Source organism: Arthrobacter livingstonensis, assembly GCF_003219815.1.
Classification (GTDB): Bacteria; Actinomycetota; Actinomycetes; order Actinomycetales; family Micrococcaceae; genus Specibacter; species Specibacter livingstonensis.
Genome location: NZ_QJVD01000007.1, coordinates 1 through 113,577, shown reverse-complemented (window position 1 = coordinate 113,577; position 113,577 = coordinate 1). Strand labels below are relative to the sequence as shown.

The window sequence follows — 113,577 nt, the reverse complement described above, 5'->3', positions numbered from 1 at the left end:
CCATCGCCATTCCGGCGTTTGGGCCATCCTTGCTGTTTGGGGTGGGGGAGGGCGCCATCATCCCCGTCATCCCGTTGAGCGCCCGGGACATGGGTTCCTCGCTCGCCGGTGCGGCACTTGTGGTGGCCCTGATTGGCATTGGCTCGCTGGTCAGCAACATTCCGGCGTCGGTCATCACCGCCAAGTTTGGCGAACGGCGCGGCATGGTCGGGGCCGCGGCGCTGAGCCTGGCAGCCATGGTGACCTGCGTCTTTTCGCCTAACCTGCTGCTCTTTGGCCTGGGCGTGTTCCTGATTGGCGCGGCCTCCGCCGTGTTCAACCTGGCCCGGCAAAGCTACCTGACCGAGGCCGTCCCGCCGTTCCTGCGGGCCAGGGCCATGTCCATGCTGGGAGGGGTGGGCCGGATCGGCCTGTTCGCGGGCCCGTTCATCGGCGCACTCGTGATCCACCTGGTGGGCCTGCCCGGCGCGTACTGGGTGGCCGCCGCCGCAGCGGCAGCCGCGGGCGCCGTAGCCTGGGGGCTGCCGGACCTTGTCAGTGAAACGGGCCCCGCGCCCGCCGGCCCCGCACCCACCATGAAGTCCCTCATCTCCGCTCACCGCAAAGTGTTCCTGACCGTGGGGATGGGCGTGCTTCCGGTCAGCGCCGTGCGCTCCTCCCGCCAGGTGGTGGTGCCGCTGTGGGCGGACAACCTGGGCCTGAACCCGGCCGTGACGTCAATCATTTACGGGCTCTCCGGGGCCATCGACATGTTGGTGTTTTACCCGGCCGGCAAGGTCATGGACCGCAAGGGGCGCATCTGGGTGGCGGTGCCTTCCATGGTGCTCATGGGCGTTTCACTGCTGCTCATGCCGTTGACCACCGGTGCTGTTTCGCTGCTGCTGGTGGCCCTGCTCATCGGCTTCGGCAACGGCATCGGCTCCGGGCTGATCATGACCATGGGCGCGGACTACTCACCACGCCACGGAAGGGCGCAGTTCCTGGGCATCTGGCGCTTCCTTTCCGATACAGGGGGCTCCAGCGGGCCCGCCATCCTGGCCGGGCTGACCGCCGCCGTGACGCTGTCATTTGGCATTGCCGCGACGGGTCTCCTGGGGCTGGCGGCGGCGGGCGTCCTGGGCTACTGGGTGCCGCGCAACAAGCCCGTTGCGCGGTAGGCCGGTAGCCTGAAGAAAATTGCGACAATACATATGGACACCGCACAAAGGAGACCGCAATGACCGATTCAGTATTTGAGGCCGCGTACCAGGCCGCACGGGAAAGCCTGTCCCAGGGCGGCATTCCCATAGGCGCCGCCCTGGCACGCGGTGGCGAGCTGGTCGCCGTCGGCCATAACGAACGGGTCCAAAACGGCGATCCCATAGCGCACGGGGAAATGTCGGCACTGCGCGCCGCCGGCCGCCAGCGCAGCTATCGGGACACCGTGCTGTACTCCACGCTGGCGCCGTGTGCCATGTGCACCGGGACCATCATCCAGTTCAAAATTCCGCGCGTGGTGGTGGGCGAGGCCCAAACGTTCGCGGGCGAATTTGAGCTCCTGCGCTCGCGGGGTGTCATCGTCGAGGTTCTTGACGACCAGCGGTGCGTGGAGATGATGCGCGCGTTCCAGCGCGAACACCCGCAACTCTGGGCAGAGGACATCGCCGAATAGCGCGGGGACCAGGTACCCGGCCGGTGCCGGGCCCGCAAAGCTGTTGACGGCACAGGCCGGGCCGCGAATCATGGAACCATGAGCGCACAATTCGAACCGGTCTGGCATGCCCTGCGGGAAAAGGTTGAGTCGGGTTCGGTGCCCGGGATGGTGGCGGGCATCCGGCACGCCGGCACCACGGAATACTTTGCGGCAGGCGTGCGCACGCTGGGAAAACCGGAAAAGATGGGCACGGACACGCCCTTCCGGGTCGCGTCGCTCAGCAAGCCCGTGGCCGGTGCGCTCGCCGCTTCCATGATCGCCGACGGCACGCTGGCACCTGACGATCCCGCGGACGTCTGGCTGCCGGAGCTGGCCTTTCCCCGGGTTCTCACCAGCCCCGACGCCCCATTGGAGAGCACGGTCCCCGCCGTGCACGACATCACCGTCCGCCACTTGCTGACCTTGACCCATGGCCTGGGCGCCATTTTTGGCAGCACGCCGCTGGCGCAGGCCATGAACCAGTCAGGGATCGCACCCAGCGCGATTCCGCCAGCCATGACACACGATGAATTCATGCACCGGGTGGGCCGGCTTCCGCTGGCGCACCAGCCCGGCGCCCGGTGGAGCTACCACACCGGCAGCGACATCCTCTCGGTCCTGCTGGCCCGCGCCGGCCGTGCCCCGCTGCACGAAATACTGGCCGAACGCATCACCGCCCCCCTGGCCATGTTGGGAACCGGCTTCTTTGGGGATCCCGCCGGACTGCCCACTGCCTACCGCCCCGGGCCTGACGGGCTGGAAGTACTGGATGCGCCGGACGGTGTTTTCTCGCGGGAGCCGGCGTTTGAAGGCCTCGGCGGCGGGCTGGTTTCCACGGTCCCGGACTACATGGCCTTTCTGACCGCGCTGTCGCAGGACACCCTGGTGCCAGCGGAACAGCGCCGCCTCATGACCTCGGACCAGCTCACCGCCACGCAGCGTGAAGGCATGGAAGGGATGGCGGGCCCGGGCGTTTCCTGGGGTTGGCAAATCGCCGTCGACACGGACGGCGGGGGGCCCTGGACTGCACCGGGCGGCTACGGCTGGACGGGCGGCATGGGGACGGCGGCCTATGTGAATCCGTCGGCGGATTTCATCGGTGTCCTGTTCACCCAGCGGGCCATGACCGGACCGGATGAAAACTTCAACTACTTCTGGGAGCCCCTGGCCGCGGCGCTCTAGACAACCGTGGCACCGGGGGCAGGCGCCTAACGGGAGGAATGGCGTCGTACCTGATGGGTGAGGAGCAACGTCCCGAGGGCTGTCAGGCCATAGCCGGCCACCACAATCAGTCCCACCCCTCCCAGGAAGAAGCTGATGGTGCTGTTGTGGGCATGGGGTTCCACGGCGCGCAGGACCAGGGCTGTGGAAACGGCGCCGAGGACGGCGATCAACGCCGCCAGGCCCATCCACCACCGGCGCGACGCCCAGTACTGTCCCGAACCGAGCCACACATTCCAGGACCGGCCGGTGCGCAGGACCGGCAAGGCTGCAACGGCGGTCCAAAATGAAACCACGAAGAAGGCGGCAACGACGTCGGCCGGGCGGTGCCACTGGTTGATGAGTGTCGCCGCCCCGGCGATGACGGCGTAGCTGCCGCCCACAAACGCCACCGCCGGACGCCAGCGCGGGGACACCACCAGGAACACGGCGGCCGCCGCACTTGCCGCGATGGTGCTGTGGCCGGACGGAAGCGAGTTCAATGTCAGGGTCTGCACGCCAATGAACGGCCTGTCCGGCAGGCCAAATTTGATCAGCTGGGTGCTCAGGTTGGCGGCGGCCATGGCGGCCAGGGCAATGCCCGCAGCCTTCCACCGGCGCCGGGCGAGCGTGACAAAGAGCACCATGACGAACGCGATGACCACGGACGTGACCGGCAGAAGGTCCAGCACCTGGGAGGCCTGCACCCCGATGAATTGCTGGGCCACCTTCGCCTGCACCAGGGCCGATTCGTCCACAAACTGCCCCGTGGTGCTCTTGACGAAAAACAGGTACGTGGCGACCAGTCCGGCCAGTGACACCACTGCCGCCGTGATGAACGGCAGGGCTGAGATCGGGGTGCGTCCGGACTGGCGGCGTCCCCGGCCCGAACGTGGTGAATGCATACTCATCCTGACTAGGTTCCCACAGATTCATGAAAGGAAGCTGGCCGTGGCGCTAAAGTGATGGCCATGGTTTCCCTTGCTGAACTCCTCGCCGCCGCCCACGTTGTCACCCTCCCCATGCGCGTGAAATTCCGGGGCGTGGTGGAACGCGAAGTGCTGCTGCTGGAGGGGCCGGCCGGGTGGGCCGAGTTCTCGCCGTTTGTGGAGTACGACGACGTCGAATCGGCCAGGTGGCTGGCAGCGGCCTTGGAGGCCGGCTGGGTCGGGTACCCGGCGCCTGTGCGCGACTGGATTCCGGTCAACGCGACGGTTCCTGCGGTGTCCGCCGCCGAGGTGCCCGCCGTCCTGGGTGCGTTTGACGCAGTCCACACCGTGAAGGTCAAGGTCGCCGAAGCGGGGCAGTCCCTGCGTGACGACGCCGCCCGCGTGGCCGCAGTGCGGCATTCGCTGCCCGATGCATCGATCCGGGTGGACGCCAATGGGGGTTGGGATGTGGATCAGGCGGTCCGGGCGCTGACCATGCTCTCCGTGTTTGGGCTGGAATACGCCGAGCAGCCGGTCGCTTCCGTTGCCGAGATGGCCCTGGTGCGGCGCGCGCTGTCCGGCTCCGTGCTCATTGCCGCCGACGAAAGCGTGCGCAAGGCCTCCGACCCTTTGGCCGTGGCCCGCGCCGGCGCCGCCGACCTGCTGGTGGTCAAGGCCGCGCCTCTCGGCGGTGTGCGGGCGGCACTGGAGATCGTGGCGGAGGCCGGACTGCCCGCCGTCGTCAGTTCGGCGCTGGACTCCTCGGTGGGAATCCGGGCCGGGGTGGCCCTGGCCGCGGCATTGCCGGCGCTGCCGTACGCCTGCGGACTCGGGACGGTGTCGCTGATGGCCGGCGACGTTGTTGCCGACAGCCTGGTGGCCGTGTCCGGCGGGATCGCCGTGCGGGATGTCGCGGCGGACCCGGAACTGCTGGCCCGGTTTGCCGCGCCGGCTGAGCGCAGCGACTGGTGGCTCGACCGCGTCCGCCGCTGTTACGCCGTGCTGTAGCCCGCCGGTGGTTCGGGCCTGCAGGGGCCCGGTGCTACCCGGCGGCTGGCCCTTTCAGGCCCATCGCCCCTAGTTTTCCCGCCAGCACCCCGGTCAGAACCGTGTGCCCGTCCGCGGTGAGGTGCACGCGGTCGGCCATTTCTCCTGTGAGCCGGTACCTGGTCAGCCAATCGCCGGCACTGATGAAGGGCAGGCCGTTGCGCCTGGCAAAATCGCCCAGCGTGGCATCCACCTCGCTGCGTCGGCCGCCGGCATTGGCGCTGCCCTTGGCGCCGCCTTTGGCGAGGGTGCCGATGAGCAGGAACTTGGACGTGGGGTAGCTCGCCCGCAAATCCCGGACCAGGCGGGCGGCGTTGGCGCGGATCTGCGCGTCCGGGGCGCCGAGGGCGGCGTCGTTGCCGCCGCCCTGGACCACAACCAGGGCAGGATTGCCGTAGGGGAGCAGTGCCCTGCCGCTTTCGACGGAATCGGGATAGTTGGGCGATTTGGAGGTCCCGGCGACGAAGCCCCTGCCGCCTGCTCCAACGAAGTGCACCTTGTACCCTTGCGCCGTCAGCGCGCGTTCAACCCAGGTGTCCGTGGCCTTGACTCCGGCCGCGCCGCCGGACTGGGAGTCGCCCATGAGCACCGCCGACCGGGTGATCGCTGGGTCAATGATTTCCTTGCGGCCGGAGGCTGGGTTCAGGAACAGGGTTCCGGCCGGCAGTTCCAGGGGGCTTACCGGCGTCGCACGGGTTCCGTGTCCTTGGGCACTGACTCCACGCAGTGCAGGTTTTAGGACCTGGACCGCGACCTGGCTGGGGGTGCTGGTACCGGACGCCGTTGCCTTCGGCATGTTTGCTGGCGCCGCGGTCGCCGGTGTCATGGGGTCGGCCGGGATCTGGCCCGCGGCGTCGACACCGCAGCCTGCCAGCGCCAGCGCCAGCGCCAGGGCGCAGGCCAGGGCGGCTGCCCACCTGCGCAGCTTTCCGCCTCGGGCCATGGGGGTCCTTCGTTATGGTGATGCCGTTAGTGGACACTGTAGCCGTCCAAGCGCAGACGTCGAGCCCGGTGCCTGTTGAGGCCGGGTGGTTAGGCTCGGTGGCCCATCGCCGGCCTGCTGCTCGCAAGTCCCCAGCCACGCCTGCTGAGCGCAGCGACTGGTGGCTCGACCGCTCCCGCCGCTGTTACGCCCAGCGGTTGCCCGCCGCTGGTCGAAGCTGTCGAGGTGCCTAGATTCAACGCTCAGGCAATGGAGGAATAAGCGGCTCAAAACGCGATGATCTGACCGTTGATTGCAGCGGTGGCCGTCAAAACGCGATGATCTGACCGTTCAGTGGCGGCGCCCGCCCGGCTGGCACTTCCAAGGATGGATTCGGTGGCCAACCCGGCCCGGGTGGTTAGATGGTGGCGTGAGTTTACTTAGTTCAATGGATGCTGCCCGGTATGTCGTGGATGCGCTGGAACGTGCGGGGGTGCGGCATATTGTGGTGGCGCCCGGATCCCGCAGTGCGCCCCTGGTATATGCGTTGGCTGAGGCCGAGGCCGACGGCCGCATCACCACCTACGTCCGGATCGACGAGCGCGTGGCCGGGTTCACGGCGCTCGGCCTGGCCCAGGGCTCGCGCGGTCCCGCCGCCGTGCTCACCACCTCCGGCACGGCCGTGGGCAACCTGATGCCGGCCGTCATGGAGGCCAACCACTCCGGCACGCCCCTGCTGGTGCTCTCGGCGGACAGGCCCGAGGAAATGCGCGGCACCGGCGCCAACCAGACCACGGCGCAGCTGGACCTTTTCGGCGAGCATGTCCGCTTCGCCACGGATGTCGCCGCCGGGATCGACCCCATCGGAGCCGTCGCCACCGCGCTCAGCGCCGCGCAGGGCCGGCTTGAAGGAATCCCGGCCGGGCCCGTCCAGGTAAACCTTGCCTTCCGCGACCCGCTGACGCCGGCACTCGACGGTTCCGAGTGGGAACGGCTGATCCCCAGCGGCTCCCACGACTCGCAAGCTGGCCGCGGGTCCCTCGCCGCCGTGGGCCCAGCGGAGACCACAGGATCCCACCAGTTGCGAACACTGGAGGCGGAGCCCGTCATGGTCCGCCCTTCCACGAGCCACCGGACAGTGGTCCTGGCCGGGCACGGCGCCGGACCCGACGCCGAATACTTCGCCCGCATGCTTGGCCTGCCCCTCTTTGCTGAGCCGTCGTCGAACGCCAGGTACGGCCCCAACGCAGTGGGCCCCTACAGACTGCTGCTGGACCGGTTCGGCCCGGCATCCGCCCAGCCGATGGAGCGTGTGGTGGTCTTTGGCCGGCCCACCCTGTCGCGGCCCATGGCCCAGCTCCTGGCCCGCACGGACCTGGAGCGGGCACTTTACCTGCCGCACCCGGTGGCCTGGTTTGAGGCCGGCCGGCGCCCGGAGCTGGTGCTGACGCAATGGGACCAGCTGGTGGGCTTTGCCGGGCATGGGCCGGACGGCTGGCTGGAAGCCTGGCAGGACGCCGCCCGGACCGCAGAACAACTGCTGGACACCGTTCTTGCCGAAACCGCCCGACCCGGAAAACTCAGCGGCCCGGCCGTGGCCCGCCAGGTGTGGGCCCGCCTCCAGCAGGAAGCGGAGCAGGGTCCGGCCGTCAACCTGGTGCTGGGATCATCCAACCCCGTGCGCGACGCTGATCTGGCCGGACACCCGGCACTGACCGGCGCAGCGTACGCGGCGACGGTCTTCGCCAACCGCGGCCTTGCCGGGATTGACGGCACCATTGCCACCGCCACGGGAATCGCGCTGGCGACCGGCGCCTCCACCCGTGTGCTCCTGGGCGACGTCACGTTCCTGCACGACGCCGGAGCCCTCCTGTTGGGCACCGGCGAGCATGAAGCGGACGTCCAGGTCATCGTCCTCAATGACAACGGCGGAGGCATCTTCTCGGTCCTGGAACACGGGGTCCTCGCCACGGCAGCCAACTATGCGGCCGCCGTCGAACGCTTCTTTGGCACGCCGCACGTCGTGGACCTGGCCGCGCTGGCCGCGGCCTACGGCTGGGGCCACACCCTGGCAGGCACGACGGCGGAACTGGCCGCCGCGCTAGCCGCACCGGTGCGCGGGCGCAGCATCGTCGAAGTCACGGCGACCCGGGAAGGCCTGCGCGAACTCCACGCTCAAATCGCCTCCGCGCTCAACGCAAGCTGATCTGAACCCCGACGGCGTGCCAAGCCGGCGGGGGCGTATGAAATTTCACCCGCCCCCGCCAGCTTGGCACGCCACCACCAGCTAGAGCACCCTGCTGAGGAACTCCTGCGTCCTGTGGTGCTGCGGGTTGGCGATGATGTCGCGCGGGTTGCCGGATTCGACCACCACGCCGGCGTCCATGAACGTCAGGGTGTCGCCCACCTCGCGGGCAAAGCCGATCTCGTGGGTGACCACGATCATGGTCATGCCGGACTTGGCCAGGTTCTTCATGACCTCCAGGACATCGCCCACCAGTTCCGGGTCCAGGGCGGAGGTGGGCTCGTCGAAGAGCATCAGCTCCGGTTCCATGGCCAGCGCCCTGGCAATGGCGACCCGCTGCTGCTGGCCGCCGGAGAGCTGGGCCGGGTAGAAGTTGGCACGGTCGCTCAACCCCACCATTTCCAGCAGCTCCAAGGCCTTCAGCTTCGCCGCCGCCTTGGACTGGCGCTTCACCTGGGTGGGTGCCTCAATCACGTTTTGCAGCGCGGTCTTGTGCGGGAACAGGTTGAAGCGCTGGAACACCATGCCGATTTCCCGGCGCTGTGCCGCGATCTGCTTGGTGTTCAAGTCATGCAGCTTGCCGTTGACGTCCCGGAAACCAATCAGGTCGTCGTGGACGTAGATCCGGCCGGCGCTGATGGTCTCCAGCAGGTTGATGCAGCGCAACAGCGTGGACTTGCCGGAGCCGGACGGGCCGATGATGACGGACACCTCGCCCTGCCGGACGGTCATGTCGATGCCCTTGAGCACATGGTGGTCGCCGAAGAGCTTGTGCACGCCCTGAATCTCCACGAGCGGCTTCACCCGGGTGGCTTCGTGCTTGTTGATCGAAGCGGTGTCGGTCATGGCTTGCCGCCTTCCGTGGTTCCGTCGGCCGGGTCGATCGGTTTTGCGTGGGCCGCGGCCACGGCGGCCGTGGCCTTGACCGGTGCCTTCGTGACATTGTCAACGCCCTTGCCGAAGTGTCGTTCAATGTAGAACTGGCCCACCATCAACACCGAGGTGATCACCAGGTACCAGAACGCTGCCACCATGAGCAGCGGGATGGGCAGGAACGTGCGGCTGGCCAGGGCGTTGGTGACGAACGTCAGGTCCAGGGTGAAGGGGACGGCCAGCACCAGCGAGGTGGTCTTCAGCATGCCGATGGTTTCGTTGCCCGTCGGCGGGATGATGACGCGCATGGCCTGGGGCAGGATGATCCGCCACATGACCTTTGAGCGGCGCATGCCCAAGGCCTCGGCGGCCTCCATTTGGCCGTTGTCCACGGATTTGAGCCCGGCCCGGAAGATCTCGGCCAGGTAGGCGGATTCATTCAGGCCCAGGCCGACAATGGCACCCACGGTGGCGTTGATGACCGTGGCCGTGTCCCAGGAAAACAGTTCCGGCCCAAAGGGGACCCCCACAATGATCTTTGGATACAAGGCGCCCACCGAACCCCAGAACAGGAGCTGAGTGTAAACGGGCGTGCCCCGGAAGAACCAGACCCAGACCCAGGAAACATATCGGAACAGCGGGTTGTCCGACTGCCGCATGAAGGCAAGCAGGATGGCCAGGACAATGGCGATGATCATTGATGTGACCGTCAGGATGAGCGTCCAGCCCACGCCCTGGATGACAAGAACGTCAAAAAGGTAGGTCCTGAAAGTCCCCCAATAGAACTTCGGGTTGGTGGTCATGGACTGGATGACCAGGATGAGCACCAGCAGGATGACGGCGGCGCCGACCCACCGCCACGGGTGCCGGACGGGAACTGCGTCAATCAGTTCCAGCTCGGCGCCCGGGCCGTGGGAAGTACGGCGTGAGGCTAGACGGCTCAACGGCTATCCCGCCGTCGGATTCAGGACTGCCTTCGGCAGGGCGCCCTCGACGTTGTTCCACTTGGTCAGGATCTTGGTGTAGGAGCCATCGGTGATGAGCTTGTTCATGACCTTTTCAATGACGCCGGCAAGTTCGGTGTCGGACTTGGCGATGGCAATGCCCTGCTGGGCGGAGTCGTAAACATCGCCCAGGGTTTCCAGCTGGCCGTTGGTCTTGGCCAGGGCATTCTTGATGATGGGCGAGTCGGCGCTCATCGCGTCGATGGTGCCGCCCACCAGCCGCGTGGTGACGTCCGTCTGGTTCTTCAGCGAAACCACGGTGATGGCGGGCTTGCCGGCGGCAACGCACTTGGCCGAACGGTCCTTGACGTCGGGATCTTCCTCAACCGTTCCGGTCTGCACGCCAACCTTCTTGCCGCAAAGGTTGTCCATGGTGATGCCCTTGGGGTTGCCCTTCTGCACCGCCCACAGCACGCCGGCGTTGAAGTAGCTGACAAAGTTCACGGCCTTGGAGCGTTCCGGGTTGATGGTGAAGGAGGAGATGCCCAGGTCATAGACAGTGCCAAGCTTGGGCAGGATGGAGGAGAAGTCCGCCGTGTGGACATCCGCCTTCTTACCCAGGGTGGCCGCAATGGCCTTGGCAATGTCCACGTCGTAGCCGATGGGGGTCTGGCCGTCCTTGTCCAGGAACTCCGCCGGTTCGTAGGAGGTGTCGGAGCCAACGTCAATGGTCGACTTGCTCTTCAAGGCCGCAGGCAGCAGGGCGATGAGGGCGTCGTCCTTGGCGACGGTCGTCGGGTCAAAGGACGCGTCGGCGCCGGCGCTGGCGGTGGACCCGGGAGGGGTGTCCTGCGACGCCGTGGTGCAGCCGGTCAGCGCCAATGCTGCTACGGCGGCCACCGTGGCCAGGCGAACGGTCAGCCTCGATGAAATTTGCATGTTTTACCCTTTATGTCGAACTGGAGCACAGCGATTGAAATCTAGTGTAGCGTCCTGTGATTTGCATCACGGTAAACGATATTTCACTATTGAACAACTTTATCGGGTGCTTTGCAAGGGAGCGCTTTGATGATGCTGTCTGGAATCCCGGACCGCGTCAGGCGTGCAGCCCCAGGGCCTGGAGCATGGGCCGGAACTTGGCCCACGTCTCGGCCAGTTCGGCGTCCGGGTCGGAGGCCTCGACAATGCCGGCGCCGGCGTACAGGCGCACGGAGAGCGGGTCCTCGAGCACCGCTCCGCGAAGGGCGATTCCCCACTCGCCGTTGCCCGCCCCGTCCAGCCAGCCGACCGGCCCGGCGTAGGGTCCCCGGTCCATCCGTTCCAACTCCAGGATTAGTTTTCCGGCACCCTCCCTGGGGGTTCCACACACCGCGGCCGTGGGGTGCAGGGCCTCAACCAGGGCCAGGGAGGTGGGCAGGTGGCCTTCAAAGTCGGCCAGTTCGGCGATGACGTCGGAGGCCAGGTGCCAGACATTGGGCAGTTCCAAAATGAACGGTTCGGCCGGGAAGGACAGGTCCGTGGCGAAGGGTGCCAGCTGCCGGGTCAGGGACCGCACGGCAAAGTCGTGCTCCTGGCGCTGCTTGGCTGAACCGCCCAAGACCGAGGCGGCAAAACCCACCGAACCGGCGGGCTCGTCCTCACGGTCAAGTGTGCCGGCAAGCACCCGTGCCTGGGCCGTGGTTCCGTCCACCTTGATCAACATTTCCGGGGTGGCGCCCACCAGGCCGCGCACCCCGTAGGTCCAGCATTCCCCGTAAAGCCGCACCAATCGTTGCAGGATTGAAACACGGCGGACCGGTTCTTCGAAGCTCGCGAGCACGTCGCGGGCCAAAACCACCTTGTCCAGGCCGCCGCGCCCAATGGCACGGACCCCTTCGGCGACGGACTCCTTCCACTGCTCTTCGGTGAGTGCCCCGGAACGCACGGTCCCCGCCGAGGGGGTGTCCGGCGTCGTGCGTTCGGCTTCGGAGGACAGGACTCCGCGCAACAGGGCGTGCGCGGAGTCCGCCGTGGGGACGGTGCCGTCCAGGGTGTGGTGGGTGAGCCAGGCCGTGCCGTCGCGGAACCCCACCACCAGTTCCGGAATGACCAGCACGGAGGGGTGTGGGCTGGATTTGGAGAAGGCGAAGGAGCCAAACGCGAGGGCCCCGGTGCCGGGGACGCGGATGGGGTCGCGGACCAGGGCCCCGGCCAGCATGTCCTTCCACCATTGCTCGGCGTCGGCGAACCGCTCGGGGCCCGTGCCGGAGAATTGCGCGATCTCGCCGTAGCCCAGCAGGCCCTCGCCGCGGCGCAGCCAGCAAAACGCGTCGGATGCCAGGAGATCGGCCGGGGTGGCGGCGGAATGCCCGCCCAGTGCCGCGGCGTCCAGGGCCGTGGTCAGAGTGCGCAGCGGATGGGTGCCGAGGATTGCAGTCATGATGAGTCAAGATTACTCGTCCGTACGCGGGCGCACGGGCGGCGCGGCGGTGGCCTGCCCCACAACAGCCTTGGGCAATGCGCGGATGGGAGCAAAGTTTGAGACACTAGGGGGGTGAACCGTGCATCCCTTGAGAAGCGTCCGGAAGAAGTGGCCGCCATGTTTGACGACGTGGCTCCCAAATACGACATCGTCAACGACATCCTGTCCATGGGGCAGACGCGCCGCTGGCGGAGAATCGTGGTGGACGCCGTCGGTGCCGCTGCCGGCCAGCGGGTCCTGGACCTGGCCGCCGGCACCGGAACGTCCAGTGAGCCGTATGCCGACGCCGGCATCCACGTGGTGGCCTGCGACTTCTCTGTCGGCATGCTCAAAGTGGGCAAGCGCCGCCGCCCGGACATCGACTTCATCGCCGGGGACGCCACCAACCTGCCGTTCGCCGACAACTCCTTTGACGCCACCACAATCTCCTTCGGCCTGCGCAACGTCATCGACCCGAAAAAGGCGCTGCGCGAGATGCTGCGGGTGACCAAGCCCGGCGGCAAGCTGGTGGTGGCGGAGTTCTCCCATCCCACCTTTGCCCCGTTCCGCACCGTGTACACCGAGTACCTCATGCGCGCGCTGCCGGCCGTGGCCAGAAAGACCGCCTCCAACCCGGATGCCTACGTCTATCTGGCGGAGTCCATCCGGGTCTGGCCGAACCAGGATGAACTCTCCGCCTGGCTCACTGAGACCGGCTGGTCCTCCGTGGCGTACCGAAACTTGAGCGGCGGCATTGTGGCCGTGCACCGTGCCGTGAAGCCCGCAGCACCGGCCCTCGACTAAAGGAACCCCACCCACAGTGAAGGTACTTGTTGTAGGTGCAGGCCCCGCCGGATCCACGGCGGCCTGGCACCTGGCCACCGCCGGGATCGAGGTCACCGTGCTGGAGAAGACCCGTTTCCCCCGCGAGAAGGTCTGCGGCGACGGCCTGACCCCGCGCGCCGTGCGGGAAATGCAACTCATGGGCCTGCCGCACCGGGCCGAAGACGGCTGGCGGCGGAACAAGGGGCTGCGCCTGATTGCCGGCGGCCGCACCGTCGAGGTTCCCTGGCCCGAGCTCTCCAACTTCCCCGACTACGGCCTGATCCGCACCCGGCTGGGCTTCGACGAGGCCCTGGCGCGCCATGCCCAGGCTGCGGGGGCTGTGATCCTTGAGGGCCATTCGGTCACCTCGGCCCTGACGGACGACGCCGGAACCGTGGTGGGTGCCCGGGCGTCGGTTTTGGACGGGGCAGGTCGGAAGACGGGCGAAACCCGAGACTTTTTTGCCGACGTCGTGCTGGCCGCGGATGGCAACTCAACGCGCACCGCCGTCTCCCTGGGCCACGAAAAGCGCGATGACCGGCCCATGGGAGTTGCCTACAGGACCTACTTCACCTCCCCGCGCCACGACGACGACTGGATGGAGGGCTGGCTGGAACTGGCAGCACCTGCCCAGGCGGGCCGGCCCGGAAGGCCGCTGCCCGGCTACGGCTGGGTGTTTGGCGTCGGCGACGGCACCTCCAATGTGGGCCTGGGCATCTTGAACTCGTCCAAGGAATTCGGCAAGCTGGACTACCGAGCCGTGCTGCGCGACTGGACCGCCGCCATGCCCGGCGAGTGGGGGTTCACCCCCGAGAACCAGGTCGGTCCCATCCGCGGAGCGGCCCTGCCCATGGGCTTCAACCGGACCCCGCACTACTCCGACGGGCTGATGCTGCTCGGCGACGCGGGCGGCATGGTCAGCCCCTTCAACGGGGAAGGCATTTCCTACGCCATGGAGTCCGCCCGCTTCGCCGCCGAGTTCATTGTGCGTGCCGCCGGTGCCAACTCGCGGCTCGCCGCCAACCACGCGCTCTCCGGCTACAGCGGTTTTGTGCGCGAACAGTGGGGCAGCCACTTCACCCTGGGCCGGGTGTTCGCCTCCCTGATCGGCAAACCCAAGATCATGGGCCTGGCCCTGCGGACGGGCATGCCTGTGCCCGTCCTCATGCGTTTTGTGGTGCGGATGATGGCCAACCTGACCGACGCCGGCGAACGCGGTTTTGAGGATAGAGTGATTCATCTACTGGAGAAACTGGTTCCCGCCACCGGCAACCAAGGCACCACCCGGACGTCCAAGCAACAATCCCTTCCAATAGTTAGTGTTAAGCAGTGACTACTTCCGCAGACCACAGCTGGACCCATGCCGGGCACGGGCGTACCGGCTCCGAGGACGCGAACCCCAGCACCATGGCCATTGCCACCGGCCTGCAATTGCCCAAGGGTTTCTCCGCCGTTGCTGAAGACCCGGAGCTTGGGCCGTCCATCTCCATGAGCATGGCCAGGGTTGAGAAGGTTCTCCGGGAAGCGATCGCCAACTCCGATCCGCTGGCCGACGCCACCAGCCGCCACTTGGTGGAGGCCGGCGGCAAGCGCATCCGGCCGCTGCTGGCCCTGCTGGCCGCCCACCTGGGTGACGCAAGCCGGCCGGAAGTGGTGCAGGCCGCCGTCGTGGTTGAACTGACGCACCTGGCCACGCTCTATCATGACGACGTGATGGACTCCGCGCCGTACCGGCGGGGTGCGCCCACAGCGCACGAGGTGTGGGGCAACACCGTGGCCATCCTGACGGGGGACCTCATTTTTGCCCGCGCCTCCATCCTGGTCTCTGAGCTCGGTGCCCGCGCGCTGGGCATCCAGGCCCGCACCTTTGAACGGTTGTGCCTGGGCCAGCTGCACGAGACCGTGGGCCCGCGCGAGGACCAGGATCCCGTGGAGCACTACCTGTCCGTCATTGCAGACAAGACCGGCTCCCTTGTGGCAGCCTCCGGGCAGCTTGGCGCGATCTTTGCCGGCGCCCCCGAGGAAATGCAAAACGTCATGCTTGAATACGGCGAAAAGGTGGGCATCGCATTCCAGCTGGCCGATGACGTCATCGATGTCACCGGACTGAAGCAGGTCTCCGGGAAGTCGCCGGGCACGGACCTGCGCGAAGGCGTGCCCACGCTTCCGGTGCTGCTGCTGCGCAAGTCGGCGGCTTCGGGGGATGCCTCGGCCTTGGCGGTCCTGGAACTGGTGGACGGGGACCTGGGCAGCGACGAAGCCCTGGCCCGGGCCGTGTCGGCCCTGCGCGAGCACCCCGTCACGGCGGAGTCCTGGACAGTCGCCCGCGAGTGGTCCGGCCAGGCCATTGCCGCACTGGTCCCGCTGCCCGACGGCATGGTGAAGGCCGCCCTGGCCAGCTTTGCCGAAGCCGTGGTCTCCCGGGACGTCTAAGCCCGGCCCTGGAAGCGGCTGCGGGTTAGTCGCCTTCATCGTTGCTGGCCCGGTTGAGCCTGCCGAGATCCGCGGCGCGTGTCACAGTTCTCCCGGGCGTAGGCTTCCACGGCGGCGATCATCCTCTCGTCGGAGAGGCCGATCATGAGTGAACTGTGGGTCTCGTTTTGAGATCCGCGCCTGTGCCCGGGGAGGCTGTTCATCCAGCTAGCCCCCAAGGGCTATGGAGCCGCGTCGGGCACACCAAGTTCGGTGGCAGCTCCCTGCGCGCCAGCCTCGAACGAGGAAGTTTGCCCCGTCATCACGCCGGCACCGTGGATGGCCATGGATAGCCACCCATCCCGAACCGCAACAGTACAACCACTTCGACTTCCGGGCTGGTGTTAGGTGTTTGTGCTGGTGTTAGACGCTGGACCGGTGGTTACCACGGCCTTTTGGTGGCTAACACCAGCCGAAACGTCTCTGGCGCGGCTTTCTTGGTTCGCACCGTCATTTCTGCGACCCAGACCGGTAAGTTGTGTGACTATTTGGCCTGCGACGCAGGCGAAGGCCTGACGGTCGAAAGATCGATCCCAACGAGGATGCCGCGGTCAGTCGTCTTCATCGTCGTTGAAGACCCAGTCGAGCATGTCGAAGACAAATTCGCTAAACGTGCCCTCTTCGTTGATCCAGGCGCCCGTGGCATTGTTGCGGCGCCAGACGATCGGGTCCGGGACGTCGGCCTGGTCCGCGCGCATGCCCCAGGTGTAGGCCTCGTCCTCGTCCTCAAGGAACAACAGGTAGCCGTCCTCGATTTCAAGCTCTTCCGGGTCCCAGAAGTAGTAGTACGCCTCCATGATTTCTTCGCAGTTGCCCAAGGCATGCAGGAACTCGCGCAACGCCTGCGGTACGGTGATGCCCAACTCGTCAATGATGGCGGCCAAGTCGTCCCGGTCGATCCCGTCCGCTTCCTGCCACGGTTCCTCCAGATACAGGGGCACCAAGCCGCGGAACTTCTCAACAAAAATGTCGGACATTCAATACTCCAGGATCGGCGACTGTGGTTACTGTCAATCCTAGCCGCGACGGAATCGCGGGATTGCCCAGCTGCGGGCAGCGAGCGGGGCGTGCCAGTGGAACCGCAGGGTCAGCATGCGCAGTGAGAATACCATCGCGGCGGCAATGGATCCGGTGACCAGGTTCAGCCAGCCCAGGTACCACAGGCCCGCGGCCATTGCGGCACCCAGCAACGCCGGAATGGCGTACAGGTCCTTGGGGTCGAAGACGTGCGGAACACGGTTGGCCGTGACGTCGCGCAGGATCCCGCCACCCACGGCCGTCGTGACGCCCAACAGGATCGCAGCGGCCGGGTTCATCCCCGCATCCAGGGCCTTGAGCGTGCCGGTGATGCAAAACAAGGCCAGCCCGCCGGCGTCGAAGGGAAGGACCAACCGGCTGACCCGCTCCACCCGCCCTGCCAGGAGGTAGACCACGGCGGCGGCCAGCAGCGGTGCCGCCAAGTAGATCGGGTTGCTGAAGGCCGCGGGCGGGCCGGCGTTGAGGATGAGGTCCCGGAGCACGCCGCCGCCGAGCCCCACCAGGGAGCCGAGCAGCACCGAGCCCACCAGGTCAAAGCCCTTGCGGACTGCAAGAAGTGAACCGGAAACGGCAAAGAAGGAACAACCCAACAGGTCCAGGACCAGGGCAAGGTCGATCGGCATGGGGGCCTCCATCACGTGTGTCCAACGGCCTCCGGCTTGGCCGCTCCAAGCGTACGGCGGACGGCCGCCGACGGTCGAATGCATATGCCAAAAGACTGTGAAATTGGTTACGCTGGCACAATGAGCAACGACCTCTCGCAACCGCTGGTCCACATTGACGACTTCCACATGAAATTTGGCGACAAGGTGGTCATTGACGGGCTTTCCTTTGATGTGGCGCGCGGAGAGACCTTCGGCTTTCTGGGCAGCAACGGCAGCGGAAAAACTACGACGATCCGGGCCCTGCTGGGCATCTACCTCCCCACCTCGGGAATTCTGGAGATCAATGGGCGGGTGTTCAGCGACGACTACGGGGCCAGGCTCGGCTACCTGCCCGAGGAGCGGGGTCTGTACAAGAAGGAATCCGTGCTCGATGTCATGACGTACTTTGGCCGCCTCAAGGGGCTCACCCGGGCCGGGGCCCAGAAGTTTTCCCGCGACTACCTGGACAGGGTGGACCTGGCGGACAAGGCGGATGTGCGGGTGGACAAACTCTCCGGCGGCGAGCAGCAAAAGATCCAGCTGGGCGTGACCATCATGAACGACCCCGAACTGCTGATTCTGGACGAGCCCACCAAGGGCTTTGATCCGGTCAACCGAAGGCTGCTCATGGACATCATCGAGGACAGGAAAAAGGCCGGGGCCACCGTGGTGATGGTCACCCACCAGATGGAGGAAGTGGAGCGGCTCTGCGACCGGATCGTACTGCTCAAGGATGGAAAATCCGAGGCGTACGGCACCATTGACGAAGTACAAAACCTGTTTGGCGGGCGCACCGTGCGGCTCAAATACAGCGGCACCGTGCCGGATTCGCCACGCTACAAGGTGGTGCTGCGGGAAAGGAACTACGCGGAGCTGGCCCTGGATGACGCAGTGGACGAGGCCGATGTGCTGCGGGAGCTGGTCAGTTCAGGCCTGGTGGTGCGCGGCTTTGTGGCCGCCAAGCGCAGCCTCGATGACATCTTCATCCAGGTGTACGGCGAAGCGGAGGGCGCTTCCGCACAGGCCCAGGCCGAAACGGCGGTGAACTGACATGGCGCGGCACAACCTGGGCACCGTGGTGCAGTTTGAGTTCACCCGCACCGTCAAGAAACGCCGCTTCTGGATTGCTACACTGGCCATCCCCATCCTCCTCGCCATCGTCTTTGGGCTGGTGTTCGCGAGCAGTTCCAACACCCAGTCCCTGAGTGAGGCACAAAAGAACAATCAGCTGGCCTTCACCTATACGGACGCCTCGGCGCTGGTGGACCCCGCCGTGGCCAAGGCATTGGGCGGGACGGTGGAATCCGACCCGGGCACCGCTGTCGAACGTGTCAGGACAGGGAAACTCAACGCCTACTTTGCGTACCCTGCCAGCCTGCAAAAGGAACCGGTCAAGGTCTTTGGCACGGACCAGGGCATTTTCAAGAACGGCAGCTACGACGCCGTCGCCAAGCAGGTCGTCATTCTCTCTGCCCAGGAGAAGGCGGGTTCGGCGGAGCTGTCCGCGGCTATCCAGGGCAATTTCAACACCCAGTCACAGACGTTCAAGAACGGCAAGGTCTCAGGGGGGTTGGAAACCGTGGTGCCGCCGCTGCTGTTCCTCGTGCTGTTTTATGTGGTGATCATCCTGCTGGCGAACCAAATGCTGGCGTCCACCCTGGAGGAGAAGGAAAACCGGGTCACGGAGATGATCCTGACCACGCTGAACCCCACAACCCTGGTGGTGGGCAAGGTGATCTCGTTGTTTCTGGTTGGGGCGCTGCAGGCCGTGGTCTTTGCCGCTCCCATGGTCATTGGGTACGTGTTTTTCCACGACCAGCTGGCCATGCCCAACTTTGACCTGTCCAATCTGCAGTTCCAGTTTTGGCCCATGCTGGTGGGGGCGCTTTTGTTCGTGGGCGGATTCATCCTGTTCACCGGCGTGCTGGTGGGCATTGGCGCGGTGATGCCCACGGCGAAGGACGCCAGTGCAGTGTTTGCCCCGGTCATGATCATGATGTTCATCCCGTTTTACATTGTGTCCATGGTGGTCAGCGACCCCGGCAACCTGATTGTGCAGATCTTCACGTTCTTCCCGTTCACGGCGCCCATCACGGCCATGTTGCGCAACGGGTTTGGCTCCCTCAGCGGAGTCTCGGCCGCCGTGGTGATTGCGGAACTGTTTGTCTTCGGCGTCCTTGCACTGCGCGTGGCCGTGCACCTGTTCCGCTACGGCTCCATTGAGTATTCGCGGAAGCTTTCCCTGCGGACTGCCTTCGCCAGGAAAGGCTGACGCGGCGCTTTTGGGCACCCCGGGCCGGCATTGGTGCCTGGGGCACGGGGACGTCCCCCGTGGTGCCTCATGTCAATATGCTCGCCAAATGCTTCCTGCGTGCCTCATCTAAAGTGCTCGCGAAAGTGTCATGCTGCGTGGGGTGCTTGGGAGTAGGTCTTGGCTGCGGCCAGCCGGATGAGTCGCTGCTGGATTTCGTTGATCCGGTTCGTCAGTCCGGCCAGGTCCAGGCTGTTGTAGAGCTTGTCCATGTGGTGGCGTTGGGGTTCGAGCATGATCCCGGTGTCCTTGATCCGTTGGGCAGGGGTGCGTGGATTGTCGTAGCTGCGCACGGACTTTCCCTTGCGACTGAGGTGATATCCGGTGACTTTCTTGGTGGGCAGGAACAGGTTCTTTCGCAGGTTCACCAGCGGCCAGAGTTCGTTGAGCAGGCGAAGTTCAACATCGGTGTCGTAGCGGTAGTTGAACGCGGATCGGCGCACAATGGCCCCGTTCTTTTGCTCCACGAATGGGTTGTCGTTGGAGTGGTGGGGCCGGGAGCGGGTCATGCGAATGTTATGGGTATTGCACCAAGTAGTGACCGCCGTGTTGAGGAATTCAGATCCATTGTCGCTATGGCAATGGTCGATGGGGTACGGGAATTCGTCCTGGATTTCTTCCATCGCAGCGACCACCCATTTGGCAGCCTTGTTCTTGATCGCCCGGTTGATCGTCCACCCGGTGAAGGGGTCGGTGACGGTCAGCGTGAATGCGTACTGGCCCTTGGCGTTGTTGCCGCAGTGAGCGACCGTATCGATGGCGACCATGCCGGGTTGCCAGTCAATGGCCGGGATGCGGGACATGATCGGGATTACCTCGGTGTACTGATTCCGTCGGGACCGGGTCGTTGATTTTCCCTCCGGATACATCGAGAGTTTGAACGGTGCCAGCAGCCGGTCGATCGTGGCCGCACTCATCGCCAGCAATTGGGCCCGAGCCTGAGGACTGTAGCGGGAGCGGGCCCGCCCGAAGGCGCCGGAACCGATGTGAGATCCCATATTGGCCAGTGTGGCGCCCATGACCGCAGCCAGGTACTTCCCGCAGGGCTGCCCCGCCACGACCCAGACCTGCTGGAGGACCTTCACCGTGTCGTAGCCATATGTCGGTGTCCTCGGCCTGCGCGCCACGGCCCGGGCCGGCCCACGCCGCTTGAAGGCCCTACCGAGCTGACGGCGGGCATTCGCCCTGGACCACCCAATCTCAACCACCAACCGGTCCAGGATTTCGCCCTTGCCCTTCTTCGAAGCCCGAAAATACTCCCCGGCTTCCTTCTTCGTAATTTCCCTGCGCGCAGACAACGACATCCCATAGTCCATCCCTCCAGCACACCAAAGCACCCGACCATGCACCAGAGATTTCGCGAGCACATCCCAAATGAGGCACGCACCCCATTTCGCGAGCACTTTAGAGACCCTTTTATGGTTCGTGTCAAGAGTAGAGCTGCTCCAGCTGCCGAAATAGGTCCCGTGCCAGATAGCGCTTGAGCACGCGTTTGATTTCACGGTAACTCAGCCCTTCAGCTGTGCGTCGCTTTACGTATTTCTGGGTGGCTTCATCGAATCGCATGCGTGCTTTGATGACCACATCCAAGGCCATGTTCAATTGCCGGTCGCCATGACGGTTGAGACGATGTCTGGTGGTGTTTCCCGAGGAGGCCTGTAGCGGTGACGCCCCGGCAAGGGATGCGAACGCGGCTTCGTTACGGATCCTGCCATGGTGGGAATACGCGGCAAGGATGATCCCGACGGTCACCGGCCCCAGCCCAGGTTGGGCTTGCAGCCCGGGTGCAAGCTGTTCGCCGAGCTCGGCAAGATGGGTCTTGATCAGTCTCACCCGGGCAGCTGCCGCGGTGATGCCCCTGGCCAAGTCGATTGCTTCCTCACGGGCAACCTGCTGCTCAACACTGTCGGTCGCGCGGGCACGCCAGGCGCTGATCTCGGCGACTCGTTTGTCCGTCACCGCCCTGCGCGTATCCAGACCCAGATCTATCTGCCGCACCAGTGCGTTGAGCGCATTGCGGTTTGCCGTGCATTGCTCCTCAGTCCTGCGCCGGCTGGCCAGCAGCACACTGAGCGCTGCCCTTGCCCCGTCCGTGCGGGGGTGGATCAGCCGTTCCACGTCTGTGCCCAAGATGCCCGCCGCGGCGGCGGCGGCGTCGATGGCATCAGTTTTCCCGGCCCCGGTGCGGGCCGCCTTACGTGGCGGCTTGGCCTCAACCGTCGGGATGTCCCCGACCATCAGGGCCCGCGTCAAGGATGCCCCGTAGGACGAGGTGCCTTCCACTGCGGCAAGGATCGGCCCGTTGGTGGTGCGGCGGATCCATGCGATGGCACGCTTCGTACCGGCGGTGGTGACGGGGAAGGCTTCGCAGCCGATAGCAGCCCCGGTTGTACCGTTGATAATGGCGTAGGTGTGGGTTCGTGCGTGGGTGTCAACACCGATGACGTAAGCGTATTTTTCTGCAGCGATGGTCATGACGGTGATCCTCCATTCCAATGCGTAGATAATCGTTCGGGCGGCATCGGCCTGGAATAGGGTTCTTGTCAGGCAACTCTCTAACGAGGCACGGACCAACGGTTCGGCCAACCTTTTATCAAGCCATGGCAAGGGGCCAGGCCGATGCTGATCCTCCATGGTGGACAAGTCATATACAAAGCACGCTGGATTCCCAGCGGCCAGAGTCTCGTCGAGTCACACCATGATGGATCAGCATCAATCCTGCCAGCGGGCGCCAGGCCTGCCAATAACCATTAGAGAGTCTCGTCGTCCCCTTGACTGGCTGGTGGGAAAGTGCCTCTAATGGCCACATGTTCCCACACCGGAAAGCCGGTGCCTCCGGTGGCGCAGATGCCCCGCGGGCCGCTGCACCCCGTGCCGCGATGACCCCCGTCCAGCGGCGCGTCCTCGGCGTGGCGGTGCTGGCGTCGTTCGTGGCGTTCCTGGACGGGGCGATCGTCAATGTGGCACTGCCGGCCATGACCCGTGAACTCGGTGGCGGCATCACCACGCAGCAATGGGTGGTGGATGCCTACCTGCTGGCACTGGGCTCGCTGATCCTGATTGCCGGCTCCCTGTCGGACACCTTTGGACGGGTCCGAATACTGCGTGCCGGGCTGCTGATTTTTGGCGCGGCCTCGCTGGCATGCACCGTGGCGCCCGGGGCGCTTTTTTTGATCGTGGCCCGCGCCGTCCAAGGCGCCGGGGCTGCGCTGCTGGTGCCCAGTTCGCTGGCCCTGATCACCTCCACGTTCAGCGGCCCGGAGCAGGGCAGGGCGATTGGCCGGTGGACGGCATGGACGGGCACGGCGTTCCTTGCCGGCCCGCTGGTGGGCGGGCTGCTGGTGGACTTTACCAGCTGGCGGCTGATCTTTGCCATCAATGTGCTGCCCATTGCGGCCACCTTGTTCCTGCTGAAGGGGCTGGCGCTGCCCCGGGCCGTGGCGTACGACGCCGGACCCTCCACCGCGGCTTCCCCACCTTCCGGACGTCGCGCGGACGCATCGCCTTCGGGGCGTCCCCGTCGGATCGATGGAACAGGTGCGGTACTGGCGGCTGTGGGCCTGGCAGGCACCGTGTTTGCGTTGATTGAGCAGGACCGGCTTGGCTGGGCGCACCCCGCGGTCAGCGTCCCGTTCGTGGCGGGCCTCGTCGCCTTGGCGCTGTTCCTGTGGTGGGAACACCGCAGGCCCAACCCGATGATGCCGCTGCCCCTGTTTCGGATCAGGAACTTCGGCATGGGCAACCTGGCCACCACGTTCGTCTATGCAGGGGTGTCCCTGGGCCAGCTCATGGTGGCGTTGTTCCTGCAGGAAATTGCCGGGTTCACCGCCGCTGCCGCGGGCCTTGCGTCGTTGCCGGTGGCCGTCATCTCACTGCTGCTGGCCGGCTCGTTTGGCACGCTGGCAGGCAAATACGGACCCCGGCTGTTCATGGCCGCCGGTCCCATCGTGTGTGGCGGGGGCTATTGGCTCATGACCATGGCGGCGGAGCCGTTTAACTTCTGGTTCCAGCTGCTGCCAGGCCTGCTGGTCTTTGCCGTGGGCCTGTCCGTCACCGTGGCGCCGCTGACGGCCGCCATCCTCGGGTCAGTGCCGCCGGAGCAAAGCGGCATTGGTTCAGCCATCAACAACGCCGTCTCGCGCGTGGCCGGGCTGATTGCGATCGCCCTGGCCGGAGTGCTCCTTGGCGGCATGTTGGACTACGAGTCCTTCCGCCGCATCATGGGCATTACGGCCGGGCTGTTCCTGGTGGGAGGTGTCGTCTCCGCGTTCGGCATCACCAACAAGCCCGCCATTCACACCGAGGTGCCGGTCGTGGCCGCCGCCAACTGCCAGGACCGCCCCGGCGCCGCAAGCACCGGAGCGCTGCCCGCCGTGAAGTGAGCGCGGCCATGCAGCGGTGCATTACATTGAGTCGGGTGAAGGCAAACGATTATTGGGAGCTGCGGTAATGAACGAGGCGAACGCGGGCACTGCCCGGCCCGAAGCTGTGGGGCCCGAACCACGGGTGGGGCCCGAAGCACAGGTGCAGGGCACTGCCATGATCGCCTGCTCGCACGGCACGGACAATGCCGAAGGCAGGGCCCGCATCAACCAGCTCCGTGCCGACATCGCGGAGCTGCGGCCGGGGCTTGCCGTCCTCGAAGCGTATGTGGATGTCCAGGAACCGGCGCTGCCCGATGTCGTGGCGGGGCTGCCGGCAGAGGTGCGGGCCGTCGTCGTTCCTTTGCTGTTGACGGTGGGATACCACGTTCAGGTGGACATAGCGCAGGCCGTCGAGGGCAGGCCCGGGTCCCTGGCCGCGGTGCCCTTGGGGCCCGACCCGCGGCTGGCCGGACTGCTGCACGAACGGCTGGGGGAGCTGCCCCCGGACTGGGGAATTGTCCTTGCCGCGGCGGGGTCGTCCCGGCCCGAGGCGGCCGAACACATCGAGGTGCTGGCGGCGGATCTGGCCGTGCGGCGCCCTCAGCACATCGTGGCTGCCTACGGGGCAAGCGCACAGCCGTCGGTGCCGGACGCCGTCGCGCAGTTGCGGGCGGACGGTGCTGCCGGAGTCGCTATCGCGTCGTATTTGTTGGCGCCCGGATTTTTTCATGACCAGCTGGCCAAGGCCGGCGCGGACCTGGTGGCCGAGCCGCTGCTGCCGTCCGGGCTGGTGGCGCAGCTGGCGCTGGAACACTTTGATGCGGCGCTGGCTGGGGCGAAACAGGAGCAAGCACAGACCGCGCCGGAATGTGGTGTGTGAAGAAATGTTGCCTAGGGTGAACCCGCGTTGCTTCCGCGGTTTGCCCCGTGTGACGGGCGACCTACGCTCGTTTCATGACACAGACAGCTCTAGCCGGAGCAGCTGCCGAGACAGCCGCCACCGTTTCCGCCGAGGCACCGGCCACGCCGGATCGGCCGGTCCGCCCCCGCCCCGCGGCCAAGCCGCACGGGCAGTGGAAAGTGGACGGCAAGGCGCCGCTGAACCCGGTGGAGGTGTGGAAACAAGAGGACGACGGTCTGAGCGTGCGCCACCGCATCGAGACCATCTACTCCAAGCAGGGCTTTGACTCGATCGCCGACGACGATCTGCACGGCCGCTTCCGCTGGTGGGGGCTGTACACCCAGCGTAAGCAGGGGATCGACGGGGGCAAGACTGCCCAGCTGGAACCGCACGAGCTCGAGGACAGCTACCTCATGATGCGGGTGCGGACCGACGGCGGAAAGCTCACCACCGAGCAGCTGCGGGTGGTGGGTCAGATTTCCATTGATTTTGCGCGCAACACGGCAGATTTGACCAACCGCCAGAACATCCAGTTCCACTGGATCGAGGTTGAGAACGTTCCGGAGATCTGGCGCCGCCTCGAAGCCGTCGGTCTGCAAACCACCGAGGCCTGTGGCGACGTGCCCCGCGGCATGCTTGGTTCCCCCGTTGCGGGCATCGCCAAGGCAGAGATCATTGACCCCACCGATTTCCTGCAGGAACTGCGCGATCGCTTCATCGGCAGCCCGCAGTTTTCCAATCTGCCGCGCAAGTATAAAACCTCCATTACCGGCTACCCGGATCACGACACCATCCACGAAATCAACGACATTTCCTTTGTTGGCGTGGAGCATCCTGAACTGGGCCCCGGCTACGACCTGTGGGTCGGTGGTGGGCTCTCCACCGCACCCCGTCTGGCCCAGCGCGTTGGCGTATTTGTTCCGCCGGAGGAAGGCCCCGCAGTGTGGGAGGGCGTCACCAGCATCTTCCGCGATTATGGTTACCGGCGCATGCGCAACAAGGCCCGCCTGAAGTTCCTGGTGGAGGACTGGGGCGCGGAGAAGTTCCGCCAAGTCCTTGAGGATGAATACCTGGGACACAAGCTGCGCGACGGCGTGGCCCCGCCCAAGGCGAAAGTCAACGGCGACCATGTTGGCGTCCACGAGCAAAAGGACGGCAACTTCTTCATCGGCGCAGCCCCGTGCGTGGGCCGTTTCTCCGGCACGGGGATGATGGCTCTGGCGGACCTCCTGGAAGCCCACGGCTCCCACCGCCTGCGCACCACCCCGCTGCAGAAGATCATCGCCCTAGACATTCCCAAGGACCACGTTGAGGCAGTGATTACCGGGCTGGATGCGATTGGGCTGTCCGCCCGCCCGTCTGTTTTCCGCCGTAACACCATGGCGTGCACCGGTGTGGAATTTTGCAAGCTGGCCATCGTGAACACCAAGGACACGGCCATCAACATCGTTTCCGAACTCGAGGAGCGACTGGCTGATTTGGTTGACGCCGGGGAACTCGATGAGCCTCTTACGCTGTACCTCAACGGCTGCCCCAACTCCTGCGCCCGCATCCAGACGGCGGACATCGGCCTGAAGGGCATCATTGTCCCCACGGCCGACGGCGGTACAACGGGAGGCTTCCAGGTCCACCTGGGTGGCGGCTTGTCCTCGCACAACCGTGAGGAGGCTGGCCTGGGCCGCACCGTCCGCGGGCTGAAGGTGGCCATCCCCGATCTGCCCGCCTACGTGGAGCGCGTCATTCGCAGCTATGTGAGCAACAAGCTGGCGGAAGAGACGTTTGCCGAGTTCGCCCACCGGGTTGACGAGGAGTTGCTGAAATGAGTGCGGTGACCGGGCAGGCGGCAACCACCCTTCGCTCCCATGCTGAACTGCAGGCGCTCGCCGCAGCGGGTGCGGCGGAACTCGCCTGGGACGCGTCCGCTACGGACGTGATTGCCTGGGTGGCGCGGAACTTCTCCACCGGTGCGGCCGCCGTCGCCTGTTCCATGGCCGACGCCGTATTGCCGGCCTTGGTTGCCGACCAGCTGCCCGGAGTGGACGTATTGTTCCTGGACACCGGCTACCACTTCCCGGAAACCTACGCCACGCGCAATGAAGTGGCGGATAACCTGCGGGTAAACGTGGTGGACGTCCTGCCCGTGCAGCCCGTGGCCGAACAGGATGCGCTGCTGGGCCGTGACCTTTTTGCCCGCGACCCAGCCCAATGCTGTGCGCTGCGCAAGGTGGAGCCCCTGCACAAAGCCCTGTCCGGCTACGAACTGTGGTTCACCGGAGTCCGCCACGACGAGGCGCCCACCCGGACCAATATGCCGCTGGTCAGCTGGGACGAAAAGAACGGCCTGGTCAAGGTCAACCCCGTTGCCACGTGGAGCTACGAGGACCTGATCACCTACTCAGAGGACAACCTCCTGCCCGTCAACCCGCTGCTCAGCCAGGGCTACCCGTCCATCGGCTGCGCACCCTGCACCAAGAAAGTGGCCCCCGGCGCGGACCCCCGGTCCGGACGCTGGGCCGGAACCTCCAAGACAGAATGCGGACTACACGTATGAGCACCCAAATTACAGAACCGACGATCGCACAGGACCGGACGTCCCCCTCGGAGCCCGGAACGCCGTTTGCCGCCCAGGGAGTGGCATCTAAGGAGACGACCGAGGGACCCGATGCGAGCTTGCGAGCATCGGGCAGGGCGGTTCCGCTGTCTGAGCCGCGCGCTGGGCTGATCGAAGATCAGCAGCGCGGCGAAGGGGCGTGGGCGGCAAACGATCCCCAAGCGCTTCCCAGCCTCGCAAGTCCCCAGGCGCTCCCCAACCTCGCAAGCTCGGCTGGGGCCCCTCGCGCCAGTGGCCCCACGGCCGGGGACCCCTCGCGCTTGGAGGCCCCTGCCGAGGAGCTGAACTCGCTGGACCTGCTCGAATCCGAGGCCATCCACATCATCCGCGAGGTGGTGGCCGAGTTTGAACGCCCGGCTCTCCTGTTCTCGGGCGGCAAGGACTCGGTGCTGATGCTGCACCTGGCCACGAAGGCGTTTTGGCCGGGCAGGGTGCCGTTCCCGGTGCTGCATGTGGACACCGGCCACAACTTCCCGGAAGTCATCGAGTTCCGCGACCGCACGGTGGCTCGCCTGGGCCTGCGACTGGAAGTGGGCTCCGTGCAGGAGTTCATCGACCAAGGCGTTCTGGCCGAGCGCGCCGACGGCACCCGCAACCCGCTGCAGACCGTCCCGCTGCTGGATGCCATCGCGAAGAACAAGTTCGACGCCGTGTTTGGCGGCGGCCGCCGCGACGAGGACAAGGCCCGCGCCAAGGAGCGCATCCTGTCCCTGCGTGACGAGTTCGGCCAGTGGGACCCGCGCAACCAGCGCCCGGAACTGTGGAATTTGTATAACGGCCGCCACACCGTGGGCCAGCACGTGCGCGCTTTCCCCATCAGCAACTGGACCGAGCTGGACGTGTGGCGGTACATCGCCCGCGAAAACATCGAACTGCCCGGCCTCTACTACGCCCATGAACGCGAAGTGTTTGAGCGCGACGGCATGTGGCGTGCCGTGGGTGAGGTCTCGCAGCCGCGCCCCGACGAGGACGTCATCATCAAACAGGTGCGCTACCGAACGGTGGGGGACATGTCCTGCACCGGTGCCGTGGCCTCCGCTGCCACCACAGCCCACGACGTCGTCCGCGAAGTCGCCGCCTCCACCCTGACCGAACGTGGCGCCACCCGGGCCGATGACCGCATCTCCGAGGCCGCCATGGAAGACCGCAAGAAAGACGGCTACTTCTAATGACCATCACCGAAGCGCCCCTCGCGCAGTCAACACTGTTCCGCTTCGCCACGGCCGGCTCCGTCGACGACGGCAAGTCGACCCTGGTGGGCAGGCTGCTGCACGACTCGAAGGCGATCCTGGCGGACACCCTGGACGCGGTGACCCGCACATCCGCGGACCGCGGCTTTGGCGGCGAGGGCGGCAGCACCCAGAAGATCGACCTGGCACTGCTGACCGACGGCCTGCGCGCCGAGCGCGAGCAGGGCATCACGATCGATGTCGCCTACCGCTACTTCGCCACCGACCGCCGCAGCTTCATCCTCGCCGACTGCCCCGGGCACGTGCAGTACACCAAGAACACGGTGACGGGCGCGTCCACCGCTGATGCCGTCGTCGTACTCATCGACGCCCGCAAGGGGGTGCTGGAGCAGACGCGACGGCACCTGTCCGTGCTGCGGCTGCTGCGGGTGCCCAATGTGGTGGTGGCCGTGAACAAGATCGACCTCGTGGATTTTCGCGAGGACACCTTTCGGGCCATTGAGGCCGACGTGCAGGCCGTGGCCGCGCAGATTGGCGTCACCGACGTGCTGGTGGTGCCGGTTTCCGCGCTCGAGGGCGACAACGTGGTGGAGCGCTCCGCCCACACCCCCTGGTACACGGGCCCCAGCCTGTTGGATGTCCTGGAAACGCTGCCCACCACCGACGAAGTTGAGCGCGGATTGGAGCCGTTCCGTTTCCCCGTGCAGCTGGTGATCCGGCCGCAGGGTGCGCTGGCTCCGGATCTTGCTGACGCGGACGACGCCGGGACCTCCTTCCGCGACTACCGTGCCTATGCGGGGCAGGTGGCTTCCGGGTCGGTTTCGGTTGGTGACGCCATCACGGTCCTGCCGTCCGGAAGCACCGCCTCCGTGGTGGGCATCGACTTCGCCGGCCGCACGCTGGACCGCGCCGTGGCGCCGCAGTCCGTGTCCCTGCGCCTGAGCGCTGAGATCGACATTGCCCGAGGCGATGTCATTGCCGCCACCGGCACGTTTGGCGAGGTCAGCCAGGACCTCTACGCCGAACTGTGCTGGCTTTCCACCAGGCCATTGCGGGAGGGCTCCAAGGTGCTGATCAAGCACGGCAGCAAGACGGTGCAGGGCCTGATCCGTGCAGTGACGGGGAAGCTGGACCTGGAAACGTTTGAACTGGGCGCCGCGTCCGGGCTGGAGCTCAACGACATTGGCGCCGCCCAGATCCGCCTCGCGTCCGCGCTGCCGATTGAGACGTATGCGCTGCACCGCCGCACCGGCGCGTTCCTGGTGATCGATCCGCAGGACGGCAACACTCTTGCCGCGGGCCTGGTCAGGGACCACCCCGGCGACCACGAGGACGAGCGCTACAGCATCTAACCCGCCCACTAATGATCCCGATCCCGCTTTCCGATACCGACATCCCGGTGTCAGAAAGCGGGATCGGGATCATTTTTCGTCGAGGTGCCCATTGACGCACATCCCGCGGTCCGAAACGATGGAATGATCCGGGAAATCCGGGCACCATCATTGCTGGAGTCAGGGAGAAAGAGTCATGGCCACGCAAGTATTCATCAGTTTTCCCACCACCGACCTTGACCGTTCCAAGGCGTTCTTTGAGGGAATCGGATGGCAGATCCAGCCGAATTTCACGGATGAGAATGCTGCCTGCATTCTCGTCGATGAGAACTTCTTCGTGATGGTGCTCAAGGCGGAGTATTTTGCCACGTTCACCGACAAGCACATTGTGGATCCGACCACGTCCGCGCAGGTGCAAGTTGCTCTCAGCCGTGAAAGCCGTGGGGACGTGGACGCACTGTTGGAGAAGGCCCTGGCCGCCGGTGGCGCGGAGCCCCGCCCAGCCCAAGACCTCGGGTTCATGTACTCCCGCGACTTCGAGGACCCGGACGGGAATGCGTTCAGCGCCCTGTGGATGGACCCGCAGGCAGCCGAGCAGGGCCCCGAGGCGTTCATGGCGGAGCAGCAGGAAGAGGGCCTCGGCCACGCCTGAGGGTTGCATTGGGGCCAGGGTTTAGTTGGCGCTGTCCCGTAGATATTCGCGCAATCCGGGTATTGAAAACTTGACTTCTCCGCGTCCCGCAGGCTCGATCAGCCCCGCCTCGATGAGTCTGGCCCGGTAATTGGTAGCCAGTTGCAAAGATGCATCCATTCGCTTGGCGACCGCCGCCGTGCTTGATGGGCCCGTGTCGAGCGCCATGGCGCGCAAATAGCTCATGTCACGGTTGGAAACGCGGGCGATGGCGGGTCCCACAACCATGCGTATGTTGCGCTTAAGTGCAATATGAATGGCGGTCTTTACCGACTCGGCAGCAACAGTGCCCCCGCTCTTTTCGGCTTCCCGCCACAAGAAGTACCCAATGAGCTGGACCAGAAACGGGTAGCCCAGGGTTGCCGCGGCGGATTCCGCCATGGCGCCATCAGGGAATACGAATCCGGCCTCCTTGTACTGCCGGGTATATGACGCTTCGACGTCCTCAATGTCAACAGCGTGGAGGTCGATCCTGTCGGCCCGTCGGAGGAAGGTCGCCACGCCTTCATTGAGGATGTCCGAGATTGCCGCCGGCAGTCCCGCGCAGACGAAGCTAATGGGGAGACCATCTCTCACCCAGTGTTGGATGACTGCGGCCAATTGGAGCAATTCTGCGCGGTTTGCGTCTTGGACCTCGTCGAGAGTGATCAACAGTCCAGTGCCTTGTTTGTCCAGGCGCTGCAGAAGGCTGGCGCCAAGATTGCGGAATTCAACCTGGCGCTCCTGCGGAAGTTGTGTTGTAACACCAAATCCGGCAGCGGTGAAGGCAAGCACTTTTCTGGATGGTGGCCCGTCGCCAAGTTCGTCATCCAGGAGCAGGGCAGCGTCGGCGAGCCGTGTCAGGAAACCGTCTGTCGATGTCTCAGATATGACCGCCCATCCCTGCCCTTGTGCCAGGTCCTGGGCTTCGTTGAGCATGACAGTCTTGCCGACGCCTCGGGCGCCGGTGATGATCGACACGAGGCCAAGGACACCAGAGCGGATGCGCAAACCATATTCAAACTCTTCGAGAGTGTCCCCGCGGTCGAGGAGCTCAGGCGGCGTGCGGCCAAAGGTTGGGCGGAACGGGTTCTCCATTGCGGTCATCAGATCCCCCTTGTGTAATCGTATGTATTATATTTATAAATACATTACACAACATAACACTTCTCGACTAGCCGTCAGGCACTGAACGCGGTGGAAATGACTTTCGGGCGAAGCGACTTCTTCCCTGCCCTGCTTCGGATCCGGGCCCATGCCACACCTCAGAACAGCGAGTCGCCAGCGTATGCAAGCGCCCGCGGCACGACAGGCCACGCGTTGCTGACATAGTCCAACAGCCGGCCCTGATCCGCGGTCACGCCGTCAAGATGGAAGTCGTGCTCGGCCATTTCCTCGGCGCTGGCAGGGAACTGCTCGATGCCGAGATGCGCACTCCATATTGAAATGAAGAAGTCGGATTCTGTCAGCTTCGCGGCCAGATCGCGCACTACCTCAGATTCGTAACTCTCGATCAGCATGCTCAGGTTGCCGCCGAGCCCAATCTGAAGGTCGGCCGCTTCTCCCTGATTGGCCAGCAGGTAGCCCACGACAAACGGATGAATGAGCTTCTCTGGAACTTCCACCCAGTCCCAGGCGTCGAGCGTGTCCGCCCCTGACGCAATGTCCAGCGTCTCCGCTGCCAGCTTCGCGAGGGCGAGGAATCGCAGCGCATCTTCGGCGCTCTCCACATCCTCCTCCGCCACGTCGCGATCGCCAAGGTAAGCGGTCCACAGGTACTCCATCAAACCTGTGGCAGAGTCGCGCCCCAACCATTCACGCAGCAATTTCGGCGCCAACATTTCAACATCGATGTCTACGGCGTCTTCAAGTGATCCCCGCATGTGTGCCTCCTTTGATTAGCCGCCGCGGTGGCGAGTTGCCATCAGCTTCGCAGGCGGGTCTGACATTCTGCCTTCACCACAAAATGTGCGATGTCGGACACTCGTCGTGGGTGCGCCCGCTCGCCTGGGGCGGTCGGTGCGACAGCAGGACTCAAGTGCCAGCGACCACCCCCGCCGCCAAATGGGTAGAGTTGTAGCCAGGCCCTGACAGGAAGTAAGGACGTGACCATGCGGCAGTCCGTTGGTGAGTTCAGCCCGGAAGTTTTGGACTTCGCCGGGCACGTCCGCGACTACGAGGGCGCCGCCGAGGCCATCCGCACGTGCATTGTCGCCAGGCTCCGGGACGACGGCCTGAACCACCATGACGTGCGCTGCCGCGTGAAGACGCCGGCGTCCGTGCAGGAAAAACTGGATCGTTGCGACCAGTCCGGCAAACCGCGGTATCCCGGTGGCCCGGAAAACCTTGACGACCTGCTGGGCATTCGCGTCATCCTCTTCGTGGAAACCGACATCAAGGCCGTGGCGATCGCGCTGACCAGCCAGTTCATCTGCCATGACGACGAGGACAAGACCGCCGTCATACGCAAGAACGGCGGAATCGGCTACGCGGGTCGGCACCTGACCCTGGAAGTGCCGCAGGAGGACCCGCCGGCGGGTTGCGAAGCATACCGCGGTCAGCGCTTTGAGGTGCAGCTGCGAACCGTGCTCCAACACGCGTGGGCCGAATTTGAGCATGACATCCGCTTCAAGGGCACCCACGTGGACAACGCCGAAATCAGCCGCGCGTTCACCATGGCCTCGACCTTGATCGAGCTGGCGGACCAGCAGTTCGTGAACATCGCCGACATCCTGAAAAGAATGCAATCTGAAAGTGCCGCTCCCGAGTCGCAGGACCTGGACGCCAACTCCATCCAATTGCTCCTTGACCGCGTTTTTCCGGCGTATCCGCACAGCAAGGCCGGCCAGTACCGCTGGCTGGTGGAAGTCCTCGGCGCCAACGGCTTCACCACTGTGGCCGCCGTCGGGCAGTGGTTTGCGGACATTGACCAGCGCGCCATGGTGGCGACCATGGGCTACCGTTTCATGCCCGGCCAGGTTCGCGTGGTTGACGACCTCCTGCTTAAAACCTTCGGCGAACCGTACATCGAGGCCAGCAAAAATGTGGGGAACGACTTCAACCGCGAGGGCAAACTCCGTTTCCGCCTGCGCCGGTTTCGTGCACTCCAGCCCTGAGGAAGGCCGGCCGTGACGTGCCCCATGGACGACGCCGGCCCTGGACGCCACCTGCCACCGTCACCGTTGCTGGGTGGCCCAGTCGGCAACGCGGGCGGAACTTTCCTCCTCCGAGATGTCTTCGACGCGGGTCATGATGGACCAGCGCACCCCGAATGGGTCCCGAATGCTGGCAAAACGGTCGCCCGAGACGAAGTTGGCCACGGGCTCCCGGACGCTCGCCCCGGCCTCCACTGCCCGGGCAAGCAGCCGGTCGACGTCGGAGCAGTAGAGCGCGATCGAGTAGCAGTCGTCGTCGCCGGCCGGGGCGGGCACCAGGTGGTAGTCGGGGGTTGGCTCCCCGAGCTGCAGCCGGCCGTGGCCGAAGTCGAGCTCGGCGTGCACCACGACGCCGTCGAACTCGGTGACGCCCACAACCCGTGCCCCGAAAACGTCTTGGTAGAAGGAGACGGCATCGCCGGCCCGGGGGACGGCCAGGAACGGCGTCAGGCTGGTGAATCCGTGCGGCATGCCGTGACTGGTGAATTCCCCGTCGGCGGCCGTGGCTGGTTCAAGGTCTGCTGAATTAGTCATAAAACTTACGTTACGCACCGGCGGTCCCGCGGGCTTGTAGATTCGCGACAACCTCAATCATAGAATGGCCACGTGGACAGCTCCTTCAAGGGGATTCTTTACCCCGCCCGGCTTCCGACGTTTCATCGCCTGTCCGCGCCCGGGGACGTTGAACACTTGGTGGCGTGGTTTTGGATTCCGGAATGGGACATTGAGCCGGGCAGAACATCACGCCAGCAATTGATTGCCTTCCCGGCCTGCAACCTGGTGGTCCAGCAGGACGTGGTGGAGCTCGCCGGCCCAACAACCCGCACCTCGCACCAGGACCTCTCCGGCCGTGGGTGGGCCGTGGGTGCGCTCCTGCTTCCAGCGGCCGTCCCCTTCTTCACCGGTGATCCGGGCAGCCTGCGGGACGTCAGGGTGGCACTTGACTGCCCGGAACTCCGTGGACCAGTCAGCGCTGCCATGGGTGGGACAAACCCCGAGGGACGGGGCGAAAACGCGGTCACGGCATTTTCGGGCTGGCTCGCGGAGCGCATCCCGGCGGTCCCGGAGGAGGGCCTGCTGGCCAACGCCATGGCTGAGTTGATCGGCAGCCGCGACGACGTGGTCCGCATTGAGGACGCCGCTGAACGGCTCGCGGTTTCCCCCAGGACCCTCCAGCGCCTTGCGAAGAAGTACGTGGGGCTGAGCCCCTCCGCGCTGATCCGACGGCGCCGCCTGCAGGAGGCTGCCGACCGGTCACGCACGCATCCGGAGCTTGACCTGGCGGCAGTCGCCGCCGAATTCGGATACGCCGACCAGGCACACCTGGCCAATGACTTTCAACGGTTCCTGGAATTTACCCCGAGCAACTACCGGCGGTCCGTTGGCCGGGATCCAAGGCTGGAGCCCGGCCAGGAGCCCGGCCGGGCCTCAGGGACGGCCCCCGGCAGATAAGACCGCAAGGACCCCCGGCGGGTCCGGTAGGCGCCGGACGGCCGCGGTTTATGACGCCTCGTGAACCCCCGTGACCCCGGGTGTCCCAACCGTTGAAGCGCGCCCGCACCATTCCCTAGCGTTTACCCATGACCACTTTGGCAGAGCCCGCCGGCACTCCGGACCGGACCACACTGAGGCGCCCGACGGCACCCGCACCACGGATGACCTTGTCGCGATGTAGCGCGCGTTAGCAGCCCGCCCGCACCTCACCCACCAAAGGATTTGAACCATGCCAAACCATCCCGAACACCCCCCGAAGCTGAGCACCACGCGGATCGTCGCCGGCGAAAAGCCCAAGCGCAAGCGCCGCGCAGTGGAAATCATCGCCGTCGCCGCACTCGTGGCGCTGATTGGTGCGGGCGCCGCCGTCGCCTCCGTTACTGCCAACAACAACGCTGCCAAGAACGACGCCGCTCCCCAGCCCAGCGCGGCGGCGACGCTTAAGCTGGGGTACTTTGGCAACGTCACGCACGCCCCGGCCCTGGCCGGCCTGCAGGAGGGCATCTTCGCCAAGGACCTGGGGGCCACGAAGCTGAGCACCCAGGTGTTCAACGCCGGGCCGTCCGCCATTGAAGCCCTGAACGCCGGGGCCATTGACGCCGCCTACCTGGGCCCAAACCCCGCCATCAACTCCTATGTCAAGAGCAGCGGCGCCTCCATCCGGATCATCGCCGGGGCAACGAGTGGCGGCGCGCAGCTGGTGGTCAAGCCCTCCATCACCTCCGCCGCGCAGCTCAGGGGCAAGGTGCTGGCATCTCCGCAGCTCGGTGGCACCCAGGATGTGGCGCTCCGTTCCTGGCTGGCCGGCCAGGGCTTCAAAACCACCCCTGGCGGCGGCGGGGACGTCACCATCAACCCCACCGACAACGCCCAGACCCTCAAGCTCTTCCAGGACGGCAAGCTCGACGGCGCGTGGCTGCCCGAGCCCTGGGCCTCCCGTTTGGTGCTCCAGGCCGGAGCCAAGGTGCTGGTCAATGAAGCCGATCTCTGGGACAAAGGACAATTTAGCACAACCGTGCTAATAGTCAACAAGTCGTACCTGGAGGCGCATCCGCAGACCGTCGAGGCACTGTTGAAAGGCCACGTGGACTCCGTCAAGTGGCTCAACACGCACAAGGCCGAATCGGCAGCAGTACTCAATGCCGGGTTGAAGGTGGCCGCCGGAAAGCCGCTGGCCCAGAACGTCATTGACAGATCGCTGACCGAGTTGACGTTCTCCGCCGATCCACTGGCGGGGACGTTCCCCGAGCTTCTGGCACACGGGGTGGCGGCCGGGGTGACCAGGCAGGCGGACATTAAGGGCATCTTTGACCTTGGACCGCTCAACAAGGCGTTGAAGTCTGCCGGGGAAAAGCCCGTGTCGGCAACCGGGCTGGGGACACAATGACAGAGACGCTCACCCAAACGCAGGCCTTGGCCGCTGAAGCCCTGGCTGCGGCTGGTGGACGGCGCACGGAGAACGGGCAACAAGACCGGGCTCCCGCCGTCGTACTGGAAAACGTGGGTAAGCGCTTTGGTGCCGGCCCAGCGGTCCTCGAGGACATCAATGCCACGGTGCGGCAGGGCGAATTTGTGGCCCTGTTGGGCGCCTCGGGCTGTGGAAAGTCGACGCTGCTGAACATCATTTCGGGGCTCGATGTGCCCAGCTCCGGCGCCCTCGAGGTGCCGTCGGACGGGGCGGCCTTCATGTTTCAGGATGCCTCGCTGTTTCCGTGGCTGAGTGCCCGCGGCAATGTGGAGCTGGCGCTGAAGCTGCGTGGCGTGGGCAGGGCCGAACGCAGGGTGCGCGCCGGGGAGCTGCTGGAACTGGTAAATCTGGGGAATGCTGCGGACAAGCGCCCGCACGAGCTGTCCGGCGGCATGCGCCAACGCGTGGCGCTCGCCCGCTCGCTCGCCCAGGACCGGGCGCTGCTGCTGATGGACGAGCCGTTTGCCGCCCTTGACGCCATCACCCGCGACCTGCTGCACAACGAGCTGGAGAGGGTGTGGAAGGAAACCGGCCGCACCATCATCTTTGTCACCCACAATGTGCGCGAGGCCGTGCGGCTCGGCCAGCGGGTCCTGCTGCTCTCCTCACGGCCGGGCACCGTGGTGGCCGAATGGCAGGTCTCCGAGGAGCACCGGACCAACGCCGCCAAGGCCGTGGAACTGACCGGCGACATCACCGCCCGACTGCGCGAGGAGATTCGCCGCCATGCCTGATACCGTCACCCCGCCCCTGCTCAAGCGTGGCAGCGCAGAGGAGATGCGCTCCCTGGGGGCGGGGCTGGACTCGCTGCAGTCCGAGACGGCACGCCGTAAGAGGACCGATCTCTCCCGGGTGCTGCTGCCGCTGGCCGCTGTGGTCTTTTTGGTGCTGGCGTGGCAGTTTTACGTGTCACTTGGCTTCCGGCGCCGCGACCAGGTGCCGGGACCGCTGGACGTGCTCGGCTCCCTGGGACTGCTCTGGCAGGAAGGCACCGCGCAGGAGGCCATCTGGACGTCGCTGCAGCGCGGCGTCGTCGGCTTCGCCATCAGCATTGTGGTGGCCACGCCCATCGGCTTGCTGCTGTCCCAGGTCCGCCTGCTTCGGCGGGCGTTTGGGCCGCTGGTGTCCGGCCTGCAGGTGCTGCCTTCCGTTGCGTGGGTGCCAGCCGCCATCATCTGGTTCGGGCTCAGCGACGCCACCGTGTACTTCGTCATGTTCATGGGCGCAATTCCCTCCATCATCAACGGGCTGATTTCCGGGGTGGACCAGATTCCGCCCCAGTACCGGCGCGTGGGCAGCATCCTGGGCGCGTCCCGCTGGGAGATGGCCGTCCATGTGGTGCTGCCCGCGGCGCTGCCCGGCTACGTGGGCGGGCTGAAGCAGGGCTGGGCGTTTTCCTGGCGCTCGCTGATGGCGGCTGAAATCATCGCGATGGGCGGCACCCTGGGTTTCGGCCTGGGCTCGCTATTGGAACAGGGCCGCCAGCTGGCGGACATGGGCATCGTGATGTCCGCGATCCTGGTCATCCTCTTCGTAGGCATCGCCGTGGAACTGCTCGTGTTTGCTCCCGTGGAAAAGCGCCTGCTGCGCGGACGGGGCCTGCTGGCCGGCAGTACGCGGTAGTCCCCGGCCGCTCCGCAACCTCGTGCCTCGGCTGGGGCCCCTCGCGCCCGTGGGCCCACCACCCGCTCCCGCGAACGTTCCAATCCCTGAAAACGGGGCCAAACCGCAGCCACTGGCGCGCTGGATGTCGAAAACGGGGCCAAGCCGCGAGGGCGGTGTATCTTTGTGGGTGCGTTCGCGGGTTGGCCCCGGTCTCGCGGGTGCACCGGGCTCCGGTGAATGTGTCCCCGCGTGACGCCACATGAACTGGTGTAACGAACGTCTTGAACCGCAATATTTCCAGTCCCTAAGGTCATTCCATGGCACTAGTCGATCTCTTTCCAACCTCGCTGCGGCTCCTGGGCCGTCCCGCCCTTGTGGTGGGCGGCGGCGCCGTTGCTGCGCGCCGCGCCAAGACCCTGCTCGACGCCGGAGCTGACGTCACGCTGGTGGCTCCCCTCCTCAGCCCCGTGGCCCGGGACCTTGCGGGCCTCCTGACTTGGGAGGCGCGCGACTACCGCGCCAGCGACATGGACAACGCCTGGTTTGCCGTGGCGGCCAGCGATATCCCCGACGTCGATGCCCGCGTGGCGGCCGACGCCGAGGCGCAGCGCGTCTGGTGCGTCAACCACTCCCACGCGGACGACTCGGCGGCCTGGACGCCCGCCGTCGCCACCGTGGAGGACGTCAAGATTGCCGTCAATGCGGGGGGAGACCCGCTGCGCGCCGTCGCCATCCGCAACGCCATCAAGTCTTCGCTGGAAGGCGGCGAGTTGCCGCTGCGGCGGTACCGCAAGACTCAACGCGGCTCCGTGGCCCTGGTCGGCGGCGGGCCCGGCGCCGAGGACCTCATCACGGTTCGCGGCCGGCGGCTGCTGGCCGAGGCCGACGTCGTCGTGGCGGACAGGCTCGGCCCGCGCGGCCTCCTCGAAGGGCTGGGGGAGGACGTCAGGGTCATCGAGGTCGGCAAAACGCCAGGCCACCATCCCGTCCCGCAAACCGAAATCAACGCCATTCTGGTCCGCGAAGCCGAAAACGGGAACCGTGTGGTCCGGCTCAAGGGCGGCGACCCGTACGTGCTGGGCCGCGGCGGCGAGGAGGCCATCGCCTGCCGCGACAACGGCGTGGACGTGGAAGTGGTCCCCGGGGTCACCAGCGCGGTCAGCGTCCCGGCCGCCGCCGGCATCCCGGTCACGCACCGCGGCCTGGCCAAGGCGTTCACCATGGTGAGCGGCCATGAGGAGCTGGATAACGTCCCGGAAGGCAGCGACCACACGGTCATCCTGTTGATGGGCGTGGGCACGCTGAACCGCTCCATTCCCACCCTGCAGGCGGCGGGGCGCGGTCCGGACTGCCCCGTGGCCATCATCGAGAACGGCTTCGCCAGAAACCAGCGCGTCACCATTGGTACCCTTGGCACCATCGTGGCCCAGGCGCAGGCGGGCCGGGTGCGAAACCCGGCGGTCGTCGTCGTCGGCGACGTGGTGCGGGTCAGTCCGCTGGCCCCGGCCGCTCTGGCCACGGCCCACTACGGCACGCGGGAAACTTCAAGCGCACTCTCTTAGACTTGTCCCCAGGCCCTCTTCGAGTTACACAGACTTCGAATTACACAGAAACGAGCACAGCCTTGTCATCCACCACCCCCTTGACTTCGTCCGGCGCTGCCCGCGGCACCGCCGGGTGCCCGCTGCGCATTGCCGTCATCGGCTCCGGCCCCGCCGGCGTGTATGCCGCGGACATGCTGACCAAGAGCCAGGAAGTGTCGGACGGCCTGGTCCTGGCGATCGACCTCTTTGACCGATACCCGGCGCCGTACGGGCTGATCCGTTACGGCGTGGCCCCGGATCACCCCCGCATCAAGGGCATTGTGAACGCCCTGCACAAGGTGCTGGACCGCGGCGACATCCGCTTCTTCGGCAACGTGGACTATGGCACGGACCTCTCGCTCGAGGACCTGCAAACCCACTACGACGCCGTGATCTTCGCCACCGGCGCCATCAAGGATGCGGACCTGAACATCCCAGGGATCGAGCTGGAGGGCTCCTACGGCGGCGCGGACTTTGTCTCCTGGTACGACGGCCACCCGGACGTGTCCCGCGAGTGGCCGCTGACGGCGAAGGAAATCGCGGTGATCGGCAACGGCAACGTGGCGCTGGACGTTGCACGGGTGCTCTCGAAGCATGCCGACGACCTGCTCGTCACCGAAATCCCGGACAACGTCTACGCTGGCTTGAAGGCCTCGCCGGTCACGGATGTGCACATTTTCGGCCGCCGAGGCCCGGCCCAGGTGAAGTTCACGCCCATGGAACTACGCGAGCTCAGCCATTCCCGCGATGTGGACATCGTCCTGTACGAGGAGGACTTCGACTTTGACGAGGCCTCCGACACCGCGGTGAAGACCAACAACCAGGTCAAGACCATGGTGAATACGCTGACCAACTGGCTCGTGGAGCAGGACGACGACGCCGCGGACCCCGCCACGGGCGCCTCCCGCCGCCTGCACCTGCACTTCCTGCACAACCCCGTGGAGATCACGGGGGAGGGCGGCAAGGTTGCCGGCATCAAGTTTGAGCGCACCGAGCTGGACGGCACGGGCAATGTCCGCGGCACCGGCGAGTTCATCGACTACCCGGTCCAGGCCGTGTATCGCTCGGTGGGCTACTTTGGCTCCGCCCTGCCGGACGTAGAGTTTGACCACCGCCGCGGCGTGGTGGTGAACGACGGCGGTCGCGTGCTGGGTGCCGACGGCGCCCAAGTGCCGGGAGTGTATGCAACGGGCTGGATCAAGCGCGGGCCCGTGGGCCTGATCGGCAGCACCAAGGGCGACGCCCTGGAAACCATTACGCACCTGCTCGCGGACCGCGGGGGGCTGCCGACCGCCGTCGTGCAGGAGTCCGGGGCCATCGCCGAAATGCTCGAGTCCCGGGGCGTGGAGTACACCACCTGGGAAGGCTGGCACGAGCTGGACGCCCATGAGAAAGCACTGGGCGCCGAGGCGTCCGCCAACGGCCCCGTCCAGCGCGAGCGCGTGAAGGTGGTGTCCCGCGAGGACATGGTCAGCGTTTCCCGCGGTGCGGCCGCCGTCGTGGGCTAGCGCCCTCTTATTTTCGCTCCGGCGCCAGGTTGGTGGCGACGGTCATCATCGCGTCGTCAGGGTCGTGGGCCTCAACGATGTGCCGCTTTCCATCTGCCGTCGGAAGCGACCCGTCGCCGCGAACCGTGAGATATGGTGGCTTTGAAAGGCCCAAACCGCCATATCTCACGGGTCGCTGCTGACGGGGACTCAGCGTCGGATCAGGCGAAGTCCTTGCGGGTGTGTAGTTCACCCCTCAGCGACCGGCAGGCCAAGTTTTGCGGATCGGGCCACCCTCCAAGCACAAGCATCCGCGCAATCTTGGTGACAACCACCAACTTCCCTTTCGCCATGTCGTCCTTGTTGATCAGCACTTGGTGCCACCCGAGGGACTTCGTGATGAAGTCCCTGTCGTGGTCCTTGGACTGTTGGTCGGGGCTGAAGTGATGCGCGCCGTCGTACTCTGCGCAGGTGCGATACCTTCGGCAGGCCAGATCGGGGGCAATCCTGCCTTTGCCGTTGTCGTCCTTGAGTTCGAAGTTGCACTCAAAAATTGGCAATGGAGACATGCTGATCAGCAGGCGGAGGCGGGTTTCAGGGGGTGAATCTGAACCGACCCGGACCAACTCCATGGCGGCCCGCACCTTGCGCATCGCTCTCATTCCAGCGTGCCGTGCGACATAGTTATTGAGGTCGCCGAGTTCCACCATGGCAATTTTGACGGGGCCAAAACTGTAGTGGTGGGCGCAAACCATTTGGTCGGCAACCACTACGAGTTCCTCGACGCTGAGCAGCGGGGCAATATCCAACAGTGTCCGCTGTACGGATGTGGCTGGAACGCCGCGAATCATGACAACGTCGCCTGGACCCAGACAGAGTTCATGGCCACGGACATGCCTGCGTTGAGGCCGGCCCGTCCCGACTTTTTTGGACAGGTGGAAACCTTGCTCGTTCTCAAATCGCAGGGGGAGGTAAAGTCCGTGGATTTTGGCGGCAGTAATGTGGCTGACCACGCTGGAGGGCGTTACGGAGACAAGTGCCCGGCAACTCTCGAGCAGACCGAAGGCGGTTGCCCGTGGCAGGCGTATCTCCCGGCTGGGTGTCCATAAATCTCCCGCCCGGGTTCTGGCGCGGGTCAGTCCGGCCTCGAGCGCTTCTGCCAGCGTGAACGGCTGCTGAGCAAGCGGCGAGGGCAGTGGCTTTGGTTTTCTCATGTATCCATTGACACCCAATGCGACGACGCTCAGGGCGAAAATGGGATCGGACGGGGAGATCTGTGGATAGTAGTGTGTCGGTGCAGCCTTGTGGACAAGGAATCCGGCCCACTCCACCGTGACCCGTGAGACAAGGCGGTTTAGGAGTTTCGAAGGCGCCATATCTCACGGGTCACCACTCAGGCCGGTGGCGACAGCCTGCGTACGGCCAAGGCCAGCCAAAGCTGCACCCGGTCAGGTGTCAATGCAGGGTCGTAGCCGGTAAGCTCGGCAATTTGCGTCAGTCGGTACCTTACCGTGTTCCTATGAAGGGTGAGCGCGTCAGCCACCGCGGCCACCGAGCCGTTGAGCCGCAGGTACGTCTCCAAGGTGTCCACCAGTTCAGCTCCGTGGGCCGAGTCAAAGGCGGCCAGAGGCCCCAGGGCCTCTGCTGCCATGTCTGCCATGGGCACATCTTCGCTGGCAAGCAGCAGGGAGGTCAGGCTCAGCCGCTCGGGTACATTGACATCCAGTCCCCGGGTTGCGGCCTCCCGTGCCTCAAAATAGCTCCAGCGCAACCCGTTCGCCTGGGAATACGAGCCGCCGATCCCCACAGCCTCGTTGATGCCGACGTCGTGCATCTGGCGGCTCAGGGCCCGGCCGAGAACGGCGGGGTCGCCCAGCTGCGACGGGACGACGAGCAGCAGTTCGTTGTGTTCATCGGTCTTCATGACGGCGGCCACGGCCGTTTCCAGCTCCGCGGGCAGGGCCATCGTGGAGACCGTGGAGAAGCTGTCCGCCTGGGCACGGACCAGCAGCACAAAGTATTTCGACGCCGGATTGAGCCCCAGATTTTCGATCCTGGCGGCGGCGTCGGCAGTCTCCAACGTGCCCCGGACAATGTCCGCAAGGACCTGGCCGGCGATCTGTCGTGCCGTGTGGCGGCGCTGCACCAGGTTGTTCAGCTCAATGCTGATCAGCCCGCGCGCGTAGTCCACAATGCCGTCGTCGTGGAAGGGCCTGCGCAGCCACAGCGTGCTGGCGTCACGCTTTCCGGTGGAGAGCGCCACGGCGTGCCAGTCGACGTCGTCCGGTCCCGGGGTCGGCCCCGGGCTTGGGTCCGTGGAAAACACCTCGCTGCCGTACTGGGTGATGGCGAGCTCCGAGGCCACCATGGCGGCGAGCTTGCGCAGCAGGGCAGGCAGCCCGCCGCCGGTCAGCAAGGCCCGGGCCAGCACCTGGTGTTCACGCAGCAGCCGTTCCAGCTTGGTGTAGTGATCCGCGGACCGTGCCTCAGCCACGAGCTTGCCGATGGCGATGAACGGGGTGACGTAGGGAACCTCCACCACGGGCACGCCCCAACGGTTGGCCTCGGCGATGAGCGCCGGCGGGACGGCCTCGTGCTCAAAGCCAATGCCAAATCCAATGCCGACGGCGCCCGCGCGCCTGATCTGGCGGACAAAGGAACGCTGGGAGTCGGCGGTGCCCTGCCGTGCCCCCGTGGTCAGCACCAGTTCACCGCCGCTGAGAAATGCCTGCGGATTTTCCAGCTCGGTCACAGCCACCCAATCGATGGGCGCGGTCAGTGGTGTGCGGGTGGATCCCATGTTTTTCAGGTGCAGGGCCGGCAGGCCCATCAAGTCAGCCAAGGATAGTGCCATGCATCAACTATACAAACGCACTACCCGCCACGGGTGCAGTGGTGCAAACGGCCATTCGCGCAAGGGGTGTTGGGGGCTTAGGCTCTGCTTAAGCGGCGAAGAAAAGCAGAGCCGCGTCACACCCACCTACGTTAAAGAGGTTGAACACCGTGGTCCAAACCTTGCAGAATTTCATCAACGGCCAATTCGTGCCCGTCACCGGGGCGGATTCCTTGGACATCATCAACCCCACCAACGGCGAGGTCGTGGCCAAGGCGCCGATTTCCAGCCAAGCGGACGTGGACGCGGCCATGGGCTCGGCAGCCGCGGCCTTCAAGACATGGAAGCACTCCACCCCTGGCCAGCGTCAAAGCGTTCTGCTGAAGCTGGCCGACGCCATTGAAGCCCGCAGCAGCGAAATCGTCGAGGCACAGCACCGCAACACCGGCCAGGTCAAGCAAATGATTGCCGACGAGGAAGTGGCTGCCGGAGCCGACCAGTTCCGCTTCTTCGCCGGAGCCGCGCGCCTGCTCGAGGGCCGCTCCGCCGGCGAGTACATGGAGAACTTCACCTCCTATGTGCGCCGCGAACCGGTAGGCGTGATCGCCCAGGTGACCCCGTGGAACTACCCGTTCCTGATGCTGGTCTGGAAGATCGGCCCGGCCCTCGCCGCGGGCAACACCATTGTGCTCAAGCCCAGCGACACGACGCCGGAGAGCACCCTGGTATTCGCCGACATCGCCAAGGGCATCATTCCCGCCGGCGTGCTTAACATCGTGCTCGGCAACGGCGCCACCGGCGCGGCCATGGTGGAGCACAAAACCCCCGCCATGGTGTCCATCACCGGCTCCGTCCGCGCCGGCATCGCCGTCGCCAGCGGTGCGGCCAAGGGCCTGAAGCGGGCGCACCTGGAGTTGGGCGGCAAGGCACCGGCCGTCGTCTTCGCCGATGCCAACCTGGGCAGGACGGCCCAGGAAATCGCCGAGTACTCCTTCTTCAACGCCGGCCAGGACTGCACGGCCATCACCCGCGTGCTTGTGGAGGAATCCGCGCACGACGAATTTGTGGCGGCCCTCGCCACAGCGTCCAAGGGACTGGAAACCGGCAACGCCGACGATTCCAAGAACTACTTTGGCCCGCTCAACAACATCAACCATTTCAACGCCGTCGTCAAGGTCGTGGAGAACATCCCCGACTACGCCACGGTGATCACCGGCGGAAAGCGCGTGGGCGAGAAGGGCTTCTTCTTCGAGGCCACGGTGGTGGACGGCGTGAAGCAGACCGACGACATCGTCCAGCAGGAAACGTTTGGCCCGGTCATCACCGTTCAGACCTTCAAGACCGAGGAGGAAGCGGTGGCGATGGCCAACGACGTCGAGTACGCCCTGGCCTCCAGCGTGTGGACGTCCAACCACGGCGTGGCCATGCGCGTCTCCCGCGACCTGGATTTTGGTGCCGTCTGGATCAACACCCACATCATGCTCACGGCCGAAATGCCGCACGGCGGGTTCAAGCAGTCCGGCTACGGCAAGGACCTCTCGATCTACGGGGTCGAGGACTACACGCGCATCAAGCACGTCATGAGCAACCTGGACGCCTAGGAAGCACGACGGCGGCACCCGGGCCGGGTGCCGCCCCCAGATTCTGCAGTCACCTTTTGAAAGGAAAATCCATGTCTGAAATCCACTACCGGCTTGAGCAGAAACGGCACCTGAGCGGTTCCTTCCCTGGTCCCAAGTCTGCAGCCCTGGACGCCCGCCGCAAGGCCGTGGTGGCCGGCGGCGTCGCCTCCAGCGTCCCCGTCTACGTGGCCGATGCCGACGGCGGCATCATCACCGACGTGGACGGCAACTCCTTCATTGACCTCGGCTCCGGCATCGCCGTCACCTCCGTGGGCGCCTCGGACGCCAACGTGGTGGCGGCAGTGCAGGAGCAGGTGGGCCACTTTACCCACACCTGCTTCATGGTCACCCCGTACGAAAGCTACATTGCCGTGGCCGAGGAGCTCAACGCGCTCACGCCCGGCACGCATGAGAAGCGCACTGTGCTGTTCAACTCCGGCGCGGAAGCCGTGGAAAACGCCGTCAAGGTGGCCCGGCTGGCCACGGGCCGCGATGCCGTCGTTGCCTTTGACCACGCCTACCATGGCCGCACCAACCTGACCATGGCGTTGACCGCGAAGGCCATGCCCTACAAGAAGAACTTCGGCCCCTTTGCACCCGAGATCTACCGGGTGCCCATGAGCTACCCCTACCGCGAGGAATCGGACATCAAGGGCGAAGAGGCCGCACGCCGTGCCATCACCATGATCGAGAAGCAGATCGGCGCCGACTCCGTTGCCGCGATCCTGATCGAGCCGATCCAGGGCGAGGGCGGCTTCATCGTCCCGGCCGACGGCTTCCTGCCGACCCTGGCCACCTGGGCCAAGGACAACGGCGTTGTGTTCATCGCCGACGAGGTCCAGTCGGGCTTCTGCCGCACCGGCGAGTGGTTCGCTTCCCAGCACGAAGGTGTGGTGCCGGACATCATCACCATGGCCAAGGGCATTGGCGGCGGGCTCCCGCTCTCCGCCATCACCGGCCGCGCCGACCTCATGGACGCCGTGCACCCCGGCGGCCTCGGCGGCACCTACGGCGGAAACCCGGTGGCCTGCGCGGCGTCGCTCGCCGCCATCAAGACCATGAAGGAGCACGACCTCAACGGCCGCGCGCAGAACATCGAAAAGATCGTCACGGCACGCTTCACCGCACTCGTTGAGGAACTCGGCGGGGCCGGCATCATCGGCGAGATCCGCGGCCGCGGGGCCATGATGGCCATCGAGCTGGTCAAGCCGGGCACCGCCCACACCACCAAGGAAGTGAACGCGGAGGCCGCCAAGGCCATTGCCGCCGCATGCCTGCAGGCCGGGGTCATCATTCTGACCTGCGGAACCTATGGCAACGTCATCCGCCTGCTCCCGCCGCTGGTCATCAGCGACGAGTTGCTGAACGACGGCCTGGACGTGCTGGAAACCGCAGTCCGCAAGGCGGCCTAATCCTGTCGGGATTGGAGATCACCGCGCCTTCGCCATGACCTTGGTGGTGGTGATCTCGAAGCTCAATGGGGACTGACGACGGCGGCACCCGGGTTGGCCTTTTGGCCGCACCGGGTGCCGCTTTGGTTTCGGGGTCCGTGGCGACCCGGCCTATGCTGGGGCGAGTTTTGCTGGACGCACTGATGGGGGTTTGCATGGAACGGGCCGAGTTTGATCCGCGGTATCCAGCGGAGTATCAACCCGGCGGGGACTCGCTGCCGCGGGCGTCGAGCCAGCCGCCCGAAGCGGACCGGTCGGGGGCATCTGAGGCCGTTCCGGAGCCGGCCGGCGTCGCCGTCGGCAGGGAGGTGGAACCGGCCGATTCTGACCAGGAATACCTGCCGAACGTGGTACCGGTGGCAGCCGGACCGCGGCCGTGGACTGCCCGGACGTGGGTTCTTGGAGTGGGCGCCGGCATGGTGACAGCCCTGCTCGGTTTGCTGTGCCTGCTGCCGAAGGAGGCGTCCAAAACCGACCCCGGTGGCGGGAACTACGTCTTAATGGCGCTGACCTTTCCCCTGACGGACAAGGTGGCGGCACTGGGCCCCTTCATCGTTATTGCGGGGCTGGCCATGTTGCTCGCGATGTTCCTCGGGGGTGCGCCCCGCCACCCGCAGGCTTCCCTTCGGTTGCGCGTTGCCGCAGCCTTGGTGGCTGTGGCCTCACTGGTGGCTGCGACGTTCTCCTTGTTCGCGGTGACCTGGCACCCGAAATTCCTGCTCTTCATGCTAGCCACCCACGAGGGGGCAACTTATGCCTATCCCTGGATCCAGCTGACCTACCTTGCGACCGTGCCCTTGGCATTGTTTGGCTTGTGTGCGGGGGGCGGCGGTGGCAATCGTCCGTACCAACGGCGGCGGAACGAATTCGCTGTCCGCTGCACGCGCGGGCGCCACGGGCGTCGTCTTGCTCGTGGGTGCCGCCGTGACATTTTATGCGCCACAGATTTTTACCCAGTCCCTGGGGCCCAGCACGTTCAACCACGGCGACGCCACCGTTCAACTGACGCCGTGGCCGGTGACTCTCGTACAGGTGGGCCCATACCTGTTGTTGGTGGCGCTGGCGTCCCTGCTGCTGGCCGTATATCTCCGGCTGACGGCGGCGCCCGTGGAAACAGTCCCTGATCTGGCAGCGGATCTCGACAACATGGGATGACGCTTTCTGCGGCGCCGATCCAGGCCGCTAGACTGGGTGAAATTCATTTCAGCACCAATGGGGGTTGCATGGAACAGAATGGCATTGATCCACGGTTTCCGGCCGTCTACCAGGCCGGCGGGGAGGGAGTGCCGCCGGGCGCGCCGCCGGAGACTGTGACAGTCCGCCGGCCTGCGGCGCCGGGTCCGGTGCGTCAGGATGCGGGGCCCGGGTCCCTGCCGAACGCCGGCGTCGCGCCGCCAGCCAACGGCCCGGAGCGCAATGAGGTGACGGGCGGGAATCGGGCGGGTGGCGGGCCTTCGGCCGTTGTACCTGACAGCGTTGTACCTGACAGCAAGGCAGCGTTCGACGCACGGTTCTTGGACGCGACCCCCATCCCGGCGCCGGCACGGCGGTGGCTTATTCCAGTGGTCACGGGCCTGCTGCTCATTGCCGCCGGAGTGTTCTGCCTGGGCGCGCAGTACTGGTTTCCTGCGTCGTTGGAAATGGATCCGTCGAAATTCCATGGGATCAATCCGCCTCCGTGGGGCCAGTTCATCAACCTGCCGGCTCCGGCGCTGCTGGGAACCGGCCTGGGAATCCTGGCAGGCTCGATCTTTTTGGTCTCACGCCGCAGCGCAGCGTGGGAAACGGCCCTGCGCGCAGCCTTCGGACTGCTGGCGATCGCTGTGGGCGCGGGTGGCTGGATGGCGCTCTTTGCGGCGCAGATCTTTCCCCAACCTCTTCCGAACTTCGCGGACTACAACGACGGTGTGCAGCCGCAGTTGCCCCTGTCCTACCTTTTGATGCCGACGGGGACGTGGCTGCTTTCGCTGGCCCTGTTCATGGTTGCAGTATTGTTCGTGGTGCCCCGGCGGTGGCAGCACCTTTGGCCCGAGGCTGGCACCGAGGCCGCAACCGAGGCTGGGGCTGGCACTGGCAGGATCGTCCCAACAAGCAGGAGGCCGTCGGCCCGGCTTGGGCTGTTGTTTGGGGCAGTGGCGGCAGCGGCGGGACTTGCCGCCTTATTCGCGCAGTTCATGTTCCCGCTGTCTTCAGGGACCATCACCGTGACCACGGCCGACGGCGGTATCTCCAATCAGCCCGACTGGGCCAGCCTGGCTCCGGCACTTGCCACGCCCCTGATGCTTTCGGGTCTGGTGGTCCTTGGCTGGGCCTGCATCCAGTTCGCGATGGTGCCCGCCGCTGCCGATGGCAACCCAGCGGCGGAACCCGGCGGGACCGGCGTCGGGCTTACCGATGGTGGGCCCGCCGAAGACGCGGGCGGGACCGGTTAGTAGTTGGGTGCGGCGGACAGGCCAAAATACTGTTCCAGCGTCCGGTAGCCGCGGTTGTACATGTCGGTTGCGGCCCGGACTCCGATGTAACGCAGGTGCCAGGGTTCGTTCGTGTACCCGGTGATGGAGTCGTAGCCCTGGGGATAGCGGATGACGAAGCCGTAGCGCCATGCGTTGGCGGCGGCGAACTGCCCTGCCGGGGTGCCAGCAAAGCAGGTCTGCAGGCCGCAGGCACCGTTGGGATTGCCAATGTCCAGGACCAGCCCCGTCTGATGCTCGCTGAATCCGGGCCGGGCGGAAATGGTGTCAGCCACCGCCCGCCCGTACAGCGACACGTAATAGTTGTAAAGACTTGCCTGGGAGGCGTACGAGCGGAAACCGCTCACGGTGGAGACGGGAACTCCGGTGACGGACGCGCCGCGGATCAGCTGGGCCATCTGGTTGGCGGCCTCCCGCCGCATGAGCTGGGAACCAATTTGGATGAGGTCCGGCGGCGTTTGGTTGACTGGAGAATTGGGATGGCGCTTGTTCACCACCACGCCCACGCTTCGGGAATTCGGGTTGACGCTGACCCCGGCACCCGAGCGCCAGCTGATGGAGCCGCCCAGGAATTGCTGGACGCAGCCGCGGGGGACCCCGGAGCAGGACTCCTCGCTGACGGGAAAGCCCAAGGGATTTCGCTCATAGCCCATTTGCACCCACTTGGTTCCGATGCCGCCGTGGATGGTGTGGGCTCCGGTGGAATGCTGCCAGTAGATGTAACCGCCCTGGAATTTCTGCACACAGCCAGCGGAGATCAACGTGCAGTTTTCATCCGTGGCGGGGTAGCCCAGAAAGCCCCGCTCCCAGGTAAACGTGGCCCAGCGGCCGGCGATGCCGCCATGGGTGATGTGTGCACCAGTGGCGCCCGACCAATAGATGCTGCCTTTGCGGTAGGCCCGGTAGCAGCCGCCGTGCACCAGTCCACAGCGCAAGGGGGTGATGCCGGCGCCGAGCGGGCCTGCCGCCCCTCCCATCGACTGGTATTTGGCGGCAATGGCACTGTTGTCGGCCGTGGTTGCCGCCGCCCCTGCGATGGGGAACCCAACCATGGCCATCACGACGACGGCCACCATCGCCAGCCGGCCGATCTTCATTGAGGGACCGTCCTGTCCTTCAGTTTTTGATTTTTTGATTTTAGGCCCAATCTGCAGGCAGTACAACGGTTAGGGGGCGAATTACCCCGCCACTATCGGAGGACGGCGGGCGGCTGTACAGTCAGTGCAACGAACGCCGCGGCGTGCCGGCATGTCCGTGCGCGAGTGGCCCATCGAAGGGCGGAGTGCATGAAATATGTAGTTGGATACCGGCCGGACGAGCGTGGCGCCGATGCCATCGCCCTTGCCGGGGTCATTGCGAAGACGCAGGGCGCGGAACTTCACCTCGTGAACGTTGTGCACGGCAGCAGGGAGAACGATCCCGCCGCGAAGAAGCAGGCCCTGGCACTGGTTCCCAACATGGTGACTGCCACGTATTCCACCCGCACGGCGGAGTCCTTTGCCGATGGCCTGATTGCGACGGCCAAGGAAGACAATGCTGCGCTCATTGTGGTGGGCGCCGCCAGCAACGGACTGTTCAAGCGCTTCACGCTCGGCTCGGTGGCCAATGGCCTGCTGCACGCCTCTCCGATTCCCGTGGCCCTGGCCCCACGCGGCTACAACCGCCGGGACCCCTTGACCCGGCTGACCGTGATGACCGGCGTCCGGGAAGGCTGGCAGGCCGTGCTCGACGTCGGCACCACGGCGGCCGGGCGGCGGAACGTGCCGCTGCGCCTGGTATCGCTGGTCGAAATTGACCAGCTGGAGCAGGAAAACTTCGATCTGGACCATGCCCTCAGCCCCGCACGCCAGCACGCTAACACCGTGCTGGCCGAAGCGGCGTCCAAGCTTCCGGCGGACAAGGTGACCGTGACCCTGGCACATGGACGCAACATTGAGGAAGCCGTGGACGGCATCGGCTGGAAGTCCGGCGAGCTGGTCGTGGTGGGTTCGAGCCGCCTGGCCGAAAACCACAAGATCTTCCTGGGATCCACGGCCAACAAGATCCTGCGCTCGCTGCCGGTGCCCATGGTGGTGGTGCCGCGCGACTTCGTGCGACAGGGGATCTAGGCCCGGGCGGCTGGGCTGGCATTTTTCCAGCTGGGCCCACAAGCGCGAGGGACCAGCTGCGAGCTTGCGAGCAGTGGGAGCGCTTGGGGCCTTTCCGGCCAATCGGCCGCGGGCGGCCTCGGCCTCCCTGACGCCGCCTACAAAAAATGCCACCGCCAGCCACTGATCCCGCTCCGCCGTCCCGCCTGAGACGGCCTCCTTGACGTCGCCTACGAAAACACCGGGCTGCCAGCCGCTCGTCCCGCTCCGCAGCCTGCCGTCCGGTGGCTCGCTTACTTCTCGAGGAAGGCGTCGCTGAAGAGGAGCTGGAGACCTTCTGCCATGGTCGGGTGGGTTATGACGGCGTCGCGGACTTGCTGATAGGGCAGACCGCCAAGCATCGCCATCTGGACCACGGCGATCACCTCGCTGGACTCGTGGCCGAGGAGGGACACTCCGAGAATCTTGTCCGTACCGCGTTCCACCACGGCCTTCCAGGATCCGTCCAGTTGGCCCACGGTCCGGGCGCGGGGGATGGCGGAGACGGGCATTTTTGCGATGCGGATCTCGTGGCCCGCGGCGCGGGCCTGCGCTTCGGACAGTCCCACGCGCCCCAGCTCGGGGGTCGTGAATACGCAGTAGGGGATCAGCCGGTCCTTGGTGCTCCAGGAGCCACCCGCTAGGTTGGCTTTAAGGATCCGGTAGTCGTTCCACGATGCGTGGGTGAACTGCGGCGATCCGGCAACGTCGCCGGCGGCCCACACGCCGTCTGCAGTGGCGCGCAGGAACTCATCTACCTGGACGGTCCCGCGGTCGGTCAGCCCGACGCCGGCCGCGTCCAGCCCGAGCTCTGACGTGACAGGCGTTCGGCCCGTGGCCACCAGAATCTCCTCGGCGGTGACCGAGGTGCCGTCGGACAATTTCACGGCCACGGTGCCGGCCGCACGCACCACCGACGCCGCCCCGACACCCAACCGGACGTCCACGCCGTCGGAGGCAAAAACGTCGGCGACGGCGGCCGCAACATCCGCATCCTCCCGCGGCAGCAGCGACGCGCCGCGCTGAACAACCGTCACCGCCACGCCCATGATGGACAGCATCGAGGCAAATTCGCAGCCTATGTAGCCGCCGCCCACAATGACAATGCTGGACGGCAGGGAAGCCAGGGCAAGGATCGTGGTGCTCGTCAGCGGCCCGGCTGCGCGCAGGCCCGGGACGTCCGGCACAAACGGGACCATGCCCGTATTGACCACAACATTGGTGCCCCGCAGCGTGCGGCGGGTGCCGGCGTCGTCCGTCACCTCGACCGTGCGCGGGGCGATAAAGCGGGCCTGGCCGATCACCAGGTCCATGCCGGAGGCCAGGAAAGACTTGCGTTGGCCGGCCACCATGGTGCCCACCACGTCTTCCTTGCGGGCGCGCAGCAGGTCGATGTCGATGGCGGGGAAGTCCGCGCCGGTGATGCCAAATTCGCCCGCGCGGCGGGTGACGGACAGCAGCCGTGCGCTGTTCACGAGGGTTTTCGTGGGGATGCAGGCGACATTGATGCACGTGCCGCCGATCATGCCGCGCTCCACCATGGCCACGCGCTGTCCGGCCGCGGCCATGTCCATGGCCAGCGACTTTCCGGCCTTGCCTCCGCCAACCACCAGCAGGTCTAGTTCCTCAACAGCCATGTGCGTGCCTTTCGTTTGGAACAGTGGATCCTAGGCGGCGGCCCGGCGCAGGCGCGAGGCGTGCCGGTAATGGACCAGTGAATCCGCCGTCAGGATCACCAACGCCAGCCACACTATTCCAAAACCAATCCAGCGGTCGAGCCCCATGTGCTCGCCCAGGAACACGATGGCGACCACGAACTGCAGCAGCGGAGCCACATATTGCAGCAGGCCAATGGTGGTCATGGGCAGGCGCCGGGCGGAGGCGCCAAAGAACAGCAGCGGCACGGCGGTCACAATGCCGGAGGAGACCATCAGCCAGAAGTGGCCGGCGCCCAGGCCGGTCAGCGTGGCCTGGCCCAGCACCGCCATGACCACCATGGCCGCAATGGCAAACGGGGTAAGCACGGCCGTCTCCACACTCAGGCTGGTGATGGCATCCACCCTGCCGCCCACCCGGTTCTTCACGAAGCCGTAGAGGCCGAAGCTGAAGGCCAGCACCAGCGCGATCCACGGCAGCTTGCCGTAGCTGATGGTCAGCACGACGACGGCCACGAACCCCACGCCGACGGCCGCCCACTGGAGCGGGCGCAGCTTTTCCTTCAGGACAATCACGCCCAGCAACACGGAGACGAGCGGGTTGATGAAATAGCCCAGCGACGCTTCAATGGCGTTGCCGTGGGTCACGGCAAAAACATAGGTAAGCCAGTTGACGACGATCAACACGCCGGCAATGGCCAGCGGGCCGAGGACTCGCGCGTTCCTCACGGCCGTGCCGATCTTGTTCCAGCCGCGCGTGACGGTAATGATCAGGACGCAAAAGACGACCGACCAGACAATCCGGTTGGCGACGATCTCCACGCTGCCGGCCGGCATGAGCAAAACGAAGAAAAGGGGCAGCAGGCCCCACAGGCCGTAGGCACCGAACCCAAAGAACATGCCGGTGGCAGTCTCGGTCCGGGCCGGACGCGCCGGTTTGCTGCTGGGCGGGGAAGGGGGCGCTGTTGAGGGTTTGCTAGTCGACACAAGGCCAATAACAGCATGGACGGGCCCAATATTCCATGGCCACTTGGGGTGTTGTTGGACTGAAGGTCGCCCGAACCGGGGAGCCCTGAGTGGTTGGTCACGTTCCGCCGGCGCCCCTTACCTGCTCCGGGCTTGGGCACTTAGACTGGAAAAGTAGCACCCACCAGGTGTTTTCGCCGTGGCCCCGCTTAATCGTGGTGCCGCGATCCACAGTTCGGAAGGACCTCTTCTTGTCTAGTTCGACAACCGCCCGCCCGTTCCGCGTTGCCATTGTTGGCTCCGGGCCGGCCGGTGTCTACGCCGCAGACATCTTGACGAAGTCGCAGGAAGTGGCTGGCGGGGACGTTGAGGTCAGCATTGACATTTTTGAGTCGCACCCCGCGCCGTACGGACTGATCCGCTATGGCGTGGCCCCTGACCATCCCCGGATCAAGGGCATTGTGAACGCACTTCACAAGGTGCTGGACCGCGGCGACATCCGCTTCTTTGGCAACGTCACCTACGGCCGGGATCTCTCGCTGCGTGACATCCGCTCCTTTTACGACGCCGTCATCTTTGCCACCGGAGCGGTCAAGGATGCGCAGCTGAGCATCCCCGGGGTCGAACTTGACGGCTCCTACGGCGGCGCGGAATTCGTGTCCTGGTACGACGGCCACCCGGATGTGTCCCGCGAATGGCCGCTGACGGCGAAGGAAATCGCCGTCATCGGCAACGGTAACGTGGCCCTCGATGTGGCCCGGGTGCTGTCTAAGCACGCCGAGGACCTCCTTGTCACGGAGATCCCGGACAACGTCTACGAAGGATTGAAGGCGTCCCCGGTCACGGATGTGCACATTTTTGGCCGCCGGGGCCCCGCCCAGGTGAAGTTCACACCGCTGGAGCTGCGCGAACTTTCGCATTCCCGCGACGTGGACATTATCCTCTACGACGAGGACTTCGATTTCGACGAGGCTTCCGACGCCGCCATCAGAACCAACAACCAGGTCAAAACGATCGTGAAGACGTTCACCAATTGGCTGGCCGAGGAACACGACGAAACCAGAGTCCCGGCGTCGCGCCGCCTGCACCTGCACTTCCTGCACACGCCCGTGGAAATCATTGGCACCGACGGCAGCGTCTCCGCAATCAAGTTTGAACGCAATGAGCTCGACGGCACGGGCAACGCCCGGGGTACCGGCGAGTTCGTTCAGTACCCCGTCCAAGCCGTCTACAGGGCCGTGGGCTATTTCGGCTCCGAGCTCCCCGAAGTGGACTTTGACGCCAAGCACGGCGTGATCCCAAACGACGGCGGGCGCGTCCTTGGGCACGACGGCGCCCCTGTGCCGGGCCTGTACGCGACGGGCTGGATCAAGCGCGGGCCGGTGGGCCTGATCGGCAGCACCAAGGGCGACGCGCTGGAGACCATCGGCTGCCTTCTGGAGGATCGCGCCGGCCTGCCCGTGGCCGAACACCCCGGCGAGCATGGGATTGTGGAACTGCTCGAATCCCGTGGCGTGGAGTACACCACCTGGGAGGGTTGGAACAAGCTCGACACCCATGAACAGCACCTGGGTGCCACGTATGTGCCGGAGCCGGGCATTGAGGTGGTCCGCGAGCGCGTCAAGGTTGTGGACCGCGGACAGATGGTCAATATTTCCAATAAGTAGCGCTGCCGGCACGCGTCCATGACGCACGATGCGGTAACTGCTGTCTCAAATGGTGAGATAAAATATCCGGAATTCCTTTGATCTGATAGCGCCTCGGTAAAGTCGAGGGGTTCAAAAAACCTGAAGATTAAGCGATTTTCCATGAACTTGTTCCGCACTAAATCCATTGAACGTTCCCTGGCCGACGCCGTTGAGCCCGGCCACACGCTGAAACGGTCCCTGAACACCTGGGATCTGATGATCATGGGCGTTGCCGTCGCCGTCGGCGCGGGCATCTTCTCCGTGGGCGCCAAGGCAGCCGCCAGCTATGCCGGACCCGCGGTCACCATTTCGTTTGTCCTGGCCGCCGTCACCTGTGCGCTGGCCGTCATGTGCTACGCCGAATTTGCCACGGCCATCCCCGTCACGGGCAGCGCCTATGTGTTCACCTACGCCACCATGGGCGAGCTGCTGGCCTGGATCATCGGCTGGAACCTGATCCTGGAGCTTTTGATGGCGGCCTCGGTGATCGCCAAATACTGGGGCGTGTACCTGAGCAACTTTCTGGAAGTTGTGCACATCAACGTCCCGTCGAATTTCCCGCTGCTGGGCCTGACCGTGTACTGGGGACCGCTGGTGGTGGTGGCCGCATTCACGGTGGTGCTGGTCCTGGGCACCAAATTGTCCGCCCGCATCAACAACGTGTTCACCATGATCAAGATTGCGATAGTGCTGTTCGTGATCGTCGTCGGGTTCTTTTTCGTCAAGGCAAGCAACTTCGCCCCCTTCGTGCCGACCTCCGAACCGGCCCAGGCCACAGACACCTCGTGGGCCACCCAGCCGTTCCTGTCGTTCCTGACCGGAGCCACCCCGGCCATGTACGGCTTCACGGGCATTATCTCCGGCGCCGCACTGGTGTTCTTCGCCTTCATCGGCTTTGACGTGGTGGCCACCAGCGCCGAGGAGGTCAAGAACCCCGCCAAGACGCTGCCGCGCGGCATCTTTGCCGGCCTGGCAGTGGTGACCGTCCTGTACATCCTGGTCACCCTGGTGGTCACCGGCATGGTGTCCTACAAGGACCTGGCCGCCGAGGCGGAACCGTCACTGGCTTCGGCCTTCCACCTGGTGGGTGCGGACTGGGCCGTTGTCGTCATTTCGCTGGGTTCGCTCATCGGCCTGACCACCGTCATCATGGTGCTGCTCATGGGCCTGGCCCGGGTCAGCATGGCCATGAGCCGGGACGGCATGCTCCCGCGGGCACTTAGCCGGACGTCGGACAAGCATGGCACGCCGGCACGAACGCAGATCCTGTGCGGCGCCGTCGTTGCGGCACTGGCAGGCTTCACACCGGTGGAACTGCTCAGCGAAATGATCAACATCGGCACGCTGAGCGCGTTTGTGATGGTCAGCATCGGCATCCTGGTGCTGCGCCACAAGCGGCCGGACCTCAAGCCGTCGTTCCGGGTGCCCCTCGGCCCGGTGATCCCCGTGCTGTCCGCCCTGCTGTGCATCTACCTGATGTTCAACCTGGCCACCGTCACTTGGGTGTTCTTTGCCATCTGGGTGGCCGTGGGACTGGTCTTTTACTTCTCCTACGGGCATTGGAATTCACGCCTGCGCCGCGAAGTTGCAGCGGGCATCGCCGGGACCGTCCCGGCCGGGCTGCGCGGCTAGCCATGCGCCCCAGCCGGGCCGCGGCAGACCTTGCGGACATGGCTCCGGAGTCCGTCCTGCTGGCCGGGGCCGGGCGGGCCGTGCTGCTGCAGCTGGCCAACCCTGCCGTTGGCCACGGTGTGGCCCGGCACTCGGACTTTGCCGCCGACCCGCTCAAGCGGCTGCACGCAACACTCAGCTACGTCTACGCGCTGACCAATGGAACCCCCGCCCAGCAGAAGCTGGCGAAGTCCAGCGTCCAGCGGGCGCATCTGCCGGTCAAGGGTGGGTCGGGACCAGGGCATCCGGCTTATGATGCGGCGGACCCGGCCCTCCAATTGTGGGTGGCCGCCACCCTCTATGACTCAGCCATGCAAACGTACAGCGCCGTGTTCCCGGCGTTGGCTCCGGACGCCGCAAACACCATCCACCGCCAGTATGGCGTGTTGGGGACAGCCCTCGGCATGCCGGCGGAACTGTGGCCGTCCACGCGCGCCGACTTCGCCGACTACTGGAACCGGCAACTGGGGCAACTGCATGTCGACGACACCATCAGGGCCGTGGCGCGGGACTTGTTGGCTGCCCAAAACGCCCCTGTGTGGATCAGGGCGCTGATGCCCACGGCCAGGTTTTTGACAAAAGGACTCCTTCCCCCTTCCGTGCGGGAGTTGTATGGCTTTCACTGGTCCCCGCGACAGGACAAGGCCCTGGCGGCAACCTTCCGGGCCGCGTCAGTCCTGGTCCGAATCACCCCGGCCAAGATCCGTCACGCCCCGATGCGCCACTACCTCAGGAGCCTTGGGTGAGGCTGGTCATCGAGGCGGCGGATCCGGTGTTTCCGTAGGTCGCGTCAAGGAGACTGTAAAACCGCTCGCGGCCGTCAATCGGATAGTCCCCAAGCGCTCCCACTGCTCGCAAGCTCGCAGCGGGTCCCTCGCGCTCGTGGGCCCAACCGAGGGAATGTCGATCTGCCAACGGACCGAGCCTCGGTCCGCCACCTTTAGGGCGCCGCGTAGCGGATGACCCAGTCGACGAGCGGGCGCAGCTGCTCCCAGTGCCTGGCCACCTCCTCCCTGGCGCTGGCCGTGTCCATCCAGTCCGGCAGTCCCACAAGCAGTGAAGCACTGAGGGTCTTGTGCTTGAGAAGCTCGGCGCGCGGGTGGTCCCTGGGAAAGCCGCGCGGCACTGTCTTGAGTTTTTGACCCTCGACGCCAAACCCGGACTCCGACAGTGCAGCCGCCGCCTTCGCCAGGGCCGCGCCGCTGACGGGTGCATCCACGGCCGTCCGGTAGCGGGCCAGGTGCGCCGCTGAGCTGGAGTGGAAGCCGCCACCCACCAGCAGGCCGTCGGCACTGACCTGAAGGTAGAACCCGACTCCCTCATAGTTGGAGGCAAATGCCCCCTGAACGGTCTTGTAGGGCGACTTGTCCGGTGAAAAACGCACGTCCCGGTACGGCCGGAACAGCTTGGCCGGGCCAAAGACCGGAGCCAGCTCCGCAAGGAGGCTTTCCAGCGGCACCCTGACAACGGCGTCGTAGGTATCCTTGTGTGCCAGCCACCAGTCGCGGTTGTTGTTGTCTTCGAGTTCGGCGTAAAAATCGCTCGCCGCCGTGGGGATGCCGGTAAAAGTTTCCATGAAAAGGAGCCTACGTAGATCCCCGGGAGCTCAACAGGGGGCCAGGGAAGAAGTGGACAAGGGATGTTGTGGGGCCGCTTGTGGAGGACGCGCCGGGACGAGCTTTACTGGACTGAGTCCAGAAAGCATGAAAGAGTATGGCCATGGACAAAGTGCACAATCCCGAGGAAATGTTGCGAGCAGCCGCGCTGCGCGTGACTGCTCCGCGGGTTGCTGTGCTGGAAGCAGTCCGTTCCCACCCGCATGCCGATGCCGACACCATCATTGGGGCGGTCAGGAATGTACTCGGCAGCGTCTCCAAACAGGCCGTCTATGACGTCCTGGCGGCGCTGAGCGAAGCCGGCCTCGTGCGCCGGATCGAGCCTTCGGGCTCACCGGCACGCTTCGAGGTCCGGGTGGGCGACAATCACCATCACGTGATCTGCCGCAGCTGCGGTGACATCGCCGACGTCGACTGTGCCGTTGGCGAAGCACCGTGCCTCCATGCCTCCAATGACCATGGCTTCACGATTGACGAGGCCGAGGTCATCTACTGGGGCACCTGCCCGGACTGTGCCACCACAAGACTTCTGAATGAACAAAGTTTGATTATGACTAGGAGCGATAAGTAAAGATGACTATCGAGAACACCTCGCCGCTGACCACGGCCGCAGGCGCGCCTGTCGCCAACAACCAGGACAGCCTCACGGCCGGACCGCGCGGTCCCATGCTGTTGCAGGACGTTTGGTTCCTGGAGAAGCTGGCCCATTTTAGCCGAGAGGTCATCCCCGAGCGGCGGATGCACGCCAAGGGCTCCGGAGCTTTCGGCACCTTCACGGTCACCAATGACATCTCCAAGTACTCCAAGGCGAAGATCTTCTCCGAGGTTGGCAAGAAGACGGAAATGTTTGCCCGCTTCTCCACCGTCGCCGGGGAACGCGGCGCTGCCGACGCCGAGCGCGACATCCGCGGTTTCTCGCTGAAGTTCTACACCGATGAAGGTAACTGGGACCTCGTGGGCAACAACACGCCCGTGTTCTTCTTCCGCGACCCGCTGAAGTTCCCCGACCTCAACCGCGCCGTCAAGCGTGACCCGCGCACCAACCTGCGCAGCGCCGAGAACAACTGGGATTTCTGGACCCACCTCCCGGAGTCCCTGCACCAGGTCACGATCGTCATGTCCGACCGCGGCATCCCGGCCAGCTACCGCCACATGCACGGCTTCGGCTCGCACACCTTCAGCCTGATCAACGCCGACGGCGAGCGGTTTTGGGTCAAGTTCCACCACCGCACGCAGCAAGGCATCAAGAACCTGACCGACGAAGAAGCCGGCGCACTGGTGGGCTCCGACCGCGAGTCACACCAGCGTGATCTCTTCGATTCGATCGAGAACGGCGACTTCCCGAAGTGGAAGCTCATGGTTCAGATCATGCCCGAGGCCGACGCGGACAGCTACAAGTACCACCCCTTTGACCTCACCAAGGTCTGGTCCAAGGAGGACTACCCGCTGATCGAGGTTGGCGAATGGGAACTGAACCGCAACCCTGAGAACTACCATGCCGACGTCGAGCAGGCGGCATTCGCGCCGGCCAACGTAGTGCCGGGCATCAGCTTCTCTCCGGACCGCATGCTCCAGGGCCGCCTGTTCTCCTACGGCGACGCCCAGCGCTACCGCCTCGGTGTGAACCACCACCAGATCCCGGTGAACGCTCCGAAGAACCCGTCCAACACGTACCACCGTGACGGCCAGGGGCGCGTTGACGGCAATCAGGGCCGCACCCCCGGCATCGAGCCGAACTCCTACGGCCGCTGGCCCGAGCAGCCTGCCTATGCCGATCCGGCACAGGCCGTTGGCGCCGTTGCCGACCGTTTCAACTACCGCGAAGACGATGCCAACTACTTTGAGCAGCCCGGCATCCTGTTCCGCGAGAAGATGACTCAGGAGCAGCGCCAGGTGCTCTTCGAGAACACCGCACGCGCGATCGACGGGGCCTCCGAGGCCACCATCGAGCGCCACATCTACAACTGCACCCAGGCCGATCCGGCCTACGGTGAAGGTGTGCGCAAGGCCATCGAAGCCCTGAAGACGGGGAAGCTCTCTGACGTCGACGTCAACTCGGACGCCGTCTAGCAAATACTGACTGCCCGGAACCAGCCTTCATGGCTGGTTCCGGGCAGTTTTTGTTTGGCCTCCGCTTCCGAGGACGCCCAGCCAAGCTTGCGAGAGTGGCGAGGACGACGGCGGCGCCCCAATCTTGACAGCAAGAAGCCAGTGTCGCCATCGCAAGTCAAAGCGGCTGCCCCGGCGGTGCTGCCGTTATGGGCTGCACTTGCACCTGGGTTGAGCGCAAACCGGAACTTCACTTTCCCTATGCGCATCGCCAGGGTGCTGGCACTGCGCCAGTGGACAAGCTGCGCGGGCGCCGAACCCTTGCCGTGCGCATAAAAAAACTACCCTGAACTTATGCGTTCCACCCGTTTGTGTGGAATGCGCATAATGTCAGGCATTGCGGATCCGCCCGGTGGCTTAGCCGCCGAGCAGGTGTTCGCGGCCAAACATGGCAGCGGCGGCGCGCGCGGTGGGGGTGCCGGCGTCAAGATCGGCGCCAGCAGCGACCAGCAGGGCCGCCACGTCGTCCTCACCCTTGAACAGGGCGCCGGCAAGCGGGGTTTGGTCGCGGCCATTGCGGATGTCCGCGTTGGCCCCGCGGGCCAGCAGCATGGACACGGTCCCCGCCCGGCCCTTGTATGCGGCGAGCATCAGCAGTGTGTTGCCGTCCTGATCCTGGACGTCCACGGCGAGCCCGTGGTCCAGAAATTCGGTCAGTTCCGTGGTATGGCCGTCGCGGGCCAGGTCCATGGCGAGGGCGATGGCCTGTGCTGTCTGCTCTTCATTGAGGGAGGATTCGTTAGTCACTCCTCAAGGGTAGGCGACCATGACGCAGGAATGGTGGCGCCGGGCCCGGACCTGCCCGGGCGGCGGGCCCAGGCCTGCCCGGCGGCAGGCCGAGTCACAGTCTCAACCCGGCAGCTCCAGGCCGCCCCCGGTCACGAAGTCGGCCACCAGGTGGCGGGCGTCCGAATGCAGGCGGCCAAAGATATGGATGAACGGTGCGGAGCAGGAATCGCGAGTCCAGGGGTCGGTGGCCCAGACGGTGGCACCGGACATGGGCGGGTTCCCGTGGGACAGCAGGGCCTCCACGGTGCCCGCCAGTTCAAGAAGGGCGCCGGGGCCGAGCTCATCCAGTGACGGGGCGGCAAGGACCGGGCTTGCGGTCCAATGGCCGGTCGTGAACTGCTTACCCGGGCGGGCACGCGCCGGCTCAACGTGAAACGAAGCTGCCTCATCGAGGCGAGGCACGCCCGACAAGGCGCCGTTTGGCCGGGCGGCTCCCGCGGCGGCCGTGGGAGCATCCGAGGCCGGCGCGAGCGGCGCACCCTCGGCGAGCCATTGCCGCAGCAGCGCATCCACTTCTTCGGTGCCCACGGCAGCCACGCGTTGGTGGGCGGGCAGGCGCAGGGGGGCGGCCGCCGTCGTGCTTCCGGGCCACTGGAAAAAGGCGTGGACGGTGGGGGTTGACGTCTCCGCCACGGGTTCGCCCACGGCGTCGCCCACCGGCTGCCAGGTAAGGGCAAGGTAGAGCTGCGCGCCCACGGCTCCCTTGATCGAAACGAGCGCGCGGCGCAGACGGCCGTAGCAATGCAGCAGGTCCGCGGCCGAGGCGTCGCAAAAGGCAATGGCCGGGTCGTTGAGGCGGAGCACAAAATGGCCCTCAGTCAACGGAAACCTGGGCCGCCTGGCGCTCCAGAACGTTGACGAATAGAGGTGTGTACGAATCGGAGCCAACTCAATCCCCTTCCCGTGGGCCTGGCACCCATGGATGCAATTGTCAGCATAGCCGAGGGGATGCGCCGGCCCGACTAGGCTAAAGCCGTGCCAAAACTCCTTGCCGACCTGACCCCGTTGAAGGAAAGCCCCGCGTTCCGGCGGCTCTGGCTGGGCAACGGGCTCTCCTCGATCGGCACGCAGCTGACGGTGGTTGCCGTCAGCCTGGAAGTGTACGATCTCACCGGCTCCACCCTGGCCGTGGGCATGCTTGGCCTGGTGGCGCTGCTCCCGCTGGTGTTTGCCGGGCTGTACGGCGGTTCCATCGCCGATGCGCACGACCGCAGGACGGTGGCATTGATCTCCTCCACGGTGCTGTGGCTGGTGACCATCGCCATCGCGCTGCAGGCCTGGCTGGGGCTGGGCAATGTATGGATCCTCTACGGGCTGATCGCCGTCCAGTCCGCGGCTGCCGGCGTGAACGGTTCGGCCCGCAGCGCCATTGTGCCGCGGCTGGTCCGGCTGGAACTGCTGCCGGCGGCCAATGCGCTGAGCATGATCGTCATGGGACTGGGCACCACCATCGGGCCACTGATGGCGGGCATCCTGGTGGCCAATGTGGGGTACGGCTGGACCTACACGGTGGACGTGCTGACATTTACGGCGTCTCTGTGGGCGCTGTTCAGGCTGCCGCCGCTGCCGCCGCTGGCAGGTGTTGGCGGCATTGTGCAGCGCGCCGGGTTCAAGTCCGTGCTGGAGGGCTTCGCGTTCCTGGGCACGCGACCCAATCTGCGCATGACGTTCCTGGTGGACATGTGCGCCATGGTGTTTGCCCTGCCCCGCGCGCTCCTGCCGGCCATTGGTGCGGTGTGGCTGGGCGGCGGGCAGCAGACGGCCGGGGTGCTGCTGGCGTCCATCGCGGCCGGTTCCTTCCTGGCCGCAGTGTTTTCCGGCCCACTTGGCGGTGTCCGGCGCCAGGGCCTGGCCGTTGTCTGGTCGATCACGGTCTGGGGCGCGGCAATCGCGGCGTTGGGAGGTGCCGTGCTGGCCGGCGGACACCACACGGACGACGGCGGCGTGTCACCGTGGATTGTCGGTGCGGTTGCGGCCCTGGTGGTGGCCGGCGTCGCGGACTCCGTCAGCTCGGTGTTCCGCTCCACGATCCTGCAGTCCGCCACCCCCGACCACCTGCGCGGCCGGCTGCAGGGCATCTTTGTGGTGGTGGTGACCGGTGGTCCGCGCATGGGTGACGTCTTTTCCGGCTCCACGGGCCAGTGGCTCGGCGAGGGGTGGGCCGCCGTTGCCGGCGGGCTGCTCTGCGTTGCCGCGGTGTGGGGGCTTGCCGCGTGGCAGCGTGGCTTCATCCGCTATGACGCCCGCCACCCGGAGCCCTGAAACGGGAACAAGCGCGACCCCGGGTTCGTTTAACGGGATGACGAACTATGGGAAGGACGTTCCGTGCGAAGCCATTTCAACGGACTGAAGACCACCGCACTATTCGGAGTGCTCTGGGCAGTCCTGCTTGGCATCGGTGCGCTGATTGCCGGCGGCACCGGCAGTTCGGCACCGCTGTGGATCTTTGCCCTGATCGGCGTGGGCACCACGGCCTACGGCTACTGGAACAGCGGCAAGATCGCCATCCGGTCCATGCAGGCCTATCCCGTCACGGAGGCCCAGGCGCCGGGCATCTACCGCATTGTGCGCGAGCTCTCCGTCAAGGCCAACCAGCCCATGCCGGCCATTTTTGTGTCGCCCACGCCGGCGCCCAACGCCTTCGCCACCGGGCGCAACCCCAAGAACGCCGCGGTGTGCTGCACCGAGGGCATCCTGAACCTCCTGGATGAACGCGAGCTGCGCGGCGTGCTGGGCCACGAACTCATGCACGTGTACAACAGGGACATCCTGACGTCCTCGGTGGCGGCCGCCGTGGCCGGTGTCATTACCTCCGTGGCGCAGATGATGATGTTCTTTGGCGGAGGCGACCGCCGGAACGCGAACCCGCTGGCCATGATCGCCATGGCGCTGCTGGCCCCGATGGCCGCATCCATGATCCAACTGGCCATCAGCCGAACCCGCGAATACGACGCCGACGAGGACGGTTCGCGCCTGACCGATGACCCGCTGGCCCTGGCTTCGGCGCTCCGCAAGCTTGAACTGGGCGTCCAGCAGTCGCCGCTGCCGGAGGAGCAAAACCTGGTCAACGCCAGCCACCTGATGATCGCGAACCCGTTCCGCAACGGCGGGGCCCGCAAGCTGTTCTCAACACACCCGCCCATGGCCGACCGCGTTGACCGGCTGGAAAAGATGGCCGGCCGCGCGCTCGGCAGCTGAACGTCCGGCCGCGCGCTCGGCAGCTGAACGGCCGGCCGCGCGCTCGGCAGCTGAACGTCCGGCCGCGCGCTCGGCAGCTGAACGTCCGGCCGCGCGCTCGGCAGCTGAACGTCCGGCCGCGCGCTCGGCAGCTGAACGTCCGGCCGCGCGCTCGGCAGCTGAACGTCCGGCCGCGCGCTCGGCAGCTGAACGTCCGGCCGCGCGCTCGGCAGCTGAACGCCTGGCAATTCCCGCAGCCGTTGAAATCGTTGAAGTGGCTTCTCACCCCGGCAATCGAAACGTTGATGGGGTATGACACCGACGAAGGGGTATGCCGGGCCACCCGGCGGCGGTGCTACGGGTTGTTCAAAACACAGCACGCGCGAGTGTTGTTCAAAAGACAGCTCCTGCGGGTGTTGCGGCGGACGCCCCATTCAAAAGACAGTACCTGCGGGTTAGCGGCCTTATGACCCGCAGGTGCTGTCTTTTTAATGCCCCCGGGGCACGGCGCACCCGCAGGAGCTGTCTTTTCTCTGTCCGGCGGACCAGTCGCACGCCCGGCGGTGCAAGGGCCGTGTGGTGAAATGCCCCTCACCGGATGGGGCAAGGGGCTCTGCCAAACCGGCCACGACCGGAAACCTGGACACGGAGGAGGGGTGCGGCATGTCCGCCGGGCTGCCCCGAACCACCGGATGCCCAGTCTCGTAGGACAGAATGGGGGTATGCGATTGATTTTAATTCGACACGGGCAGACCCCCAACAATGTCTTGAGCCTGCTGGACACGTCCATTCCCGGGCCCGGGCTGACAACACTCGGCGGGCAACAGGCGTCAGCGGTCCCCGCGGCGTTGCGCGAAGAGAGGATCGGCCAGCTGTACGTTTCCAACCTCACGCGCACCGCCCTCACCGCGGCACCCCTCGCCAGGGACCGTGCACTGGAACCGGTGGTCCGCGACGGCCTGCGGGAGATCAGCGCCGGCTCCCTGGAAATGAAGGGGGACGCCGACTCGGTCATGGCGTACCTGGAAACAGTCAAGGCATGGCTGGCCGGAGACCTTTCCGCCCGGATGCCCGGCGCCGACACCGGCCTGGACGTGCTGGAACGCTTTGACGCCGTGGTCGAGGAGGCCGCCGCCAAGGATGGAAACGGCGCCGTCGCCATGGTCAGCCACGGTGCGATGATCCGCTTTTGGGCCGGGCACAGGGGCACCAACATTGACTGGTCGGACACTAAATACCACGAGCTCTCCAACACCGGAATCGTCACGCTCGAAGGAGAGCCCGGCCGGGGCAGCGCACCTGGGGGCTGGGAGGTCCGACAATGGCACGGCACCCCGGCCGGTGGCCTGGGCGGCACGGATTTTGACGGCCCGACGGCGGAGCTGGACGCGGGCGCAACCGCCGCCGACAATGCCGAAAGTTAAGCGCGGGGCGGGGCAGGACGGGACCGCGGCGACGGCTCCGGCTGCCAGCCCGGCGCCGTTCAGCACCGCCAATCTGTGGCGGCTGAAGCGGATCAGCTGGGTGTGGCTGGGGACCGCTGCCATGTGCATCGCGCTGCTGGCCGTCGGGGCGCCGCTGAACATGAGCTTGTACCAAATGGTGCTGCCCTTTGGCTTGGGCATGGCAATCCTGCACACTGCCTCGCTGGGGCTGACTGCGGCCCGCCCGGTGGCCGGAGTGCTGGTGTCGCTGGTGCCCATGGTTGTCATGCCACTGGTGTCCAACCCCGTGGGCGGGGCCCCCATGCCGTTCAGCGTGGTGGCCATGGTGACACAGGTGCTGGTGATTTGTGTGGCCGGGCTGCGCAGCCACTGGATGGTGCCGGCTGCGGGGTGGCTGCTGAGCGTGGGGGTGGGCGTGATGGCCAATTACCTGACCATGCCGCACGGACAGACCCAGGGCGCCCAGATCAACGTGGTGGTCTTCGCCGCAGTGTCCGGGGGGCTGATGGTGGCCGCCGTCGTGGCCCAGCAGTGGCAGCACCTGCGCGCTGAGCTGGCCGCCGAGCGCACGGTCAGTGCGGAGGAGCAGTCCCGCCGTCGGCTCGCCGAGGAACGCACACGCATTGCCCGCGAACTTCACGATGTGGTGGCGCACGGCATGTCCGTGGTGGTGGTCCAAGCGACTACGGCGGCCTACCGGCACGCAGGGCTTAGCGAGGAGCTCAAGCAGGAATTTGACGACATTGCCGACAATTCCCGGCGGGCGATGACGGAGATGCGCAGCATGCTCGGGTCGCTGCGAAGTTCGGGAGAAGGCCGGGCGACGGCCCCGCAGCCGGGCTTTGCCGACCTGCCCGGGATGCTGGCCTCCGCCCGCACCGCAGGGGTCACGGTCAACGACCCGGACCTCTCCGACGTCGACCTTGACGGGGTGGGCGAGGTGATAGCACTGACCGCCTACCGGATTGTGCAGGAAGCCCTTAGCAATGTCATCCGCCACGCGCCCGGCGCCACCGTGGAGATTAGCTTTAGCACCGTAACGGGTCGCCTTGAAGTGTCGGTGGTCAACTCGCCCTCGGCCATAGGCGCTGTCATGGCCCAATTGGACCGCGGCTCGCACGTGGGCCAGGGCCTGATCGGGATGCGGGAACGGGCCACCATTGTGGGAGGCTCCGTCTTTTGTGCGCCGACGCCGGACGGAGGCTTCTCCGTGGTGGCCGCACTGCCGCTGATCAGCGTCGGCAAGGGTGCCGCCGGCACAGCGGCCGGAAGCACAGCGGTCGGCGGCAAAACCGCCGACGGCAAAACACAGAACGGAAGGATCGGACAATGACCATTCGAGTGCTGGTGGTGGATGACCAGGCCATGGTCCGCCAAGGGTTCGCGGCACTGTTGGGAGCCCAAGCGGACATCGAGGTGGTGGGGCAGGCGGAGAACGGCGCCGTCGCCGTGGAGCTGGCCGCTGCAAACTGTCCGGACGTGGTGCTGATGGACGTTCGCATGCCCGTGATGGATGGTCTGGAAGCCGCCCGGCACATTCTGTCGCAGGCTGGTGGAGACGGTCAGGGCCAGGGCGTCCACGTGCTGATGCTGACCACCTTTGACGTGGACGACTATGTCTACGACGCCCTGAAGATTGGTGCCAGCGGCTTCCTGTTCAAGGACGCGCTCGCCGACGAGCTGGTGGCCGCCGTGCGCATTGTGGCTGGCGGCGAGGCCCTGCTGGCGCCGTCGGTGACCAAGCGGCTCATTGAACAGTTTGCGCAGTCCACGGCCCGGCCCCATTTGTCCCGGGACCGCCTTGACGGGCTGACGGAGCGCGAGTTGGAAGTCATGACGCTGGTGGGCCGCGGACTGTCAAACCACGAGATCGCCGCTGCGCTCTTTATCGCCCAGCAGACCGTCAAGACGCATGTGAGCAAGATCCTGGCCAAGCTGGACCTGCGGGACCGGGTGCAGATGGTGGTGCTTGCCTACGACACCGGGCTCGTGGAGCCGTGCGCCTGATTTCCGCTCGTCCCGGTGCGGGCCGAACGAAAGATGCCGCCGCCCCTGCTGCGTAAACGCATAAGCCAGCGGCCTACTGCGCAGGCGGCTGCATGATCTTGAACATGGCACCGGTGGGGTCGGTCAGCCCCGCCAAGCGGCCAAACGGGGTGTCTTCTGCCGCCTGAATGACGGTGGCACCCAGGGACAGGGCCGTTGCGACGGCCCCATCGGCGTCGTCCACCTGGAAGTAGACCAGCCAGTTGGAGGGGGCCTGCTCGGGGAGGTCGCCGGTGGCGTCCATGATGCCCGCTGTGGCATCCGGGCCTTCGCCCAGCGTGGAGTATTTGAACTCCGGGGTGTCGCTCATGACGGATGTCTTCCAGCCAAAGACGTCCTGGTAGAACTTGAGTGCGGCGGGGTAGTCCTTGGTCCAGAGCTCATGCCAGTTGGCCGCGCCGCTGACGGCGTGCGCCTGGAAGCCTGTGTGCCCGCCAAATTCCCATACGCCCACGGACGCGCCGCCGGGATCGCCCAGCATGGCCATCTTGCCCTGCTCCGGGACGTCCATGGGCGCCAGGTAGGTGACGCCGCCCGCTGCGGTGGCGGCGGCTACCGTGGCGTCAATGTCCTCAACGCGAAGGTAGGTGGACCACATGTCCGGGTACCCGGCGTCGTTCTGGTCGCTTTGCATCAGGCCGGCCACGGACTTCCCGTCCTTGAACGCCATGGTGTAGCCGCCGTACTTTTCCACATCGCCGGTCTCATACGTCCAACCAAACAACGCCGTGTAAAACTCCTTGGCCTTGGCCGGATCCGAGGTCATCAGGTCGATCCAGCATGGTGCTCCCGCAGGAATTCCAGTCATGGCTGCTCCTTACCAAAGTGAAGTGGAAGATCAAGACAAGCCACGAGCCTATGCCCGCGGGGGCCGCCCCACAAGTGCTGGAGGGTACCCGTGGGCTGTGAATTTACGGGTGTTTACCGCATATTCACGAACTGCAGGTCTGCGTCCTCAAACTTGCGCAGCATCGCCATGACGGACTGCAGGTCGTCGCGGCTCTTGGAGCTCACGCGCAGTTCGTCGCCCTGGATGGTGGACTTGACGCCCTTGGGGCCCTCGTCACGGATGAGCTTGTTGATTTTCTTGGCCACGTCCTGGGCGATTCCTTCCACGATCTCGGCCTCGAGGCGGTACTCCTTGCCGGAAGCGAAGGGCTCCCCGGCGTCCAGGGACTTCAGGGAGATGCCCCGCTTGATCAGCTTCGATTCAAAGACGTCCATGATCGCCATGACGCGCTCCTCGGAGTTTGCCTTGAGCAGGATTTTCTCGCCGCTGAAGTCAATCTCCGCACCCACGCCCTTGAAGTCGTAGCGCTGGACAACTTCCTTTTGGGCCTGGTGCAGCGCATTGGCGACCTCCTGCTTGTCGACCTTGCTGACGACGTCGAACGTTGACTCGCTTGCCATGATTCCTCCGCTACCTTATGTGTTGCCCGAAACAATTGACTTGCCTCCCAGCCTAGCGCCCGAGGGGCCCAAACGTGGGCCCACGGCGGCGAGGGCCCCGCCGCGAGCTTGCGAGTGGTGGGAGCCGCTGGGGAGCAGCGAGGTTGGGGAGGGCGGCGGGGCTCTGGCTCACAGTTCGCTCCAAGCGGATACGCGGCGGGATCACATTTGGCCACGGCATCGTTGTACACATCGAGAGCACCACTTCCAGGAGGACCTTTTGAGACGGACCGAAAGCACGACGCCGGAGCCCGACCCCGACCCTGCCGCACCACGCGCGCTGGCCAGGACCCGTTCGGAAAAAGCTGCTGAGATCCCTGCCTCGGCATCTGCGGCGAAGGCCCGGCCGGGAGTGAAGGCCGCCGTGGGCACGGCCATGGCAGCGGCAACGCTGGCGGCCGTGGCGGTTCTGTCCGGGCCGGTGTTCAGCACCGATCCTGCCGCCATCCTCGCGTCGCCGGTTAATTCGGTGCCATCAAGGATTGCCGGCGTCCAGGCGGACATGGCCCGTGCCGTGGTCCTGCGGCAGGTTACCGCCGAGCAGGCAGCATTTCTGGAAAAACAGCTGATCCGCAGGATCCAGGCAGGCCCGCAGATCTGAATGTGCCATGTGCACCGCCGTTGAAAACGCAAGGATTCGATTCTTCGTCAAATACCTTGTATTGTTTTACTGCTCCCACTTGATGGGGGCGAAAGCCGGGCGGGATTATTTACGCTTGGCAGGCCTGGCAGATTACCCGAGTGGCCAAAGGGGGCTGACTGTAAATCAGCTGGCAACGCCTTCACTGGTTCGAATCCAGTATCTGCCACCATCGCCGGTAGCCCGGAACCCCGCACTGCGGGGTTCCGGGCTTTTGGCATTCGCGACGGACGCGCCGGAAACGCGGGACAACTACAGTTAAGGCATGGAATACCTCGTGCCCCTGGTTGTTGTGCTGGTCATTATCATTGCTGTGGTCGTGGCATCACGGTTCATGGGCCGGAAAGGCCGGGCCCTGCAGGACGCCGCGGGCCCGCAGCCGCGCACGGCAAAGCCCCCGAGGGGCCAGCCGCAAGCCACGCGGGAGGTGGCTGCCGAGGCCAGTGCCAAGTTGACGCCGGAGGCGCACCGGGCCGTTTATTCGTTCATCGCACGCCATCAAGTGCTCAACGCCGTGAAGGCCTACCGGAAGGCCACCAACGCCAGCTTGGGACAATCCGCAGCCGCTGTTGCCGCACTGGCACAATTCCCGCAGGCTTCACCCGAACCCGCTGCTACGGAGGTTCCGCTGCACGTCGAGGACATCCTCAAGGCGGCACCGGCACCGGCACCGGGCGCCTATCGCTACCGGGCCATCGTGTCCCGGGGGGATGAGGTACGTGAAGTGGCCAGCACCCGGCTGAATGAGGAGCTTTTTGGGCAGATCCGTTCGCTGGCCCTGTCCGGGGACTACGACGGCGCCGCCGGCCTTCTGCGGGACCATGCGGACATTTCCCCGGACGACGCCCGCGAGTTTGTTTCGATGATTGCCCCGGAAGAGTAACTGTCGGTTACGGTAAAGGCTCCAACCAAATTGCCGCTTGTTCGGCTGACTCCTTGGGGGAGTACATGAATGTATCTGTCAGAGGCGGCTTGCCTGCCCTGCGCCGCCTCATCCTGGTCATGGTCGTTGCGCCGGCCATGCTTGTTCCCGTGCTCGCTGTGCCGGCCCAGGCCGCGGCCACAGTCAACAGCCGTGTGGCCACTTTTGCCGCCGGCCCTTCGACTGTCACCAAGGGCAAGGCCATCACCATTTCCGCACAGGCGCAAAGGGTTGTGGGGAAACAGTGGGCCAAAACCGGAACCGTCACGGCAACGGTGTACTTCGATCCGGATGGCGCTGCCCCCAACAAGGCATTGCGCACCATCCGCAGCAATACCGGCGGACGAGTGACACTGTCCATTCCGGCCACTGTCTCCGGAAAATGGTCCGTCCGCCTGCCCGCGCAGGGCGCCCTGAAGACCTCGGCCAGCGCGGCGAAGTATGTGAAGGTCGTTCCCGCGCCGAAGCCCACGTCGGCCAAGCCCGCCAGCAAGTGGAACTGCCCGGCCTGGGCACCCATCAAGGGCAACGCGCCCAGCAGGATTTACCACCTGGTGGGCCAGCGTTTTTACAACAAGACGACACCGGAAATCTGCTTCACCACCGAAGCTGCCGCCCGGAAAGCCGGCTACCGCAAGTCCAAGGTCTAGCCAGCCCCATTGCGGGGCCGGAAACCCGGTATTAAACACGAGCGCCCGATCCCCTTGGGGTCGGGCGTTGGTATTTGCGTCCCTGACTAGGCCGGGATATCGCTTTCAAGCATGAAGCCGTCCTGGTGGTGGATGAGCTGGCGGCCCATCCCGGCGTCGAGCTGAATCCACAGGCACTGGCGGTCGTTGGTCAGGGTCTCCACCTTACCCGAAAGGCGCCAGCCACGTTCATTGACGAGTGCGACGTGCTGGTTCGCGGCCAGGACGGGCCAAACGTCCTGATGATCGTGGTGCTCAGGCATTTGGTCGGTGAGGTGGTGATGGCTGGGTCGGGTCATGATTCCTCCAGTTGTGGACCGTGTGGCTTGTCTGTTCATGTTTATACGTAGCCAACATGGCCATCATGCACGAACAAGATTAACGCGCTGTGAACTTTATGTGACCGCACTGTCCGCGTCCGGTGAAGCACCGTCGGCATCGATCGCGAACACCAGCGTGTCCAGCCAGCGGCCGCGAATGAGCCGGTCGTTTTTCAGATGGCCCACCTGGTCCATGCCCAGCTTGCGCAACACGCCGGCGGAGGCCACGTTTTCCGGACGGCAGGTGGCCGTGATGCGGGCCAGGCGCAGTTGCGAGAAGCCATATTCAACGATGGCGCGGGATGCTTCGGTGGCATAGCCGCGGCCCCATGCGTCAGAGTGGAGCGTGTAGCCAAGCTCAGCTTCGGCGGCGCCATGCCGCGCCGTGCGGGGCTGCACTGTGAGCCCGATCGAGCCGATGACGTTTCCGGCCAGCGTGATGGCGAGTGTGTGGCCGGTGCGGGGCACCACAGCGGCCGTAGCAGCGCAAAACTTGAGGAACTCCCCAGTGTCCTGTTCGGAGTTGGGACCCCACTCGACAAAGGTGCTGGTTTGCGGATCTGAGGCAAAGGCATGCACGGCGGCAAAGTCGGACGGTGTGTATTCGCGCAGCACGAGACGCTGGGTGGTCAATTCCATGGGCCCATCCTAGGCGCATATGACTTGACTGTTAGGCAGCCTATTGTTAGGCTGTCTAACTATGAGTGAAAACCTTGAGGAACTGGCCAGCCGATATCGCGACATCCTGCGCCAGGCTGTCTATTTGGTGCGGTCAATCGACGCCGAAGGCGAGCTCAGCACGGGCCAGGTCAGCACATTGAACATGATTTCCGCCCAGCCCATGCGGGTCAGCGCCATTGCCCGGTATGCGGGCATCCGCGTGCCGAGCTCCACTGAACAGGTCATCAAGCTCGAAGCGGCCGGACTGGTTGAGCGCATCACCGATGAGTCGGACGCCCGCGCGGTGCTGGTCAGAATCACCGCCACGGGGCGGAAGAAGCTCGGCGAAGCCAACAAGCGGCGCAACGCCAATATGGCGGCTGCCTTGGGCACTCTCTCGGCCGGGGAACAACTGGCCGTCGCGAACGCCATCCCGGCCATTGCCAAGCTCAATGCGGCACTGAAGTCCTGACCCTGGCGGCGGGTGGGGAACACCGCCGTGGTACTTGCAATCTGGAATATTTGAAGGAGAAAACGTGCAGGCCAATACGGCAGACAACACTGCCAAGGAGATCGAGGACGTCCTCGTCGACGAGAAACGGTCCATGCTCAAGCAGCCCAAGGCCGTGTGGGCGGTGGCGTTTGCCGCCGTCTTCGCGTTCATGGGCATTGGGCTGGTGGACCCGATCCTGCCGGCCATCGCCAAGAACCTGCAGGCTACGCCGAGCCAGGTTTCACTGCTGTTCACCAGCTACTTCCTGGTGACCGCCGTCGCCATGCTGGTCACGGGCTATGTTTCATCCAGGATTGGCGGCAAGAAAACGCTGCTGATCGGCCTGGCGGTCATCGTGGCTTTCTCGGCGCTATCCGGCATGTCAAACACCGTCGACGCACTGGTCGGCTTCCGCGCCGGCTGGGGCCTGGGCAATGCCTTGTTTGTGGCCACCTCGCTGGCCGTCATGGTGGGAGTTGCCTCCGGCGGCGCAGCCACAGCCATCATTCTCTATGAGGCCGCGTTGGGCCTGGGCCTCTCGCTCGGCCCGCTCATGGGCGCACTGCTGGGGGGCTGGCAGTGGCGGGCGCCGTTCTTCGGCACCGCGACCGCCATGGCCATCGCATTTGTCCTGGTGATGATCCTCCTGCCCAAGACCGCGGCGCCCGCTGCCAAGACCCGCCTGCGCGATCCCCTTCTTGCGCTCGGCCACAAGGGCCTGCGCACCACAGCCGGCAGCGCGTTGTTTTACAACTACGGCTTCTTCACCATTCTGGCCTTTGTGCCGTTCATCCTGGGCTTTGACGCCTACGGCATTGGCGCGGTGTTCTTTGGTTGGGGCGTTGCCGTTGCTGTGTTCTCCGTCTTCGTGGCCCCGATCGTGCAGCGCCGCTTCGGACCGACCCGGGCGCTGATGGCTTCACTGCTGGGGCTGATGGTGGTGTTGGCGGGCCTGGCGCTTGCCGCCGGCCACTCGGTTACCGCGGTCGTGGTGCTGACCGTGATCTCCGGTGCCCTGTTGGGTATTAACAACACGCTGTTCACGGAAATGGCCATGTCGGTCTCGGATTCCCCGCGCCCCGTGGCCAGCGCCGGCTACAACTTTGTGCGCTGGATGGGGGGCGCGATGGCGCCGTTCCTGGCCACCAGGATCGCCGAGTACTCCAACGCCTCCGTCACGTTCATCGTTGCGGCCGTCATGGTGCTGGTCAGCGCCGGGATCATCTTTGGCGGGCGCAGGTTCCTTACCTCCCACGCGCCCCAGGGGGTATAGCGCGGCACGTATTCCCGCTCACGCGCAGAGCGAAAACAGTAGCCATGCTTCACGCCGGTCACGTACCGTGGGAAGCATGGCTACAGTTGAAATCACCACCGAATCGTTTGGCACCACCATCGAAAGCAACGACATTGTGTTCGTTGACTTCTGGGCCTCCTGGTGCCAGCCCTGCGTGCGCTTTGCGCCCACCTACGAGTCCGCCTCGAACGAGCACGACGACGTCGTGTTCGGCAAGGTTGACACGGAAGCACAGCAGCAGCTCGCCGCCGAAGCGAACATCACCTCGATCCCGACCCTGATGGCGTTCCGCGAAAAAGTCCTGGTCTTCGCCCAGCCCGGCGCACTCAGCGGCACCGACCTGGACAAGGTCATCTCGGCCGTGAAGGAGCTGGACATGACCGAGGTTCACTCGGCCGTCGCCAAGGCGCAGGCAGAGGCGGCAGAGGGCAACACCGCCGAGTAAAGAACAAACACTTCGCTGAGGCTGGAGATAATCCCCACGCCCTCCCGCCACTCGCAGTCCCCACCCGCTCCCACCGCTCGCAAGCTCCCACCGCTCGCAAGCTCGCAGCGGGTCCCTCCCGGCTGTGGGTCCCCGCGGCGGGCCCTCGGGCGCGTGGGCCCACCGCAACGGCTATACCTTTATAGCCGGTCGAGCTTGACGGGCTCGGCCAGCAGGGCGCTCAGCGACTCGTTGAGGTCCTGGACGGCGATGCCCTTGCTGTGCCTGTCAAGGTCTGCCTCGGACGCCCACTGCTCGGTCAAGACGATCTTTTCCTCGGATTCCTGCGTGATTTCATACTGAATGCAGCCGGCCTCCTCCACGACCTGCTCGATCGCGATGTCGAGTGCGAGCTTCACGCGGAAGAATTCGCCGTCGTTGGGGAGAAAGGTGGCCTGGAGGTTGATGACGTCGCTCATGCAGCCAGCCTAGGCGATGCAGCCGTCCGCGGGGGAAGCGGTTCCAAAATATGAATGCCGCGCCCGGACGCTGTCAGTGCCCCCGGTGGTCCTGGATGGTCATGCGCGGCCCAAACTTGGGTTTGCGGAAGCCGCTCAGGTACAGCATGCGCACCACCCGCTGCCGATGCCCGCGCCACGGTTCCAGCAGCGCCAGCATGCCGGCATCGTCCACCGGTCTTCCGGCCAGCGCCCAGCCCACATGGGCGGCCAGGTGGTAGTCGCCCACGGCAACCTGGTCGGCGTCGCCATGCGTGCGCTGCGTGACCTCCGCCGCCGTCCACACCCCGATGCCCGGAATGCTTTGCATCTTCGCGGCGGCTTCCACTGCGGGCAGCTTTGCCAGCCGTTCCAGTCCCGACGCCGAACCGGCCACCCGCATGACCGTTGCCGAACGCTGTGGCCCGACGCCGGCCCTGTGCCACTCCCACGACGGGATGGCGGCCCACTGGCGCGGGGGTGGGGCGACCATGAGGTCTGCCGGAATTTCGGGGTGGCTGCCCGCACCCGGTGCCGCGGCGCCGAATTTCCGGACCAGCGTGGCGTAGCCGCGCCGGGCCTCCAGGGCGGTGACCTTCTGCTCCAGGATGGCCGGGACAAGGGCATCAACCACCCGCCCGGTGGCGGGCAGTCGCACGGCTGGGTGCCGGCGTCGCGCCTCCTGCACAAGGTGGGGGAGGGTGGCATGGAAACCGGGGTCGTCAAATGGAGACCAGTCGTCCTGCGCGCCAAGCAGTTCGGGGGCGGCTGTGAGCGCATGGTCGGCGCCAGGGCCCCAGGCGCGGACATGCAGCACGGTGCCTCGCTGGCTGATGCCCAGCGTGGCCGGACCGGTTGGGGTGTTGAACGCCAGCCAGGCCGCGCCGGGGGTGAGGCGGACGGTCCGGTCGGCCGGGCCGCGGCCGATGATGCCCAGCGTCTGATGGAGGTCGTACGGGCCACCGGCGTCCCACACCAGTGAAGGTCCCGGGTGCGTGGCGGTGGCGGTCATGGTTCCATGGTCGCATGGCGGGCTGGGAGGTGTCCTCCGGAAGCTGGCCGCGCAGGGTTCCCGCAAGTAGGGTGGGGCCAAGTGCAGCAAAGGTGAACGGGGGATTCTGATGCAGATTGCCGGAAGGCCGAGCTGGCAGACGGGCGAGGACCTGTCGTGGCCGCTCACAGTTGTCCTGTACATCCGGGACGTGCTGAAGCTGCCCGCCACGGCACCGTTTTTCATCCCGCCGCTGGTGCCGGAGGTGCCCGAGCACATTCCCGTCACCGGTCCTGACCTGGACGTTGTGCTGGCTGATGAGTGGACTTCCTGGTTCTCCAAGCTGCTGGCGGACCACTTGGAGATGCCGCGCGGCGGTTCCATTGATTACTTTTCGCTGGAGGATCGCGGGCCGGGCTTCCGGGACATGGTTGAGCAGTATTTTGATGCCGCCACGGCAGCCGCGAACGGCGCGTTCGAAGCGTATACTCAGCGTTTCAGGCTCACCTCAGGGTTGAGGGCATGGCCGTGACGAAGCTGGTGGCGTCGATTGAAAAGGAGCTCGGCCACCGGGCTGCACCCTTCAGTCTGGGCATCCGGATCCTGCCGGTGGAGGGATTCTGGCTTCACCGGACCGGACCCCGGCGCGTGCTCATCAGCGAAGCCGCCCGCAGGGATCCCGGGCAGCTGCGCCGCCTGCTGGGGCCCATCGTCACGGAACTGGCGCAGTAGACCCGGCCGGGCGGCGTCGTGCTTGGCAGTACTGCCGGCTACGGGGCCAACACTATGCCGGCAGTCCCGCCGCCAGCCACAGCGCCAGCACCGCCAGCGGCAACATGACCGCGACGACGGCCAGTCCGCCCAGCGCGTACCCGCACCACGAAATGTTGATGCCCATGGCCTTCAGGCGGCCGTGCCATAGCAGCGTGGCCAGCGACGCCCACGGGGAAACCAGCGGGCCAAGGTTCACGCCGACCAGCAGGGCGGCCAACCGAATGGGGGAGGCCGCCACCGGCTCCAGCGCCAGGTACGCGGGCAGGTTGTTCACGCCATTGGCCGCCAGCGCGCCGATCCCTGCCAGCTGCAGGAGGGCCGTGAATCCGTTGCCCGTGCCGGAAATCCGCGTGAGGGCCGCGCCCAGGCCGTGGTCGTGCAGGGCCTGGACGATGAGGAACAGCCCCATGGCCAGCAGGACCGGCTGGACGGGGAGTATCCGCCACCGCACGGCCTTCGTGCGGCGCAGCACGAACACGGCCAGCAGGAACAGCGCCGCCACCGACGCCGGAATCCACACCGGAATCCCGGAAACCAGTGCCGGCAGCAGCACCGCCACGGTGACACCGCTGACGACGAGCAATGCCCTGTCCGCAGGTTCGGGAACCACCGGCGGCGCAAAGCGGCCGCGCAGATCGCGCCGGAAAATCAGGAACAGGAACGCTGCCGGGACCGCAACGCCCACCACAGCCGGCGCCCACAGCAGCTGCGCAAAACCCAGCGGACTCACGTCGAGGCGGTGCTGGGCCAGCAGGTTCGTGAGGTTGGAAACCGGCAGCAGCAGCGACGCCGTATTTGCCAGCCAGACGGTGCCCAGCGCAAACGGCAGCGGGTGGATTTTTGCATGCCGTGCCAGCGACACCACCACCGGCGTGACGAGCACGGCCGTGGTGTCAAGGGACAAAAACACCGTGCACGCCGTGGCGAGCCCCAGCGAAACGAGCCACAGCAGCAGGACCCGGCCGGTCGGCGTCGTGCCCGGTTTCCGGCGTCGCCCGCCCGCCAGCCTTGCCGTCACAACACGGAACACGCCGGCGTTGTCGGCCAGTTCCGTCACCACGGTCATCGCCACCACGAACAGCAGGATGGGCACGGTGCGCCCGGCCAGTTCCGTGAAGGAATCCCAGCGGAGCAGCCCGGTGGCCAGCAGGAGCAGCCCCGCAGCAAAAAGGGCGGACGGAGTTCCGGCGGCCAGGACCCTCTTCATGCCCCGACCGGACTCTCGGGAATTTGCAATGCCGTCCGGGCCAGAATTTCCCGGCACGCCAGGATGGCCGGACGGCGCCGGCTGGCCCGCCGGGCCGAGGTGAACACCGTGCGACGGGGGAGCCCGGGCAAATCGATGAGCGTAAGGGCCGGCGGCCGGCCCTTCCACATCAGATCGGGCATGAGTCCCACAGCGTTGCCCGATTCAATGAGGCGTATCTGGGCTTGGAGATCGGCCGTTTCAAAGCGCACGTCGGGCTCAAAGCCGGCCTGCCGGCATGCCTGCTCGGCCCAGTGCCGGGATGCGGCGCCGCGGGGTTCCATGACCCAGGGAAGCGCTGCGGTGTCCGCAACGTCAGTGATGGGCTCGGTGCGGAGGTTCGCCATCCCGCCGGCCACGCCCGGAGCCGGCACGGCCAGCCGGATGGCGTCCGTGGTCAGCACCACCCGGTCCAGTTCGGGGTGCCGGGGCGCCGCATGGCCCGGATACTGTTCGGCCACCACCAGGTCAAAGTCGCGCGCCCAGGTCTCATACAGGGCGGTCTCCGGTTCCCGCTGCACCATTTCAATCCGTACCTCCGGATAGTCCTGTGCCATGGCGGTCAGCATCTCCGGCAGCAGCGCCAGCGCGGCCGACTGGAACACGGCGAGCTTCACCGTGCCAGCCACCGTGGTCAGGGACGCGGACATGTCCGCTTCGGCGCGTTCGAGCGTCTCCAGGATTTCAGCGGTGTGGGCCACAAGGATCTCCGCCTGGGGCGTGAGCTGCACGCGCCGGCCCACCTTGCGCAACAGCTTCACGCCCGCTTCCTTTTCCAAAAGGGCCAACTGTTGGGACACAGCGGACGGGCTGTACTGCAGGGCGAGCGCCACGTCGGCCAGGGTGCCGCGGATGTGCAATTCGCGCAGCAGGCGCAGGCGCTTGACATCCAACACGCGCACCTCCAGATAGTTAAGGAAAATCGACTGATATTCATTAAAAAACATCACTTTTACTTATTGAATATTAGTCCCATACTGGACTTAAAGGTAACCCGTTTGGCGTCACCGTAGACGGTCGGGACGGGTCTAAAGCAACGCCGGAGACCGGTAGAAAAGAACGAACCAGAGACCATGACAAGCACCGTCAGCGCGGACACCGCCGCCACCATTCCGATCCCGGGCAACGACCTTGCCGAAGAGACCATCGCCCTTGTCCGGCACTGGCTCAGCGAGGCATCCAAGTTCCCCGCTGATGTTTCCGCCCAGCGCCTCGCCGGCGTCTTGAAAGACCCCAACGGACTGGACTTCACTGTGGGGTTCGTTGACGGGGTCATCCGCCCCGAAGACCTGGCCGTGGCCGGACGGAACCTGGCCAGGCTGGCGCCCAAGGTGCCCGCCTTCCTGCCCTGGTACATGCGCGGCGCCGTCCGCCTCGGCGGCGTCATGGCGCCTGTCCTGCCGCAGCTTGTCATCCCGATTGCCCGCAAGGTGCTGCGCGAGATGGTGGGGCACCTGATTGTGGACGCCACCGACGCCAAGCTGGGCCCGGCCATCGCCAAGATCCGCCAGGGCGGGGTGGATCTGAACATCAACCTCCTGGGCGAGGCCGTGCTGGGCGAAAACGAAGCCGCCCGCCGCCTCGAGGGCACCATGCGCCTGCTGGCCCGCGACGACGTCGACTACGTCTCGATCAAGGAATCCTCCACGGTTGCCCCGCACTCCGCCTGGGCCTTTGACGACGCCGTCGACCACGTGGTGGAAGAACTCACGCCCCTTTATGCGCTGGCCAATTCCTTCCCCAAGCCCAAGTTCATCAACCTGGACATGGAGGAATACAAGGACCTCACCATGACCATCGCGGTGTTCAAGCGCATCCTGGAGAAGCCGGAGTTCAGGAACCTGGAAGCGGGCATCGTGCTCCAGGCCTACCTGCCGGACACCCTTGGCGCCATGATCGAACTGCAGGAATGGGCTGCCCGGCGCCGGGCCGACGGCGGCGCCGCCGTCAAGGTGCGCATCGTCAAGGGCGCCAACCTGCCCATGGAACAGGTCCAGGCGTCCGTCTATGGCTGGCCGCTGGCAACCTGGGGCACCAAGCAGGACTCCGACACCAACTACAAGCGCATCGTCAACTACGCGCTGACCCCCGAACACATCAATAATGTGCACATCGGCGTGGCCGGGCACAACCTCTTTGACGTGGCCCACGCCTGGCTGCTGGCCAAGCAGCGCGGCATCAGCGCCACCTCCGGCCGGCTGGAATTTGAGATGCTGCTGGGCATGGCCACCGGCCAGGCCGAGGCCGTCCGCAAGGATGTCGGCGCACTGCTGCTGTACACACCGGTGGTCCACCCCGGCGAATTCGACGTCGCCATCGCCTACCTCATCCGCCGGCTCGAAGAGGGCGCCAGCCAGGACAACTTCATGTCCGCCGTCTTTGAACTCTCCGACAACGAGGCCCTGTTCGAACGCGAGAAGAACCGCTTCCTGGCATCGCTTGCCGACCTCGACGCCGGGGTCCCCGCACCGAACCGCGTCCAGGACCGTGCAGAAACCCCGCGGCCCTCCTCCGCGGAATTCTTTGCCAACACCCCGGACACCGACCCGGCCCTGCCCGCCAACCGCGCCTGGGGCAGGGACATTCTGGCCCGCATCCCCGGCTCCGAGCTCGGCAACGACATCGTGGAAGCCAGCCGCGTCGCGGACGTCGACCAGTTGAACGGCATCGTGGACACGGCACTGGAGGCCGGCAGGGCCTGGGGAGCCCTGAGCGGCGCTGAGCGCGCCGCCGTGCTGCACCGCGCCGGCGCCACGCTGGAAAGCCGGCGCGCCGAGCTCATGGAGGTCATGGCCGCCGAGACCGGCAAGACCCTGGACCAGGGCGACCCGGAAGTGAGCGAAGCCATCGACTTCGCCCACTTCTACGCCGAGCGCGCCAAGGACCTGGACACGGTCGACGGCGCCACCTTCGTCCCGGCGAAACTCACCGTGGTGACGCCCCCGTGGAACTTCCCCGTCGCCATCCCGGCAGGATCCACGCTGTCGGCACTTGCCGCCGGATCCGCCGTCGTCATCAAGCCTGCCACCCAGGCCCGCCGCAGCGGCTCCGTCATGGTGCAGGCGCTGTGGGACGCCGGCGTGCCGCGGGAGGTTTTGGCCCTGGTGCAGCTGGAAGAGCGCGGACTTGGGCAGGCACTTGTCTCACACCCCGCGGTGGACCGGGTGATCCTCACTGGCGGTTACGAAACGGCCGAGCTGTTCCGCAGCTTCCGCACGGACCTGCCCCTGCTGGCTGAGACGTCCGGCAAGAACGCCATCATCGTCACGCCCAGCGCCGATCTTGATCTTGCCGCCAAGGACGTGGTGCAGTCCGCGTTTGGGCACGCAGGGCAGAAGTGCTCCGCGGCGTCTCTGGTGGTCATGGTCGGCTCCTTGGCGCAGTCCGCCCGCTTCCACAACCAGCTCCTCGACGCCGCCCGCAGCATGGTCGTGGGATACCCGGAAACGGCCACCAGCCAGATGGGCCCAATCATTGAGCCGGCCGCCGGCAAGCTCCACAGGGCCCTGACCACTCTGGATGCGGGCGAATCCTGGGCCATCGAGCCCAAGCAGCTCGATGCCACGGGCAGGCTGTGGTCCCCGGGTGTGCGCACCGGGGTTGCGGACGGCTCCGAATTCCACCTCACCGAGTACTTTGGCCCCGTGCTGGGCGTCATGGAGGCGGAGACTCTCGAGGACGCCATCGCCATGGTCAACAGGATCGACTACGGGCTGACCAGCGGCCTGCACTCGTTGGATTCGGCGGAAATTGGTCTGTGGCTGGATACCATCCAGGCCGGGAACCTGTACGTGAACCGGGGCATCACCGGTGCCATCGTCCAGCGCCAGCCGTTCGGCGGCTGGAAGAAGTCGGCCGTGGGTGCCGGAACGAAGGCAGGCGGCCCGAACTACCTGGTGGGCCTGGGCAACTGGGAACCTGCTGTCTCGACGGCCACGGCGGCGCTGGGCGACGCCGCGCGCAAGATGCTTAACGCCGCCGCCGGCCTCTCCGCCAGCGAGCAGGCGTTCCTCACCCGTTCGCTGCACAGCGACGCCGCCGCGTGGGCGGACGAGTTTGGCGCGGCCAAGGATGTCTCCGGCCTCTCGGCGGAACGCAATGTGTTCCGCTACCTGCCGCTGCATCCGCTGGTCCGCCTGGCCGAGGGCGAGTCCGTTGCCAAGCTGCTTCGCGTCCTGGCGGCAGGAATCACCGCCGGCGCCACCCCGGAGGTTTCCACCGCCGTCGCGCTTCCCAACGCCGTGGCAGCGCTGCTGGTGAGCCTGCGCATCCGCGTCACCGTGGAGAACGACGCCGACTGGCTGGTCACGGCGCGACGCTTCGGCGCCGGGCGGATCCGCCTGATTGGCGGGGACTCCAGCGCCCTTTACGAGGCAACGGACGGCCGCCCCGACCTGGCGATCTACCACAATGCGGTCACCGAGGCCGGGCGGATTGAGATGCTGCCGTTCCTGCATGAGCAGGCCGTCAGCATTACGGCGCACCGCTTCGGCACGCCCGACCACCTCTCGGACGGGCTGATCTAGCCACCCTCGTCCATGTTGCACTTGTTGGGCCGGATAGCGCTCTCCCAGGCGTTTTTCGTCCAATAAGTGCAACATAGTCGTTTAAGCGAGGGAGCCTACATCTGGGAGATTCGCACCGTGTTGCCGGACGGGTCGCGGAACGCGCAGTCACGCGGGCCCCAGGACTGCTCGATGGGCTCCTGCAGCACCTCGGCGCCGGTGGCCCTTGCCTGTTCGAACGTTGCGTCGAGGTTGTCTGTCTGGAACACAAGCATCGGCAGCACGCCCTTGGTGAGCAATTCCTGAAGGGCATCGCCGTCGGCCTGGGAGCGGCCGGCATGCGGTTCGGAAATGACAATCCCCAGGCCCGGCTGCGCGTCGCTCCCGAGCGTAACCCAGCGGAACCCGCCGGAGGCGACGTCATTGACCACGGACAAGCCCAGCGCATCGCGGTAAAAGACGACGGCTTCGTCGGTGTTATTGACGGTGACGTTGGTGTATTGCAGTGAAATAGTCATGACACTTACGCTATCGGGCGGCCCGCCGGACGGCTTCTTCATTCCTGCTCGCCTTGTCCTGCACCAGGTTGTTGTTGTTGGCAGGGCCAACAACGGCAGGACTTCGCAGGGGGCGGGTCGCAAATCTGGCAAAGCAGGAGGGCATGGCCTCGACGGCGCTGTGTTCCCTCGCCCGGTACGCGCTGGGAGTCTCGCCCATGATCTCGGTGAATCGGGAGCTGAAGGAGCCCAGCGAGGTGGCTCCCACGGCCATGCAGGCGTCGGTCACGGAGGTGCCGGCCCGGAGCAGCGCGGCCGCCCGTTCAATGCGTCGGGTCATCAGGTAGTTGTACGGCGTCTCCCCGTACGCGGCACGGAACTTCCGGGAAAAGTGCGCGGGGGACATGAAGGCCTTTTGTGCGATGGTCGGCACATCGAGTGGCAGCGCATAGTCCCTGTCAATCATGTCCCGGGCACGCCGCAGCAGGGTCAGCGTGGCAAGTTCCTCCGGGGTCATGGTGTGAAACTACCAGCCAGAGGTGACGGCAAGCTGAAGATTGTCCACCCAGGCATCCACGTCCCGTGGGGAGGAAAGCCTGACCACGTGCAGCCCGGGAATCTCTTGTTCCAGACCAGGCACCACGGCCTTGAGCTTGTTGCGGGCGCGCCAGCCCCAACGGATGATGTGGCCAGGGTCGGTGAAGATGGTGTGAAACGCCGGCTCGATGTTGCCGTTCCACAGCTCCTGGCGTCGCAGCCGGCGCCGGACCGTGCGGCGGATGGGCCGCCACATGGAGAACGGGAACGGGAAATCAAGCCACACGAGCAACTCTGCCCGTTGAGCCAGCAGTTGCCTCACCTGGCGGTACTGCCGTTCCGTGACCCATCCGGGCGCGCCGGTGAAGGCGGCGACGTCCTGGACAAAGGACTCGCGCGGCGTCCAGTCCGGTCCGTGAAAGAGGCTGTCAATTTCAACATGGGGTACGTTCAGCACTGCGCCAATGCGGCCGGCCAGCGTGGTTTTCCCAGAGCCGCTGACACCCGCCACCAGGATGCGCCGGGGACGTGCCGGCAAGGGGTCAATGGCAGTGAGCATTCTCCCGATTCTAGGGCCGTAAGCGCCCCAAACGGTAACCTCCTTTGGCCGGAGGGGAAGGCGGGGGATACTTTGGACTTATGAAGTATGCAAACTCCGTCCTGGACCTCATTGGCAACACCCCGTTGGTAAAACTCAACAAGGTGGCCTTTGGGCTCCAGGCGACTGTCCTGGTGAAACTTGAGTACATGAACCCGGGTGGCTCCGCCAAAGACCGCATAGCCGTCAAGATGCTGGACGAGGCTGCCAAGGAAGGCAAAATCCGTCCAGGCGGCACGGTGGTGGAGCCGACCAGCGGCAACACCGGTGTTGCCATGGCCATGGTGGCCCAGGCCCGCGGCTACAACTGTGTATTTGTGGTTCCGGACAAGGTGGGCGAGGACAAGCGCGCCGTCCTGCGGGCCTATGGCGCGGAGGTGGTGGTAACCCCGACGGCGGTCGCTGCTGACAGCCCGCAGTCCTACTACGGCGTCTCCGACCGTCTGGTCAAGGAGATTCCCGGTGCCTACAAGCCCGACCAGTTCTCCAACCAAAACGGCCCGCTCAGCCACTACGAGACCACCGGCCCCGAAATCTGGCGCGACACCGAAGGCAGGGTCACCCACTTCGTCGCCGGCGTGGGCACCGGCGGCACCATTTCCGGCACCGGCCGCTACCTGCGTGAAGTCTCCGCGGGCCGCCCCGCAGACGAGGGCGGCGAAGTCCGAATCATCGGCGCCGACCCCGAGGGCTCCGTCTACTCCGGGGGCACCGGCCGGCCGTACCTGGTGGAGGGCGTGGGCGAGGACATGTGGCCTGCTTCCTACGATCCCAAGGTCCCACACCAGATCATCGCGGTCACGGACAATGACAGCTTTGCCATGACCCGGCGCCTGGCCCGTGAAGAAGGACTGTTGGTCGGAGGATCGTCAGGCATGGCCGTGGTGGCCGCGCTGGAAGCCGCCAAGGGGCTGGGACCGGAAGCCGTCGTTGTCGTACTACTTCCGGACAGCGGACGCGGCTACCTGGCCAAGATCTTTGATGACAAGTGGATGCAGTCGTACGGCTTCCTGAAGGCTACCGACGAACCCGCCATCGGGGAATTGTTGAAGTCAAAGACCGGGCAGCTGCCGGACCTGGTCCACATCCACCCGAACGAGACGGTCCGGGACGTTATTAACCTGATGGCCGAATACGGCGTTTCCCAGATCCCCGTGCTCTCCGCCGAGCCGCCAGTGGTGATGGGCGAGGTGATCGGCTCCGTCGACGAGCGCACGCTGACCGGGAAGCTGTTCCGCCACGAGGCCAAGCTGACGGACAAGATCACCGAGCACATGCAGCCGCAACTGCCCATCATCGGCTCGCTGGAACCGATCTCCGCCGCACGCACGAAGCTTCAGGACGTGGACGCGCTCATGGTGACGTTTGTGGGTGCGCCCGTTGGCGTGCTGACCCGCCACGACCTGCTGAACTACCTCAACGACTAGGAGACACCATGACTGACCCCACAAACACCGGCTTCAATACGCGCGCCGTCCACGCCGGGCAGACTCCCGACCCCACCACGGGCTCCGTCATCCCGCCGCTGTACCAAACCACCACCTTTGCCCAGGACGGGATCGGCAAGCTGCGCAACGGCTACGAATACGGCCGCGGCACCAACCCCACCCGCGACGCCCTGCAGGCCCAGCTCGCAGCCCTTGAAGGCGGCGAATTCGCGTTCAGCTTCGCCTCCGGCCTGGCCGCCGAGGACGCCCTGATCCGGGCACTGCTGCTTCCGGGCGACCACATCATCATGGGCAATGACGTCTACGGCGGCACCTACCGGCTCATCAACCGCGTGCTGTCCGTGTGGGGCATCAGCAACGCTGCTGTGGACATGAACGACGGCGATGCGCTGCGGGCCGCCGTTGCCGCCGGCGGGCCCGAGGGAAAGACGAAGATGGTCTGGGTGGAGACGCCGTCGAACCCAATGATGAAGATTACCGACATCACCGCGCTCGCCGGTGTGGCCCATGACGCCGGGGCCCTCCTGGTCGTCGACAACACCTTTGCGTCCCCCTATCTGCAAAACCCCCTCGCCCTGGGTGCCGACGTGGTGGTGCACTCCACCACGAAATACATTGGCGGCCACTCCGATGCCTCCGGCGGCGCCATCATCCTCTCCGACGCCGAAGCCGCCGAAAAGATCGGCTTTGTGCAGTTCGCAGTGGGCGCCGTGTCCGCGCCGATGGAAGCCTGGCTGACCACGCGCGGGCTCAAGACGCTGGGCGTGCGCATGGACCGGCACTCCTCCAACGCGCAGGAAATTGCCGAATGGCTGCTGACCCGCCCCGAAGTTGAAAAGGTGCTGTACCCGGGACTGCCGGGGCACCCCGGGCACGAGCTTGCCGCCCGCCAGATGCGCGGCTTCGGCGGCATGATCTCCGTGCAGTTCAAGGGCGGGGAAACGGCGGCGCGCAAGGTGGCCGAGTCCACCCACGTGTTCACGCTGGCCGAATCGCTGGGCGGCATCGAATCGCTCATGAACTACCCCTCGGAGATGACGCACGCCTCCGTCAAGGGCACCGAGCTGGCCGTCCCCGAGAACCTGATTCGCCTGTCCGTGGGCATCGAGGATGTCGCGGACCTGATCGCGGATCTGGAGCAGGCCATCGGTTCGCTCTGACACCTTCCCCTAAGCAAGGTACGACGGCGGTGGGCCACCTTCCCTGAAAAGGTGGCCCACCGCCGTCGTACCTTTTGCGGACACCGACGCCCCCTCAGATCCGGGTCACTTTCTGCCGACGCTCCCGCAGCTAGGTATGGCAGGCCAATCGCCGTTCGCTCCTGCAGAGGGAGCGTCCGGATTTGGACCCGCAGAAGTTCAGGAGCGTTTCTGGAAAATCCCCCGAATCTGAGGGAGCGTCGGTAAGGGGTGCGGACTAATCTTCGGGCATGCCGTCAATCCAGTCCATGTACCGCCGCAGCGAGCGCTCCGTGATGGGGCGTGCCCCTGAATCGATGGTGCGGAAAGCGCCGTACATACGGTCAAATGCCAAGGGCATCGCCGTGTCCAAGATGTGCTGGATGGCCTTCTTGGGCAGCGGAATGTTGTTGACATAGCTGCGCATGGCGTTGACCGATTTCCCGTCCCCTCCGATGGCGATGGTGTCGCCCGTCAGGAGGGCGCCGCGGCCGGCGGCCCCGGCGGGCCAGAGCAAGAGGCTGCTGCCGGCGAAGTGCCCGCCGCACTGGAGCAGGGACAGCCCCGGCAACAGCTCCACTTCGTCTTCCCAGAGACGGATGGACGGGTCGGGGCGGCGAATCCACTGTTTATCCGCCGCCGCCACATAGACGGGTGCGTTGCCGAAGGCGTGGCTCCACTGAATCGAGGACCCCGTCAGGTGCGGGTGGCTGGCCGCGACCGCGGCCACGCCGCCGAGCGCCCGGACCGCGGCAATGCCGGCGTCGTCAATAAATCCCGGCGGCTCCCAGAGCAGGTTACCGCGCGCCGTCTGCACCAGCAGGGCGCGCTGACCGATGCCCAGCTCGGGCACGGCTTCGACGGCGTGCAACTTTGGTTCCAGCTCCGTCACGGTGATTTTGTATCCCTCCGCGGAGAGCTCTTCCCTGGTGGTCCAGCGCTGGCCGTCCGCTGGCACCCACTGCCGCTCGTCGGCGCAGACCGCGCAGATGTCCGGGGGAGCGGCCGTGTCGGAATGTTCGATCGCGCACGTGGCGCACGTCCAGATCGGCATTGGATCTCCTGGTGGTCGGTTGACGGCAATGACACCAGTGAACCACCTTAAGCGGACTTCAGGTCAAGACGGAATTCCGGCAGCCGCGCATTCCGTGGAGGCCTTGGACGGGCCGCACGCGAGTGCGCACTTGAGCGCATACACCATTGATCTGTTAATTTTGGTTCCGGAAGGATAACAACTCCCTGATTTAGGTATCGATTTGATATCGGTTGGAAATTCCTTTAGCGTTGAGGATGCCCTGCGGGGCCGGCCGCATCAAGAGTGGCCCACGAATGCCCGGACCTGCCACCACCGCACACCGTCATGCAGCAGGCCACGGAAACAACCTCCATATCTATAGGTTGGACGGTGGCGTGCAGATGTCCGGGGACGGGCGGAGCGAAGGTGGCCGTTGGGAGAACGCATCCATGAAGAACACAAAATTGACGCGCAATATTAGCCGCGGACTTGCCATTGCTGCCATTGCGGGAGCTGGTCTGGCAGTGGCCGGAACCGGTGCCAACGCAGCGGATGGAAGCACCTGGGACTCTCTGGCGCAGTGTGAAAGCGGTGGCAACTGGGCCATCAACACCGGCAACGGCTTCTCCGGCGGACTGCAGTTCACGCCGAGCACCTGGGCGGCCTACGGCGGAACCGGGGCCCCGGAGAGTGCAAGCCGCGATCAGCAGATCGCAGTAGCTGAGAAGGTACAGGCCGGACAGGGCTGGGGCGCATGGCCTTCCTGCGCCGCGCAGCTGGGACTCTCCGGCGGCGGCGCACCTGCTCCCTCACCGGCCGCTGTCCCGGCACCGGCACCTGTGGCAGCACAGTCGTCGGAGGTTGCCCCCGTGCAGCAGGCTCCGGTGCAGCAGGCTCCGGTGCAGCAGGCTCCGGTGCAGCAGGCTCCGGTGCAGCAGGCTCCCGTGCAGCAGGCTCCGGTGCAGCAGGCTCCCGTGCAGCAGGCTCCGGTGCAGCAGGCTCCGGCCGAGGCGCCCGTGGCCGTCAGCGGCAAAACCTACACGATCGCGTCCGGCGACACACTCAGCACCATTGCCCAGAAGATGGGCATCAAGGGCGGCTGGGAAGCGCTGTACAACGCCAACGCCGACACCGTTGTCCATGCCGACCTCATCTTCACCGGCCAGGTGCTCCAGCTCCCGGCCTAATCCCCACTTGCCGGCCCAATAAATCGCTGGCGCGATTTATTGGGAACCTGGCAAGCGTGGGCCCATCCAACGGCTCCTGCACGTTTTGCTCCGCCACTTGCCGGCCCAATAAATCGCTGGCGCGATTTCTTGGAACCTGGCAAGCGTGGGCCCAAGACTGGCGTTTGCAAGTCCCGCATTGAGTTGAGGGGGCGCATCATCACCTGAAAAGGTGGTGATGCGCCCCCTCAACGTCGTGGTGATCCATACCAGCGCAGTTTGCCGGGCCGTCACACCCGGGAGGCAGCGGCACCCACCCGGGCAACGTCGTCGTAGGTGTAGACGGGCTTGCCGCCAATGAACACCTTCAGCGCCCGCTGCATGACGTCCAGGGGATCCCCGCTCCACAGCACCAGGTCCGCGTCCTTGCCCACGGCCAGGGAGCCGATCCGATCGGCCAGGCCCAGCACCTTGGCCGGGTTGATGGTGATGGCGCGCAGCGCCGTGTCCCGGTCCAGGCCCTCCTTCACCGCAAAGGTGGCCTGGTGCACCAGAAAATTGATGGGCACGACGGGGTGGTCCGTGATGATGGAAATCTCCACGCCGGCGGCCGCCAGCTTGCCCGGGTTGGCGATGGAGCGCCCCCGCAGCTCCGGCTTCGACTTGGTGGTGAACAGCGGACCAATCAGCACCGGGATGCCACGTTCTGCCAAGACGTCGGCAATGACGTGCGCCTCGGTGCCGTGGTCAATGACCAGCTCGTAGCCAAATTCATCAGCCAGGCGGATTGCCGTGGCGACGTCGTCCGTCCGGTGGCAGTGCTGGCGCCACGGGATCTCCCGGCGCAGCACCATGGCCAGCGCCTCCATCTGCGCGTCGCGGGGCCGCGGTTCCGGCTTGGCCAGCCAGTTTTGCGCCGCCATGAACGCCTGGCGGATCACCAGGGCTGTTCCCAGCCGGGTGGAGGGCGTCTGTTTCTTTTCCCCGTATACATTCTTGGGATTCTCGCCCAGTGCCGATTTCAGGCCGCTGGGGGAGCGCAGCACCATTTCCTCGATGTAACGCCCATGCGTGTGCAGCGCCACTGCCAGCCCGCCAATGGGGTTGCCCGAGCCGGGGTTGACATTCACTGCCGTTATGCCGCCCGCCAGGGCGTCGTCAAAGCCGGGGTCAAAGGGATCGACGGCGTCGATGGCGCGGACCGCCGCCATGACCGGATCCGTCATCTCGTTGACGTCGCTGGTGGAGCCCACCTCTCCCTCGGGATGCATTCCCAGGTGGACGTGGGCGTCGATGAAGCCGGGAAGCAGCCACCGACCCTTCGCATCCAGCACGTCCGCGCCCTCCGGCACCTGGACGGAAACGCCCAGGGCCAGGATCCGCCCGCCCTCCACCAGAACGGTGCCGTCAAACGGTTCGCCGTCAATCGGGACCACATGGGCATTGGTGATGGCCAGCACGCGCTTCTTCGCTGCGTCCGCGGCTTCCCGGATGGCCGCGCTGATGGAGGCCGTGTTGACGGACGGCATGGCGGGGACGGGCTGTGCCTTGCCCCTGGGCTTTCCGCCGGGCGTCCCCGCCGGCCGGGCAGCGTTGGCCGGCTTCGTCACGCGTCCCGGAACAAAGGCGGGCCTGGGGGTGGGCAGTGTGGGGGTCATGACGGCCTTTCAATGCATGCGCGCTGGTTCGCGGCGGAATCCGTGCGGGCCTGTGGGCCCAGTCCCAACTTACCGCGCCTGCCCCGGCACGGGCAGACCCTGCACATAGGCTGGGTGCATGAATCACAAAACCGCATTGATCACCGGCGTGGGCCGCACGGTGGGGATAGGCGCCGGCATTGCCCATGCCCTCGCCGCCGACGGCTGGGACCTGGTCCTGAACTACTGGCAGGCCTACGACTCCCGCATGCCCTGGGGCGAGCAGCCCGACGACGTCCGCACCCTCACGGCCGAACTCACCGCTGCCGGCGCCCGTGTCTGGGCGCTGCCGGCCGACCTGGGCGACCCAACCGGCGTCGAGCATCTTTTTGCGCAGATCGCCCAGGAGGCAGGGCCGTTGGAAGGCATGGTGCTCTCCCACAGTGAATCGGTGGACTCCGCGATCATGGACACCTCCCTGGCGAGCTTTGAACGCCACTTCGCCGTCAACACGCGGGCCAGCTGGCAGCTGATAGCGGCCTTTGCCGCACAGGCCGTGCCCGACGGCGGCGCGATCGTGGCGCTGACCAGCGACCACACGGCGTTCAACCTGCCGTACGGTGCGTCGAAGGGCGCACTGGACCGGATCGTGATTGCCGCGGCACGCGAGCTGGGCGGCCGGGGGATCAGCGCCAACGTGCTCAATCCCGGCCCCGTGGATACCGGCTGGATGGACGGCGCCACCCGGGCGGCGATGACGGCGCTGCAGCCGGGCGGGCGGCTGGGCACCCCGGCGGATGTGGCCCCGACGGTCGCGTTCCTGCTTTCTCCGGGCGGGCGCTGGGTGAGCGGGCAGCTCATCAAGGCCGACGGCGGCTTCTCGGCGTGACCCAATGTCTCTCTGCGCAAGACTCAGCGAGAGTTTGTCGCCAGCGACCAAGATGAGTAGTACTGGCCACGAGTTCTGCGCAGAACGGAAGTTCAGACGCTTGCAGCCTGCCATCAGGGAGTCAGGAAGACGTCAAGAAGCGATGGGGACGCGTTAAGAAGGCGTAAAAACGGCGGCCGCGGCTAGATCACGGGTGTGCGATGAAGGAAGACATCAACGCGCACTCTTTGGAAGCAGGTTCGTCGTGGCATTGCTGACGTGGTTAATTTTGGGGCTGGTGGGACTGGCCCTCCTGGTTTATCTGCTCGCCGCCCTCACCCGCCCCGAGAAGTGGTGACCGGCCACCATGGAGCTTAACGTTCTCTCCCTCATCACCCAGGTGGCCGTGCTGATCCTGCTGCTGGGCGCATTGCACCAGCCCATGGGCCGCTACCTTGCGGCAACGTTCACCAGCCGCAAGCACCTGGCGGTGGAACGCGGCCTGTACAAGCTTTCCGGCATTGACTCCGCGGCGGACCAGCACTGGAAGGTCTACCTGCGCTCGCTGCTCGCGTTCAGCATTGTGTCGATCCTGGTGGTACTCGGCGGCCAAATGCTCCAGGGCCACCTGCCGTTCAACCAGGGGATGGGGGCCGTGGACCCGTGGGTCGCCATGAACACGGCCGTCTCCTTTGTGACGAACACGAATTGGCAGACGTACGTGCCCGAATCCACGTTAGGGTTCGGCGTTCAAATGCTCCTGCTCGCCGTGCAGAACTTCCTCTCCGCCGCCGTCGGACTGGCCGTGGTAGTGGCCCTCATCAGGGGACTTGTCAGGGCCGAAACGCACAACCTGGGCAACTTCTGGGTTGACCTGACCCGCGGCACCCTGCGCGTGCTGCTGCCACTGTCCATCCTGGGTGCCGTGGTCCTGATCGTCACCGGCGTCATCCAAAACTGGGGCGGCACCGACATCCACACCCTGGTCACCGGCGCGCAGCAAACTGTTCCCGGCGGTCCCGTGGCCTCGCAGGAAGCCATCAAGCTGCTGGGCACCAACGGCGGCGGCTACTTCAACGCCAACTCGGCCCACCCGTTTGAAAACCCCACGGCTTTCAGCAGCTTGTTTGAGGTGTTCCTGATCCTGCTGATCCCGTTCTCCCTGCCGGCCATGTATGGCCGGATGGTGGGCGACAAACGCCAGGGCTACACGGTGCTGACTGTCATGGTCGCGTTCTGGCTCGGGTCCACCGCTCTGATGACCTGGGCCGTGGCGGCATTTGCCGGACAGGGCACCGGCGTCGGCGAAGGCTTTGAGCAACGCTTCGGCATCGCGCCAAGCACCTTGTTCGCCACCGCCACCACGCTGACCTCCACCGGCGCCGTCAACGTGGCGCACGATTCCCTCCCGCCACTGGCCGGCGGCCTGGCCATGCTGAACATGATGCTGGGCGAGATTGCGCCGGGCGGCGTGGGTTCCGGACTGTACGGGTTACTGGTGTTGGCCATCGTGGCCGTGTTCATCGGCGGGCTCATGGTGGGGCGCACCCCCGAGTTCCTGGGCAAGAAGATCGGCTCCGCCCAGATGAAGCTGGTGGCCCTGTACATCCTGGTCACCCCCACGCTGGTGTTGCTCGGTACCGCCATCACTGTCTCGATCCCGTACCTGTCCTCCAACGCCCCGGCCGAGGGCCCGCACGGCTTCAGCGAGATCTTGTACGCGTTCACCTCCGCCGCCAACAACAACGGCTCCGCCTTTGGCGGCATCACCAGTTCCGGACCCGGGCTGGCCACCATGCTGGCACTGGCCATGCTGCTGGGCCGGTTCCTGCCCATCGCGTTGGTCCTTGCGCTCGCCGGCTCCCTGGCCAAGCAACGCAAGGTTCCGGACACCTCAGGCACCCTGGCCACGCACGGCCCGCTGTTCGCCACCTTGCTGGGCGGCGTGTCACTGCTCGTCGCCGCACTTACCTATTTCCCGGCCCTCGCCCTGGGCCCGGCTGCCGAAGGACTCATCAAATGAACGTGAGCAACACCATTGGGGCGCTGCCCCTGGCATTCCGCAAACTCAACCCGCGCGCCATGATCCATTCCCCGGTCATGTTCACGGTGCTGATTGGCTCCCTTGCCTGCACGGCAGTGAGCATCCAACAGCTGCTCATTGGCTCCTCCACCGCCGTGTTTTCCATCATCGTCACGGTGTGGCTGTGGCTGACGGTGCTCTTCGGCAACCTGTCCGAGGCGATCGCCGAGGGCCGCGGGAAGGCCCAGGCCGACAGCCTCCGTGCCGCGCGGACCTCGGTCATGGCACGACGCCGGGTGGGCGCCCTGGTGCCGGCCGGCCAGTCAGGCTCCGGCCAGGACGGCTACTCGGAGGAACTGGTGCCCGGCACCGAGCTGTCCGTGGGCGATGTGGTGATCTGTGAGGCCGGGGACCTGATCCCCAGCGACGGTGACGTCATCGAGGGCCTGGCCAGCGTGGACGAATCGGCCATCACGGGCGAATCCGCCCCCGTCATCCGCGAATCCGGCGGCGATCGAAGCTCCGTCACGGGCGGCACCATGGTGCTCTCGGACAGGATCACCATCCGCATCACGGCGGCCAGCGGCAAGACGTTCCTGGACAGGATGATCGCCCTGGTCGAGGGTGCCACCCGCCAAAAGACGCCCAACGAGATTGCGTTGAACGTGCTGCTGGCCTCGCTCACCATCGTGTTCGTGGTGTGTGTCATGACGCTGGCCCCCATGGCCAACTTCGCCCACGCCCTGCCCACCCCGGTGGTCCTGGTGGCCCTGCTGGTCTGCCTGATTCCCACCACCATCGGCGCCCTGGTGCCGGCCATCGGCATCGCCGGCATGGACCGGCTGATCCAGCGCAACGTGCTGGCCACCTCCGGCCGTGCCGTGGAAACCGCCGGTGACATTACCACCTTGTTGTTAGATAAGACGGGCACCATCACCTATGGCAACCGCCGCGCCGTGGCGTTCTTGGCGGCCGACGGCGTTGACCAGCGGGTGCTCATCGAAACCGCACGCTTGTCCTCCTTGGCAGACGAGACCCCCGAGGGACGCTCCATCGTGGAGCTTGCCCTTGACGGGAAGCTATCCGCGCCCAGCCCCGACGAACTCACCGCCGACGTGGAGGTCATAGAGTTCAGCGCGGTCACTCGCATGAGCGGGCTGAACCTGCCCCAGGGGCACCCGGGAAACCCGGGAAACCCTGGGCACCCGGGAAACCCTGGGCACCCGGGAAACCCAGCCCATCCGGGAACTGGAACCGCCGGCGTGCTGGAGGTACGCAAGGGGGCCGCGGCCGCCGTCGAACGTTATGCCAAGGACCGTGGCGGGTTCCTGCCGCAGGAACTTGAAGACGCGGTGCTGAAGATTTCCGGCACCGGCGGCACGCCGCTGCTGGTGGCCACGTACGACGGCGAGCGCGCCCGGGTGTTGGGCGTCATCCACCTGGCTGACGTGGTGAAGCCGGGTATGAAGGAACGGTTCGCCGAACTGCGTGCCATGGGCATCAAGACCATCATGATCACGGGCGACAACAAGATCACCGCGGCCGCCATTGCCGCCGAGGCCGGGGTGGACGACTTCCTGGCCGAGGCAACGCCGGAAGACAAACTGGCGGTGATCAAGGCCGAACAGGCGGCCGGGCGGCTCGTGGCCATGACGGGGGATGGCACGAACGACGCCCCCGCCCTGGCCGCCGCGGATGTTGGCGTGGCCATGAACTCGGGCACCAGTGCGGCCAAGGAAGCGGCCAACATGGTGGACCTGGATTCGGACCCCACAAAGCTGATCGACATCGTGGGCATTGGCAAGCAGCTGCTGATCACCCGTGGTTCGCTGACCACGTTCTCGGTGGCCAACGACGTGGCGAAGTACTTTGCCATTGTGCCGGCACTGTTCGCCGCCACGTTCCCGGGCCTGGGGCTGCTGAACATCATGGGCTTGCATTCCCCAGAGAGCGCCATTGTCTCGGCCGTCATCTTCAACGCACTGGTCATCGTGGCCCTCGTGCCGCTGGCGTTGCGCGGGGTGAAGTACCGGGCGGTTTCCGCAGCGCAGGCGCTGTCACGAAACCTGCTCATCTATGGGCTGGGCGGCGTCATTGCCCCGTTCATCGGCATCAAGCTCATCGACCTGTTGGTCGCCCTCATCCCCACGATTGCCCAGCGCTAAATTAAGGACACCACAATGAACGCTTATGGACGCCAGCTCCTCACGGCCTTTCGGTTCTTGCTTTGCGCCACGCTCCTGCTGGGCCTGGCCTACCCGGTCCTGGTCTTTGGGTTGGGCCAGGCCGTGGCCCCGGCGCAGGCCAACGGTTCCATCATCACGGTGGCCGGCAAGCCCGCCGGGTCGTCCCTGCTGGCCCAGCCCGTCACCGGAGACAAGTTCTTCTACCCGCGGCCCTCGGCCGTGGACTGGAACCCGGAGACCTCCTCGGCTTCCAACCTTGGCCCGAACCAACCCGCCCTGGTGAAGTCCATTGCGGAAAACCGGGCCGAGGTGGCCAAACGCGAGGACGTTGCGCCGACGGCCGTGCCGATCGACGCCGTCACCGCCGGCGGCTCCGGCCTGGACCCTGACATTTCCCCGGCCTACGCCGCCCTCCAGGTGCCGCGGGTCGCCAAGGGGAACGGGCTCAGCCCGGCCGCGGTGCGTCAGCTGGTGAGTGCCAACACCAGCAACGGGCTCAACGCATTCCTTGGCCAGCCCTCCGTGAACACCACCACGCTTAACACCGCGCTGCTCCAAGCGCGGGTGGCGCACTAAGGTGCTGCGAGAATAGGCGCTATGGCACGGGGCATATTACGGATTTTTCTGGGTGCGGCGCCCGGTGTGGGGAAAACCTACTCCATGCTGGAGGAAGGCCATGTCCAGGCGGCGGCCGGGGTGGACGTGGTGGCGGGCATCGTCCTGGACCACGGACGCGAACAAACCCGGGCCCAACTGGACGGGCTCGAACAGCTGCCCATCTTGAAGATCAGCTACCGTGACACCGGATTTGAGGAGCTCGACGTGGCGGCGCTGTTGGCGCGTCGCCCCACCGTGGCCCTGGTGGATGAGTATGCCCACTCCAACATCCCGGGCGCCGGCAACGCCAAGCGTTGGCAGGATGTCGAGGAGCTGCTGGCCGCCGGCATTGACGTGTATTCGACCGTCAACGTCCAGCACCTGGCTTCCCTGGGCGACGTGGTGGAGTCCATTACCGGCGTCCGCCAGCAAGAAACTGTCCCCGATGAGGTGGTGCGGCGAGCCGATCAAATTGAGCTGGTGGACATCCCGCCGGAGCTGTTGCGTCAACGCCTGGGCGCCGGAAACGTCTACGCACGGGACAAGGTTGACGCAGCGCTGGGCAACTACTTCCGGCTGGGAAACCTGACGGCCCTGCGCGAGCTGGCGTTGCTGTGGCTGGCTGACCGCGTCGAGGAGGGGGTTGCCAGGTACCGCCAAACCCACGGGATTGAGGCCAGCTGGCCCACCCGCGAGCGCATCGTGGTGGGGCTGACAGGCGGGGCCGAAGGGGAGTTCCTGCTGCGCCGGGCCGCCAGGATCCTGAGCCGGGTCAGCGGCGGCGAACTCCTGGCCGTCCACATACCACGGTCCGACGGCGTGGCCGGGGACGTCCCCTTGGCCCTGGAAAGCCAGCGCCAACTCGTCACCGACCTGGGCGGCACCTACCACTCGGTGGGCGGGGAAGACCCCGCCCGGGCACTGCTGGACTTTGCCCGCAGCGTGGGCGCCACCCAAATCGTCATCGGCTCCTCACGGCGGAAACCGGTCCTGGGCATCCTTGCCAGTCCCGGTGTGGGGGCGCGCGTGGTCAGGGATGCCGGGGACATCGACGTGCACATGGTCCCGCATCCCCTGGTGGGCAAGAGCCGTCCACGGCTCAGCCGGGGCGAGCTGAACAGAAAACGGGTCATTGCCGGTTTTACGCTCGCCGTGGTGCTGCCGGTGGTGGTCCAGCTGGGCACCGGCGAGCTGAGCCTGCAGCTGACCATGCTCATCCAATTCGCCGCCACAATTGCCGTGGCCCTCGTGGGAGGGTTGTGGCCGGCCGTGGTGGCGGCCGTTTGGAGCAGCCTGCTGCTGAACTACTATTCGGCTCCGCCCGTGGGCACCCTGACCATCAGCGACCCCGAAAACTTCCTGGCTCTACTGGTGTTCCTGTTGGTGGCGGTTGCCGTGGCTCTCGCCGTTGACCAATCAGCGCGGCGTTCCCGTGAAGCCGCCAGGGCCGGCGCGGAGGCGGCCACCCTGAGCGAACTGGCCCGTGGCATCCTCGCCTCCCAAGACACCGTGCAGGTGTTCCTTGAGCAGGTCCGCGAGCACTTTGGCATGCGGACGGTGGCCTTGTTCAGCGGAGTGGGCAGCGACCTGAGCACGTGGCGCCCCGACGCCTCCGTGGGCGAGGACCCGCCCGAAAGTCCGGACAAGGCGGACAACGTGGAGGAAATTTCCGAGCGCCTGGTCTTGGGGCTCAGCGGGCGGATTCTGCCTGCCAGCGACCGCCGTCTGCTGGGAGCCTTCGGTGCGCACCTGATTGCCTTGGAACAACGTGAAGCGCTCACCGTCAGCACGCGCCAGAACCAACAATTGAGCCAGGACAACAAGATCCGCACCTCGGTGTTGCGGGCCGTCTCCCATGATCTGAGGACGCCACTGGCCGGAATCAAGCTGGCCGTGAGCAGCCTGCGCCAAAGCGAAGTGCACTTTGACCCCGAGGATGAGGCAGAACTACTGGCCACCATTGAACATTATTCGGACAGGATGGACGCCTTGGTGGGCAACCTGCTGGACATGTCACGGTTGAGCGCCGACATGGTCTCCCCGGTCATGGGGCCGCTCACCTGGGCCGAGATTCTGCCCGCCGCGCTGCACGGCGTCCCGGCAGGACGGGTACGCAGTGAACTGCCCGCCAACATGCCACCGGTTGAGGCTGACCCGGGTCTGCTGGAACGGGTCATCGCCAACGTTGTGGAGAACGCGGTGAAATACGCGCCGGGTTCGGACATCACCGTGGTTGGCTCCGTGGGCGGCAGCGGCAGTGCCACGGTCAACGGCCACCCGGCCAGCGAGCTGCGCATAGTCGACCACGGCAAGGGTGTGCCCGCAGCGAACGTCATGGCGATGTTCCGCCCTTTTCAAAGGCTCGACGACGTCTCCTACGGCGCGCAGGGAGGCACCGGTGTGGGGCTCGGACTGGCAGTCGCCAAGGGGTTTGCCGAAATTATGGGCGGGGTCCTTGAGGCCGAGGAAACACCCGGCGGCGGGCTCACCATGATCGTTCGGCTTCCGCTGTCCACCGGCGCGAGCACTGCCGACACCATTAATCCCGGCCGCACCAAAAGGGAGACACAGTGACTACTGTATTGATCGTCGATGATGAACCACAGATCCTGCGCGCCCTTCAAATCAACCTGCATGCCCATGGGTACACGGTGGTGCCCTCACCCAATGGGAAAGCGGCGTTACTGGCGGCACAAACCCACGCGATCGACGTCGTCGTTCTTGACCTGGGATTGCCTGACATGGACGGGCTGGAGGTGATTGCCGGGCTGCGCGGCTGGACCGACGTGCCCATCATTGTCCTCTCAGCCCGGCATGGCTCACACGACAAAGTGGAAGCGCTGGACGCCGGTGCGGACGACTACGTGACCAAGCCGTTCGGTCTTGACGAGTTGCTGGCCAGGCTGCGTGCGGCGTCGCGGCGTGCGGGCACCAACACGGCTGAACCACTGGTGGAGACGGCGGAATTCACTGTGGACCTGGCGAACAAACGTGTCACCCGGGCCGGTGAGCCGGTGCGGATGACCCCCACCGAATGGAGCGTGCTGGAGCTTTTGGTGCGCAATCCCGGGCGCCTGGTCAGCCAGCAGCAGATCCTCACAGAGGTGTGGGGGCCGGCCTATGCAAAGGAAGCGCACTACCTGCGCGTCTACATGGCCCAGCTGCGGCGCAAGCTGGAAAGGGACCCGGCCAATCCGGTGCACCTGCTGACGGAGGCCGGCATGGGGTACCGCTTCGCGCAGTGACCTGTCATTTTCAATACTCGTCTGCACTGGGTCCCGCGTGTTTCCAGGGTTGTGCGGGCCAGTAGTGAGCGTTGAATTTTCCGTACTTCCCTGCACTGTTCGCCACTCCCGCTCAGTACTCCTCTGCGCCATTCTTCTCAGGGGCGTAGTGGTTCGGCTGCCCCGCGTTGTCCGCGTTCACTTGTTCTGTAGACGGTGGATCGGCCGATGGTGAACAGCTCGGCCTTGGCATGTTCCCCGGCGGTGTGTCGTTCGAGGAGGTGGTTTTCCTGTTTGACGGTGGGGTTCGGTTGGTCCCCTCGTAGCCTGGCCTTGGCTGTGGCGACCTTCATTCCTTCGCGGGTGCGCATGCGAATGTGGTCGGCTTCGAGCTCAGAAATCATCGCCAACACATTGGACAGCAGTTTCCCCATTGGGCCGGTGGGGTCGTGGACGGAACCGCCGATGCTGAGCTTGATTTCGCGGTTAGCGAGGTCATCAGCAATTTGATGGGCCTCCCGAACGGAAGGGGCCAGGCGGTCAAGCTTCGTGACGACAAAGGTATCCCCTTCTCTGCACCCGGCCAGGGCTTCATGAAGTCCTGCACGGTTCTTGTTTCTGCCGGTAAAACCTTGATCAACATCAATCCGTTTTGACTCAACACCAAGAACGGTGAGTGCGTCACACTGTGCGGCGAGGTCTTGCGCTTCGCTGGACACGCGTAGCCGATCAATAATTTGGACATGCCCCATGGTGTTTCATATAGCGCCCGCGTCACCGGACGTGGCACCGGACGGGTCTAACGGGACTGTGCGGGCCTAGAGTTCGCAACGACCGAGCTTTTGAGCCGATGCACCGGGGAAGGACCGGCTTACGGGACTGTTTGGCGTTGTCTGTGTGGGACACCCCTTTCGGGACAGCGGGGGAAGGAGATTATGCCAACGGTCGTGCTGGTGGGTCCCTAGACTTGCTTGCATGACTGACTCTGTCGTTCAACAGGCCTATGCCGAACGGGCATCCGAGTACACCGCCATTCTTGGGACCGTGGATGACATGCATGAGCTTGATCGGAACCGCATAGGACAATGGGCCCGGAAGATTAAAGGCCGCATCATCGACGCCGGATGCGGACCAGGACATTGGACGGATTTTCTTCACCAACGGGGTGCCGACATCTCAGGCATTGACGTGGTGCCCGAATTCATTGAGAGCGCCCGCCTTCGCTTCCCCGATGTATCATTCAGAGTCTCATCGCTCCGCGCCCTCGACGAAGCCGATGGCAGCCTAAATGGAGTGCTGGCCTGGTATTCACTGATTCACCTGCCGCCAGCAGAACTACCGCCCGTTCTCTCCGAGCTCGCGCGCGTTCTTTCGCCTCAAGGGCACTTGCTCGTGGGCTTTTTCGATGGCGAGCCCGCAGAACCGCTCGACCATGCTGTTGCCCCGGCGTACTACTGGTCAGTCGATCAGATGAACTCCCTGCTGCATGACGCCGGGTTCGCGGTGATCGATACCGAAGCCCGCCAAGATTCCGGTAGCCGCCCGCACGCAGCAATCTCTGCGATTGCCCGGTAAGCATTCCCCTAGAGGGTACCGGCGTGGGTGATGCGCTGAGTATCCAGCCGGATTATGCGCCGGCAGTGAGCAAGTGCTCATGGTCGCGACCGACGTGGAAGATGCCAACGATCGCAACGGTCTCGTTCAGCACGGCGTATGCGATGACGACACGTTTCCTGTACCCATCGTCCGCAGCCCCGGACGGAGATCGTCGCGCGATATCCCGCGGTAGGGGAAGTCGGCGAGACTTTCACAAAATGCGACAATCGACTCAGTAAATCTCGCAGCGTTGCCGGGTGAGCCTGCTGCGGCGATGAAATCGTAAAGCTCCTCAAGCTGTGTGACGGCCTCGGGCCGGCGAAGGGCGCCAATCGAAGCAGTGATCCAGCCACTAAACGAAGTTAGAAGTCACACCTTTCCTTTGTTCTTGTGTCCGCTTTCTTCTAACTGAGCTTTGCCCCGGCGGTGTCAACGAAGGGGCTAAGTGCTGAGGTCATGATTGCACCCAATTTGCCGTGTCCTGCGTCATTCGGGTGCAACTGGCCGGGCTCAGGGAAGCGATAGAACTCCGGATGTCGTCGAAGGCGGCATTTTGACCTGTAACGAGCGGAAGTCGTGCCTCCTCGGCGCACTCGGCATGCATGGGGAAGAGAAAATGACATGACCGACGTCACGCGAATCTAGGCTATTTAGTCGTAAACGCATTAGTAAGGTTATGACTATGACAAAACGGTCCTCCCTGGCTTTGGCCGTGCTTGCACTGCTCGAAGAAGCTCCCATGCACCCGTACCGCATGCAGCAACTGATCACCCTGCGGGGCAAGGACAAGGTCATCAATGTCGGCCAGCGGGCCAGCCTGTACACCACCATTGACAGGCTCTCCCGGGACGGCCAGATCCGGGTTTCTGAAGTTGAGCGGGACGGTCAGCGCCCCGAGCGCTCCGTCTATGAAATAACCGACGCGGGACGCGCCACCGCCCACGGCTGGCTCACCGACATGCTTTCAGTTCCCAAGCGCGGCTTCCCCGACTTCCATGCCGCGCTTGCCCACGCCCCCATGCTTACTCAGGAGGCGTTGACAGCGTTGTTGCGGAGCCGCCGTGACTTGGTCGCCGCGGAAGTGGCCGAGCTGAGGGAGGAGATCACCCGTGTCTCGGCGTTCCTGCCCAGGGTGGTCCTGTTGGATTCGGAACTCATGTGCCGGACGCGGGCCACAGAGCTCGACTTCCTGGACGACGTCCTGTCCGAGTTGGAATCCGGTGCCATGACCTGGAGTCGGGAATCCCTGGCCGCGTTGTCCCAGACGAACGAGCCGCACCCGTAATGCCCCATGGCCAAGCCCCCACAACTTTGCACATCTTCACGAGAAGGAATCATGCATGAAATCATCGGCCCCACCCATCGGCCGGGCACGCTCCATTGCCCTGGTCTCGCTCTTCATGGCGTCGTTCATGGAGCTTTTGGACGCCACCATTGTCAACGTTGCGCTGCCTGACATTGAGCGCGCCATGGATGCCCACAACGCCGAGCTGCAGTGGATGGTGGCGTCGTACACCTTGGCGCTGGCCATCGGTCTCATCACCGGATCCCGACTGGGCGACATTTATGGGCGTAAGAAGGTCTTCATCATCGGTCTTGTGGTGTTCACTGCGGCCTCAGTGCTGTGCGGCATGGCCATGAACCCGGAAATGCTGATTGCCTCCCGCGCGCTTCAGGGCTTTGCGTCGGCTGCCATGATTCCGCAGGTGCTCTCCAGCCTGCAGGTCATGTACAAGCCGTCCGAGCGGGCCGGTGCCATGGCAGGGTTCTCGGCGCTGGCCGGCGTGGCAGCGGTGTCCGGACCCATCCTCGGAGCCATCCTGACCGACGCCAATATCTTTGGATGGGGCTGGCGCACCATCTTCTTGGTCAACGTTCCCGTCGGAATTTTTGCCGTGATCTGTGCCGTGAAGTTCGTTCCGGAATCAGTGGCGCCGGTCCGGCACAGACTCGACCTGTCCGGCGTCGTGCTCCTGGCCGTGGGTATGCTGGCCATCCTGTACCCGCTGACCATGGGACGCGAAGACGGCTGGCCGCTGTGGACGTTCCTGACGATGGGCTTCGGCCTGGTGGGGCTGGTGGGCTTTGTGCTGCTGCAACGGCGCGAGGAGAGGAAGGGAGCCAAGCCACTGGTCGCGATGTCGCTGTTCAAGAACCGGCCGTTCGCCGCCGGCATCGCCATGATGTTCCTGTTTTTCATTCCCATGAACGGCTTCTTTCTGATCCAGACCCTGTTCCTGCAGCTGGGCCTGCAGTACCCGATCTTGAAGGCCGGACTCACCATGATCCCGTTCTCCATCATGGTGCCGGTGCTGGCCGGGCTGTCCGCGGCCATCCTGGCGCGCAAGATTGGGCGCGTGGTCCTGCAGCTGGGGCCGCTGGTCATTGCGGCCGGTTTCGTGGTGCTGATCCTCACGGTCCAGGCAGTGGGCGGAACCGTCACCCCGTGGCACCTGGTTACCGGCCTGGCGCTGAGTGGCGCCGGTTTTGGCATGGTGGTGGCGCCCGTGGGCATCTTTGTGCTCTCCGAGGTTCCCACCAGGTTCGCCGGCAGTGCGTCCGGACTGTTCAACACCACCAGCCAGCTCTCCGGAGCGCTCGGCGTGGCGATAGTGGGCACCGTATTCTTTGACGCCCTCGACTCCAGCGGCGCGCACAGCCAGTCCGGCGTGTTTATTGACGGCTTCACCTTCACAATGTGGTTCATGGCCGCCGGTATGGTGCTGGCCTCCGCGGCGGCAACGTTCCTGCCGCGCTGGGCTTCCGAATCCGATCTGGCCGGGGATGCGCCCGCGCTGGTCGACGCGTAGCGGCGCCGTTGTGCGCCTGCCCGGGTGCAAGCCGGCGCAATTTTCGTTCGGGCGCAAAACGTTCGTGTTGGCCGGTGCGCACAACAGCTCGCTGCCCCAGTAAATTAGAGGCATGAGCAACCCTCCGACCGGAACACTCCTCGCCCTGTGCCGGGTCCACCAGCTGATCACCACGAAGACGGGCTTTGGCATCACCGCCATTGACAAGCGGCCCGTGCCGGAGTCCGTGGCGATCCGGAAGTTTGGCGTCTTCGGCGATGTGCAGGGCGACAGGGAACATCACGGCGGTCCCGACCAGGCCGTTTACGCCTATTCCCAAGAAGACGCCGACTTTTGGGGCCGGGAACTGGGCCGCGACATTCCGCCGGGGCTCTTTGGCGAGAACCTGCGCACGCAGGGCGTGGAAACCACGGGAGCGGTCATTGGCCAGCGCTGGCGCATCGGCGCACACCTGCTTCTGGAAGCGACGTCCCCTCGCGTGCCGTGCGCCACCTTTGCCGAGCGCATGGACGAGCCGCAGTGGGTCAGGCGTTTCACGGAAGCCGGACGGGTGGGCGTGTATTTCCGGGTCCTCCACAAGGGGAAGGTCCAGGCCGGCGATCGCATCACGGTGGAGTCCACGCCGTCCCACGGAATTACGGTCGGGAAGTTCTTTTCCAACCCGACAGTGGAGGACGTCCACACGCTCCAGGCACTGCACGACGCCGGTGAACTCACCTTGAGTGCCCACTACAGCAAATACTTTAAGCGAATCCTGCAAAACGCCAGCTGAGCAGCCCGGCAACGCGACGGTGCCGCCAGCGGCCGCGGGAGGACAGTTCTTCCACGACGCGCAAGGGCCCCGGGAAAGGTCGTGTGCCGAAACTCACTGGACCCCATCGACAGTTGCCCTGCGGAATGTGTAGCGTATGCCCTACAATTGAAATATCCCCCACTCCGGTATCTCCTTTTATTTTCTGCCCAATTTTTGAGGCAGGAGCCTGAAGTGTATGGGGCCCGCAAAGTTTTTTGGGCGGGCAAGTAGCGTTCATAGGGGATTGCCGGCAAAGAAAACGCCATGTGGCGCCGGCACCTGCTGACGTCCGCATACGCGCCGAAGGCGCGCAGCAACGGCGCGGAAGTCCTGCCACGGGATGGTACATAGCTGCTGGATTTCTTTGTAATGCGGCTGTCAAGGCCGCTTGGCCCTATGAATGAGGACTTACTCACCATGCCCGAAAACTTTACCCAAGACGCCCCCGAGGTTGACGCCGTCAACAAGGACGAAGCCCCGGAAGCTACCTTTGCCGAGCTCGGCATCGACGGACGCGTGCTCTCTGCCCTGAGCGACGTCGGCTACGAAACCCCCTCGCCCATCCAGGCCGCCACCATTCCGCTGCTGCTCGAAGGCCGCGACGTTGTTGGTTTGGCCCAGACTGGAACCGGCAAGACAGCAGCATTCGCTGTTCCTGCCCTGTCCCGCATGGCTGAGCTGATGGATCTCAACGGTCCCACCAAGAACACCCAGATCCTTGTTCTGGCACCGACCCGCGAGCTGGCACTGCAGGTGGCGGAGGCGTTCACCTCCTACGCCAAGTACATGGAAAACTTCTCCGTGCTGCCTGTCTACGGTGGCTCCGCATATGGCCCGCAGCTTGCTGGCCTGCGCCGCGGCGCCCAGGTTGTTGTCGGCACCCCGGGCCGTGTCATCGACCACCTCTCCAAGGGTTCCCTGGACCTGTCCAACCTGCAGTACCTGGTCTTGGATGAAGCCGATGAGATGCTGCGCATGGGCTTTGCCGAAGATGTTGAGCAGATCCTGTCCCAGACCCCGAAGGAGAAGCAGGTTGCACTCTTCTCCGCCACCATGCCTGGCCAGATCCGCCGCATCTCCAAGCAGTACTTGAACAACCCGGCAGAGGTGACCGTCAAGTCCAAGACCACCACGGCCGCCAACACCCGCCAGCGCTACCTGCAGGTCATGGGCCCGCACAAGCTCGACGCCCTGACGCGCGTACTTGAGGTCGAGAAGTTCGACGGCGTCATCGCCTTTGTACGTACCAAGATGGCTACCGAGGACCTGGCTGACAAGCTTAAGGCCCGCGGCTTCCAGGCGGCTGCCATCAACGGCGACATCCCGCAGCAGCAGCGCGAGCGCACCATTGAAGGCCTGCGCGATGGCCGCTTCGACATCCTCGTCGCCACCGACGTTGCCGCCCGCGGCTTGGACGTTGAGCGGATCTCACACGTCATCAACTACGACATCCCGCACGACACCGAGTCCTACGTGCACCGCATCGGCCGCACGGGCCGTGCCGGCCGTTCCGGCGACGCGATCCTGTTCATGACACCGCGCGAGAAGTACCTGCTGCGAGCCATTGAAAAGGCCACGCGCCAGCCGGTGGAGCAGATGCACCTGCCGTCCGCCGAGACCATCAACACGCTGCGACTGGGCAAGTTTGCCGAGAAGATCACCGAGACGCTCGCAAGCCAGGACGTGGCCAAGTTCCGCGACCTGATTGCCAGCTACGAGGAAGAGCATGACGTCCCGGCCGCGGAGATCGCTGCCGCACTGGCTGTCATGGCCCAAGGCGGACAGCCCCTGCTGGTCCAGGACCTGCCGGCCGCGCCGGAATACCAGAAGCGTGAACGCGCCAAGGACGGCTTCGGCTCCCGCGGCCCGACCCGCACGCTCACCGAGGGCAACGCCACCTACCGTATCGCGGTGGGGCGCCGCCAGCGCGTCATGCCCGGCTCCATCGTCGGCGCCATTGCCAACGAGGGTGGCCTGTCCTCCTCGCAAATCGGCGGCATTGACATCCGCGCAGACCACACCCTGGTGGAACTGCCCGCTGAACTGAGCAAGGACCAGTGGCGTGCCCTGAGCAAGACCCGAATTAGCGGTGAGCTCATCAACCTCGAGTTGGACAAGGGACGTCGACCCGCCGGCGCAGCGGCCCCGTACAAGGGCCGAGACGACCGTGGCGACCGTGGCCAGGGCGGATTCAAGAAGAAGTTCGACGGCGGCCAGGGCGGCTACCGCGGCGGCGACCGGGACCGCGGCAATGCCGGCGACCAGGGCCACACCGGCCACGGTGGCGGAGACCGCCGTCCCCGCCACGAAGGCGGCCAGAGCTTCAACAGCAAGGGCAAGTGGTAGCAGGCAGCACCCGGGCGCCATGCCCGGGCTGGCGGCTTGAAACAGTGCCGTAAGAAAAGGGGCGGGTCATTGGACACAGTGCCCGCCCCTTTACCTGTGGGAGGTCCAGCCGCGTCCACAAGGCGGATCCTGCGGCGCCCGGGTGTCCGTTGCAACCCCAGCCGCCGGCGTGTGACAGAAATCATGGGCAGTGAGCGCTGGTGCCGGAACTCAAGGCAGTTAACGCCGGGTCCGGCACCGCTTTCCCCGTCAATTTAACCCCAAAAGGTGTCGTTTTGACGGTGAAAATTCCTTCCCGAAAAAGGGGTGGAATCCTCGATTTCGCTTCCTGCAAAACCGCTGGTAAAGTATTTTCTCGTTGCCCCCCTAGCTCAGTGGTAGAGCGCGTTCTTGGTAAGAACGAGGTCACCGGATCGATTCCGGTGGGGGGCTCGCAAATGAGGTGGCTCGTGTCAAGACGGTTTTGGCCGGCAAGCACGGGCCAAGCTCATTTAGGGCGGCTTAGCTCAGCTGGTTAGAGCGCACGACTCATAATCGTGAGGTCCCGGGATCGAGTCCCGGAGCCGCTACCGACACAACAACCCGTGGTCCAAGGCGCAAACGCCGGGGACCGCGGGTTTTTTGTTGAGCGGGCCAAAGTCGCGTCCGGTACCTGCTGGGGTGTGTACTGGAAGGACGCAGGCGCCGGATGCATTCCCGCCGCCGTGACGAGGGGAGCAACTTATGGGCAAGGTCATGATTATTGGTGGGCACGGAAAAATTGCGCTGCTGCTGGCGCCGCTGCTCAAGGCAGACGGCTGGGATGTTTCGGGTGTGATTCGCAACGCGACCCAGATCGATGACGTCGCCGCGGCGGGCGCCACCGCCGTGGTGCACGACGTCGTTTCCTCCTCCGTCGCCGAGCTCGCCGAGCTGATGGCCGGCTGCGACGCCGTCGTCTGGTCTGCCGGGGCCGGTGGCGGAAGTGCGGAGCGCACCTATGCCGTTGACAGGGATGCCGCCATCCGTTCCATGGAAGCGGCCGGGGAGGCCGGGGTGCCGCGCTATGTCATGGTGTCCTATCTGGGGGCCGGCGCCGACCACGGCGTGCCGCCGGAGGATGGCTTCTTTGCCTACGCCGAGGCTAAGGCGGCCGCAGACCAGCATCTGCGCGGCACGGGGTTGTCCTGGACCATCTTGGCACCCGGGGCGCTGACACTGGATGAGCCGACCGGAACCATCACCACCCACATCAACACCCAAAGCCGCAACACGTCCCGCGGCAATGTGGCCCTCGTGGCCGCAGCAGTCCTGAACCGGCCGGATACCGTGCGCCGCACCATCGAATTCACCGACGGCCCCGTGCCCATCGGACAGGCTCTAAACCCGTAAAGTAAGCCGGGTGGAACAGCTCGTACTGATCGTCGGACTTTTATTCGCCACCGTGGTTGCCGTCGGGCTGGGGGACAGGCTCAAGCTGCCCTACCCGGTCCTGATGCTGATCATGGCCGGCGCCATGACGTTCATCCCCGGTTTCCCGGATTTGCAAATCAGTCCCGAGCTGATCCTTCCCATCTTCCTGCCGCCGCTGCTCTTTGCCACGGCCCAGAAGAGCTCGTGGTCCGTGTTCAGGGTTCGGTGGCGCACCATCATCCTGCTGGCCGTGGCCCTGGTGGTGGTCTCCACCGCCATGGTGGCCGGCGCCGCCTGGCTGCTGATCCCCGGGATCGGCCTCCCGGCGGCCGTGGCTCTGGGTGCGATGGCGGCTCCGCCGGACCCGGTGGCCGTGGATTCCGTGGCCGGCCGCGTGCACATGCCACGCAGGCTCATCACCGTGCTGCAGAGCGAGGGACTGTTCAACGACGCCGCAGCCATTGTGATCTTTCAGGCCGCCGTTGCCAGCGCAGTGGACGGGGAGCCTTTCGGGGCCGGCGTGATAGGCAAGTTTGCGCTGGGAGCCGTGATCGCCGTCGTGGTTGGCATGCTGATGGGCTGGCTGACCGGGCTGATCACCAAACTCATCACCTCCCCGGTGGCACGCAGCGCAGTCACCCTGGTGGTGCCCTTCGCCGCGTACATCCTGGCCGAGGAAGTCCACGCCTCCGGCGTCATTGCGGTGGTGGTGACAGCGCTGGAGATGAAGCGGCATGCCCGCGCCGAGGACGCCACCGAGCGCATCACCCGGGCAGCATTTTGGGACGTGGTGGAACTGCTGGTCACCGGGTTGGCCTTTGGCCTGGTGGGGCTGGAAGTCCGCGAGGTAATCAAGACCGAAGGCTCCGCCATTTGGGGCATGATTCCCATGGCGGTGGCTGTCAGCGTGTTGGTGATCGTGGTGCGGTTCCTGTGGTTCGGGATGCTGGCGCTGCTGTCCAGGAAGCGCGAGGGCGAGCTTCCCCCGACCAGTCTCAAGGACGTGGTGATTTTGACGTGGTGCGGCATGCGCGGCCTGGCCACCCTGGCACTGGCGTTGGCCCTGCCGGTAGCGTTGCCCTCCGGGGATCCGTTCCCGGGCAGGCACGAAATAATCGTCATTGCCTGTGCCGTGCTGCTGGCCACACTGGTGCTTCCCGGGCTCACGCTACCGTGGCTGATGAAGGTGCTCAAGGCCACGGACGACGGCGTTGAGGAACGCGAGGCGGCCAAACTGCTGAGCCTGCGTGCCCAGGAAGCAGCCGTGGCGGCCCTGCGCGCCGACGAGGTCATCAAGAACCTGCCACCTGAGAAGCTGGAACTGGTGAAGTCCAGGATGTTGCGCCTGCACGCGGAATTGCTTGACGGGAGCTTGAAGGATGAAGGCGCCGAACTACGCCGTCGCCGCGGCCGGGAATTGGCCATCGCCGTTCAGACCATTGCGCTCGACGCTGCCCGCCAGGAAGTGCTCAGCGCACGGAACGAGCCGGAAACCGATCCCGAAGTGGCGGACCGGGTACTGCGGCAGCTGGACCTGCGCACCATGATCATGCCGGAATAGTCCCCAGCTCCGCGGGGCCCGAGCTTCGGGTCCTTGGATAATCGCTGGCACGATTTTCCGGGAAGCTGGCTGGCCCCTCGGCAGCCAACTGGTGTTTTCCGCCAGCCTTTTGCGTCCGGTGTTGTAGAACGGCACATCGATCCGGGCCCGGAGTGCGTATACGGTAGAAGTATGTCTAGTACCGTTCGCACCGACGCCAATTCCAAGCCCGCCCGCACGCGCAATATTCCGGCCGAAATCGCCCGGTCCTGGCTGCTCGTGCCCGCAACCCGCCCGGAAATCTTCGACGAGGCCGCAGACTCGCGTGCCGACGCCATTGTGTTGGATATTGAAGATGCCGTGGACCCCAAGAAGAAGGACGCCGCGCGTGCCGACGTCATTGACTGGTTGCGCAACGGCGGCAAGGCCTGGGTCCGGATCAACGACGTCCACTCGGACTTCTGGGCTGCCGACGTTGCCGGACTGCGCAACGTCCCCAATCTGCTCGGCGTGATGCTGGCGAAGACTGAAAACGCCGAGCAGGTCAAGGAAACTTACCACCGTCTCGATGGCAAGACCAGGGTCCTGGCCTTGGTGGAATCCGCACTGGGCATCGAGGAAGCCAACAACATCGCCCGCGCCGAGGGCGCCTTCCGTCTGGCATTCGGCTCCGGCGACTTCCGTCGCGACACCGGCATGGCCGCCGACCGCGAAGCCATGGCCTACCCTCGCGCGAAGCTCGTGGTTGCCAGCCGCGTCGGCAACCTGCCCGGCCCCATCGACGGACCCACTGTGGGCACCAACCACCCGATCCTGCGCGAACAGTCGGCCATCACTGTCTCGATGGGCATGACCGGCAAGCTGTGCCTGGCCGTCGACCAGACCACCATCATCAACGAAGTCATCAGCCCCACGCCCACCGACGTCGCCTGGGCCACGGACTTCATGGACGATTTCAAGGCCCGCGGCGGAGTCATCCGCGACGGCTCGGACCTGCCCCGCCTGGGCAGGGCTGAGAAAATCATGAAGCTGGCCGTGGCATACGGCGTCCAGCCGGCCATCTAATTTGGTGGCAGCTGTCGAGTCCTGGAATGCGCGCAGGGGCGGCCTGGTCCGCGGGATCACGTGGGCTCTGGATGGACCCGTCCTTTCCCTGATCACGGACGACGGCGATTCCCGCCTGCCGCTGGAAGCCGGCCTGTGGCTCCGGTTCCAAGTAGAGTCCGGGCTTGGCATTCCTGCCAGGTATTGCCTCGGGTATTCGGCAGTGCAGGGCCCTACCGAGGCTGAGCACCACCGATGCCCCGTTGGCCAGGGAGCCGAACGCGGCTTCCAATGCGGTCCCTGCTTTGCCCGGGACGACTTCCGGTTCATGCACGACTTTCACCGCAGCGGCATTGGTCCGCCCGGGCTGAGGGCGTATCTGGCGCAGCCGCACTGGCTGTATGCTGCCACGTTTGCCGATGGCACCACCAAGGTGGGGACAGCCTCGGAACGCAGCAAGTGGACGCGATTGGCCGAACAAGGCGCCATAGCGGCGCAGTATGTGGCCCGCGCGCGGGACGGTTCGGTGGTGCGGGTTCTGGAAGACGCAGTGTCCAAAGAGGTGGGACTGACGCAATTTGTGCGAGGTGCTGCCAAGTTCTCTGCGCTGCTACAGCCCCGGACTGGTACCCAACTTGACGCATGCAACCGGGACGCAGCCGGCGTCGTCCGTGAGTTCCTGGACAACCTTGCGCTGGATGGCTTTGAAACCATAACCGAGCAGTGGGAACGCAGCACATTTGCCGACGCCGTTACAGGTGCAGGACAACGCATTGCCTACCCGCAGGCGCTGGACTCGGGCGGGCACGGCATGCGGCTGGATTCGATGGTGGGCAGCTACGCTCTGGTGGCCGTGGATGAAGCGGACACCGTGTTTCTGGCCGACCTTGCGGCGTTGAAGGGACACAAGATCCGGTTTGGCGGCTACGCGACAGAGGTACCGGCCCTGCAGGAATCCCTCTTTTAAGTCCCCGGTGGCCGGGCTCATTCGGGGAGGATGAGGCCGTGGTGGTAGGGGTTGCGGAGGTCGTGGCGGGTGGGGTCGGTGCTGTTGGTGGGTGTGTAGAGGGCGATGCCGTTGAGGAGGCGGAC

105 protein-coding genes and 3 tRNA genes (1 of these 108 only partly in view) are annotated in these 113,577 nt (G+C 65.4%); 70 read left to right on the top strand and 38 right to left on the bottom strand.

Going from position 1 to position 113,577, the window contains the following annotated elements; genetic code table 11:
- From CVV68_RS08495 to CVV68_RS08485, 3 genes are all read left to right on the top strand, one after another.
- Positions 1-1,157 carry the 3' portion of an MFS transporter gene (locus tag CVV68_RS08495; RefSeq protein ID WP_110500565.1) on the top strand. It extends 40 nt beyond the left edge of the window, so 1,157 of the gene's 1,197 nt are visible here — the last part of the coding sequence; the start codon falls outside the window, past its left edge; the stop codon is at positions 1,155-1,157.
- 59 nt (positions 1,158-1,216) lie between these two features.
- Complete coding sequence (locus CVV68_RS08490; RefSeq protein WP_110500564.1) at positions 1,217-1,651, top strand: nucleoside deaminase; 435 nt, start codon at positions 1,217-1,219, stop codon at positions 1,649-1,651.
- A gap of 78 nt (positions 1,652-1,729) precedes the next feature.
- On the top strand, positions 1,730-2,854 hold the full coding sequence (locus tag CVV68_RS08485; RefSeq protein ID WP_110500563.1) for a serine hydrolase domain-containing protein: 1,125 nt from the start codon (positions 1,730-1,732) through the stop codon (positions 2,852-2,854).
- A 26-nt stretch (positions 2,855-2,880) separates the two neighbouring features.
- Here CVV68_RS08485 and CVV68_RS08480 read toward each other — a convergent pair whose 3' ends face one another.
- Positions 2,881-3,777 (bottom strand): phosphatase PAP2 family protein, encoded by an 897-nt coding sequence (locus CVV68_RS08480; protein WP_170133124.1) that lies wholly within the window; start codon positions 3,775-3,777, stop codon positions 2,881-2,883.
- Positions 3,778-3,837: 60 nt separating this feature from the next.
- Between CVV68_RS08480 and CVV68_RS08475 the strand changes: the two genes are divergently transcribed.
- Positions 3,838-4,809, top strand: a complete 972-nt coding sequence (locus CVV68_RS08475) for an o-succinylbenzoate synthase (RefSeq protein WP_211320762.1) — start codon at positions 3,838-3,840, stop codon at positions 4,807-4,809.
- Positions 4,810-4,843: 34 nt separating this feature from the next.
- Here CVV68_RS08475 and CVV68_RS08470 read toward each other — a convergent pair whose 3' ends face one another.
- Positions 4,844-5,791 (bottom strand): SGNH/GDSL hydrolase family protein, encoded by a 948-nt coding sequence (locus CVV68_RS08470; RefSeq protein ID WP_110500560.1) that lies wholly within the window; start codon positions 5,789-5,791, stop codon positions 4,844-4,846.
- A gap of 427 nt (positions 5,792-6,218) precedes the next feature.
- On the opposite strand from CVV68_RS08470, the gene menD reads away from it, so the two are divergent.
- The gene (menD, locus tag CVV68_RS08465) at positions 6,219-7,976 is read left to right on the top strand and encodes a 2-succinyl-5-enolpyruvyl-6-hydroxy-3-cyclohexene-1-carboxylic-acid synthase (RefSeq protein WP_110500559.1); all 1,758 of its coding nucleotides are present in this window, start codon (positions 6,219-6,221) and stop codon (positions 7,974-7,976) included.
- A gap of 81 nt (positions 7,977-8,057) precedes the next feature.
- On the opposite strand, the gene CVV68_RS08460 is transcribed toward menD, so the two are convergent.
- From CVV68_RS08460 to CVV68_RS08445, 4 genes are all read right to left on the bottom strand, one after another.
- Positions 8,058-8,861 (bottom strand): amino acid ABC transporter ATP-binding protein, encoded by an 804-nt coding sequence (locus CVV68_RS08460; RefSeq protein ID WP_110500558.1) that lies wholly within the window; start codon positions 8,859-8,861, stop codon positions 8,058-8,060.
- Complete coding sequence (locus tag CVV68_RS08455; protein WP_245933423.1) at positions 8,858-9,832, bottom strand: amino acid ABC transporter permease; 975 nt, start codon at positions 9,830-9,832, stop codon at positions 8,858-8,860. Before CVV68_RS08455 ends, CVV68_RS08460 begins: the two co-directional genes overlap by 4 nt.
- A 3-nt stretch (positions 9,833-9,835) precedes the next feature.
- Entirely contained in the window at positions 9,836-10,771 is a 936-nt protein-coding gene (locus CVV68_RS08450) for an ABC transporter substrate-binding protein (RefSeq protein ID WP_110500557.1), read from the bottom strand.
- Between the two features lie 157 nt (positions 10,772-10,928).
- Complete coding sequence (locus CVV68_RS08445) at positions 10,929-12,251, bottom strand: isochorismate synthase (protein WP_110500556.1); 1,323 nt, start codon at positions 12,249-12,251, stop codon at positions 10,929-10,931.
- Positions 12,252-12,365: 114 nt separating this feature from the next.
- On the opposite strand from CVV68_RS08445, the gene CVV68_RS08440 reads away from it, so the two are divergent.
- The 3 genes from CVV68_RS08440 to CVV68_RS08430 are packed head-to-tail and all read left to right on the top strand — an operon-like array spanning position 12,366 to position 15,530.
- A complete protein-coding gene (locus CVV68_RS08440) occupies positions 12,366-13,076 on the top strand; it encodes a demethylmenaquinone methyltransferase (RefSeq protein ID WP_110500555.1) in 711 nt (236 codons plus the stop codon).
- 16 nt (positions 13,077-13,092) lie between these two features.
- Positions 13,093-14,430, top strand: a complete 1,338-nt coding sequence (locus CVV68_RS08435) for a geranylgeranyl reductase family protein (protein WP_110500554.1) — start codon at positions 13,093-13,095, stop codon at positions 14,428-14,430.
- Positions 14,427-15,530, top strand: coding sequence for a polyprenyl synthetase family protein (locus tag CVV68_RS08430; RefSeq protein WP_110500553.1), 1,104 nt, complete (start codon positions 14,427-14,429; stop codon positions 15,528-15,530). Before CVV68_RS08435 ends, CVV68_RS08430 begins: the two co-directional genes overlap by 4 nt.
- 590 nt (positions 15,531-16,120) lie before the next feature.
- On the opposite strand, the gene CVV68_RS08425 is transcribed toward CVV68_RS08430, so the two are convergent.
- Both CVV68_RS08425 and CVV68_RS08420 read right to left on the bottom strand, forming a co-directional pair.
- A complete protein-coding gene (locus CVV68_RS08425) occupies positions 16,121-16,546 on the bottom strand; it encodes an SMI1/KNR4 family protein (RefSeq protein ID WP_110500552.1) in 426 nt (141 codons plus the stop codon).
- A 39-nt stretch (positions 16,547-16,585) separates the two neighbouring features.
- Positions 16,586-17,230, bottom strand: coding sequence for a trimeric intracellular cation channel family protein (locus CVV68_RS08420; protein ID WP_110500551.1), 645 nt, complete (start codon positions 17,228-17,230; stop codon positions 16,586-16,588).
- Positions 17,231-17,350: 120 nt separating this feature from the next.
- On the opposite strand from CVV68_RS08420, the gene CVV68_RS08415 reads away from it, so the two are divergent.
- Both CVV68_RS08415 and CVV68_RS08410 read left to right on the top strand, forming a co-directional pair.
- Positions 17,351-18,301, top strand: coding sequence for an ABC transporter ATP-binding protein (locus CVV68_RS08415; protein WP_245933422.1), 951 nt, complete (start codon positions 17,351-17,353; stop codon positions 18,299-18,301).
- 1 nt (position 18,302) lies between these two features.
- Positions 18,303-19,523 carry an ABC transporter permease gene (locus tag CVV68_RS08410; RefSeq protein WP_110500550.1) on the top strand — a complete coding sequence of 407 codons (1,221 nt, stop codon included), beginning with the start codon at positions 18,303-18,305 and terminating at the stop codon, positions 19,521-19,523.
- A gap of 128 nt (positions 19,524-19,651) precedes the next feature.
- Here the strand turns inward: CVV68_RS08410 and CVV68_RS08405 are convergent, their stop codons facing one another.
- Both CVV68_RS08405 and CVV68_RS08400 read right to left on the bottom strand, forming a co-directional pair.
- Entirely contained in the window at positions 19,652-20,866 is a 1,215-nt protein-coding gene (locus tag CVV68_RS08405) for an integrase catalytic domain-containing protein (RefSeq protein ID WP_170133123.1), read from the bottom strand.
- Between the two features lie 124 nt (positions 20,867-20,990).
- Positions 20,991-22,037, bottom strand: a complete 1,047-nt coding sequence (locus CVV68_RS08400; RefSeq protein WP_110500548.1) for a transposase — start codon at positions 22,035-22,037, stop codon at positions 20,991-20,993.
- A gap of 404 nt (positions 22,038-22,441) precedes the next feature.
- Between CVV68_RS08400 and CVV68_RS08395 the strand changes: the two genes are divergently transcribed.
- The 7 genes from CVV68_RS08395 to CVV68_RS08365 all read left to right on the top strand — a co-directional run bounded on the left by CVV68_RS08395 (position 22,442) and on the right by CVV68_RS08365 (position 30,611).
- Complete coding sequence (locus CVV68_RS08395; RefSeq protein ID WP_110500651.1) at positions 22,442-23,944, top strand: MFS transporter; 1,503 nt, start codon at positions 22,442-22,444, stop codon at positions 23,942-23,944.
- A gap of 67 nt (positions 23,945-24,011) precedes the next feature.
- A complete protein-coding gene (locus tag CVV68_RS08390) occupies positions 24,012-24,806 on the top strand; it encodes a sirohydrochlorin chelatase (RefSeq protein ID WP_438502622.1) in 795 nt (264 codons plus the stop codon).
- 74 nt (positions 24,807-24,880) lie between these two features.
- Complete coding sequence (locus tag CVV68_RS08385) at positions 24,881-26,650, top strand: nitrite/sulfite reductase (protein WP_110500547.1); 1,770 nt, start codon at positions 24,881-24,883, stop codon at positions 26,648-26,650.
- Positions 26,647-27,378: a phosphoadenylyl-sulfate reductase gene (locus CVV68_RS08380; RefSeq protein WP_110500546.1), complete on the top strand. Its 732-nt coding sequence runs from the start codon at positions 26,647-26,649 to the stop codon at positions 27,376-27,378. The genes CVV68_RS08385 and CVV68_RS08380 overlap by 4 nt, the downstream gene beginning before the upstream one ends.
- Before the next feature lie 320 nt (positions 27,379-27,698).
- Positions 27,699-28,607, top strand: a complete 909-nt coding sequence (gene cysD / locus CVV68_RS08375; RefSeq protein ID WP_110500545.1) for a sulfate adenylyltransferase subunit CysD — start codon at positions 27,699-27,701, stop codon at positions 28,605-28,607.
- Positions 28,607-29,980, top strand: coding sequence for a sulfate adenylyltransferase subunit 1 (locus CVV68_RS08370; RefSeq protein WP_110500544.1), 1,374 nt, complete (start codon positions 28,607-28,609; stop codon positions 29,978-29,980). The genes cysD and CVV68_RS08370 overlap by 1 nt, the downstream gene beginning before the upstream one ends.
- A gap of 175 nt (positions 29,981-30,155) precedes the next feature.
- Positions 30,156-30,611, top strand: a complete 456-nt coding sequence (locus tag CVV68_RS08365) for a VOC family protein (RefSeq protein WP_110500543.1) — start codon at positions 30,156-30,158, stop codon at positions 30,609-30,611.
- A 21-nt stretch (positions 30,612-30,632) separates the two neighbouring features.
- On the opposite strand, the gene CVV68_RS08360 is transcribed toward CVV68_RS08365, so the two are convergent.
- Positions 30,633-31,736, bottom strand: coding sequence for an ATP-binding protein (locus tag CVV68_RS08360; RefSeq protein WP_245933421.1), 1,104 nt, complete (start codon positions 31,734-31,736; stop codon positions 30,633-30,635).
- Positions 31,737-31,894: 158 nt separating this feature from the next.
- Positions 31,895-32,512 (bottom strand): hypothetical protein, encoded by a 618-nt coding sequence (locus CVV68_RS08355; RefSeq protein ID WP_110500542.1) that lies wholly within the window; start codon positions 32,510-32,512, stop codon positions 31,895-31,897.
- A gap of 228 nt (positions 32,513-32,740) precedes the next feature.
- On the opposite strand from CVV68_RS08355, the gene CVV68_RS08350 reads away from it, so the two are divergent.
- The gene (locus CVV68_RS08350; protein WP_146238859.1) at positions 32,741-33,745 is read left to right on the top strand and encodes a GTP pyrophosphokinase; all 1,005 of its coding nucleotides are present in this window, start codon (positions 32,741-32,743) and stop codon (positions 33,743-33,745) included.
- A 60-nt stretch (positions 33,746-33,805) separates the two neighbouring features.
- On the opposite strand, the gene CVV68_RS08345 is transcribed toward CVV68_RS08350, so the two are convergent.
- Positions 33,806-34,318, bottom strand: a complete 513-nt coding sequence (locus CVV68_RS08345) for a VOC family protein (protein WP_110500540.1) — start codon at positions 34,316-34,318, stop codon at positions 33,806-33,808.
- Positions 34,319-34,390: 72 nt separating this feature from the next.
- On the opposite strand from CVV68_RS08345, the gene CVV68_RS08340 reads away from it, so the two are divergent.
- From CVV68_RS08340 to CVV68_RS08315, 6 genes are all read left to right on the top strand, one after another.
- Entirely contained in the window at positions 34,391-35,236 is an 846-nt protein-coding gene (locus tag CVV68_RS08340) for an AraC family transcriptional regulator (protein WP_110500539.1), read from the top strand.
- Between the two features lie 271 nt (positions 35,237-35,507).
- Entirely contained in the window at positions 35,508-36,665 is a 1,158-nt protein-coding gene (locus CVV68_RS08335) for an ABC transporter substrate-binding protein (protein WP_110500538.1), read from the top strand.
- Positions 36,662-37,480 (top strand): ABC transporter ATP-binding protein, encoded by an 819-nt coding sequence (locus CVV68_RS08330; RefSeq protein WP_110500537.1) that lies wholly within the window; start codon positions 36,662-36,664, stop codon positions 37,478-37,480. Before CVV68_RS08335 ends, CVV68_RS08330 begins: the two co-directional genes overlap by 4 nt.
- Complete coding sequence (locus tag CVV68_RS08325; protein WP_110500536.1) at positions 37,473-38,369, top strand: ABC transporter permease; 897 nt, start codon at positions 37,473-37,475, stop codon at positions 38,367-38,369. Before CVV68_RS08330 ends, CVV68_RS08325 begins: the two co-directional genes overlap by 8 nt.
- Positions 38,370-38,668: 299 nt before the next feature.
- A complete protein-coding gene (cobA, locus tag CVV68_RS08320; RefSeq protein ID WP_110500535.1) occupies positions 38,669-39,913 on the top strand; it encodes a uroporphyrinogen-III C-methyltransferase in 1,245 nt (414 codons plus the stop codon).
- 62 nt (positions 39,914-39,975) lie between these two features.
- Complete coding sequence (locus CVV68_RS08315) at positions 39,976-41,442, top strand: FAD-dependent oxidoreductase (RefSeq protein WP_110500534.1); 1,467 nt, start codon at positions 39,976-39,978, stop codon at positions 41,440-41,442.
- A 200-nt stretch (positions 41,443-41,642) separates the two neighbouring features.
- Here the strand turns inward: CVV68_RS08315 and CVV68_RS08310 are convergent, their stop codons facing one another.
- Together CVV68_RS08310 and CVV68_RS08305 are read right to left on the bottom strand one after the other, a co-directional pair.
- Positions 41,643-42,191: an endonuclease domain-containing protein gene (locus CVV68_RS08310; protein ID WP_245933420.1), complete on the bottom strand. Its 549-nt coding sequence runs from the start codon at positions 42,189-42,191 to the stop codon at positions 41,643-41,645.
- Between the two features lie 623 nt (positions 42,192-42,814).
- Entirely contained in the window at positions 42,815-44,275 is a 1,461-nt protein-coding gene (locus CVV68_RS08305; protein WP_110500532.1) for a PucR family transcriptional regulator, read from the bottom strand.
- A gap of 149 nt (positions 44,276-44,424) precedes the next feature.
- On the opposite strand from CVV68_RS08305, the gene CVV68_RS08300 reads away from it, so the two are divergent.
- Together CVV68_RS08300 and gabT are read left to right on the top strand one after the other, a co-directional pair.
- A complete protein-coding gene (locus CVV68_RS08300; protein WP_110500531.1) occupies positions 44,425-45,855 on the top strand; it encodes a gamma-aminobutyraldehyde dehydrogenase in 1,431 nt (476 codons plus the stop codon).
- A 71-nt stretch (positions 45,856-45,926) separates the two neighbouring features.
- Positions 45,927-47,288, top strand: coding sequence for a 4-aminobutyrate--2-oxoglutarate transaminase (gene gabT / locus CVV68_RS08295; RefSeq protein WP_110500530.1), 1,362 nt, complete (start codon positions 45,927-45,929; stop codon positions 47,286-47,288).
- 235 nt (positions 47,289-47,523) lie between these two features.
- Here the strand turns inward: gabT and CVV68_RS23140 are convergent, their stop codons facing one another.
- Both CVV68_RS23140 and CVV68_RS08290 read right to left on the bottom strand, forming a co-directional pair.
- Positions 47,524-47,745 carry a hypothetical protein gene (locus tag CVV68_RS23140; RefSeq protein ID WP_146238858.1) on the bottom strand — a complete coding sequence of 74 codons (222 nt, stop codon included), beginning with the start codon at positions 47,743-47,745 and terminating at the stop codon, positions 47,524-47,526.
- A gap of 72 nt (positions 47,746-47,817) precedes the next feature.
- The gene (locus tag CVV68_RS08290; RefSeq protein WP_146238857.1) at positions 47,818-48,054 is read right to left on the bottom strand and encodes a hypothetical protein; all 237 of its coding nucleotides are present in this window, start codon (positions 48,052-48,054) and stop codon (positions 47,818-47,820) included.
- 104 nt (positions 48,055-48,158) lie between these two features.
- Here CVV68_RS08290 and CVV68_RS08285 point away from each other — a divergent pair, with 104 nt between their 5' ends.
- Together CVV68_RS08285 and CVV68_RS08280 are read left to right on the top strand one after the other, a co-directional pair.
- Complete coding sequence (locus CVV68_RS08285) at positions 48,159-48,482, top strand: hypothetical protein (protein ID WP_110500528.1); 324 nt, start codon at positions 48,159-48,161, stop codon at positions 48,480-48,482.
- A gap of 68 nt (positions 48,483-48,550) precedes the next feature.
- Positions 48,551-49,759, top strand: coding sequence for a hypothetical protein (locus tag CVV68_RS08280; RefSeq protein WP_110500527.1), 1,209 nt, complete (start codon positions 48,551-48,553; stop codon positions 49,757-49,759).
- Here the strand turns inward: CVV68_RS08280 and CVV68_RS08275 are convergent.
- Positions 49,756-50,895, bottom strand: coding sequence for a D-alanyl-D-alanine carboxypeptidase family protein (locus CVV68_RS08275; protein WP_110500526.1), 1,140 nt, complete (start codon positions 50,893-50,895; stop codon positions 49,756-49,758). The genes CVV68_RS08280 and CVV68_RS08275 overlap by 4 nt on opposite strands.
- 189 nt (positions 50,896-51,084) lie before the next feature.
- Here CVV68_RS08275 and CVV68_RS08270 point away from each other — a divergent pair, with 189 nt between their 5' ends.
- Positions 51,085-51,906, top strand: a complete 822-nt coding sequence (locus tag CVV68_RS08270; RefSeq protein ID WP_110500525.1) for a universal stress protein — start codon at positions 51,085-51,087, stop codon at positions 51,904-51,906.
- A gap of 272 nt (positions 51,907-52,178) precedes the next feature.
- Here the strand turns inward: CVV68_RS08270 and CVV68_RS08265 are convergent, their stop codons facing one another.
- On the bottom strand, positions 52,179-53,561 hold the full coding sequence (locus tag CVV68_RS08265) for a dihydrolipoyl dehydrogenase family protein (RefSeq protein ID WP_110500524.1): 1,383 nt from the start codon (positions 53,559-53,561) through the stop codon (positions 52,179-52,181).
- 30 nt (positions 53,562-53,591) lie between these two features.
- On the bottom strand, positions 53,592-54,479 hold the full coding sequence (gene rarD / locus CVV68_RS08260) for an EamA family transporter RarD (RefSeq protein ID WP_110500523.1): 888 nt from the start codon (positions 54,477-54,479) through the stop codon (positions 53,592-53,594).
- A 317-nt stretch (positions 54,480-54,796) separates the two neighbouring features.
- Here rarD and CVV68_RS08255 point away from each other — a divergent pair, with 317 nt between their 5' ends.
- The 3 genes from CVV68_RS08255 (at position 54,797) to CVV68_RS08245 (ending at position 58,650) form a co-directional block, all read left to right on the top strand.
- The gene (locus CVV68_RS08255) at positions 54,797-56,212 is read left to right on the top strand and encodes an FAD-dependent oxidoreductase (protein ID WP_110500522.1); all 1,416 of its coding nucleotides are present in this window, start codon (positions 54,797-54,799) and stop codon (positions 56,210-56,212) included.
- A 141-nt stretch (positions 56,213-56,353) separates the two neighbouring features.
- Positions 56,354-57,865: an amino acid permease gene (locus CVV68_RS08250; protein ID WP_110500521.1), complete on the top strand. Its 1,512-nt coding sequence runs from the start codon at positions 56,354-56,356 to the stop codon at positions 57,863-57,865.
- 38 nt (positions 57,866-57,903) lie between these two features.
- Complete coding sequence (locus tag CVV68_RS08245) at positions 57,904-58,650, top strand: oxygenase MpaB family protein (protein WP_211320761.1); 747 nt, start codon at positions 57,904-57,906, stop codon at positions 58,648-58,650.
- 194 nt (positions 58,651-58,844) lie between these two features.
- On the opposite strand, the gene CVV68_RS08240 is transcribed toward CVV68_RS08245, so the two are convergent.
- Positions 58,845-59,480 carry a DUF2461 domain-containing protein gene (locus tag CVV68_RS08240; protein WP_110500519.1) on the bottom strand — a complete coding sequence of 212 codons (636 nt, stop codon included), beginning with the start codon at positions 59,478-59,480 and terminating at the stop codon, positions 58,845-58,847.
- Positions 59,481-59,623: 143 nt separating this feature from the next.
- Between CVV68_RS08240 and CVV68_RS08235 the strand changes: the two genes are divergently transcribed.
- Positions 59,624-60,091 (top strand): Fur family transcriptional regulator, encoded by a 468-nt coding sequence (locus CVV68_RS08235; protein WP_110500648.1) that lies wholly within the window; start codon positions 59,624-59,626, stop codon positions 60,089-60,091.
- 2 nt (positions 60,092-60,093) lie between these two features.
- Complete coding sequence (locus CVV68_RS08230; RefSeq protein WP_110500518.1) at positions 60,094-61,590, top strand: catalase; 1,497 nt, start codon at positions 60,094-60,096, stop codon at positions 61,588-61,590.
- A 396-nt stretch (positions 61,591-61,986) separates the two neighbouring features.
- On the opposite strand, the gene CVV68_RS08225 is transcribed toward CVV68_RS08230, so the two are convergent.
- On the bottom strand, positions 61,987-62,376 hold the full coding sequence (locus CVV68_RS08225) for an ankyrin repeat domain-containing protein (protein WP_438502621.1): 390 nt from the start codon (positions 62,374-62,376) through the stop codon (positions 61,987-61,989).
- Between the two features lie 102 nt (positions 62,377-62,478).
- On the bottom strand, positions 62,479-63,240 hold the full coding sequence (locus CVV68_RS08220; RefSeq protein WP_110500517.1) for a hypothetical protein: 762 nt from the start codon (positions 63,238-63,240) through the stop codon (positions 62,479-62,481).
- Between the two features lie 153 nt (positions 63,241-63,393).
- On the opposite strand from CVV68_RS08220, the gene CVV68_RS08215 reads away from it, so the two are divergent.
- The 5 genes from CVV68_RS08215 to CVV68_RS08195 all read left to right on the top strand — a co-directional run bounded on the left by CVV68_RS08215 (position 63,394) and on the right by CVV68_RS08195 (position 69,047).
- Positions 63,394-64,680 (top strand): MFS transporter, encoded by a 1,287-nt coding sequence (locus CVV68_RS08215; RefSeq protein WP_110500516.1) that lies wholly within the window; start codon positions 63,394-63,396, stop codon positions 64,678-64,680.
- 63 nt (positions 64,681-64,743) lie between these two features.
- A complete protein-coding gene (gene htpX / locus CVV68_RS08210) occupies positions 64,744-65,616 on the top strand; it encodes a zinc metalloprotease HtpX (protein ID WP_110500515.1) in 873 nt (290 codons plus the stop codon).
- A 701-nt stretch (positions 65,617-66,317) separates the two neighbouring features.
- Positions 66,318-67,019 carry a histidine phosphatase family protein gene (locus CVV68_RS08205; protein WP_110500514.1) on the top strand — a complete coding sequence of 234 codons (702 nt, stop codon included), beginning with the start codon at positions 66,318-66,320 and terminating at the stop codon, positions 67,017-67,019.
- Entirely contained in the window at positions 67,006-68,373 is a 1,368-nt protein-coding gene (locus CVV68_RS08200) for a histidine kinase (RefSeq protein WP_110500513.1), read from the top strand. Before CVV68_RS08205 ends, CVV68_RS08200 begins: the two co-directional genes overlap by 14 nt.
- Positions 68,370-69,047 carry a response regulator gene (locus CVV68_RS08195; RefSeq protein ID WP_110500512.1) on the top strand — a complete coding sequence of 226 codons (678 nt, stop codon included), beginning with the start codon at positions 68,370-68,372 and terminating at the stop codon, positions 69,045-69,047. Before CVV68_RS08200 ends, CVV68_RS08195 begins: the two co-directional genes overlap by 4 nt.
- A gap of 73 nt (positions 69,048-69,120) precedes the next feature.
- Here the strand turns inward: CVV68_RS08195 and CVV68_RS08190 are convergent, their stop codons facing one another.
- Together CVV68_RS08190 and CVV68_RS08185 are read right to left on the bottom strand one after the other, a co-directional pair.
- A complete protein-coding gene (locus CVV68_RS08190; protein WP_211320760.1) occupies positions 69,121-69,894 on the bottom strand; it encodes a VOC family protein in 774 nt (257 codons plus the stop codon).
- A gap of 113 nt (positions 69,895-70,007) precedes the next feature.
- The gene (locus tag CVV68_RS08185; protein WP_110500510.1) at positions 70,008-70,496 is read right to left on the bottom strand and encodes a YajQ family cyclic di-GMP-binding protein; all 489 of its coding nucleotides are present in this window, start codon (positions 70,494-70,496) and stop codon (positions 70,008-70,010) included.
- 259 nt (positions 70,497-70,755) lie between these two features.
- Between CVV68_RS08185 and CVV68_RS08180 the strand changes: the two genes are divergently transcribed.
- The 4 genes from CVV68_RS08180 to CVV68_RS08165 all read left to right on the top strand — a co-directional run bounded on the left by CVV68_RS08180 (position 70,756) and on the right by CVV68_RS08165 (position 72,747).
- The gene (locus tag CVV68_RS08180) at positions 70,756-71,136 is read left to right on the top strand and encodes a hypothetical protein (protein ID WP_245933419.1); all 381 of its coding nucleotides are present in this window, start codon (positions 70,756-70,758) and stop codon (positions 71,134-71,136) included.
- A 126-nt stretch (positions 71,137-71,262) separates the two neighbouring features.
- Positions 71,263-71,347 (top strand) — tRNA-Tyr (locus tag CVV68_RS08175).
- A 93-nt stretch (positions 71,348-71,440) separates the two neighbouring features.
- Positions 71,441-72,058, top strand: coding sequence for a hypothetical protein (locus tag CVV68_RS08170; RefSeq protein WP_146238856.1), 618 nt, complete (start codon positions 71,441-71,443; stop codon positions 72,056-72,058).
- Between the two features lie 65 nt (positions 72,059-72,123).
- Positions 72,124-72,747 carry a sunset domain-containing protein gene (locus CVV68_RS08165; protein ID WP_146238855.1) on the top strand — a complete coding sequence of 208 codons (624 nt, stop codon included), beginning with the start codon at positions 72,124-72,126 and terminating at the stop codon, positions 72,745-72,747.
- Between the two features lie 86 nt (positions 72,748-72,833).
- Here CVV68_RS08165 and CVV68_RS08160 read toward each other — a convergent pair whose 3' ends face one another.
- The gene (locus tag CVV68_RS08160; RefSeq protein ID WP_245933418.1) at positions 72,834-73,085 is read right to left on the bottom strand and encodes a hypothetical protein; all 252 of its coding nucleotides are present in this window, start codon (positions 73,083-73,085) and stop codon (positions 72,834-72,836) included.
- 96 nt (positions 73,086-73,181) lie between these two features.
- Entirely contained in the window at positions 73,182-73,745 is a 564-nt protein-coding gene (locus CVV68_RS08155; protein WP_110500507.1) for a GNAT family N-acetyltransferase, read from the bottom strand.
- A 61-nt stretch (positions 73,746-73,806) separates the two neighbouring features.
- Between CVV68_RS08155 and CVV68_RS08150 the strand changes: the two genes are divergently transcribed.
- The 3 genes from CVV68_RS08150 (at position 73,807) to CVV68_RS08140 (ending at position 75,998) form a co-directional block, all read left to right on the top strand.
- Positions 73,807-74,238 (top strand): MarR family winged helix-turn-helix transcriptional regulator, encoded by a 432-nt coding sequence (locus tag CVV68_RS08150; RefSeq protein WP_110500506.1) that lies wholly within the window; start codon positions 73,807-73,809, stop codon positions 74,236-74,238.
- 64 nt (positions 74,239-74,302) lie between these two features.
- A complete protein-coding gene (locus CVV68_RS08145; protein WP_245933417.1) occupies positions 74,303-75,532 on the top strand; it encodes an MFS transporter in 1,230 nt (409 codons plus the stop codon).
- Positions 75,533-75,608: 76 nt separating this feature from the next.
- Positions 75,609-75,998 carry a thioredoxin family protein gene (locus tag CVV68_RS08140; protein ID WP_110500505.1) on the top strand — a complete coding sequence of 130 codons (390 nt, stop codon included), beginning with the start codon at positions 75,609-75,611 and terminating at the stop codon, positions 75,996-75,998.
- A gap of 179 nt (positions 75,999-76,177) precedes the next feature.
- Here CVV68_RS08140 and CVV68_RS08135 read toward each other — a convergent pair whose 3' ends face one another.
- Together CVV68_RS08135 and CVV68_RS08130 are read right to left on the bottom strand one after the other, a co-directional pair.
- Complete coding sequence (locus CVV68_RS08135) at positions 76,178-76,456, bottom strand: putative quinol monooxygenase (protein WP_110500504.1); 279 nt, start codon at positions 76,454-76,456, stop codon at positions 76,178-76,180.
- 73 nt (positions 76,457-76,529) lie between these two features.
- A complete protein-coding gene (locus tag CVV68_RS08130; RefSeq protein WP_110500503.1) occupies positions 76,530-77,486 on the bottom strand; it encodes a DNA-3-methyladenine glycosylase family protein in 957 nt (318 codons plus the stop codon).
- A gap of 109 nt (positions 77,487-77,595) precedes the next feature.
- Between CVV68_RS08130 and CVV68_RS08125 the strand changes: the two genes are divergently transcribed.
- Positions 77,596-77,997: a hypothetical protein gene (locus CVV68_RS08125; protein ID WP_110500502.1), complete on the top strand. Its 402-nt coding sequence runs from the start codon at positions 77,596-77,598 to the stop codon at positions 77,995-77,997.
- A complete protein-coding gene (locus tag CVV68_RS08120) occupies positions 77,988-78,197 on the top strand; it encodes a hypothetical protein (RefSeq protein ID WP_110500501.1) in 210 nt (69 codons plus the stop codon). Before CVV68_RS08125 ends, CVV68_RS08120 begins: the two co-directional genes overlap by 10 nt.
- A 52-nt stretch (positions 78,198-78,249) precedes the next feature.
- Here CVV68_RS08120 and CVV68_RS08115 read toward each other — a convergent pair whose 3' ends face one another.
- On the bottom strand, positions 78,250-79,446 hold the full coding sequence (locus CVV68_RS08115; RefSeq protein ID WP_110500500.1) for an ArsB/NhaD family transporter: 1,197 nt from the start codon (positions 79,444-79,446) through the stop codon (positions 78,250-78,252).
- Positions 79,443-80,381 carry a LysR family transcriptional regulator gene (locus CVV68_RS08110; RefSeq protein WP_110500643.1) on the bottom strand — a complete coding sequence of 313 codons (939 nt, stop codon included), beginning with the start codon at positions 80,379-80,381 and terminating at the stop codon, positions 79,443-79,445. The genes CVV68_RS08115 and CVV68_RS08110 overlap by 4 nt, the downstream gene beginning before the upstream one ends.
- A gap of 177 nt (positions 80,382-80,558) precedes the next feature.
- Between CVV68_RS08110 and CVV68_RS08105 the strand changes: the two genes are divergently transcribed.
- Positions 80,559-84,011, top strand: coding sequence for a bifunctional proline dehydrogenase/L-glutamate gamma-semialdehyde dehydrogenase (locus CVV68_RS08105; protein WP_110500499.1), 3,453 nt, complete (start codon positions 80,559-80,561; stop codon positions 84,009-84,011).
- A gap of 95 nt (positions 84,012-84,106) precedes the next feature.
- On the opposite strand, the gene CVV68_RS08100 is transcribed toward CVV68_RS08105, so the two are convergent.
- The 3 genes from CVV68_RS08100 to CVV68_RS08090 are packed head-to-tail and all read right to left on the bottom strand — an operon-like array spanning position 84,107 to position 85,583.
- A complete protein-coding gene (locus tag CVV68_RS08100) occupies positions 84,107-84,508 on the bottom strand; it encodes a VOC family protein (RefSeq protein ID WP_110500642.1) in 402 nt (133 codons plus the stop codon).
- 10 nt (positions 84,509-84,518) lie between these two features.
- Positions 84,519-85,004 carry a helix-turn-helix transcriptional regulator gene (locus tag CVV68_RS08095; RefSeq protein ID WP_110500498.1) on the bottom strand — a complete coding sequence of 162 codons (486 nt, stop codon included), beginning with the start codon at positions 85,002-85,004 and terminating at the stop codon, positions 84,519-84,521.
- 9 nt (positions 85,005-85,013) lie between these two features.
- Positions 85,014-85,583: an adenylate kinase family protein gene (locus tag CVV68_RS08090; RefSeq protein ID WP_110500497.1), complete on the bottom strand. Its 570-nt coding sequence runs from the start codon at positions 85,581-85,583 to the stop codon at positions 85,014-85,016.
- An 80-nt stretch (positions 85,584-85,663) separates the two neighbouring features.
- On the opposite strand from CVV68_RS08090, the gene CVV68_RS08085 reads away from it, so the two are divergent.
- Together CVV68_RS08085 and CVV68_RS08080 are read left to right on the top strand one after the other, a co-directional pair.
- On the top strand, positions 85,664-87,049 hold the full coding sequence (locus CVV68_RS08085; protein ID WP_110500496.1) for a cystathionine beta-synthase: 1,386 nt from the start codon (positions 85,664-85,666) through the stop codon (positions 87,047-87,049).
- Positions 87,050-87,057: 8 nt separating this feature from the next.
- A complete protein-coding gene (locus CVV68_RS08080) occupies positions 87,058-88,230 on the top strand; it encodes a cystathionine gamma-synthase (RefSeq protein WP_110500495.1) in 1,173 nt (390 codons plus the stop codon).
- Between the two features lie 256 nt (positions 88,231-88,486).
- Here the strand turns inward: CVV68_RS08080 and CVV68_RS08075 are convergent, their stop codons facing one another.
- Positions 88,487-89,302 (bottom strand): MBL fold metallo-hydrolase, encoded by an 816-nt coding sequence (locus CVV68_RS08075; RefSeq protein WP_110500494.1) that lies wholly within the window; start codon positions 89,300-89,302, stop codon positions 88,487-88,489.
- A 410-nt stretch (positions 89,303-89,712) separates the two neighbouring features.
- Between CVV68_RS08075 and CVV68_RS08070 the strand changes: the two genes are divergently transcribed.
- The gene (locus CVV68_RS08070) at positions 89,713-90,450 is read left to right on the top strand and encodes a LysM peptidoglycan-binding domain-containing protein (RefSeq protein WP_110500641.1); all 738 of its coding nucleotides are present in this window, start codon (positions 89,713-89,715) and stop codon (positions 90,448-90,450) included.
- Positions 90,451-90,719: 269 nt separating this feature from the next.
- Here the strand turns inward: CVV68_RS08070 and CVV68_RS08065 are convergent, their stop codons facing one another.
- Positions 90,720-92,087, bottom strand: a complete 1,368-nt coding sequence (locus CVV68_RS08065) for an amidohydrolase (RefSeq protein ID WP_245933416.1) — start codon at positions 92,085-92,087, stop codon at positions 90,720-90,722.
- A 118-nt stretch (positions 92,088-92,205) separates the two neighbouring features.
- On the opposite strand from CVV68_RS08065, the gene CVV68_RS08060 reads away from it, so the two are divergent.
- The 7 genes from CVV68_RS08060 to CVV68_RS08030 all read left to right on the top strand — a co-directional run bounded on the left by CVV68_RS08060 (position 92,206) and on the right by CVV68_RS08030 (position 100,985).
- Entirely contained in the window at positions 92,206-92,955 is a 750-nt protein-coding gene (locus CVV68_RS08060; RefSeq protein ID WP_110500493.1) for an SDR family oxidoreductase, read from the top strand.
- A gap of 244 nt (positions 92,956-93,199) precedes the next feature.
- Positions 93,200-93,292 (top strand): K(+)-transporting ATPase subunit F, encoded by a 93-nt coding sequence (gene kdpF, locus CVV68_RS08055; RefSeq protein WP_110500492.1) that lies wholly within the window; start codon positions 93,200-93,202, stop codon positions 93,290-93,292.
- A gap of 9 nt (positions 93,293-93,301) precedes the next feature.
- Positions 93,302-94,957, top strand: a complete 1,656-nt coding sequence (gene kdpA, locus CVV68_RS08050) for a potassium-transporting ATPase subunit KdpA (RefSeq protein WP_110500491.1) — start codon at positions 93,302-93,304, stop codon at positions 94,955-94,957.
- The gene (kdpB, locus tag CVV68_RS08045) at positions 94,954-97,122 is read left to right on the top strand and encodes a potassium-transporting ATPase subunit KdpB (RefSeq protein WP_110500490.1); all 2,169 of its coding nucleotides are present in this window, start codon (positions 94,954-94,956) and stop codon (positions 97,120-97,122) included. The genes kdpA and kdpB overlap by 4 nt, the downstream gene beginning before the upstream one ends.
- 15 nt (positions 97,123-97,137) lie before the next feature.
- Positions 97,138-97,719, top strand: coding sequence for a potassium-transporting ATPase subunit KdpC (gene kdpC, locus CVV68_RS08040; RefSeq protein WP_110500489.1), 582 nt, complete (start codon positions 97,138-97,140; stop codon positions 97,717-97,719).
- Positions 97,720-97,740: 21 nt separating this feature from the next.
- Positions 97,741-100,314, top strand: coding sequence for a DUF4118 domain-containing protein (locus CVV68_RS08035; protein ID WP_110500488.1), 2,574 nt, complete (start codon positions 97,741-97,743; stop codon positions 100,312-100,314).
- Positions 100,311-100,985 (top strand): response regulator, encoded by a 675-nt coding sequence (locus CVV68_RS08030; protein ID WP_110500487.1) that lies wholly within the window; start codon positions 100,311-100,313, stop codon positions 100,983-100,985. The genes CVV68_RS08035 and CVV68_RS08030 overlap by 4 nt, the downstream gene beginning before the upstream one ends.
- Before the next feature lie 137 nt (positions 100,986-101,122).
- Here CVV68_RS08030 and CVV68_RS08025 read toward each other — a convergent pair whose 3' ends face one another.
- Entirely contained in the window at positions 101,123-101,716 is a 594-nt protein-coding gene (locus CVV68_RS08025; RefSeq protein WP_110500486.1) for a recombinase family protein, read from the bottom strand.
- A 223-nt stretch (positions 101,717-101,939) separates the two neighbouring features.
- Here CVV68_RS08025 and CVV68_RS08020 point away from each other — a divergent pair, with 223 nt between their 5' ends.
- Complete coding sequence (locus CVV68_RS08020; RefSeq protein WP_110500485.1) at positions 101,940-102,539, top strand: class I SAM-dependent methyltransferase; 600 nt, start codon at positions 101,940-101,942, stop codon at positions 102,537-102,539.
- A 126-nt stretch (positions 102,540-102,665) separates the two neighbouring features.
- Here CVV68_RS08020 and CVV68_RS24900 read toward each other — a convergent pair whose 3' ends face one another.
- Complete coding sequence (locus CVV68_RS24900) at positions 102,666-102,893, bottom strand: type II toxin-antitoxin system RelE/ParE family toxin (protein ID WP_438502624.1); 228 nt, start codon at positions 102,891-102,893, stop codon at positions 102,666-102,668.
- 349 nt (positions 102,894-103,242) lie between these two features.
- Between CVV68_RS24900 and CVV68_RS08010 the strand changes: the two genes are divergently transcribed.
- From CVV68_RS08010 to CVV68_RS07965, 10 genes are all read left to right on the top strand, one after another.
- A complete protein-coding gene (locus CVV68_RS08010; protein WP_211320759.1) occupies positions 103,243-103,845 on the top strand; it encodes a PadR family transcriptional regulator in 603 nt (200 codons plus the stop codon).
- A 55-nt stretch (positions 103,846-103,900) separates the two neighbouring features.
- Positions 103,901-105,370, top strand: a complete 1,470-nt coding sequence (locus CVV68_RS08005) for an MFS transporter (RefSeq protein ID WP_110500484.1) — start codon at positions 103,901-103,903, stop codon at positions 105,368-105,370.
- Positions 105,371-105,482: 112 nt separating this feature from the next.
- On the top strand, positions 105,483-106,142 hold the full coding sequence (locus CVV68_RS08000; protein WP_110500483.1) for an MOSC domain-containing protein: 660 nt from the start codon (positions 105,483-105,485) through the stop codon (positions 106,140-106,142).
- A gap of 438 nt (positions 106,143-106,580) precedes the next feature.
- Positions 106,581-108,509 (top strand): DEAD/DEAH box helicase, encoded by a 1,929-nt coding sequence (locus tag CVV68_RS07995; protein ID WP_245933415.1) that lies wholly within the window; start codon positions 106,581-106,583, stop codon positions 108,507-108,509.
- Between the two features lie 360 nt (positions 108,510-108,869).
- A tRNA-Thr gene (locus CVV68_RS07990) sits at positions 108,870-108,941 on the top strand.
- A 63-nt stretch (positions 108,942-109,004) separates the two neighbouring features.
- Positions 109,005-109,078 (top strand) — tRNA-Met (locus CVV68_RS07985).
- Positions 109,079-109,232: 154 nt separating this feature from the next.
- Positions 109,233-109,880 carry an NAD(P)H-binding protein gene (locus CVV68_RS07980; RefSeq protein WP_110500481.1) on the top strand — a complete coding sequence of 216 codons (648 nt, stop codon included), beginning with the start codon at positions 109,233-109,235 and terminating at the stop codon, positions 109,878-109,880.
- 10 nt (positions 109,881-109,890) lie between these two features.
- The gene (locus tag CVV68_RS07975) at positions 109,891-111,462 is read left to right on the top strand and encodes a Na+/H+ antiporter (protein WP_110500480.1); all 1,572 of its coding nucleotides are present in this window, start codon (positions 109,891-109,893) and stop codon (positions 111,460-111,462) included.
- 171 nt (positions 111,463-111,633) lie between these two features.
- On the top strand, positions 111,634-112,506 hold the full coding sequence (locus CVV68_RS07970) for an HpcH/HpaI aldolase/citrate lyase family protein (RefSeq protein ID WP_110500479.1): 873 nt from the start codon (positions 111,634-111,636) through the stop codon (positions 112,504-112,506).
- Positions 112,507-112,510: 4 nt separating this feature from the next.
- Positions 112,511-113,452 (top strand): DUF2797 domain-containing protein, encoded by a 942-nt coding sequence (locus tag CVV68_RS07965; RefSeq protein WP_146238854.1) that lies wholly within the window; start codon positions 112,511-112,513, stop codon positions 113,450-113,452.
- Positions 113,453-113,577: the final 125 nt, after the last annotated feature.

Excerpts from the sequence above, each read along its gene's own strand:
- CVV68_RS08490 (WP_110500564.1), top strand. The coding sequence starts at position 1,217 with ATGACCGATTCAGTATTTGAGGCCGCGTACCAGGCCGCACGGGAAAGC.
- CVV68_RS08485 (WP_110500563.1), top strand. The coding sequence starts at position 1,730 with ATGAGCGCACAATTCGAACCGGTCTGGCATGCCCTGCGGGAAAAGGTT.
- CVV68_RS08480 (WP_170133124.1), bottom strand. The coding sequence starts at position 3,777 with ATGCATTCACCACGTTCGGGCCGGGGACGCCGCCAGTCCGGACGCACC.
- CVV68_RS08475 (WP_211320762.1), top strand. The coding sequence starts at position 3,838 with ATGGCCATGGTTTCCCTTGCTGAACTCCTCGCCGCCGCCCACGTTGTC.
- CVV68_RS08470 (WP_110500560.1), bottom strand. The coding sequence starts at position 5,791 with ATGGCCCGAGGCGGAAAGCTGCGCAGGTGGGCAGCCGCCCTGGCCTGC.
- menD (WP_110500559.1), top strand. The coding sequence starts at position 6,219 with ATGGATGCTGCCCGGTATGTCGTGGATGCGCTGGAACGTGCGGGGGTG.
- CVV68_RS08460 (WP_110500558.1), bottom strand. The coding sequence starts at position 8,861 with ATGACCGACACCGCTTCGATCAACAAGCACGAAGCCACCCGGGTGAAG.
- CVV68_RS08450 (WP_110500557.1), bottom strand. The coding sequence starts at position 10,771 with ATGCAAATTTCATCGAGGCTGACCGTTCGCCTGGCCACGGTGGCCGCC.
- CVV68_RS08445 (WP_110500556.1), bottom strand. The coding sequence starts at position 12,251 with ATGACTGCAATCCTCGGCACCCATCCGCTGCGCACTCTGACCACGGCC.
- CVV68_RS08425 (WP_110500552.1), bottom strand. The coding sequence starts at position 16,546 with ATGTCCGACATTTTTGTTGAGAAGTTCCGCGGCTTGGTGCCCCTGTAT.
- CVV68_RS08420 (WP_110500551.1), bottom strand. The coding sequence starts at position 17,230 with ATGCCGATCGACCTTGCCCTGGTCCTGGACCTGTTGGGTTGTTCCTTC.
- CVV68_RS08415 (WP_245933422.1), top strand. The coding sequence starts at position 17,351 with ATGAGCAACGACCTCTCGCAACCGCTGGTCCACATTGACGACTTCCAC.
- CVV68_RS08410 (WP_110500550.1), top strand. The coding sequence starts at position 18,303 with ATGGCGCGGCACAACCTGGGCACCGTGGTGCAGTTTGAGTTCACCCGC.
- CVV68_RS08405 (WP_170133123.1), bottom strand. The coding sequence starts at position 20,866 with ATGTCGTTGTCTGCGCGCAGGGAAATTACGAAGAAGGAAGCCGGGGAG.
- CVV68_RS08400 (WP_110500548.1), bottom strand. The coding sequence starts at position 22,037 with ATGACCATCGCTGCAGAAAAATACGCTTACGTCATCGGTGTTGACACC.
- CVV68_RS08395 (WP_110500651.1), top strand. The coding sequence starts at position 22,442 with ATGACCCCCGTCCAGCGGCGCGTCCTCGGCGTGGCGGTGCTGGCGTCG.
- CVV68_RS08390 (WP_438502622.1), top strand. The coding sequence starts at position 24,012 with ATGAACGAGGCGAACGCGGGCACTGCCCGGCCCGAAGCTGTGGGGCCC.
- CVV68_RS08385 (WP_110500547.1), top strand. The coding sequence starts at position 24,881 with ATGACACAGACAGCTCTAGCCGGAGCAGCTGCCGAGACAGCCGCCACC.
- CVV68_RS08380 (WP_110500546.1), top strand. The coding sequence starts at position 26,647 with ATGAGTGCGGTGACCGGGCAGGCGGCAACCACCCTTCGCTCCCATGCT.
- CVV68_RS08370 (WP_110500544.1), top strand. The coding sequence starts at position 28,607 with ATGACCATCACCGAAGCGCCCCTCGCGCAGTCAACACTGTTCCGCTTC.
- CVV68_RS08365 (WP_110500543.1), top strand. The coding sequence starts at position 30,156 with ATGGCCACGCAAGTATTCATCAGTTTTCCCACCACCGACCTTGACCGT.
- CVV68_RS08360 (WP_245933421.1), bottom strand. The coding sequence starts at position 31,736 with ATGACCGCAATGGAGAACCCGTTCCGCCCAACCTTTGGCCGCACGCCG.
- CVV68_RS08355 (WP_110500542.1), bottom strand. The coding sequence starts at position 32,512 with ATGCGGGGATCACTTGAAGACGCCGTAGACATCGATGTTGAAATGTTG.
- CVV68_RS08350 (WP_146238859.1), top strand. The coding sequence starts at position 32,741 with ATGCGGCAGTCCGTTGGTGAGTTCAGCCCGGAAGTTTTGGACTTCGCC.
- CVV68_RS08345 (WP_110500540.1), bottom strand. The coding sequence starts at position 34,318 with ATGACTAATTCAGCAGACCTTGAACCAGCCACGGCCGCCGACGGGGAA.
- CVV68_RS08335 (WP_110500538.1), top strand. The coding sequence starts at position 35,508 with ATGCCAAACCATCCCGAACACCCCCCGAAGCTGAGCACCACGCGGATC.
- CVV68_RS08330 (WP_110500537.1), top strand. The coding sequence starts at position 36,662 with ATGACAGAGACGCTCACCCAAACGCAGGCCTTGGCCGCTGAAGCCCTG.
- CVV68_RS08325 (WP_110500536.1), top strand. The coding sequence starts at position 37,473 with ATGCCTGATACCGTCACCCCGCCCCTGCTCAAGCGTGGCAGCGCAGAG.
- cobA (WP_110500535.1), top strand. The coding sequence starts at position 38,669 with ATGGCACTAGTCGATCTCTTTCCAACCTCGCTGCGGCTCCTGGGCCGT.
- CVV68_RS08305 (WP_110500532.1), bottom strand. The coding sequence starts at position 44,275 with ATGGCACTATCCTTGGCTGACTTGATGGGCCTGCCGGCCCTGCACCTG.
- gabT (WP_110500530.1), top strand. The coding sequence starts at position 45,927 with ATGTCTGAAATCCACTACCGGCTTGAGCAGAAACGGCACCTGAGCGGT.
- CVV68_RS23140 (WP_146238858.1), bottom strand. The coding sequence starts at position 47,745 with ATGCCGGCGCCCACTCCAAGAACCCACGTCCGGGCAGTCCACGGCCGC.
- CVV68_RS08290 (WP_146238857.1), bottom strand. The coding sequence starts at position 48,054 with ATGAAGAGCAGGAATTTCGGGTGCCAGGTCACCGCGAACAAGGAGAAC.
- CVV68_RS08280 (WP_110500527.1), top strand. The coding sequence starts at position 48,551 with ATGGAACAGAATGGCATTGATCCACGGTTTCCGGCCGTCTACCAGGCC.
- CVV68_RS08275 (WP_110500526.1), bottom strand. The coding sequence starts at position 50,895 with ATGAAGATCGGCCGGCTGGCGATGGTGGCCGTCGTCGTGATGGCCATG.
- CVV68_RS08270 (WP_110500525.1), top strand. The coding sequence starts at position 51,085 with ATGAAATATGTAGTTGGATACCGGCCGGACGAGCGTGGCGCCGATGCC.
- CVV68_RS08265 (WP_110500524.1), bottom strand. The coding sequence starts at position 53,561 with ATGGCTGTTGAGGAACTAGACCTGCTGGTGGTTGGCGGAGGCAAGGCC.
- rarD (WP_110500523.1), bottom strand. The coding sequence starts at position 54,479 with ATGTTCTTTGGGTTCGGTGCCTACGGCCTGTGGGGCCTGCTGCCCCTT.
- CVV68_RS08250 (WP_110500521.1), top strand. The coding sequence starts at position 56,354 with ATGAACTTGTTCCGCACTAAATCCATTGAACGTTCCCTGGCCGACGCC.
- CVV68_RS08245 (WP_211320761.1), top strand. The coding sequence starts at position 57,904 with ATGGCTCCGGAGTCCGTCCTGCTGGCCGGGGCCGGGCGGGCCGTGCTG.
- CVV68_RS08240 (WP_110500519.1), bottom strand. The coding sequence starts at position 59,480 with ATGGAAACTTTTACCGGCATCCCCACGGCGGCGAGCGATTTTTACGCC.
- CVV68_RS08235 (WP_110500648.1), top strand. The coding sequence starts at position 59,624 with ATGGACAAAGTGCACAATCCCGAGGAAATGTTGCGAGCAGCCGCGCTG.
- CVV68_RS08230 (WP_110500518.1), top strand. The coding sequence starts at position 60,094 with ATGACTATCGAGAACACCTCGCCGCTGACCACGGCCGCAGGCGCGCCT.
- CVV68_RS08205 (WP_110500514.1), top strand. The coding sequence starts at position 66,318 with ATGCGATTGATTTTAATTCGACACGGGCAGACCCCCAACAATGTCTTG.
- CVV68_RS08200 (WP_110500513.1), top strand. The coding sequence starts at position 67,006 with ATGCCGAAAGTTAAGCGCGGGGCGGGGCAGGACGGGACCGCGGCGACG.
- CVV68_RS08195 (WP_110500512.1), top strand. The coding sequence starts at position 68,370 with ATGACCATTCGAGTGCTGGTGGTGGATGACCAGGCCATGGTCCGCCAA.
- CVV68_RS08190 (WP_211320760.1), bottom strand. The coding sequence starts at position 69,894 with ATGACTGGAATTCCTGCGGGAGCACCATGCTGGATCGACCTGATGACC.
- CVV68_RS08185 (WP_110500510.1), bottom strand. The coding sequence starts at position 70,496 with ATGGCAAGCGAGTCAACGTTCGACGTCGTCAGCAAGGTCGACAAGCAG.
- CVV68_RS08170 (WP_146238856.1), top strand. The coding sequence starts at position 71,441 with ATGGAATACCTCGTGCCCCTGGTTGTTGTGCTGGTCATTATCATTGCT.
- CVV68_RS08165 (WP_146238855.1), top strand. The coding sequence starts at position 72,124 with ATGAATGTATCTGTCAGAGGCGGCTTGCCTGCCCTGCGCCGCCTCATC.
- CVV68_RS08160 (WP_245933418.1), bottom strand. The coding sequence starts at position 73,085 with ATGACCCGACCCAGCCATCACCACCTCACCGACCAAATGCCTGAGCAC.
- CVV68_RS08155 (WP_110500507.1), bottom strand. The coding sequence starts at position 73,745 with ATGGAATTGACCACCCAGCGTCTCGTGCTGCGCGAATACACACCGTCC.
- CVV68_RS08150 (WP_110500506.1), top strand. The coding sequence starts at position 73,807 with ATGAGTGAAAACCTTGAGGAACTGGCCAGCCGATATCGCGACATCCTG.
- CVV68_RS08140 (WP_110500505.1), top strand. The coding sequence starts at position 75,609 with ATGGCTACAGTTGAAATCACCACCGAATCGTTTGGCACCACCATCGAA.
- CVV68_RS08135 (WP_110500504.1), bottom strand. The coding sequence starts at position 76,456 with ATGAGCGACGTCATCAACCTCCAGGCCACCTTTCTCCCCAACGACGGC.
- CVV68_RS08130 (WP_110500503.1), bottom strand. The coding sequence starts at position 77,486 with ATGACCGCCACCGCCACGCACCCGGGACCTTCACTGGTGTGGGACGCC.
- CVV68_RS08125 (WP_110500502.1), top strand. The coding sequence starts at position 77,596 with ATGCAGATTGCCGGAAGGCCGAGCTGGCAGACGGGCGAGGACCTGTCG.
- CVV68_RS08120 (WP_110500501.1), top strand. The coding sequence starts at position 77,988 with ATGGCCGTGACGAAGCTGGTGGCGTCGATTGAAAAGGAGCTCGGCCAC.
- CVV68_RS08115 (WP_110500500.1), bottom strand. The coding sequence starts at position 79,446 with ATGAAGAGGGTCCTGGCCGCCGGAACTCCGTCCGCCCTTTTTGCTGCG.
- CVV68_RS08105 (WP_110500499.1), top strand. The coding sequence starts at position 80,559 with ATGACAAGCACCGTCAGCGCGGACACCGCCGCCACCATTCCGATCCCG.
- CVV68_RS08100 (WP_110500642.1), bottom strand. The coding sequence starts at position 84,508 with ATGACTATTTCACTGCAATACACCAACGTCACCGTCAATAACACCGAC.
- CVV68_RS08095 (WP_110500498.1), bottom strand. The coding sequence starts at position 85,004 with ATGACCCCGGAGGAACTTGCCACGCTGACCCTGCTGCGGCGTGCCCGG.
- CVV68_RS08090 (WP_110500497.1), bottom strand. The coding sequence starts at position 85,583 with ATGCTCACTGCCATTGACCCCTTGCCGGCACGTCCCCGGCGCATCCTG.
- CVV68_RS08085 (WP_110500496.1), top strand. The coding sequence starts at position 85,664 with ATGAAGTATGCAAACTCCGTCCTGGACCTCATTGGCAACACCCCGTTG.
- CVV68_RS08080 (WP_110500495.1), top strand. The coding sequence starts at position 87,058 with ATGACTGACCCCACAAACACCGGCTTCAATACGCGCGCCGTCCACGCC.
- CVV68_RS08075 (WP_110500494.1), bottom strand. The coding sequence starts at position 89,302 with ATGCCGATCTGGACGTGCGCCACGTGCGCGATCGAACATTCCGACACG.
- CVV68_RS08070 (WP_110500641.1), top strand. The coding sequence starts at position 89,713 with ATGAAGAACACAAAATTGACGCGCAATATTAGCCGCGGACTTGCCATT.
- CVV68_RS08065 (WP_245933416.1), bottom strand. The coding sequence starts at position 92,087 with ATGACCCCCACACTGCCCACCCCCAGGCCCGCCTTTGTTCCGGGACGC.
- CVV68_RS08060 (WP_110500493.1), top strand. The coding sequence starts at position 92,206 with ATGAATCACAAAACCGCATTGATCACCGGCGTGGGCCGCACGGTGGGG.
- kdpA (WP_110500491.1), top strand. The coding sequence starts at position 93,302 with ATGGAGCTTAACGTTCTCTCCCTCATCACCCAGGTGGCCGTGCTGATC.
- kdpB (WP_110500490.1), top strand. The coding sequence starts at position 94,954 with ATGAACGTGAGCAACACCATTGGGGCGCTGCCCCTGGCATTCCGCAAA.
- kdpC (WP_110500489.1), top strand. The coding sequence starts at position 97,138 with ATGAACGCTTATGGACGCCAGCTCCTCACGGCCTTTCGGTTCTTGCTT.
- CVV68_RS08035 (WP_110500488.1), top strand. The coding sequence starts at position 97,741 with ATGGCACGGGGCATATTACGGATTTTTCTGGGTGCGGCGCCCGGTGTG.
- CVV68_RS08025 (WP_110500486.1), bottom strand. The coding sequence starts at position 101,716 with ATGGGGCATGTCCAAATTATTGATCGGCTACGCGTGTCCAGCGAAGCG.
- CVV68_RS08020 (WP_110500485.1), top strand. The coding sequence starts at position 101,940 with ATGACTGACTCTGTCGTTCAACAGGCCTATGCCGAACGGGCATCCGAG.
- CVV68_RS08010 (WP_211320759.1), top strand. The coding sequence starts at position 103,243 with ATGACAAAACGGTCCTCCCTGGCTTTGGCCGTGCTTGCACTGCTCGAA.
- CVV68_RS08005 (WP_110500484.1), top strand. The coding sequence starts at position 103,901 with ATGAAATCATCGGCCCCACCCATCGGCCGGGCACGCTCCATTGCCCTG.
- CVV68_RS08000 (WP_110500483.1), top strand. The coding sequence starts at position 105,483 with ATGAGCAACCCTCCGACCGGAACACTCCTCGCCCTGTGCCGGGTCCAC.
- CVV68_RS07995 (WP_245933415.1), top strand. The coding sequence starts at position 106,581 with ATGCCCGAAAACTTTACCCAAGACGCCCCCGAGGTTGACGCCGTCAAC.
- CVV68_RS07980 (WP_110500481.1), top strand. The coding sequence starts at position 109,233 with ATGGGCAAGGTCATGATTATTGGTGGGCACGGAAAAATTGCGCTGCTG.
- CVV68_RS07970 (WP_110500479.1), top strand. The coding sequence starts at position 111,634 with ATGTCTAGTACCGTTCGCACCGACGCCAATTCCAAGCCCGCCCGCACG.